The sequence below is a fragment of the Pseudomonas sp. KH_046_1 genome (assembly GCF_057839025.1).
The window spans coordinates 885,344-998,027 of the sequence record NZ_CM174481.1; the positions used below are offsets into that span (position 1 = coordinate 885,344).

Annotated in this window: 106 protein-coding genes (2 of these 106 cut by a window edge); 54 read left to right on the plus strand and 52 right to left on the minus strand. The window is 59.8% G+C overall.

Features of this window, described 5'->3' with window-relative positions; translation table 11 throughout:
* The 3 genes from pfkB to AC3IT9_RS03930 form a co-directional block, all read left to right on the plus strand.
* Window positions 1-173: the 3' end of a 1-phosphofructokinase gene (gene pfkB, locus AC3IT9_RS03920; protein ID WP_150754347.1), read on the plus strand. It extends 769 nt beyond the left edge of the window; the window shows 173 of its 942 coding nt (coding positions 770-942); the start codon falls outside the window, past its left edge; it ends in the stop codon at window positions 171-173.
* A gap of 11 nt (window positions 174-184) precedes the next feature.
* A complete protein-coding gene (locus tag AC3IT9_RS03925; RefSeq protein WP_489272111.1) occupies window positions 185-1,924 on the plus strand; it encodes a PTS fructose-like transporter subunit IIB in 1,740 nt (579 codons plus the stop codon).
* 87 nt (window positions 1,925-2,011) lie between these two features.
* The gene (locus tag AC3IT9_RS03930) at window positions 2,012-3,553 is read left to right on the plus strand and encodes an alkaline phosphatase D family protein (RefSeq protein WP_489272113.1); all 1,542 of its coding nucleotides are present in this window, start codon (window positions 2,012-2,014) and stop codon (window positions 3,551-3,553) included.
* Between the two features lie 120 nt (window positions 3,554-3,673).
* Here AC3IT9_RS03930 and AC3IT9_RS03935 read toward each other — a convergent pair whose 3' ends face one another.
* Together AC3IT9_RS03935 and AC3IT9_RS03940 are read right to left on the minus strand one after the other, a co-directional pair.
* On the minus strand, window positions 3,674-6,202 hold the full coding sequence (locus AC3IT9_RS03935) for a PepSY domain-containing protein (RefSeq protein WP_489272114.1): 2,529 nt from the start codon (window positions 6,200-6,202) through the stop codon (window positions 3,674-3,676).
* 254 nt (window positions 6,203-6,456) lie between these two features.
* Window positions 6,457-8,781 (minus strand): TonB-dependent receptor, encoded by a 2,325-nt coding sequence (locus AC3IT9_RS03940; RefSeq protein WP_489272116.1) that lies wholly within the window; start codon window positions 8,779-8,781, stop codon window positions 6,457-6,459.
* Window positions 8,782-8,988: 207 nt separating this feature from the next.
* Here AC3IT9_RS03940 and AC3IT9_RS03945 point away from each other — a divergent pair, with 207 nt between their 5' ends.
* Together AC3IT9_RS03945 and AC3IT9_RS03950 are read left to right on the plus strand one after the other, a co-directional pair.
* Entirely contained in the window at window positions 8,989-9,669 is a 681-nt protein-coding gene (locus tag AC3IT9_RS03945; RefSeq protein ID WP_150727474.1) for a Fe2+-dependent dioxygenase, read from the plus strand.
* The gene (locus tag AC3IT9_RS03950; RefSeq protein ID WP_489272118.1) at window positions 9,670-10,440 is read left to right on the plus strand and encodes a tetratricopeptide repeat protein; all 771 of its coding nucleotides are present in this window, start codon (window positions 9,670-9,672) and stop codon (window positions 10,438-10,440) included. It begins immediately after the preceding gene.
* Between the two features lie 108 nt (window positions 10,441-10,548).
* Here AC3IT9_RS03950 and AC3IT9_RS03955 read toward each other — a convergent pair whose 3' ends face one another.
* From AC3IT9_RS03955 to AC3IT9_RS03990, 8 genes are all read right to left on the minus strand, one after another.
* On the minus strand, window positions 10,549-11,562 hold the full coding sequence (locus AC3IT9_RS03955) for an alpha-xenorhabdolysin family binary toxin subunit B (RefSeq protein ID WP_489272119.1): 1,014 nt from the start codon (window positions 11,560-11,562) through the stop codon (window positions 10,549-10,551).
* A 60-nt stretch (window positions 11,563-11,622) separates the two neighbouring features.
* The gene (locus AC3IT9_RS03960) at window positions 11,623-12,804 is read right to left on the minus strand and encodes an alpha-xenorhabdolysin family binary toxin subunit A (protein ID WP_489272120.1); all 1,182 of its coding nucleotides are present in this window, start codon (window positions 12,802-12,804) and stop codon (window positions 11,623-11,625) included.
* A gap of 226 nt (window positions 12,805-13,030) precedes the next feature.
* The gene (locus AC3IT9_RS03965; protein WP_150727471.1) at window positions 13,031-14,194 is read right to left on the minus strand and encodes a type III PLP-dependent enzyme; all 1,164 of its coding nucleotides are present in this window, start codon (window positions 14,192-14,194) and stop codon (window positions 13,031-13,033) included.
* Window positions 14,195-14,941: 747 nt separating this feature from the next.
* The gene (locus AC3IT9_RS03970) at window positions 14,942-15,319 is read right to left on the minus strand and encodes a hypothetical protein (protein WP_150727470.1); all 378 of its coding nucleotides are present in this window, start codon (window positions 15,317-15,319) and stop codon (window positions 14,942-14,944) included.
* Between the two features lie 225 nt (window positions 15,320-15,544).
* A complete protein-coding gene (locus AC3IT9_RS03975) occupies window positions 15,545-16,702 on the minus strand; it encodes an osmoprotectant ABC transporter ATP-binding protein OsmV (protein ID WP_150727469.1) in 1,158 nt (385 codons plus the stop codon).
* The gene (locus AC3IT9_RS03980) at window positions 16,699-17,352 is read right to left on the minus strand and encodes an ABC transporter permease (protein WP_489272122.1); all 654 of its coding nucleotides are present in this window, start codon (window positions 17,350-17,352) and stop codon (window positions 16,699-16,701) included. The genes AC3IT9_RS03975 and AC3IT9_RS03980 overlap by 4 nt, the downstream gene beginning before the upstream one ends.
* Window positions 17,353-17,364: 12 nt before the next feature.
* A complete protein-coding gene (locus AC3IT9_RS03985; protein ID WP_150727467.1) occupies window positions 17,365-18,258 on the minus strand; it encodes a glycine betaine ABC transporter substrate-binding protein in 894 nt (297 codons plus the stop codon).
* 20 nt (window positions 18,259-18,278) lie between these two features.
* Complete coding sequence (locus AC3IT9_RS03990) at window positions 18,279-18,995, minus strand: ABC transporter permease (protein ID WP_489272123.1); 717 nt, start codon at window positions 18,993-18,995, stop codon at window positions 18,279-18,281.
* A 439-nt stretch (window positions 18,996-19,434) separates the two neighbouring features.
* Here AC3IT9_RS03990 and AC3IT9_RS03995 point away from each other — a divergent pair, with 439 nt between their 5' ends.
* Both AC3IT9_RS03995 and AC3IT9_RS04000 read left to right on the plus strand, forming a co-directional pair.
* Window positions 19,435-21,018, plus strand: a complete 1,584-nt coding sequence (locus tag AC3IT9_RS03995; RefSeq protein WP_150727464.1) for a peptide chain release factor 3 — start codon at window positions 19,435-19,437, stop codon at window positions 21,016-21,018.
* Between the two features lie 342 nt (window positions 21,019-21,360).
* Window positions 21,361-21,615, plus strand: a complete 255-nt coding sequence (locus AC3IT9_RS04000) for a hypothetical protein (RefSeq protein ID WP_150727463.1) — start codon at window positions 21,361-21,363, stop codon at window positions 21,613-21,615.
* A gap of 196 nt (window positions 21,616-21,811) precedes the next feature.
* Here the strand turns inward: AC3IT9_RS04000 and AC3IT9_RS04005 are convergent, their stop codons facing one another.
* The 9 genes from AC3IT9_RS04005 to AC3IT9_RS04045 all read right to left on the minus strand — a co-directional run bounded on the left by AC3IT9_RS04005 (window position 21,812) and on the right by AC3IT9_RS04045 (window position 33,774).
* Window positions 21,812-22,792, minus strand: a complete 981-nt coding sequence (locus tag AC3IT9_RS04005; protein ID WP_489272125.1) for a peptide ABC transporter ATP-binding protein — start codon at window positions 22,790-22,792, stop codon at window positions 21,812-21,814.
* Entirely contained in the window at window positions 22,792-23,760 is a 969-nt protein-coding gene (locus AC3IT9_RS04010; protein ID WP_057716450.1) for an ABC transporter ATP-binding protein, read from the minus strand. Before AC3IT9_RS04010 ends, AC3IT9_RS04005 begins: the two co-directional genes overlap by 1 nt.
* Before the next feature lie 10 nt (window positions 23,761-23,770).
* Window positions 23,771-24,682: an ABC transporter permease subunit gene (locus AC3IT9_RS04015; protein WP_150727462.1), complete on the minus strand. Its 912-nt coding sequence runs from the start codon at window positions 24,680-24,682 to the stop codon at window positions 23,771-23,773.
* 10 nt (window positions 24,683-24,692) lie between these two features.
* The gene (locus tag AC3IT9_RS04020) at window positions 24,693-25,703 is read right to left on the minus strand and encodes an ABC transporter permease subunit (protein ID WP_150727461.1); all 1,011 of its coding nucleotides are present in this window, start codon (window positions 25,701-25,703) and stop codon (window positions 24,693-24,695) included.
* A 72-nt stretch (window positions 25,704-25,775) separates the two neighbouring features.
* A complete protein-coding gene (locus AC3IT9_RS04025) occupies window positions 25,776-27,371 on the minus strand; it encodes an ABC transporter substrate-binding protein (protein WP_489272126.1) in 1,596 nt (531 codons plus the stop codon).
* A 78-nt stretch (window positions 27,372-27,449) separates the two neighbouring features.
* Complete coding sequence (locus tag AC3IT9_RS04030; protein ID WP_489272128.1) at window positions 27,450-28,883, minus strand: OprD family porin; 1,434 nt, start codon at window positions 28,881-28,883, stop codon at window positions 27,450-27,452.
* 174 nt (window positions 28,884-29,057) lie between these two features.
* Window positions 29,058-30,659, minus strand: coding sequence for an ABC transporter substrate-binding protein (locus AC3IT9_RS04035; protein WP_489272129.1), 1,602 nt, complete (start codon window positions 30,657-30,659; stop codon window positions 29,058-29,060).
* A 303-nt stretch (window positions 30,660-30,962) separates the two neighbouring features.
* Entirely contained in the window at window positions 30,963-32,588 is a 1,626-nt protein-coding gene (locus tag AC3IT9_RS04040) for an ABC transporter substrate-binding protein (RefSeq protein WP_150727457.1), read from the minus strand.
* A 469-nt stretch (window positions 32,589-33,057) separates the two neighbouring features.
* Complete coding sequence (locus AC3IT9_RS04045) at window positions 33,058-33,774, minus strand: SIMPL domain-containing protein (RefSeq protein ID WP_150754363.1); 717 nt, start codon at window positions 33,772-33,774, stop codon at window positions 33,058-33,060.
* A gap of 306 nt (window positions 33,775-34,080) precedes the next feature.
* Between AC3IT9_RS04045 and AC3IT9_RS04050 the strand changes: the two genes are divergently transcribed.
* The 9 genes from AC3IT9_RS04050 to AC3IT9_RS04090 all read left to right on the plus strand — a co-directional run bounded on the left by AC3IT9_RS04050 (window position 34,081) and on the right by AC3IT9_RS04090 (window position 45,706).
* Complete coding sequence (locus tag AC3IT9_RS04050) at window positions 34,081-35,343, plus strand: ATP-binding protein (RefSeq protein ID WP_150727455.1); 1,263 nt, start codon at window positions 34,081-34,083, stop codon at window positions 35,341-35,343.
* Window positions 35,336-35,896, plus strand: a complete 561-nt coding sequence (locus AC3IT9_RS04055; RefSeq protein WP_007973041.1) for a response regulator transcription factor — start codon at window positions 35,336-35,338, stop codon at window positions 35,894-35,896. Before AC3IT9_RS04050 ends, AC3IT9_RS04055 begins: the two co-directional genes overlap by 8 nt.
* A gap of 97 nt (window positions 35,897-35,993) precedes the next feature.
* Complete coding sequence (locus tag AC3IT9_RS04060) at window positions 35,994-37,721, plus strand: ABC transporter ATP-binding protein/permease (RefSeq protein ID WP_489272131.1); 1,728 nt, start codon at window positions 35,994-35,996, stop codon at window positions 37,719-37,721.
* Window positions 37,722-37,894: 173 nt separating this feature from the next.
* Window positions 37,895-38,644: a FadR/GntR family transcriptional regulator gene (locus AC3IT9_RS04065; RefSeq protein WP_191624930.1), complete on the plus strand. Its 750-nt coding sequence runs from the start codon at window positions 37,895-37,897 to the stop codon at window positions 38,642-38,644.
* Window positions 38,645-39,050: 406 nt separating this feature from the next.
* Window positions 39,051-39,962, plus strand: a complete 912-nt coding sequence (gene kdgD, locus AC3IT9_RS04070; protein ID WP_007976489.1) for a 5-dehydro-4-deoxyglucarate dehydratase — start codon at window positions 39,051-39,053, stop codon at window positions 39,960-39,962.
* A gap of 61 nt (window positions 39,963-40,023) precedes the next feature.
* Window positions 40,024-41,469 (plus strand): aldehyde dehydrogenase family protein, encoded by a 1,446-nt coding sequence (locus tag AC3IT9_RS04075; protein WP_489272132.1) that lies wholly within the window; start codon window positions 40,024-40,026, stop codon window positions 41,467-41,469.
* A 167-nt stretch (window positions 41,470-41,636) separates the two neighbouring features.
* Entirely contained in the window at window positions 41,637-43,013 is a 1,377-nt protein-coding gene (locus tag AC3IT9_RS04080) for an MFS transporter (RefSeq protein ID WP_489272133.1), read from the plus strand.
* An 11-nt stretch (window positions 43,014-43,024) separates the two neighbouring features.
* Window positions 43,025-44,578, plus strand: a complete 1,554-nt coding sequence (gene garD, locus AC3IT9_RS04085) for a galactarate dehydratase (RefSeq protein WP_489272135.1) — start codon at window positions 43,025-43,027, stop codon at window positions 44,576-44,578.
* Window positions 44,579-44,764: 186 nt separating this feature from the next.
* A complete protein-coding gene (locus AC3IT9_RS04090) occupies window positions 44,765-45,706 on the plus strand; it encodes an AEC family transporter (protein WP_413426888.1) in 942 nt (313 codons plus the stop codon).
* A gap of 156 nt (window positions 45,707-45,862) precedes the next feature.
* On the opposite strand, the gene AC3IT9_RS04095 is transcribed toward AC3IT9_RS04090, so the two are convergent.
* From AC3IT9_RS04095 to gatC, 6 genes are all read right to left on the minus strand, one after another.
* On the minus strand, window positions 45,863-46,243 hold the full coding sequence (locus tag AC3IT9_RS04095) for a carboxymuconolactone decarboxylase family protein (RefSeq protein WP_046040018.1): 381 nt from the start codon (window positions 46,241-46,243) through the stop codon (window positions 45,863-45,865).
* Window positions 46,240-47,301, minus strand: coding sequence for a calcium/sodium antiporter (locus AC3IT9_RS04100; RefSeq protein ID WP_150754371.1), 1,062 nt, complete (start codon window positions 47,299-47,301; stop codon window positions 46,240-46,242). The genes AC3IT9_RS04095 and AC3IT9_RS04100 overlap by 4 nt, the downstream gene beginning before the upstream one ends.
* Window positions 47,302-47,351: 50 nt before the next feature.
* The gene (locus AC3IT9_RS04105; RefSeq protein WP_150727446.1) at window positions 47,352-47,726 is read right to left on the minus strand and encodes a septal ring lytic transglycosylase RlpA family protein; all 375 of its coding nucleotides are present in this window, start codon (window positions 47,724-47,726) and stop codon (window positions 47,352-47,354) included.
* A gap of 148 nt (window positions 47,727-47,874) precedes the next feature.
* Window positions 47,875-49,320, minus strand: coding sequence for an Asp-tRNA(Asn)/Glu-tRNA(Gln) amidotransferase subunit GatB (gene gatB / locus AC3IT9_RS04110; RefSeq protein WP_489272137.1), 1,446 nt, complete (start codon window positions 49,318-49,320; stop codon window positions 47,875-47,877).
* 10 nt (window positions 49,321-49,330) lie between these two features.
* Entirely contained in the window at window positions 49,331-50,782 is a 1,452-nt protein-coding gene (gatA, locus tag AC3IT9_RS04115; protein ID WP_150754372.1) for an Asp-tRNA(Asn)/Glu-tRNA(Gln) amidotransferase subunit GatA, read from the minus strand.
* Between the two features lie 17 nt (window positions 50,783-50,799).
* On the minus strand, window positions 50,800-51,087 hold the full coding sequence (gene gatC / locus AC3IT9_RS04120) for an Asp-tRNA(Asn)/Glu-tRNA(Gln) amidotransferase subunit GatC (RefSeq protein WP_007901429.1): 288 nt from the start codon (window positions 51,085-51,087) through the stop codon (window positions 50,800-50,802).
* A 211-nt stretch (window positions 51,088-51,298) separates the two neighbouring features.
* On the opposite strand from gatC, the gene mreB reads away from it, so the two are divergent.
* The 8 genes from mreB to tldD all read left to right on the plus strand — a co-directional run bounded on the left by mreB (window position 51,299) and on the right by tldD (window position 62,509).
* On the plus strand, window positions 51,299-52,336 hold the full coding sequence (gene mreB / locus AC3IT9_RS04125; RefSeq protein WP_002555108.1) for a rod shape-determining protein MreB: 1,038 nt from the start codon (window positions 51,299-51,301) through the stop codon (window positions 52,334-52,336).
* A gap of 143 nt (window positions 52,337-52,479) precedes the next feature.
* The gene (gene mreC / locus AC3IT9_RS04130) at window positions 52,480-53,616 is read left to right on the plus strand and encodes a rod shape-determining protein MreC (protein WP_150727443.1); all 1,137 of its coding nucleotides are present in this window, start codon (window positions 52,480-52,482) and stop codon (window positions 53,614-53,616) included.
* A complete protein-coding gene (gene mreD / locus AC3IT9_RS04135; protein ID WP_007970244.1) occupies window positions 53,616-54,107 on the plus strand; it encodes a rod shape-determining protein MreD in 492 nt (163 codons plus the stop codon). The genes mreC and mreD overlap by 1 nt, the downstream gene beginning before the upstream one ends.
* A gap of 32 nt (window positions 54,108-54,139) precedes the next feature.
* Window positions 54,140-54,736 (plus strand): Maf family protein, encoded by a 597-nt coding sequence (locus tag AC3IT9_RS04140; RefSeq protein WP_489272138.1) that lies wholly within the window; start codon window positions 54,140-54,142, stop codon window positions 54,734-54,736.
* Window positions 54,737-54,793: 57 nt separating this feature from the next.
* Window positions 54,794-56,251 carry a ribonuclease G gene (rng, locus tag AC3IT9_RS04145; protein ID WP_007970246.1) on the plus strand — a complete coding sequence of 486 codons (1,458 nt, stop codon included), beginning with the start codon at window positions 54,794-54,796 and terminating at the stop codon, window positions 56,249-56,251.
* A 75-nt stretch (window positions 56,252-56,326) separates the two neighbouring features.
* The gene (locus tag AC3IT9_RS04150) at window positions 56,327-60,130 is read left to right on the plus strand and encodes a YhdP family protein (protein WP_489272140.1); all 3,804 of its coding nucleotides are present in this window, start codon (window positions 56,327-56,329) and stop codon (window positions 60,128-60,130) included.
* Between the two features lie 69 nt (window positions 60,131-60,199).
* Window positions 60,200-61,054 carry a carbon-nitrogen hydrolase family protein gene (locus AC3IT9_RS04155; RefSeq protein WP_150727440.1) on the plus strand — a complete coding sequence of 285 codons (855 nt, stop codon included), beginning with the start codon at window positions 60,200-60,202 and terminating at the stop codon, window positions 61,052-61,054.
* Between the two features lie 12 nt (window positions 61,055-61,066).
* Window positions 61,067-62,509, plus strand: a complete 1,443-nt coding sequence (tldD, locus tag AC3IT9_RS04160) for a metalloprotease TldD (RefSeq protein ID WP_150727439.1) — start codon at window positions 61,067-61,069, stop codon at window positions 62,507-62,509.
* A 48-nt stretch (window positions 62,510-62,557) separates the two neighbouring features.
* On the opposite strand, the gene yjgA is transcribed toward tldD, so the two are convergent.
* Entirely contained in the window at window positions 62,558-63,082 is a 525-nt protein-coding gene (yjgA, locus tag AC3IT9_RS04165) for a ribosome biogenesis factor YjgA (RefSeq protein ID WP_008046139.1), read from the minus strand.
* A 108-nt stretch (window positions 63,083-63,190) separates the two neighbouring features.
* Between yjgA and pmbA the strand changes: the two genes are divergently transcribed.
* The 6 genes from pmbA (at window position 63,191) to AC3IT9_RS04195 (ending at window position 68,459) form a co-directional block, all read left to right on the plus strand.
* The gene (gene pmbA, locus AC3IT9_RS04170) at window positions 63,191-64,537 is read left to right on the plus strand and encodes a metalloprotease PmbA (RefSeq protein ID WP_150727438.1); all 1,347 of its coding nucleotides are present in this window, start codon (window positions 63,191-63,193) and stop codon (window positions 64,535-64,537) included.
* Window positions 64,538-64,699: 162 nt separating this feature from the next.
* Complete coding sequence (locus tag AC3IT9_RS04175) at window positions 64,700-65,107, plus strand: FagA protein (protein ID WP_489272142.1); 408 nt, start codon at window positions 64,700-64,702, stop codon at window positions 65,105-65,107.
* A complete protein-coding gene (locus AC3IT9_RS04180) occupies window positions 65,088-66,464 on the plus strand; it encodes a class II fumarate hydratase (RefSeq protein WP_489272143.1) in 1,377 nt (458 codons plus the stop codon). Before AC3IT9_RS04175 ends, AC3IT9_RS04180 begins: the two co-directional genes overlap by 20 nt.
* Before the next feature lie 27 nt (window positions 66,465-66,491).
* Complete coding sequence (locus AC3IT9_RS04185) at window positions 66,492-66,920, plus strand: DUF2753 family protein (RefSeq protein ID WP_489272145.1); 429 nt, start codon at window positions 66,492-66,494, stop codon at window positions 66,918-66,920.
* A gap of 2 nt (window positions 66,921-66,922) precedes the next feature.
* Window positions 66,923-67,534, plus strand: coding sequence for a superoxide dismutase (locus AC3IT9_RS04190; RefSeq protein ID WP_489272146.1), 612 nt, complete (start codon window positions 66,923-66,925; stop codon window positions 67,532-67,534).
* Between the two features lie 31 nt (window positions 67,535-67,565).
* Entirely contained in the window at window positions 67,566-68,459 is an 894-nt protein-coding gene (locus tag AC3IT9_RS04195; protein ID WP_150758022.1) for a ZIP family metal transporter, read from the plus strand.
* 45 nt (window positions 68,460-68,504) lie between these two features.
* Here AC3IT9_RS04195 and AC3IT9_RS04200 read toward each other — a convergent pair whose 3' ends face one another.
* The 10 genes from AC3IT9_RS04200 to AC3IT9_RS04245 all read right to left on the minus strand — a co-directional run bounded on the left by AC3IT9_RS04200 (window position 68,505) and on the right by AC3IT9_RS04245 (window position 75,617).
* The gene (locus AC3IT9_RS04200) at window positions 68,505-68,777 is read right to left on the minus strand and encodes an HPr family phosphocarrier protein (protein WP_046040042.1); all 273 of its coding nucleotides are present in this window, start codon (window positions 68,775-68,777) and stop codon (window positions 68,505-68,507) included.
* A 15-nt stretch (window positions 68,778-68,792) separates the two neighbouring features.
* Window positions 68,793-69,650, minus strand: coding sequence for an RNase adapter RapZ (gene rapZ / locus AC3IT9_RS04205; protein WP_150727432.1), 858 nt, complete (start codon window positions 69,648-69,650; stop codon window positions 68,793-68,795).
* Window positions 69,651-69,652: 2 nt separating this feature from the next.
* Complete coding sequence (ptsN, locus tag AC3IT9_RS04210; RefSeq protein WP_008046148.1) at window positions 69,653-70,117, minus strand: PTS IIA-like nitrogen regulatory protein PtsN; 465 nt, start codon at window positions 70,115-70,117, stop codon at window positions 69,653-69,655.
* Window positions 70,118-70,129: 12 nt separating this feature from the next.
* Window positions 70,130-70,438, minus strand: a complete 309-nt coding sequence (hpf, locus tag AC3IT9_RS04215; RefSeq protein ID WP_007941242.1) for a ribosome hibernation-promoting factor, HPF/YfiA family — start codon at window positions 70,436-70,438, stop codon at window positions 70,130-70,132.
* Between the two features lie 74 nt (window positions 70,439-70,512).
* Window positions 70,513-72,006, minus strand: a complete 1,494-nt coding sequence (locus AC3IT9_RS04220; protein WP_150727431.1) for an RNA polymerase factor sigma-54 — start codon at window positions 72,004-72,006, stop codon at window positions 70,513-70,515.
* Window positions 72,007-72,278: 272 nt separating this feature from the next.
* The gene (gene lptB / locus AC3IT9_RS04225) at window positions 72,279-73,004 is read right to left on the minus strand and encodes an LPS export ABC transporter ATP-binding protein (protein ID WP_008054366.1); all 726 of its coding nucleotides are present in this window, start codon (window positions 73,002-73,004) and stop codon (window positions 72,279-72,281) included.
* Window positions 73,004-73,552: a lipopolysaccharide transport periplasmic protein LptA gene (lptA, locus tag AC3IT9_RS04230; protein WP_150727430.1), complete on the minus strand. Its 549-nt coding sequence runs from the start codon at window positions 73,550-73,552 to the stop codon at window positions 73,004-73,006. The genes lptB and lptA overlap by 1 nt, the downstream gene beginning before the upstream one ends.
* Complete coding sequence (lptC, locus tag AC3IT9_RS04235) at window positions 73,539-74,111, minus strand: LPS export ABC transporter periplasmic protein LptC (protein WP_150727429.1); 573 nt, start codon at window positions 74,109-74,111, stop codon at window positions 73,539-73,541. The genes lptA and lptC overlap by 14 nt, the downstream gene beginning before the upstream one ends.
* Window positions 74,112-74,118: 7 nt before the next feature.
* A complete protein-coding gene (locus AC3IT9_RS04240) occupies window positions 74,119-74,643 on the minus strand; it encodes a KdsC family phosphatase (RefSeq protein ID WP_008018712.1) in 525 nt (174 codons plus the stop codon).
* Entirely contained in the window at window positions 74,643-75,617 is a 975-nt protein-coding gene (locus tag AC3IT9_RS04245) for a KpsF/GutQ family sugar-phosphate isomerase (RefSeq protein WP_007986704.1), read from the minus strand. Before AC3IT9_RS04245 ends, AC3IT9_RS04240 begins: the two co-directional genes overlap by 1 nt.
* A 275-nt stretch (window positions 75,618-75,892) precedes the next feature.
* Between AC3IT9_RS04245 and AC3IT9_RS04250 the strand changes: the two genes are divergently transcribed.
* The 10 genes from AC3IT9_RS04250 (at window position 75,893) to hisC (ending at window position 83,845) form a co-directional block, all read left to right on the plus strand.
* Window positions 75,893-76,702, plus strand: coding sequence for an ATP-binding cassette domain-containing protein (locus AC3IT9_RS04250; protein WP_007986707.1), 810 nt, complete (start codon window positions 75,893-75,895; stop codon window positions 76,700-76,702).
* Window positions 76,702-77,499 carry a lipid asymmetry maintenance ABC transporter permease subunit MlaE gene (gene mlaE, locus AC3IT9_RS04255; protein ID WP_150727426.1) on the plus strand — a complete coding sequence of 266 codons (798 nt, stop codon included), beginning with the start codon at window positions 76,702-76,704 and terminating at the stop codon, window positions 77,497-77,499. Before AC3IT9_RS04250 ends, mlaE begins: the two co-directional genes overlap by 1 nt.
* Window positions 77,499-77,966, plus strand: coding sequence for an outer membrane lipid asymmetry maintenance protein MlaD (gene mlaD, locus AC3IT9_RS04260; RefSeq protein WP_150727425.1), 468 nt, complete (start codon window positions 77,499-77,501; stop codon window positions 77,964-77,966). Before mlaE ends, mlaD begins: the two co-directional genes overlap by 1 nt.
* 11 nt (window positions 77,967-77,977) lie before the next feature.
* Complete coding sequence (locus AC3IT9_RS04265; protein WP_150727424.1) at window positions 77,978-78,631, plus strand: MlaC/ttg2D family ABC transporter substrate-binding protein; 654 nt, start codon at window positions 77,978-77,980, stop codon at window positions 78,629-78,631.
* Window positions 78,628-78,933 (plus strand): STAS domain-containing protein, encoded by a 306-nt coding sequence (locus AC3IT9_RS04270; protein ID WP_223455587.1) that lies wholly within the window; start codon window positions 78,628-78,630, stop codon window positions 78,931-78,933. Before AC3IT9_RS04265 ends, AC3IT9_RS04270 begins: the two co-directional genes overlap by 4 nt.
* A 114-nt stretch (window positions 78,934-79,047) precedes the next feature.
* On the plus strand, window positions 79,048-79,287 hold the full coding sequence (locus AC3IT9_RS04275) for a BolA family protein (protein WP_020796650.1): 240 nt from the start codon (window positions 79,048-79,050) through the stop codon (window positions 79,285-79,287).
* A gap of 22 nt (window positions 79,288-79,309) precedes the next feature.
* The gene (gene murA, locus AC3IT9_RS04280) at window positions 79,310-80,575 is read left to right on the plus strand and encodes a UDP-N-acetylglucosamine 1-carboxyvinyltransferase (RefSeq protein ID WP_102702535.1); all 1,266 of its coding nucleotides are present in this window, start codon (window positions 79,310-79,312) and stop codon (window positions 80,573-80,575) included.
* A gap of 128 nt (window positions 80,576-80,703) precedes the next feature.
* On the plus strand, window positions 80,704-81,339 hold the full coding sequence (hisG, locus tag AC3IT9_RS04285; protein ID WP_008018703.1) for an ATP phosphoribosyltransferase: 636 nt from the start codon (window positions 80,704-80,706) through the stop codon (window positions 81,337-81,339).
* Window positions 81,340-81,464: 125 nt separating this feature from the next.
* Window positions 81,465-82,790: a histidinol dehydrogenase gene (hisD, locus tag AC3IT9_RS04290; protein ID WP_150758019.1), complete on the plus strand. Its 1,326-nt coding sequence runs from the start codon at window positions 81,465-81,467 to the stop codon at window positions 82,788-82,790.
* A 2-nt stretch (window positions 82,791-82,792) separates the two neighbouring features.
* Window positions 82,793-83,845 carry a histidinol-phosphate transaminase gene (gene hisC, locus AC3IT9_RS04295; protein WP_150758018.1) on the plus strand — a complete coding sequence of 351 codons (1,053 nt, stop codon included), beginning with the start codon at window positions 82,793-82,795 and terminating at the stop codon, window positions 83,843-83,845.
* 122 nt (window positions 83,846-83,967) lie between these two features.
* On the opposite strand, the gene algW is transcribed toward hisC, so the two are convergent.
* On the minus strand, window positions 83,968-85,128 hold the full coding sequence (gene algW, locus AC3IT9_RS04300) for a Do family serine endopeptidase AlgW (protein ID WP_150754384.1): 1,161 nt from the start codon (window positions 85,126-85,128) through the stop codon (window positions 83,968-83,970).
* A 103-nt stretch (window positions 85,129-85,231) separates the two neighbouring features.
* On the opposite strand from algW, the gene AC3IT9_RS04305 reads away from it, so the two are divergent.
* The 3 genes from AC3IT9_RS04305 (at window position 85,232) to cysN (ending at window position 89,072) form a co-directional block, all read left to right on the plus strand.
* Window positions 85,232-85,990, plus strand: a complete 759-nt coding sequence (locus AC3IT9_RS04305) for a Nif3-like dinuclear metal center hexameric protein (RefSeq protein ID WP_150727418.1) — start codon at window positions 85,232-85,234, stop codon at window positions 85,988-85,990.
* Between the two features lie 256 nt (window positions 85,991-86,246).
* Window positions 86,247-87,164, plus strand: coding sequence for a sulfate adenylyltransferase subunit CysD (gene cysD / locus AC3IT9_RS04310; RefSeq protein ID WP_008046199.1), 918 nt, complete (start codon window positions 86,247-86,249; stop codon window positions 87,162-87,164).
* A 9-nt stretch (window positions 87,165-87,173) separates the two neighbouring features.
* Window positions 87,174-89,072, plus strand: coding sequence for a sulfate adenylyltransferase subunit CysN (cysN, locus tag AC3IT9_RS04315; RefSeq protein WP_489272149.1), 1,899 nt, complete (start codon window positions 87,174-87,176; stop codon window positions 89,070-89,072).
* Window positions 89,073-89,255: 183 nt separating this feature from the next.
* Here cysN and yihG read toward each other — a convergent pair whose 3' ends face one another.
* The 3 genes from yihG to AC3IT9_RS04330 are packed head-to-tail and all read right to left on the minus strand — an operon-like array spanning window position 89,256 to window position 92,645.
* Entirely contained in the window at window positions 89,256-90,158 is a 903-nt protein-coding gene (yihG, locus tag AC3IT9_RS04320) for a 1-acylglycerol-3-phosphate O-acyltransferase, YihG family (protein WP_489272150.1), read from the minus strand.
* Entirely contained in the window at window positions 90,159-92,258 is a 2,100-nt protein-coding gene (gene pta, locus AC3IT9_RS04325; RefSeq protein ID WP_150727415.1) for a phosphate acetyltransferase, read from the minus strand.
* 60 nt (window positions 92,259-92,318) lie between these two features.
* A complete protein-coding gene (locus tag AC3IT9_RS04330) occupies window positions 92,319-92,645 on the minus strand; it encodes a DUF3565 domain-containing protein (RefSeq protein ID WP_489272152.1) in 327 nt (108 codons plus the stop codon).
* Between AC3IT9_RS04330 and AC3IT9_RS04335 the strand changes: the two genes are divergently transcribed.
* The 3 genes from AC3IT9_RS04335 to AC3IT9_RS04345 all read left to right on the plus strand — a co-directional run bounded on the left by AC3IT9_RS04335 (window position 92,614) and on the right by AC3IT9_RS04345 (window position 95,025).
* Complete coding sequence (locus tag AC3IT9_RS04335) at window positions 92,614-93,099, plus strand: FKBP-type peptidyl-prolyl cis-trans isomerase (protein WP_008150718.1); 486 nt, start codon at window positions 92,614-92,616, stop codon at window positions 93,097-93,099. The two genes, AC3IT9_RS04330 and AC3IT9_RS04335, sit on opposite strands and share 32 nt — an antisense overlap.
* Window positions 93,100-93,221: 122 nt before the next feature.
* Window positions 93,222-93,704, plus strand: coding sequence for a glutathione peroxidase (locus AC3IT9_RS04340; protein WP_103394180.1), 483 nt, complete (start codon window positions 93,222-93,224; stop codon window positions 93,702-93,704).
* 217 nt (window positions 93,705-93,921) lie between these two features.
* On the plus strand, window positions 93,922-95,025 hold the full coding sequence (locus tag AC3IT9_RS04345; protein ID WP_150727413.1) for an NADH:flavin oxidoreductase: 1,104 nt from the start codon (window positions 93,922-93,924) through the stop codon (window positions 95,023-95,025).
* Between the two features lie 119 nt (window positions 95,026-95,144).
* Here the strand turns inward: AC3IT9_RS04345 and AC3IT9_RS04350 are convergent, their stop codons facing one another.
* Window positions 95,145-96,344 (minus strand): glycosyltransferase family 4 protein, encoded by a 1,200-nt coding sequence (locus AC3IT9_RS04350; protein WP_489272154.1) that lies wholly within the window; start codon window positions 96,342-96,344, stop codon window positions 95,145-95,147.
* A gap of 36 nt (window positions 96,345-96,380) precedes the next feature.
* On the minus strand, window positions 96,381-97,133 hold the full coding sequence (gene cysZ, locus AC3IT9_RS04355; protein WP_150727411.1) for a sulfate transporter CysZ: 753 nt from the start codon (window positions 97,131-97,133) through the stop codon (window positions 96,381-96,383).
* Between the two features lie 315 nt (window positions 97,134-97,448).
* Here cysZ and trxB point away from each other — a divergent pair, with 315 nt between their 5' ends.
* Window positions 97,449-98,405, plus strand: coding sequence for a thioredoxin-disulfide reductase (trxB, locus tag AC3IT9_RS04360; RefSeq protein ID WP_150727410.1), 957 nt, complete (start codon window positions 97,449-97,451; stop codon window positions 98,403-98,405).
* 91 nt (window positions 98,406-98,496) lie between these two features.
* Here trxB and AC3IT9_RS04365 read toward each other — a convergent pair whose 3' ends face one another.
* The 7 genes from AC3IT9_RS04365 to AC3IT9_RS04395 all read right to left on the minus strand — a co-directional run bounded on the left by AC3IT9_RS04365 (window position 98,497) and on the right by AC3IT9_RS04395 (window position 103,142).
* The gene (locus AC3IT9_RS04365; protein WP_489272157.1) at window positions 98,497-99,747 is read right to left on the minus strand and encodes a 2-aminoadipate transaminase; all 1,251 of its coding nucleotides are present in this window, start codon (window positions 99,745-99,747) and stop codon (window positions 98,497-98,499) included.
* 260 nt (window positions 99,748-100,007) lie between these two features.
* Window positions 100,008-100,346 carry a HopJ type III effector protein gene (locus tag AC3IT9_RS04370; RefSeq protein ID WP_056728404.1) on the minus strand — a complete coding sequence of 113 codons (339 nt, stop codon included), beginning with the start codon at window positions 100,344-100,346 and terminating at the stop codon, window positions 100,008-100,010.
* Entirely contained in the window at window positions 100,339-100,635 is a 297-nt protein-coding gene (locus AC3IT9_RS04375) for a DUF1244 domain-containing protein (RefSeq protein WP_008000589.1), read from the minus strand. The genes AC3IT9_RS04370 and AC3IT9_RS04375 overlap by 8 nt, the downstream gene beginning before the upstream one ends.
* Before the next feature lie 98 nt (window positions 100,636-100,733).
* Window positions 100,734-101,105: a dihydroneopterin triphosphate 2'-epimerase gene (gene folX / locus AC3IT9_RS04380; protein ID WP_056728405.1), complete on the minus strand. Its 372-nt coding sequence runs from the start codon at window positions 101,103-101,105 to the stop codon at window positions 100,734-100,736.
* A 2-nt stretch (window positions 101,106-101,107) separates the two neighbouring features.
* Window positions 101,108-101,668, minus strand: coding sequence for a GTP cyclohydrolase I FolE (gene folE / locus AC3IT9_RS04385; protein WP_489272158.1), 561 nt, complete (start codon window positions 101,666-101,668; stop codon window positions 101,108-101,110).
* Between the two features lie 20 nt (window positions 101,669-101,688).
* The gene (gene folM / locus AC3IT9_RS04390; protein ID WP_489272160.1) at window positions 101,689-102,399 is read right to left on the minus strand and encodes a dihydromonapterin reductase; all 711 of its coding nucleotides are present in this window, start codon (window positions 102,397-102,399) and stop codon (window positions 101,689-101,691) included.
* Between the two features lie 173 nt (window positions 102,400-102,572).
* Window positions 102,573-103,142: an antibiotic biosynthesis monooxygenase gene (locus AC3IT9_RS04395; RefSeq protein ID WP_150727406.1), complete on the minus strand. Its 570-nt coding sequence runs from the start codon at window positions 103,140-103,142 to the stop codon at window positions 102,573-102,575.
* Between the two features lie 223 nt (window positions 103,143-103,365).
* On the opposite strand from AC3IT9_RS04395, the gene AC3IT9_RS04400 reads away from it, so the two are divergent.
* Window positions 103,366-104,325, plus strand: coding sequence for a MerR family transcriptional regulator (locus AC3IT9_RS04400; RefSeq protein WP_150754399.1), 960 nt, complete (start codon window positions 103,366-103,368; stop codon window positions 104,323-104,325).
* Between the two features lie 3 nt (window positions 104,326-104,328).
* On the opposite strand, the gene AC3IT9_RS04405 is transcribed toward AC3IT9_RS04400, so the two are convergent.
* Both AC3IT9_RS04405 and AC3IT9_RS04410 read right to left on the minus strand, forming a co-directional pair.
* Complete coding sequence (locus AC3IT9_RS04405) at window positions 104,329-104,934, minus strand: hypothetical protein (RefSeq protein ID WP_150727404.1); 606 nt, start codon at window positions 104,932-104,934, stop codon at window positions 104,329-104,331.
* Window positions 104,935-104,988: 54 nt separating this feature from the next.
* Complete coding sequence (locus AC3IT9_RS04410) at window positions 104,989-105,465, minus strand: PAS domain-containing protein (RefSeq protein ID WP_150727403.1); 477 nt, start codon at window positions 105,463-105,465, stop codon at window positions 104,989-104,991.
* 102 nt (window positions 105,466-105,567) lie between these two features.
* On the opposite strand from AC3IT9_RS04410, the gene AC3IT9_RS04415 reads away from it, so the two are divergent.
* The 4 genes from AC3IT9_RS04415 (at window position 105,568) to AC3IT9_RS04430 (ending at window position 109,006) form a co-directional block, all read left to right on the plus strand.
* The gene (locus AC3IT9_RS04415; protein ID WP_150727402.1) at window positions 105,568-106,023 is read left to right on the plus strand and encodes a flavodoxin; all 456 of its coding nucleotides are present in this window, start codon (window positions 105,568-105,570) and stop codon (window positions 106,021-106,023) included.
* Window positions 106,024-106,248: 225 nt separating this feature from the next.
* Window positions 106,249-107,031 carry a class II aldolase/adducin family protein gene (locus AC3IT9_RS04420; protein WP_489272161.1) on the plus strand — a complete coding sequence of 261 codons (783 nt, stop codon included), beginning with the start codon at window positions 106,249-106,251 and terminating at the stop codon, window positions 107,029-107,031.
* On the plus strand, window positions 107,031-107,933 hold the full coding sequence (locus AC3IT9_RS04425; RefSeq protein ID WP_489272163.1) for an alpha/beta fold hydrolase: 903 nt from the start codon (window positions 107,031-107,033) through the stop codon (window positions 107,931-107,933). The genes AC3IT9_RS04420 and AC3IT9_RS04425 overlap by 1 nt, the downstream gene beginning before the upstream one ends.
* A gap of 161 nt (window positions 107,934-108,094) precedes the next feature.
* Window positions 108,095-109,006 carry an SDR family oxidoreductase gene (locus tag AC3IT9_RS04430; RefSeq protein ID WP_489272164.1) on the plus strand — a complete coding sequence of 304 codons (912 nt, stop codon included), beginning with the start codon at window positions 108,095-108,097 and terminating at the stop codon, window positions 109,004-109,006.
* 73 nt (window positions 109,007-109,079) lie between these two features.
* On the opposite strand, the gene AC3IT9_RS04435 is transcribed toward AC3IT9_RS04430, so the two are convergent.
* Window positions 109,080-109,850, minus strand: a complete 771-nt coding sequence (locus AC3IT9_RS04435) for an N-acetylmuramoyl-L-alanine amidase (RefSeq protein WP_489272165.1) — start codon at window positions 109,848-109,850, stop codon at window positions 109,080-109,082.
* 593 nt (window positions 109,851-110,443) lie between these two features.
* On the opposite strand from AC3IT9_RS04435, the gene AC3IT9_RS04440 reads away from it, so the two are divergent.
* Together AC3IT9_RS04440 and AC3IT9_RS04445 are read left to right on the plus strand one after the other, a co-directional pair.
* Window positions 110,444-112,237, plus strand: coding sequence for a DUF1302 domain-containing protein (locus AC3IT9_RS04440; RefSeq protein WP_150727397.1), 1,794 nt, complete (start codon window positions 110,444-110,446; stop codon window positions 112,235-112,237).
* A 23-nt stretch (window positions 112,238-112,260) separates the two neighbouring features.
* On the plus strand, window positions 112,261-112,684 hold the start of the coding sequence (locus tag AC3IT9_RS04445) for a DUF1329 domain-containing protein (protein WP_489272166.1). It continues 947 nt past the right edge of the window; the window shows 424 of its 1,371 coding nt (coding positions 1-424); it begins with the start codon at window positions 112,261-112,263; its stop codon lies off the right edge, out of view.

The following is a 112,684-nucleotide window of genomic DNA, read 5'->3' on the forward strand; positions in this document are numbered from 1 at the left end:
TGGCGGGGATGCTCCACGGTTTGCTCAGTGCCGATACGCCTGAGCAGACCTTGCGCACCGCCACGGCAATTGCGGCGATGGCAGTGACCCAGATCGGATTCGGCATTGGCGATGCAGCGCAACTGGCGCAGCTCGAACAGGGTGTACGCGTGCGTCCCCTGACAGAACAATAAGAGGGTTTGTCATGAAGTTAGCCATCGTTACGGCCTGCCCGAACGGCATGGTCACCAGTGTGCTGTGTGCACGGTTGCTCGACGCCGCGGCCCAGCGCCAGGGCTGGAGCACCAGTGTCGAAGTCACCGATGTCGCGCATCCCGAAAAACAACTGTCGGCGGCCACCCTCGACGCAGCCGAGTGGGTGCTGCTGGTGACCAGCGCGCCCGTGGACATGTCGCGGTTTGTCGGCAAGCGGCTGTTCCAGAGTACCCCGGCTCAGGCCCTGCAGGACGTGGAAGCCGTGCTGCGGCGAGGAGCGCAGGAGGCACAGGTCTACGTCGCTACCGAAGCCGTCGTCGAACCTGTGGCGGCTGTCCAGAACGCGCCGCGACTGGTGGCCGTCACCGCCTGCCCGACGGGTGTAGCTCACACGTTCATGGCCGCCGAGGCCTTGCAGCAAGCGGCCACGCGCCTGGGCTATGACCTGCAGGTGGAAACCCAGGGCTCGGTCGGCGCGCGCAATCCATTGAGCGCGCAAGCCATTGCCGAGGCCGATGTGGTGCTGCTGGCGGCCGATATCGAAGTCGCCACCGAGCGTTTCGCCGGCAAGAAAATCTATCGCTGCGGCACCGGCATTGCCCTTAAGCAAGCCGAGGCGACCTTGAAAAAGGCCTTGGCCGAAGGCCAGCAGGAAAGCGCATCGAACACTGCCAAGACAACGGCCAAGCAGGAGAAGACGGGCGTCTATAAACACCTGCTGACCGGCGTGTCATTCATGTTGCCGATGGTGGTGGCCGGCGGCTTGATGATCGCCTTGTCGTTTGTGTTCGGCATCACCGCGTTCAAGGAAGAGGGCACGCTGGCGGCGGCGTTGATGCAGATCGGCGGCGACACTGCATTCAAGCTGATGGTGCCGCTGTTGGCGGGTTATATCGCCTATTCCATTGCCGACCGTCCGGGTCTCGCACCGGGGATGATCGGTGGCATGCTGGCGAGCACCCTGGGCGCCGGCTTCATCGGTGGGATCATTGCCGGCTTCCTTGCCGGTTACGCGGCCAAGGCGATCAACCGATATGCGCGATTGCCGCAAAGTCTTGAGGCGCTCAAGCCGATCCTGATCATCCCGCTGCTGGCGAGTCTGTTCACCGGTCTGGTGATGATCTACGTGGTCGGTAAGCCGGTCGCCGAGATGCTTGCCGGGCTTACGCATTTCCTCGACAGCATGGGCACCACCAACGCGATTCTGCTGGGTGTGTTGCTGGGCGGCATGATGTGCGTTGACCTCGGCGGGCCGATCAACAAGGCGGCCTATGCGTTCTCGGTGGGGTTGCTGGCGTCGCAGAGTTACGCGCCGATGGCGGCGACCATGGCGGCCGGCATGGTGCCGCCGATCGGCCTTGGCATCGCCACGTTCATTGCCCGACGCAAGTTCGCCCAGACCGAACGCGAAGCCGGTAAAGCCGCCTTGGTGCTGGGGCTGTGCTTCATCTCCGAAGGGGCGATTCCGTTTGCGGCGAAAGATCCGTTGCGGGTGATTCCGGCGAGCATCGCCGGCGGTGCGCTGACCGGTGCGCTGTCGATGTATTTCGGCTGTAAATTGATGGCGCCCCACGGTGGGTTGTTCGTGCTGGCGATCCCGAATGCGATCAACCATGCGCTGCTTTACTTGTTGGCGATTGTGGCGGGGAGCCTGTTGACGGCGGTGGTGTATGCGCTGGTGAAACGGCCGGAGACGGTGGAGTTGGCGGTAGAACCCGTCACCGCCTGACACTTGTCCCCTGTGGGGTTGACAGGATCTGTGTCATGCCAGGGTCATAGGGCCATGCTTTAGTTTTTCCTTTTCAGGGAGAACACCATGAGCGATTTCAACCTCGGGCGCCGTCGTGTCATGCAAGCGGTCGGCGCCGGGCTGTTGTTGCCGGGGCTGGCGCCGGCGGTGATCGCTTCGGTCAAGGATCGGCCGCAACTCACCGACGGCGTGCAGTCCGGCGACCTGCTGGGCGACCGGGCGATCATCTGGAGCCGCTGCGACCGCCCCGCGCGGATGGTGGTGGAGTGGGACACCCGCAGCCTGTTTCCCAACCCCCGGCGATTCGTCTCGCCCCTGGCCGATGCACGCACCGATTTCACCGCCCGGGTCGAACTCACCGGGCTGCCCGCCGACCAGGCGATTTTCTATCGCGTGCAGTTCGAGGACGCCCAGAGCGGTGTCGCCAGCGAGCCCTGGTTCGGTCACTTGCGCAGCGTGCCGCAGGCCCGCCGTGACATCCGTTTCGTCTGGAGTGGCGACACCGTCGGCCAGGGCTTCGGCATCAACCCGGACATTGGCGGCATGCGCATCTATGAAGCAATGCGCCTGCGTCTGCCGGATTTTTTTATCCACAGCGGCGACACCATTTACGCCGACGGCCCGATCCCGGCGCAGCTCACCACCGAAGGCGGCCGGGTGTGGCGCAACATCACCACTGAGGCCAAGAGCAAAGTCGCCGAGACCCTCGATGAGTATCGCGGCAACTATCGCTACAACCTGATGGACGAAAACATCCGTCGCTTCAACGCCGAGGTCCCGCAGATCTGGCAGTGGGACGACCACGAAGTGGTGAACAACTGGTCGCCGGGCAAACAGCTGGATGCGCGTTACCAGGACAAGGATATCCACAGCCTGGTGGGCCGCGCACGCCAGGCCTGGCTCGAATACGCGCCGATGCGTTTGCAGAGCGGCGATGGCGGCGGGCGGATCTATCGCAAGCTGGGCTACGGGCCGCTGCTCGATGTTTTCGTGCTGGACATGCGCAGTTATCGCGGGGCCAACGATGACAATCTGGGCGCTGAAAAACCCTTCCTCGGGCGTGAGCAACTGGACTGGCTCAAGCGTGAAATGCAGGCCTCGAAGGCGCAATGGAAAGTGATCGCCGCCGACATGCCCATTGGCCTCGGCGTGCCCGATGGTGAAGTCAGTCCCGGTGTCGCGCGCTGGGAAGCGGTGGCCAACGGTGACCCCGGCTCGGCCCAGGGGCGCGAACTGGAGATCGCCGAATTACTCGGTTTCCTGCGGGCGCAGCAGGTGCGCAATTTCCTGTTCCTGACCGCGGATGTGCATTACTGCGCGGCCCATCATTACCACCCGGATCGGGCGGCGTTCCAGGATTTCGAGCCGTTCTGGGAGTTCGTCGCCGGACCGCTGAATGCGGGTAGCTTCGGATCGAACTCGCTGGATAAAACCTTTGGTCCTGAAGTGGTGTTCGAAAAGGCGCCGTCAGCGCAGAACGTCTCGCCGTTTGCCGGGCTTCAGTTTTTTGGCGAGGTGAATATCGATGGGCAGAGCGGGGAGTTGAGCGTGGTGTTGCGGGATCTGGATGGGGTGTCTGTATTCGAGCGGAAGTTGCAGCCGGTTTGATGGACACCCGAGTCACTGTGGGAGCGAGCTTGCTCGCGATAGCGGTCTGACAGCCAACAGATTTGTTGAATGTAAAACCGTCATCGCGAGCAGGCTCGCTCCCACAGGGAACTCAGTGAATCAGTAAACGTCGCGGCGGTAGCGGCCCTGTTCGATCAGGCGCTCCACTTCGGCGGCGCCCAGCACCTCGTTGAGTACCTGATCTACGCCCGAAGCCATGCCTTGAAGGCTGCCGCAGATGTAGATCACAGCACCTTCCGCCAGCCACTTTTTGAGTTCGGCTGCCGATTCACGCAGGCGATCCTGTACGTAAATCTTTTCGGCCTGGTCGCGGGAAAACGCCAGGTCCAGGCGCGCCAGATCACCATTGATCAGCCACTCCTCCAGCTCCTTTCGACACAGGTAGTCGTGCTCGCGATGACGCTCGCCAAACAGCAGCCAGTGGCGTTGCTGACCGTCGGCAATCCGTGTCTTGAGCAGGCTGCGCAACCCGGCCAGCCCCGTGCCATTGCCCAGCAGGATCATCGGCACCGGTTGGGCCGGCAGATGGAAACCACTGTTGCGCCGCACGCGCAGGTTGATGGAAGTGCCCACAGGCGCGTGTTCGGTCAGCCAGCCGGAGCCGACGCCGAGGTTGCCGTCGGCATGCACTTCCTGACGCACGATCAATTCCAGCACGCCATCGGCCGGGATCGACGCAATGGAATACTCGCGCATGGCCAGCGGCACGAGTGCTTCTGCCAGCGCTTGGGCGTGCAGGCCGACCAGGTGGGCGCGGTTTTCCGGCAACTGGCGGCTGGCCAGGGCCTGTTCGAGGGTTTCTTCCAGACCGTTGAGTTGCACCTTGGTTTCACCGTGGATCCCCATGCCGTCGAGGAAGTGCTCGATGGCCCACGGGCAATTGCGCGGCATCACTTCCACCAGGTCGCCCGCCAGCCAGCTGCTGGTGGAAGGAGGCTTGAGGCCCAACAAGTACACCGGCGAACCACTGCTGTCCGGGTTGAGCAGTTCACGATGCAGCAGGGTCCAGTTGTCATAGCTGGGCGCTTGCCAGGTATCCACGGGGGCCTGGCCGGTCAACAGGCCCAGTTGCTGTTGCCAGTGACGCAAAGCGTAAGGGTCTCCGCTGTCGACCTCCACGGGGGCGAACAGGGTCTTTGCGCCATGTTCGCCCAGCCAGGCGTGCAGGCGTTTGGCGAATCCGCAGAAGTGTTGGTACTGCCGGTCGCCCAGTCCCAGGACCGCGTAATTCAGGCGTCCCAGGCTCGGTGCCCGGCCCAGTACCTTGCGTTCGAAACCGCGGGCGCTGTCCGGTGCTTCGCCGTCGCCGAAGGTGCTGACCACGAACAAAGCATTGTCCGATTCATGCAAGTCCTGCTCGCTGACGTCCGCCAACGGTTGCACTTTTACCGGCAAGCCTGCGGCCTGCAAATGCCCGGCGGTTTGCCACGCCAGTTGCTCGGCAAAACCACTTTGGCTGGCAAAGCCGATCAGCCACGCCGGCGCATCGCTGTCGGTTTGCACAAGGTCTTTGCGCGCATCCTTGATCTGGCGTTTTTTGCGCCGACGATCCAGGTACAGCATCCAGCCGGTGATGAAGAACAGCGGCATGGTCAGCGAGGTGATGGTCAGGAGGATGCGCCCGACGATGCCGAAGTAACTGCCGACGTGCAGCGCATAGATGCTGGTCAGCAGTTGCGCCTTGAGGCTCTTGTCGCTGTAGCGATCAACGCGCTTGACCACGCCGGTGGCCGGATCGAGGGTGATCTGGTTCAGGGCGCGGTCGTGAGGCGAATTTTTCAGCAGGAAGTACACGGTCGCTGGTTGGCCGGCCACGGGCGGCATGCGCACGTTATAGGAACTGAGTAGCGGACCGGCCGCACTGTAGATGCTGCTCCACATCGCCGCGTAATCGGCCGTCGGTGCCGGACCGCTCGGCGCAGGCCCGCGTCCGCCGCGCACGCGTTCGCTCTGTGGTGAGTCGGAGAGCAAGCGGGTCAGGCCTTTGTTGTACCACTCGTAGGACCAGGACAAACCGGTCAGTGCCGCCAGGAGGTAAAACACCAGGCACCAGGTGCCGGCCACCGAGTGCAGGTCCCAGTTGAAGCTGCGACCCTTTTTCTTCCAGTCCAGGGTCAGCCAGGCGCGCCAGCTTCTCCACTGGCGAGGCCAGCGCAGGTACAGGCCGGACAGGCAGAAGAACACCAGGATCAGCGTGCACGCGCCGGTGATCTGCCGACCCGTGTCGCCCATGGCGAGGAAGCGGTGCAATTGCAGCATCAGGCCGAAGAAGCCCTGGCCGGAGGCATCGCCGAGGAACTCGGCGGTGTACGGGTCGAAGTAGCGCATCTCGCCACGGCGTTCACCCGGTGGCGGGGTGAACCACACTTTGGCGGCGTTGCCGCTGTCGGTTTCCACCGTGAGCATCGAGACTTTTTTGCCCGACGCGGCTTCGATTCGCTCCACCAGTTCGGCGGGCGGCAGCACACCGGCGACCTGTTTTTCGACCTGTAATACAGACGGGTTGAGCGTGCTCAGGATTTCATCCTGAAACGACACCGCCGCCCCGGTGATGCCCATCAGGGCCAGGACCAGCCCGGCGCTGATGCCGAAAAACCAGTGCAACTGGAACAGGGTTTTCTTCAACACGTCGCTCGCCTTGTTCGTTCAAGTTGATTCATCACGGCGCGCATTATGCCGTGGGGTTGTCGAGAAGCATTCTTTTTTACGCACAAAAGCCCCATTCACGGTATGAACGGGGCCTGGTCTGATTTCAGCCTTCACCCTCTCCTGTGGGAGCGAGCTTGCTCGCGATGGCGGTGTGTCGGCCAACATAAATGTTGAATGTGGCGACGTCATCGCGAGCAAGCTCGCTCCCACAGGGATTGCAGTGTAAGTGGCAATCAGAAGTGGAAGTTGGTGCTCAGCAAAGCGGTACGACCAGCCGCCTGGTTGGCGAAGTGAGTCGAGAACGCCTTGTCGTAGTAGGTTTCGTCGGTCAGGTTCTGCACGTTCAGTTGCAGGTCGACGTTCTTGCTCAGCTTGTAGGCCGCCATCGCGTCGTAACGAACGTAGGAATCAACCATGGTGGTGTTGGCGGCACTGCCGAACACGTCATCGACATAGAACGCACCGCCACCGATGGTCAGCCTTGGCGTGACCTGATAGGTCGTCCACAGGCTGGCGCTGTTTTTCGGCGTGTTAGGCAGTTCGTTGCCATCGTTCGCTTTGTTTGCCGGAATGTCGCCGCCATCGACTTGCTCGCTGTCCATGTAGGCGTAGCCGGCGAAGACTTGCCATTTGTCGGTGAGCTTGCCGGTGGCCGACAGTTCGACACCTTGAACGCGGGTTTTGCCGACGTTTTCGTACGTCGTGGTGTTGGTCTGCACACGAGCGTTTTCTTTCTCGGTGCGGAAGATGTCGGCGGTCAGGGACAGACGATCGTTCAGCAGGTCCCACTTGGTGCCGATTTCGTAGTTCTTGGTGGTTTCCGGCTCCATGTCGCTGCTCAGCAGGTTGCCGCTGCGATCCGGCGTACCGCCCAGCGGGTTGCCGTCCTGGCCCTCACCGAGCGTAGAGCCCGGTGGAGTCGCGGACGTCGCGTAGGACGCATAGATGCTGCCGTTTTCGGCTGGTTTGTAGACCACGCCAAACTGACCGGTGACGAACTCGCTGACGTCATCGCCCTTGGAAGTCGTGGTGCCTGCGGCGTTGTAGGTCTTGTAGTCGGTGTCGAAATGGTCGTAACGCAGCCCCATGTTCACCAGCCACTGCTCGGACAACGTCAGGGTGTCGAACACGTAAAGTGCGTAGGTTTTACCCGTGGTGTCGGTGCCGGCGTAGTTGCGGGCAACCGAACCGTTCCATGGGTCGTTCGGGGTCGGGTTGGACAGCGAGGTGCAGTTGTAGCCGCTTGGCTCACCGATCTGCGCCGGATTGCAGGTATTGGTCACCGCAGCGGTTCTTGGCGTGGTATCGGTGTTGACGGTGTACGAAGACTTCTGGCTTTCCTCGCGGCTCAACTCGATACCGGTGGCGAAGCTGTTTTTGAACCCGGCGATGTAGACGTCACCAAACAGGTCGGTCTGGTTGGTGGTGGTCTCGGTGTTGCTCACGCGGGTGTTCGCCCGGCGCCAGACGCTGCCGTTGTTGACGTTGCCTTTACTGTCGTCCGGCTGGGTCAGGATGTAGTCCTGCATGCTGTTGCCGTGGCGCAGGGTGTTCTTGACGGTCAGCGCGTCGCTCAGGTCGTGCTCGACGGCGATGGTCGCGGTGTCGGTGCGGGTCTTGCGGAAGTCGCGATCGGTCAGGCCATAGAAGTTGCTGCTGTCGCCGCCGTCATTGGGTTTGTCCGGATTGGACTTGGTGCGACCAGCCGCGAGATTGGTCGGGATCGAGTACGGAATGCCCGAATCCGGCGTGTCGTTGCTTTCGAGGTGGTAGTAGTCGAGGTTGACGCGAGTGTCCGTACCCAGGCCGAAAGCCAGGGACGGTGCGACACCCCAGCGGTCGTAGTCGACGCTGTCACGTCCGGCGACGTTGCTCTCGTGGCTCAGCAGGTTCAGACGGCCAGCGGCGGTGTCGGTGAACTGGTAGTTGCCGTCGAAGGTGTAGCGCTGGGTCTGATCGGAGCCCCAGGTGAAACCACCGTCGAGCGAATCGCCCAGGTGCGCTTTCTTGCTGACCAGGTTGATGCTGCCGCCCGCAGCGCCACGACCGCCGATGGCGGAGTTCGGGCCTTTGCTGACTTCGATCGATTCAACGGCGAAGATTTCGCGGCTCTGGGAGCCGGTATCGCGCACGCCGTCCAGGTAGGTGTCGCCCTGGGCGTCGAAGCCGCGGATGAATGGACGGTCACCCTGGGGGTTGCCACCTTCACCAGCACCGAAGGTGATGCCTGGAACAGTACGCAATGCGTCCTGCATGTTGAGGGCACCGGTGTCTTTGAGAACCTGTTGCGGAATGACGGTTACCGAGCGCGGCGTGTCGATCAGCGGCGCGGTGTACTTGGGCGAGGAGGCTTTCTCGACGTTGTAGGTTGTCTCGTCCTGGGCTTCGCCGGTGATGGCGGTGGCACCCAGCGAAATCACTTTGTCCGGAGCTTTTTTGTCGGTTTTTTCCGCCGCGAAAACCATGTGGCCCGCAGAGCCGGCAGTAATCGCCATGCCGATGGCGGATGCGAGCAGACGTGGTGAACTGACCGGTACTTGTGGTTGTTGACGCGACATTTGAATTCCCCTCCCCAAGGATTTGAGGCCGCGGAATATAGGGTAAATAGGTATTCGTAACAATTGCGAAACATTACTATTCGCACTGAATTTACAATCTTTACAATTTAACCTTACGGTTTCTGCTGACTCATTCGTCAGATGGGTTTTACATAGGCAATAAGAATCAATACCATTGGCATCCCTTTGGTTTCAGGTGCCTTTGTCATGCTGCTGCACATTCCCGGCCTGTTTGAAAAAGACGAGGTGCAGCGCATTCGCGAGGCTCTGGAACAAGCCGATTGGGCCGATGGCAAGATCACCGCCGGCTACCAGTCGGCCAAGGCCAAGCACAATTTGCAGTTACCGGAAGGCCACCCGCTGGCCAAGGAGATCGGCGCGGCGATGCTGGAACGGCTGTGGAAAAATCCGCTGTTCATGTCAGCAGCGCTGCCCCACAAAGTCTTTCCTCCGTTGCTGAACTGTTACACCTCCGGTGGCAGTTTCGACTTCCATATCGACAATGCGGTGCGTCAGCCCAAAGGCGGCATCGAGCGGGTACGCACGGATTTGTCCGCCACGCTGTTCTTCAGCGAGCCCGAGGATTACGACGGCGGCGAGCTGGAAATCCAGGACACCTTTGGCACCCAACGGGTGAAGCTGCCCGCTGGCGACATGGTGCTGTACCCCGGCACCAGCCTGCACAAGGTCAACGCGGTGACGCGCGGAACGCGACTCGCCTCGTTTTTCTGGACGCAAAGCCTGGTGCGCGAGGACAGCCAGCGGGCGCTGCTTTTCGAGATGGATGGGGCGATTCAGCAACTGACCCGCGATGTGCCCGATCATCCATCGCTGATCCGCCTCACCGGCACGTATCACAACCTGTTGCGTCGCTGGGTCGAGGTGTAAGTGGCGGACTTTCGTTTACGCCGCGAGGAAATGCTCGACGGTGAGCGCCTGCGCGCGATGCTCGACGAAAGCCCGGCCCGCGCGGCCCAGGCCATCCTGATTGCCGCACGTGAAGGTGAGATCGAGGCCCAGGCCTTGCTCGGGCAGATTCTGCTCGACGGGCAGGGCATCGCGCAGGACCAACCGCTGGCGCTGAGCTGGTTCGGCATCGCCGCGCGCCAGGGGCACCTGATGGCGCGCAACATGCTCGGTCGTTGCCATGAACAGGGTTGGGGTTGTGTTGCCGATGCCACGATTGCGGCGCGGCATTATCGGATCGCAGCTGAAGGAGGGCTGGATTGGGCGATGTACAACTTCGCCAATCTGCTGGCCACCGGGCGCGGTGTAGCCGAGCATCAGGCGCGGGCGCTGAGCTGGTATCGGCGTGCGGCGGATCTCGGCCATGCGAAGTCGATGAACCTGCTGGGGCGCTATCTGGAGGAAGGCCGATTTTGCCAGGCCGACCCGGATGCCGCTTTCGAGTGGTATCGACGTTCTGCAGAGGGTGGGGACTTTCGTGGGCAATTCAGCTATGCGGCTGTTCTGGCGCAGGACGGGAAAGTCGAAGAGGCCTTGGTGTGGTTGCACAAGGCATTGGCGACAGGGAACCTGAACTTCCTGCGCGTCAGCGGCGAGGCACTGTTACAGGCTCCTCACCCTGATCTGCGGGCATTGGCACCGCGCTTTCAACAGCGCGCCGTGCAATTGCAATATCGGGCGCAGGTCGCCTAGTTACTGAGGCTCAAGGAACTGTAGCGTGTTCAAGGCGAGCGAAATGGCGTTGTGCGCGCTTTCGCTCGCTCTGATCAGGGTGCTATATCCAAGCGGAGCGAGCGTGGATTAGCTTCGCCATTCCTGGCGCAGGTTGTTCATATGCTTGATGAAGATATTCGACTGTTCGATGAACTGTTTAACGACCGAACTGAAATCGTCGCCAGCATCATGTTTAGTAATCTCCAGAAATTTAAAAACGGCATCGACGAGGGTGCTTATCTCATTCGTATAAGCCTCTCTCGGGGTTTGCACGGACTGGAATTCCACTAACTGTTTTTTTTGGTCTTGCAGGATTTTTGTATCCTGGTTGATGCGGGTCAGGTTTCGGCTACGGTCATCCAGTCGCCCCTGGATCTGGCGCCTGGCTTCAATCAGGTTGTCATATTGAATTTTGTCGCTGATTAAATTGAGGATCTTGCCTGCGGCGGCAATACCCGCCTTGACGAGTTCAACTTGAGGGGCGGACAGGTTAAGTCCGGCAAGTTTTTCGGCCGTTAGAAAGAATTCCTTGATGAGCGAGAACGTGTCCATCGCCTCAATGAGTTTGATGGCTTTGTTAAGCTCTGATTCGTCTGTTACTAGCTGTTCAATGTCGTTTTCTGCTTTAGTGATATGCGGGCTGATGTTGCTGATGTCAGTCTCTAGATCTTTGATTCGATATTGGTTGTCGCTGAGGGTCACTGCTTTCAAATTCGACAGATTGTTGTTCAGTATTGTAGCAAAATCCAATACTTCGGAGGTGCCGCTTTCAATCGATGAGTTGATCTCTTGGTAATAACTGTCTATAGCTTCATTTTTCTCGGGGGTGGAGGGTTCGAGTTTCAGATTTTCAATGATGGTATGAAGGCGTTGAACTTCGCTAATGGGTAGTGCGCTGGGGAGCAGAGTCAGGGTGTTAAGTGCTTGGTTGTCGATGGAGTTTATTTCACTTCGCAATGATGTTAGTTGCTCTCCAAGTACCGGTAAATAGACGGTGCTCAATGCGCCGATCTTATAGTCGAGCTCCTCCCTGGTTTGCTTAATTTTCTTGATGTCGGGAGTGGGGTATTGGAATGGCGAGCCGAGAGTGTGTAGGGTCATGATTGTCCTGCCTTTAAAAAAGTAGATTTCGGGTATGGCATTGGCGTGCAAGCCTGGATGTCAGGATTCGCTCGTGGCATTGTTGAAGGCAGTCAATAAATCGCCCGCCTGCCTTTTTATCGCTAACCAGTTTTCCATCATCGTGGTTAGCCTGGTGACAAAAGACTTCAGGTACATGGCATTGGTAACGCCATTGAGTCTTTTGCTGGAGGAGTCGACATACTTCTGTATCATCAGCCAGAGACTATCGAGGCTCGATGAACTGCCAGCCGCTTCTGCAACCCTGACTTTCAGGTCATAAAGGCTGGTATCGAATGCCCGCAACGACGCAAGGACCACGCTGATGGTTGCAATCTTTGCTTCGATTTCACGTCGTTTTGCTATCAGCAGATCCAGTTCATTTCGAGCTTGCTGGGCCTTTTTTCCATAAATGGTGGTCGTGACGATAAAGCCAACTGCGCCACCCAATAGCCCCCACCATTTGCTCTGGGAGTACTGCTCGATTTCCGCGTACTTTTCGTCAGTTCGCTGGTTGATGATGTCGAGTTCATTGTTGAGATTATTTATGTTTACGTCGAAGTTGTGGCTTTTGCAAAGGGCTATTTTCAACTCCAGCGCGGGCTTCAGCGAATCGTTAATTTCATTCTTGAATTTGGCTATTTCAGCTTTCGTGGTTTGCGTACTTTGGCTGTGCTCGGCAATGACTGTTTTGAGATCGTCAACCAACTCCAGTAGGGCCGGGATTTTTTGTTTCTCATCTTCGGTTAATTGTATCTCTGGCAAGTTGTCAATTTCCTCAGGGGTCAGGCCGCTGATTTTACCAGTGCTACTGATGTAGCCGGGCAGCTCTCTGAGGTGGTTGATGATGGAGTTGCAGCTAGACGTAAAATTGTCTGCAAATACGTGGAGGTCCGAACCAACAGCTCTCATACTGGACTCCAGCGGTGACCAACTGCTCGCGTGGTTCTTCATGTTTTGATACAGGATTTGCATATCCGCTGAATAAAGTCCGGAAATATTCAGCTGGTCGTATTTATATAGTTGTTCTATTTCGTTGATATCGGTCGGTAATGCCAGTCCCGAATTGACATATCGTTTGATTTTTTTAATGTCGTCGTTTGTGACCAAAAGTCCAGGTCCACGTTCGACACCACTGAGAGTTCCGGAAGCGGCTGCCATGAAATTGGCTGTGAGTGAGTTGAACTCTTCATCGGTTATGATTTCTTCTTGGATAGCTAACATGAAAATTCCTTTTATGTATTAGCGTTATTTTTGGTGTGGTTCTGTAGCCTTTGAAAAGTAATGGTGTTTGTTCTTAAAGTTAAGCGGGGAAGGTTTTCATTATGTGTAGGGCGGGAATCACGGCAGCGCTGTATTTTTTGAATGATGCCAATCCATAGGGCGAAGGCATAAATAAAAAAAAAGGCCTGTGATTACTCACAGGCCTTTTTTGTACAGCGGGTGGGAATTAAACGTAAAACGACTTCAGCGGCGGGAAACCATTGAACTCAACAGCGCTGTAACTGGTGGTGTACGCACCGGTCGACAGCCAGTACAGGCGATCACCAATGGCCAGGTTCAGCGGCAGGCCGTACTTGTAGTTTTCGTACATGATGTCGGCGCTGTCGCAGGTAGGACCGGCGATGACCACTTCTTCCATCTCGCCTTTCTTCTCGGTCCAGATCGGGAACTTGATGGCTTCGTCCATGGTTTCAATCAGGCCGGAGAACTTGCCCACATCCGTGTACACCCAACGCTCTACCGCGGTACGGGATTTACGTGCGACCAGCACCACTTCGCTGACCAGGATGCCGGCGTTGGCGATCAGCGAACGGCCCGGCTCGAGGATGATTTCTGGCAGGTCATCACCGAAGTCTTCCTTCAGGAAGCGGATGATTTCTTCGGCGTAGGTTTCCAGGCTGTTGGTACGGGTGATGTAGTTGGCCGGGAAGCCGCCGCCCATGTTGATCAGCTTCAGGTGGATGCCGTCTTCTTCCTTCAGGCGTTCGAAGATCACTTTGACCTTGGCGATCGCCGCGTCCCAGACGCTGATGTCGCGCTGCTGCGAGCCGACGTGGAACGAGATGCCGTAAGGCACCAGGCCCAGGTCGCGAGCGAGGATCAACAGGTCCATGGCCATGTCGGTCTGGCAGCCGAATTTGCGCGACAGTGGCCAGTCGGCGGTGGTCGAGCCTTCGGTCAGGATACGTACGTAGACTTTCGAACCCGGTGCGGCCTTGGCGATGTTGCGCAGGTCGGCTTCGGAGTCGGTGGCAAACAGACGCACGCCCTTCTCGTAGAAGTAGCGGATGTCCTTGGACTTCTTGATGGTGTTGCCGTAGCTGATCTGGTCGGCGCTGACGCCGCGATCGAGCACTTTGTCCAGCTCGTAGATCGAGGCGATGTCGAAGCTCGAGCCTTTCTCTTTGAGCAGGTCGATGATCTCGACAGCCGGGTTGGCCTTGACCGCGTAGTAGACCTTGGCGAATTCGAAACCGGCGCGCAGGTCGTCATAGGCCTGGCTGATCATCGCGGTATCGATCACCACGAACGGGGTTTCCTGCTTGTCGGCGAACGCCTTCATTTTCTGAAAGGTTTCGCGCGCGAAATAGTCTTCGACCTGGATCGACATACCTGGGAGCTCCTAATGGCAAACGAGTAAAAACAATGGGTGCAAATGAACGTCCTCCGTATCCCCACTTTGGTTCGCCTACTTCCCAAGGCATGTCGCCGAAAGCAAAAAGGCCATGGGAGCGCTGCGCCCTTGGCCTTGCTGTCTCGTCGTCAGTACTTGAGCCGGATGGATCGTTTCCAGCATGGACGTTCGGCGCGAACTTTAGGGCGTGAGGGGCTTGAGATCAACAAAAAATGTCGCGTTTTTGCACTCTTCTGACGCGCGTTACGAGCATCACTCTTTGTAACCGACTCAGATGACAGTCGGATGTTCCCGAAGAATTTTGAAGTGTTAAACATACCTGCACGTTCGACGCTTTTGTGCACAAACTCCCTGATAACTACGATGGCGTCAATATCGGCGACGTTGGCTGCTAGAAGGTAAGCTGAGAGGGGATTTGGCTATTTCACAAGGTATTTATGGATGGCTTTTGCAGGCGGTGCTGTTGATATTTTTTTCCGGCCTGCGAATCACTAAAAAATCGCATAGAACTGTGGGAGCGAGCTTGCTCGCGATAGCGTAATGTCAGTCAACGACGTTGTTGGCTGTGAAAATGCCATCGCGAGCAAGCTTGCTCCCACAGGTTTTGCATTTTTACCGAGCCATATGAGCTGTCAGGCGACTACGGCTGCTGCGCTCCCGAACAGGAGCAAGGTCGATCAGGGCGATACTGTTCGACCGACGAAATACGGGAACGGTCGCCGATCAATAGACGTTAAGCCTAAGGCTTACGCTCTTGCGAATGGCTGGGTACTGCTGCGTGGTAACGGTAAATTGAATAATGGTGTTTTGTTGCACATTGTTTAACGTGAATGTCCCGTTCATGTTTCCAGGACCTCGATTGATAGTGGCGCCAGCTGTAGTTGTCGTCCACACGGAGGTAACTCCTGTAATTTCCCTGCCGTCCTTATCGACTAGTTTTGCCGCGATCACCAATTTAAAGTTTCCCCCTTTTTTGACAAGTTGCGGGTCTGCCAGGCCTCCTATGATGATTTGTGTGGGTGGACCAGCCATGACCTTTGGCTCCACGGAGTTGGCCTCTGGTGTCGGTGTGGCAGGTGATGTCGAATCGTTGGTTTTCATGGGTGACCTCTATAACCTGGTAAGTTTATTTTTGAGAGCGTGTCGCTGTGCTCCCGATTGAGTAGAACTTTTTCCAGGCAATAGCGGACCTATCACTTTTGACAGTCTTTAATATTCGTTTGTTAACGATTGCGAATTTACATAGCACCAGCACTTGGCCCTGTCTCCGTTTTTCCTCTTGAGGTGGTGATGGGCCAAGCGAAATGGACTATGGAAGATAATCTATCAAGTGAGTGCTACTTCAGCCGGTGAAACAATACTGGTCTTGGCGCCGCGGGAGCGACCTGAGCTCAGGTAAGCCGCAATCGACTCCTGAGTGACCTCGCCAAGGAACACCCGCTCGGCATCCATCACCGGCAGCCACGCACGATTGAACTCGTACATGCGCGACAGCAGGATGCGCAAATGCTCGTCGTACGCGGCCGTGGCATTGAACTCGCGTTGGTACTGCGCGCAGGTGCCGGTCTGACGGTGCAGGTCACGACGGCGTACATAACCCAGGGCTTTATTCTCGGCACAAGTGACCACCAAATAGCGTCGGTCATGCTCGTCCATCAACTCCAGCGCTTCGGCCACCGGGGTTTGCGGGCTGACGGAGGGCGCGTTGTCCGCCGCGTCTTCGGCCTTCACCAGCAACAGGCGTTTGAGCGTGCTGTCCTGGCCGACGAAGTTGCTGACAAATTCGTCCGCCGGATGCGCGAGTAGCGTGTCCGGGTGATCGATCTGCAACAGTTTGCCGGCGCGGAAGATCGCAATCTTGTCACCGAGCTTGATGGCTTCGTCGATGTCATGGCTGACCATGATCACGGTCTTGTTCAGCGCCCGCTGCATCTCGAAGAATTCGTTCTGGATCATCTCGCGGTTGATCGGGTCGACCGCGCCGAACGGTTCGTCCATTAATAGCAGTGGTGCATCCGCCGCCAGTGCGCGAATCACGCCGATCCGCTGTTGTTGGCCACCGGACAACTCCCGCGGATAGCGATGCAGGTATTGCTTGGGTTCGAGCTTGATCATGCTCATCAACTCGCGGGCGCGGTCGTGGCATTTCTGTTTGTCCCAGCCGAGCAGTTTCGGCACCACCACAATGTTCTCCTCGATGGTCATGTTCGGGAACAAACCAATCTGCTGGATCACATAGCCGATGTTGCGGCGCAGCGTCACTTCGTCGAGGCCTGTGGTGTCTTCGCCATTGATCAGGATCTTGCCCGAGGTCGGTTTGATCAGGCGGTTGATCATTTTCAGCGTGGTGCTTTTGCCGCAACCCGATGGCCCGAGGAACACGCAGATTTCGCCTTCATTGACGGTCAGGCTTACCGAGTCCACGGCTTTCACATCTTTGCCGTTGCTTTGGAAGGTCTTGCTGAGGTTTTGAAGTTCGATCATTTCAGGAGTCCTTTTGGAGTCAGCGAACGTTGCAGCCATTGCAGAAGCAGGTCGGCGAAGATGGCCAGCACACTGACCAGCACAGCGCCGACTATCAGCATCGACATGTCGCTGCGGCTGATGGAAGCGAGGATGAGTACGCCCAGACCACCGGCGCCGATGGTGGCGGCGATGGTCATGACGCCGATGTTCATCACCACGGCGGTGCGCACACCGGCGAGGATCACCGGCACGGCGATGGGCAGTTCGACCATGCGCAGGCGCTGGCCGAAGGTCATGCCGATGCCGCGCGCGGCTTCGCGAATGCCCGGTTCGACGCTGGTCAGGGCCAGGTAGGTGTTACGCATGATCGGTAGCAGCGAGTACAGGAATACGGCGGTGATCGCCGGCATAGGGCCGAGGCCCTGACCGAACTTTGAATAGAACGGCAGCAGCAGGCCGAACAGGGCAATCGACGGCACGGTCAGCAGCACCGTGGCGCTGGCTTGCAAAGGCCCGGCGAGGCTGGGGAAGCGTGTCATCAGGATGCCCAGCGGCACGCCAACCAGAATCGCCAGGGTCACCGCGATGCCAACCAGCGTGATGTGCTGCCAGGTCAAATGAAGCACTTGTGCCCAGTCGAGATGGGAAAAGGCGTTGAGGAAATCCATAACGTCTGCTCCTCAGTTCAACGGATGCTGACGCAGAAAATCTGCGGCAACGGATGACGGGCTTTGGTGATCGACATCGACCCGCGCGTTGAGCTGGCGCATGGTTTCGTCGTCGAACAGGTCGGCCAGTGGCTTGAGCTGTGCGGCCAATTGCGGATGCGCGTCGAGGTAGGCCTGACGCACCACCGGCGCGGCGGTGTAGTCGGGGAAGTAGTGCTTGTCGTCTTCCAGCAACTTGAGCTTGAACGCGCTCAAGCGTCCGTCAGTGGTGTAGACCAGGCCCGCAAATACCTGGCCGTTGCGCAGGGCGGTGTAGACGAGGCCGGCGTCCATCTGCCGGATGTTTTTACGGGTCAGGTCCATGTCGTAGAGCTTGACCATGCCGGCCAGACCGTCGGAGCGGTTGGCAAACTCGGTGTCCAGCGCCACCAGCGGATTGTCCTTGGCTTCGGCGCGCAACGTGCGATTGAGGTCACTGATGGTGTTGACCTGCGGGTACTCGGCAGCGATGTTCGCCGGCAGCGCCAGCGCGTAGGTGTTGCTGAACTTCGACGGCGAGAGCCAGGTCAGGCCTTTCTTCGCGTCCAGCTCGGTGACCCGCGCCAATGACTGCTGGCTATCGAGTTTTTCCGTAACGTGGTTATAGGAAACCAGCGATACGCCGGTGTACTCCCAGACCATGTCCAGTTGCCCGCTTTCCTGGGCACTGCGGGCCAGGTTGCTGCCCAAACCGCCGGTGACCTGGGCGTCGTAGCCTTTGGTTCGCAGGTATTGGGCGGTGATCTCCGCCAGCAGGGTTTGTTCGGTAAACACCCGGGCGCCAATGCGGATCAAGGGTTTGTCAGCGGCTTGGGCAAATCCTGCGAACAGCAGGACGCAGCCTAGTAAAAAGCTTGATGTTTTCATGACGATTCCTTTGCCGGGGCTTAAGACGGGCGCAAGCCGCGTTCGAGCCAGAGGCGGCTGGCGAGTGTCACCAGGCCGTCGAGCAACAAGGCCAGCAGGGCGGTGCAGGCAGCGCCGAGCAGCAATTGCGGCTGATTGTTCAGGGCAATGCCGGGGAAGATCAGGCTGCCGAGACTGTTGGCACCGATCAGGAACGCCAACGGCGCCGTCCCGACATTGATCGCCAATGCCACGCGCACACCACCGATGATGATCGGCACCGCGCTGGGCAATTCGACTTTCCACAGCACCTGACGCGGGGTCATGCCGATGCCGACGGCGGCTTCCTTGAGCGAACCCTGAACGTTTTTCAGGCCTTCGTAGGTGTTGCGCACGATGGGCAGCAAGGAGGCGAGGAACAGGGCGAAGATGGCCGGGCCGCTGCCGATGCCTAGGATACCGAGGGCGATTGCCAGGACGGCCAGGGGCGGAACGGTGTTGCCGATGTTGAAGAACTGCATGAAGCGTTCGGCGCGGCCGACCATGGACGGGCGGCTGAGGAGGATGCCGGCGGGGATGCCCACGACAAGGGCGGCCAGCATGGAAGCGAGGACGAGAACCAGATGAGCTTGCAGGTAAAACAACAAATCGTCGCGGTAGTGTTCGATCGTGTTGATGCCGATCCATTGGATCAGCAGGGCCAGAAGGGCGATTACCAGCGCGCCTCCTATCAGCCCTTTGCCATAGTGGATAGCCACAGGCGGACTCCTTTTTTCAGTCGGCGAACACATTTTCGTGTGGCAAGGCCATTCCTGGCAGCCGAAAAAATGATCGCGATAAGCAGCTCAAGCCGAGCGCGTTCCACTGTAGGAGCGAGCTTGCTCGCGAAGAATGTCCAGACAACGCGTACATTCAGGTACCCAGCGTTATCGTTGACGTCCATCGCGAGCGAGCTCGCTCCTACAGAGGGTAGGCGCACGGCTATCGAGCCATGAGCACAGCCTCGTCAGGCCGATTTGCAGGTGTTTCAGGCCCCCGACGAGTGGTCGTAACGGGGGAGTGGACGTCTCCGTGCTTTAAAAGGTTCCCATCTGCGGCAGCATTTGGCCACCCCTAATGTGCTCAACGGTTCGGTTCTTGGATCAACTTGGGCTATAATCTGCGCCCTTTTTTGAATCACCTGCCAGGCGATTTCCCATGACCAAACAGGCCGCCGAAGTCGCGAAACGCCGCACTTTCGCCATTATTTCCCACCCCGATGCCGGTAAGACCACCATCACCGAGAAGCTTTTGCTGATGGGCAAGGCGATTGCGGTAGCCGGTACGGTGAAATCTCGTAAATCCGATCGCCATGCCACCTCCGACTGGATGGAAATGGAAAAGCAGCGTGGTATCTCCATTACCACGTCGGTCATGCAGTTCCCGTATCGCGAACACATGATCAACCTGCTCGACACCCCGGGCCACGAAGACTTCTCCGAAGATACCTACCGCACCCTGACCGCGGTGGACTCGGCCTTGATGGTTCTCGACGGCGGTAAAGGTGTAGAGCCACGGACCATCGCCCTGATGGACGTCTGCCGTCTGCGTGACACGCCGATCGTCAGCTTCATCAACAAACTCGACCGTGACATTCGCGACCCGATCGAACTGCTCGACGAAATCGAAGCCGTCCTCAAGATCAAGGCGGCGCCGATCACCTGGCCGATTGGTTGCTACCGTGACTTCAAGGGTGTGTATCACCTCGCCGATGACTACATCATCGTGTACACCGCCGGTCACGGCCACGAGCGCACCGAAACCAAGATCATCGAGAAGCTCGACTCCGATGAAGCCCGCGCCCACCTGGGTGACGAGTACGAGCGTTTCATCGAGCAGCTGGAACTGGTGCAGGGCGCCTGCCACGAGTTCAACCAGCAGGAGTTCCTCGACGGTCAACTGACCCCGGTGTTCTTCGGTACGGCACTGGGCAACTTCGGTGTCGACCACGTCCTCGACGCCGTTGTGGACTGGGCACCACGCCCACTGGCACGCGTGGCCAACGAGCGTACCGTGGAACCGGTGGAAGATAAGTTCTCGGGCTTCATCTTCAAGATCCAGGCGAACATGGACCCGAAACACCGCGACCGTATCGCCTTCATGCGTATCTGCTCCGGCAAGTACGAAAAAGGCATGAAGATGCGCCACGTGCGCACTGGCAAGGACGTGCGGATCGGCGACGCGCTGACCTTCTTCTCCTCCGAGCGTGAACAACTGGAAGAAGCGTTTGCCGGCGACATCATCGGCCTGCACAACCACGGCACCATCCAGATCGGCGACACCTTCAGCGAAGGCGAAGTCCTGGGTTTCACCGGCATCCCGCACTTCGCCCCGGAACTGTTCCGCCGCGTGCGCCTGAAGGATCCGCTGAAATCCAAGCAACTGCGCCAGGGCCTGCAACAGCTGGCCGAAGAAGGCGCGACCCAGGTGTTCTTCCCGGAGCGCAGCAACGACATCATTCTCGGCGCCGTCGGTGTGCTGCAGTTCGATGTGGTCGCCAGCCGCTTGAAAGAGGAATACAAGGTCGAGTGCTCCTACGAGCCGATCACCGTTTATTCCGCGCGCTGGATCGAATGCAGCGACAAGAAGAAGCTTGAGGAATTCTCCAACAAGGCTGTGGAAAACCTGGCACTGGACGGCGGTGGTCACCTGACCTACCTCGCGCCTACGCGGGTCAACCTGGCCCTGATGGAAGAGCGCTGGCCGGACGTGAAATTCCGTGCGACCCGTGAGCATCACTAAGCGCTGAATTGCTTTACCAAAAAACCCGTTGCGCGAGCTGCGGGTTTTTTTTGTTGTCCACATTTCCATGATTAACGATGGATCCCTGTGGGAGCGAGCTTGCTCGCGATAGCGATCTGTCAGTCGACATTAATGATGACTGCAGGTCCGTCATCGCGAGCAAGCTCGCTCCCACAGGATTCTTGGTGTTAGTGGAATTATGAATAACCCCTATTCCAAACCAATCTCTCAACCCTCTGCATTTTCCCTCGCTCGATAGCGTCCAATCTGGAGAACCCGGCTGATCGGAACTAGATTTGACTCAGCGCCAGACAGGCACTCAACGAAAGGAAGGAATCGGCTATGAACAGGTTGTTTCGCGTTTTACTGCTGTTGAAGGTAATGGTGATGCTCTCGCTTGGAACTTCGATGGCGTGGGCCGAGTGTATCGATCATGGGGAGCAGGCTTCGAGCGGGCAGGCGGGTTACGCGGGGCTGATGATCGCCAAGTCCGAATCGGAACCGGGGGATCAGGGGCAGGGTGGTGCGGACAACGACGATGACTCGACCACCGACGAGCCGGACTCCGATGAGGAAGAGGGCGACAGCCAGACGTAGTCGCTCTATTGCAGGCAAAAGAAAACCCCTTCTACCTGAGTGATGCGCAATCGAGGCGGAAGGGGTCGGGTTAACGCTTGACTACTTGAGCTACTCAATCCCTGTGGGAGCGGGCTTGCTCACGAAAGCGATCTGTCAGTCGACTTTGATACTGACTGGAATGACGCCTTCGCGAGCAAGCCCGCTCCCACATTTTTTATGCCGCGCCGTCGAGGAATTGCTCGGCGTAGTGGCAAGCCACCTGGCGGCCGGCGAGCAGGCGCAGGGCCGGCTCTTCAGTGCTGCATCGCTCGGTGGCGTACGGGCAGCGCTTGTGGAAGGCGCAGCCGGACGGCGGGTTCAGCGGGTTGGGCAGTTCGCCGACGATCTTGATTTTCGGCTTGTTCGGATCCGGGTGGATGGCCGGCGTCGCCGACAGCAGCGCCTGGGTGTAGGGGTGCAGAGGGCGGGAGTAAATGTCCTCTTTCGTGCCCATTTCCACCGGACGACCGAGGTACATCACCATCACGTGGTCGGCAACGTGACGTACCACCGCCAGGTTGTGGGAGATGAACACATAGGCGGTGTTGAACTCTTGCTGCAAATCCATGAACAGGTTGAGCACCTGCGCCTGAATCGACACGTCCAGCGCCGAGGTCGGTTCGTCCGCCACCAGCACTTTCGGTTGCAGCATCATCGCCCGCGCCAGGGCAATCCGTTGGCGTTGACCGCCGGAGAACATGTGCGGATAACGCTGGTAGTGCTCGGGACGCAAGCCCACCTGCTTCATCATCGCCTGGACTTTTTCGCGGCGTTCGGAAGCGCTGAGGTTGGTGTTGATCAGCAACGGCTCGGCCAACTGATCACCGACTTTCTGCCGTGGGTTCAACGAGGCGTACGGGCTCTGGAACACCATCTGCACGTCTTTGCGCAGTTGCTTGCGCTGGGCCTTGTCGGCGCCGGCAACTTCCTGCCCGGCGATTTTCAAGGAGCCGGAGGACGGCTCTTCGATCAGGGTCAGGGCACGGGCCAGGGTGGATTTGCCGCAACCCGACTCGCCGACGACAGCGAGGGTCTTGCCGGCTTCCAGTTCGAACGACACACCGTTGAGGGCGCGCACGGTGGCGTGACCCTTGAACAGGCCTCGGGACACCTCGTAGTGACGGGTCAAGTCGCGGGCGGTAAGAACGACGGCCATTACGCCACCTCCTGGTTCAGCGGGTAGAAGCAGCGAGCGAGGCTGTTGCTTTTCTGGTCAAGGGCCGGACGTTGTTGACGGCAGTTGTCTTTCACGTACGGGCAGCGCGGCGACAGCAGGCAACCCTGCGGACGGTCGTAGCGACCGGGAACGATGCCCGGCAGTGTCGACAGGCGCGAGGCACCCAGGCTGTGTTCCGGAATCGCCTTGAGCAGCGCTTCGCTGTAGGGGTGTGCCGGGATGTCGAACAGTTGCGGCACCTGACCGACTTCGACCGCCTGGCCTGCGTACATCACGCACACGCGCTGGGCGGTTTCGGCCACGACGGCGAGGTCGTGGGTGATCAGCACCAGGCCCATGTTCTGCTCTTTCTGCAACGCCAGCAGCAGGTCCATGATCTGCGCCTGGATGGTGACGTCCAGTGCGGTGGTCGGTTCGTCAGCGATCAGCAGTTTCGGTTCGCCGGCAATCGCCATGGCAATCGCGACACGCTGGCTCATACCGCCGGACAGTTGATGCGGGTAGGCGTCCATACGGCTGGCGGCACCCGGGATTTCAACTTTTTCCAGCAGTTCGATGGCGCGCTTGCGGGCCGCCTTGCCGGACATTTTCAGGTGCAGGCGCAGCACTTCTTCGATCTGGAAGCCGACGGTGTAGCTCGGGTTCAGCGCGGTCATCGGATCCTGGAAGACCATGGACAGGTCTTTACCGACGATCTGCCGACGTTGGCGATTGTTGAGCTTGAGCATGTTCTTGCCATCGAAATTCAGGGCGTCAGCGGTGACGATCCCCGGATGCTCGATCAGGCCCATCAGCGCCATCATGGTCACGGACTTGCCGGAACCGGATTCGCCAACGATGGCCAGCACTTCGCCCTTGTCCACTTGCAGGTCGAGGCCATCGACCACTGGCGTGGCGTTCTTGTCGCCGAAGCGGACGTTGAGATTCTTGATTTCTAGCAGTGACATGGGAATCTCCTCAGGCGGCGTTCTTGAGTTTCGGGTCCAGCGCGTCGCGCAGGCCGTCACCCATCAAGTTGATTGCCAGCACGCTGAGCAAAATGGTCAAACCAGGCAGGCTCACCACCCACCAGGCGCGTTCGATGTAGTCGCGAGCCGAAGCCAGCATGGTGCCCCACTCAGGGGTTGGCGGTTGTACGCCAAGGCCGAGGAAGCCCAGTGCGGCGGCATCGAGGATTGCCGAGGAGAAGCTCAGGGTGGCCTGAACGATCAGCGGCGCCATGCAGTTAGGCAGCACGGTGACGAACATCAGGCGCGGCAGGCCGGCACCGGCCAGGCGTGCGGCGGTCACGTAGTCGCGGTTCAGCTCGCCCATCACCGCGGCGCGGGTCAGACGAACGTAGGACGGCAGGGACACCACGGCGATGGCGATCACGGTGTTGATCAGGCCAGGGCCGAGGATGGCGACGATCGCCACGGCCAGCAGCAGGGACGGCAAGGCCAGCATGATGTCCATCAGGCGCATGATGGTCGGGCCGAGCACGCGCGGGAAGAACCCGGCGAGCAGGCCCAGCAGGATGCCCGGAATCAGCGACATCACCACCGACGACAAACCGATCATCAGCGACAGGCGCGAACCATTGATCAGGCGCGACAGCAGGTCGCGGCCCAGTTCGTCGGTGCCGAGCAGGAATTGCAGTTGCCCACCTTCCAGCCAGGCCGGCGGGGTCAGCAGGAAATCGCGGTACTGCTCGCTCGGGTCATGGGGGGCAACCCACGGGGCGAATATGGCGCAGAAAATCACCAGCAGCATGAACATCAAGCCGGCGACGGCACCTTTGTTCTTGGAGAACGCTTGCCAGAATTCTTTGTACGGTGACGGGTACAGCAGGCTTTGATCGACTGCTACCGATGGAATTGGAGTGGTCATGTTCATGATCTCAGCGCTGATGACGGATGCGTGGGTTGGCAAAGCCGTAGAGGATGTCCACTACGAAGTTGACCACAATCACCAGGCAGGCGATTAACAGGATGCCGTTTTGCACGACGGGGTAATCCCGGGCGCCAATGGCTTCGATCAGCCATTTGCCGATGCCCGGCCACGAGAAGATGGTTTCGGTGAGGACCGCACCGGCCAGAAGGGTGCCGACTTGCAGGCCGACCACGGTCAGTACCGGAATCAGCGCGTTACGCAGACCGTGCACGAACACCACGCGCGACGGCGACAGACCCTTGGCCTTGGCGGTGCGAATGTAGTCTTCACGCAGCACTTCGAGCATCGAGGAGCGGGTCATCCGCGCGATCACCGCCAGCGGGATGGTGCCCAGCACGATGGCCGGCAGGATCAGGTGATGCAGGGCATCCAGGAACGCGCCGACGTCATCGGCCAGCAGTGTATCGATCAGCATGAAGCCGGTGCGTGGCTCGATGTCGTACAGCAGGTCGATCCGCCCGGAAACCGGGGTCCAGCCAAGGCTCACCGAGAAAAACATGATCAGGATCAGGCCCCACCAGAAGATCGGCATCGAGTATCCCGCCAGGGAGACGCCCATCACCCCGTGGTCGAACAGGGACCCTCGCTTGAGTGCCGCGATCACCCCGGCCAGAAGGCCCAGGATGCCGGCGAATAACAGGGCGGCCATGGACAGTTCCAGGGTCGCGGGGAACAGGGAGGTGAACTCGCTCCACACGCTTTCACGGGTACGCAGGGATTCCCCGAGATCGCCGTGGGCCAGCTTGCCGATGTAATCCAGGTACTGGGCATACAGGGGTTTATTCAGACCTAGGCGTTCCATTGCCTGAGCGTGCATTTCGGGATCGACCCTACGTTCTCCCATCATGACTTCTACGGGGTCGCCCGGGATCATGCGAATCAACGCGAAAGTCAGCAAGGTGATACCGAAGAACGTGGGGATCAGTAACCCCAGTCGGCGGGCAATAAAACTAAACATCGTGTGTTGTACCTCATCAGCCGGTTAGGCGTGCCCGGCATGCCTGGGTCAGGCATGCCGGGAGTTTTCTTATTACTTCACCTGGGTGGTGGCGAAGTTATTCGTGGTAAGGGGGCTAATGTGATAGCCCTCTACGTTGTTGCGCATTGCGGTAAACATCCGAGTATGCGCCAAGCTGATCCACGGCTGGTCCTGGTTAAAAATAACCTGGGCCTGCTCATACAGGGCTGCACGCTCGGCCGGATCGGTTTTTTCCCGGGCCTGATCGATCAGGGCCTGGAACTTGTCATTGCACCAGCGTGCGTAGTTTTCGCCGTTCTTGGCCGCCTCACAACTGAGCATAGGCGTCAGGAAGTTATCCGGGTCGCCGTTGTCGCCCGCCCATCCGGCGGAAACCATGTCGTGCTCGCCGTTTTTCGCGCGCTTGAGCATTTCGCCCCATTCCATCACGCGGATGTCGATCTTGATCCCGACCTTGGCCAGGTCGGCCTGCATCATTTGCGCACCGAGCATCGGGTTCGGGTTGGTTGCACCGCCTCCGTTGCGGGTGAACAGGGTGAAGGTGGTGCCTTCCGGTACGCCGGCTTCCTTGAGCAGGGCACGGGCCTTCTCCAGGTCACGGGCCGGGTTCTTCAGTGTGTGGTTGTAGCCCAACAGGGTGTCCGGGAACGGGTTGACGGCGGCTGTTGCATTGCCCTTGCCGAACAGCGCGTTGACAGCCGCTTCCTTGTCGAAGGCGATGTCGATGGCTTTACGCACCCGTACATCGCTCAGGTACTTGTGCGTGGTGTTGATGGCGATGTACGCGACGGTCATCGCATTCAGCTCATCGACTTTCAGCTTGTCGTCTTTCTTGATGCTCGGAATGTCATCCGGTTTTGGATACAGCGCGACCTGGCACTCGTTGGCCTTGAGCTTCTGCAGGCGCACGTTGTTGTCGGTGGCGATGGCCAGGATCAGCGCATCAGCCGGAGGCTTGCCTCGGAAGTAGTCCGGGTTGGCCTTGAAGCGAACCTGGGCGTCCTTGTTGTAGCGCTGGAATACGAACGGGCCGGTGCCGACTGGCTTGTTGTTCAGGTCGCCGGTCTTGTTGGCCTTGAGCAACTGGTCGGCGTACTCGGCGGAGTAGATCGAGGAGAAAGCCATGGCAATGTCGGCCAGGAACGGCGCTTCGCGACGGGTCAGGGTGAACTTGACCGTGTTGTCGTCGACTTTCTCGACGCTCTTGAGCAGTTCCTTGAAGCCCATGCTTTCAAAGTACGGGAAGCCCACGCTCGACAGTTTGTGCCACGGATGATTCGGATCCAGCTGACGCTGGAAACTCCAGACCACGTCGTCGGCATTCATGTCACGGGTCGGCTTGAAGTAGTCGGTGGTGTGGAACTTGACACCTTTACGCAGATGGAACGTGTAGCTCAGGCCGTCTTCGCTGATGTCCCAGGAGTCGGCCAGTGCCGGAATCACGTCGGTGGTACCGGGCTTGAAGTCTGCCAGGCGATTGAAGATGGTTTCGGCCACGGCATCGGCGGTGACTGCAGTCGTGTACTGGACCATGTCGAAGCCTTCGGGGCTGGCTTCCGTGCAAACCACCAGGGGTTTGGCCGAAACGCCGACAGCGACACTGAGCAACGCGGCCGCGATGGCCGCACGTAGGGGAAGCATTTTCATCAAGAACCCTCTGCAATCAGTTAAAGGACAAAAGCCGAACGGTCGACTCGTCATTGAATCAGCCGTTCGGCACGTGCATTACAGGATGTTGAACGGAACCGTGGTCACGAGACGGAACTCGTTGATGCTGCCGTCAGCCTGGTTTTCGCTGGCACGGTGAGCGGTGTAGGTGCCGCGGATCGTGGTGGCCTTGAGCGGGCCGCTCTGCACGGCGTAGGTCGCGCCGATGCCGTATTCATAGTGGTGTTCGCCATCCTGGGACTGGATACCGTCGTAACCCTTGCCTGCCACGCCGCCGTTGCCGGTGTAGTGAGTACCGTCGATACCCCAGCCGCGAGCCTGGTAGATGTTGAACTTCAGGCCTGGCACGCCGTATTCGGCCATGTTCAGACCGTAGGCAACCTGGAACGATTTTTCGTTCGGGCCGTTGAAGTCCGACAGCAGGGAGTTGGCCAGGTAGATACCGTTGGTTTCGTGCAGGTAGTCGAAGTACTCGTTACCGTTCACTTCCTGGTACGAGAAGGTCAGGGTGTGGGCCTGGTGGGTCAGGCCGAACGACAGCGAGTAGGTGTCGTTGTCGATATCGCCGATCAGGGCTTTACCGGTTTCCTTGGTTTTGTAGTAGTTCAAGCCGGTGGTCAGGCTCAGTACCTGGCTGTCGCCCAGTACGTGAGAGGCGCCGAAGTAGTACTGGTTCCAGATGTCTTCAGCCTGGGTCGCCCAGAGGCTGGTGGTCAGGCTGGCAAATGGGGTGTAGGTGATACCGCCGGTGTGAACGTGGTCGGTTTCGACGATGCCGTTGGCGTATTCGGTGCGGAATTTGCGCTGGCTTTCTTCGGTACGCGGCGAGTTGCGGTCGAAAGTGGCCAGGTCGAAGGCCAGGTTGTTCAGCTCTTCGCTGTGGAGGGCCACGCCCTGGAAGCTCGAAGGCAGTGCACGGTTACCGATCACGTCGACCATCGGGCTGCTGAAGTTCATGCGGCCGGCGGTCAGGGTGCTGTTGGAGACACGGGCCTTGACGTTGGCCAGGCCCAGTTTGCTCCACTGGCCTTGAGCGTCGCCGCCTTCCTTGGTCAGGGTACGGTTGTTGCCCGCGCCTGGACGAGTGCCCGGTGCGCCACCGTTGTTGGATGCCAGGTCTTTGCGGTCCCGGTCCAGGGCAACGGCGTTGTAGGCGGCGATTTCAGTGCTGAAACCGACAGTGCCTTCGGTGAAGCCCGAGTTGTACTTGAGGATGGTGCCCTGGACCCAGTTGATCCGGCGATCGGTCGGGGTCGAAACGCCGTCCTTCTTGTAGGCGAACTTGGCGCCGCGTTGCAGTTGCTCGTTGGCGTACCAGTTACGTGTGGTGCCGGTGATCGACTGGCCTTCGACAAAGCCGGTGGCTTCGCTTTGGGCGCTTTTCTCGTTCACGGTAACCGGGGTGAAAGCCTGGCTTTGGGTTTCTGCGTAAGCCGTGGCGGTTACGCTGCTTATGGCCAAGGCCAATAATGCGGTGCTGCTCAGTTTCATGGGTAAAGCTCCTTACTTTCTTTTTTTATGCCGGTCTTTTTTTTGTGATCCGGCTATTGGTTTAGAACTCATTAACGGCATCGCAAACGTTTGCTGTAAGCCAAATTGGCAAAAGACGGCAAAGCGTCTGCGCGAGGGCGGAAAATCCGCCCCCCGGCATTTCTGGCTAATCGGTTATTTTTCTATGCTGACACCCGAGAAAACGTTGCGACCGAACGGGCTCACCTTGAACCCTTCGATTTTGGCGCTCAGCGGCTGGTTGACCGTTGAGTGGGCGACTGGCGTGATCGGCACTTGCTGCTTGAGGTACTGCTGCGCCTGTTTGTAGAGCAGAGTGCGCTGGTCGCGGTCGGTGACGACCTTGGCCTGCTTGATCAGCTTGTCGTAAGCCGGATCACACCACATCGAGTAGTTGTTACCGCCAATGGCGTCGCAGCTGTAGAGCGTGCCCAGCCAGTTGTCCGGGTCCCCGTTGTCACCGGTCCAGCCGATCAGGCTGATGTCGTGCTCGCCATTCTTGGTGCGCTTGATGTACTCGCCCCACTCATAGCTGACGATCTTGACCTTGAGGCCGATCTTCGCCCAGTCAGCCTGGAGCATCTCGGCCATCAACTTGGCGTTGGGGTTGTACGGACGCTGGACCGGCATGGCCCAGAGGGTGATTTCGGTGCCTTCCTTGACGCCGGCAGCCTTGAGCAATTCCCTGGCTTTTTCCGGGTTGTAGGCGGCGTCCTTGATCGTGTCGTCGTAGGACCATTGGGTCGGCGGCATGGCATTGACCGCCAGTTGCCCCGCACCCTGGTAGACGGCATTGAGAATGCCTTGCTTGTTCACCGCCATGTCCAGCGCCTGGCGCACTTCGAGTTGGTCGAAGGGTTTGTGGCGCACGTTGTAGGCGATGTAGCCGAGGTTGAAACCAGGCTTCTCAATCAGTTGCAGGGCCGGGTCGTTCTTCAGCGCGGTCACATCGGCAGGGCGCGGGTGCAAGGTGATCTGGCACTCGCCGGCCTTGAGTTTCTGCACGCGTACCGAGGCGTCGGTGTTGATGGCGAAAATCAGGTTGTCGAGCTTGACCCGGCTCGGGTCCCAGTAATGCTGGTTGCCGGTGTAACGGATGTTCGAGTCTTTCTGGTAGCTCTTGAACACGAACGGCCCGGTGCCGATCGGCTTCTGGTTGATGTCGCTCGGCTTGCCCTCGGCCAGCAGCTGGTCGGCGTATTCGGCCGAAAGGATGGCGGCGAAGCTCATGGCGATGTTCTGGATGAACGCGGCGTCCACGCTGTTGAGCGTAAAGACCACGGTCAGCGGCCCGGTCTTTTCGACCTTGGCGATATTCTTGTTCAGGCTCATGCCGTTGAAGTACGGAAACTCTGTCGGATAAGCCTTACGGAAAGGTTGCTGCGGATCGAGCATGCGATTGAACGTGAACAGCACGTCATCGGCGTTGAAATCGCGGGTCGGCGTGAAGTACTTGGTGGTATGAAACTTCACCCCTTCGCGCAGGTGAAAGGTGTATTTGAGGCCGTCTTCGGAAATATCCCAGCTCGTGGCCAAGCCCGGTACGACGTTGGTCGCGCCTTTTTCAAACTCGGCCAACCGGTTGTACAGCGGCTCGGCGGCGTCGTTGTCGGTCGCAGTGGTGTACTGCGCCGTGTCGAAACCGGCGGGGCTGCCTTCGGAGCAGAACACCAGGCTGTTGTTGGCGGCCTGGCTGATGGAAGTGGCGGCCAACAGGCCGGTGCCCAGCAATGCGGATAAAACCAGGGTATGGCGCATAACGCTTCCTTTTCTCTCAAAGTGTTGTCAATGAGCCGCCGTCCCGTGCGCGGACGTAGAGGCATCACTGATTTCAAGCCATGCACACAGCAGTAACCGATGACCCACGCATGCACTGGTCGGATCCCGACGGTATGAGCCACGGGTCCGGCAGTAAATGCGTAGAGTCCTAAAGACTCGTAGGAAATGGCGACGCGTCCTCCCCCGATGCTGTAGTCAGCTGCGGATTTGGATGTAGGCGAATTCCTGCTTTCTCGGTAGATAAAGCAACGGCGACGTCAGAAACGTCGCCGTTGCAAAACCTTATTTGCTGACGCTGACGCCGTAGAAGGAGTTCAAGCCAAATGGGCTGATCTTGAAGTCCTGCACGTTGGCGCGCATGGGTTGGAACACCGTCGAGTGAGCGATAGGTGTCATAGGCACAGCATCTTTGAGGACGTGTTGCGCTTGTTTGTAGAGCTCGGTGCGCTTGCTTTGGTCTGAAGTGCGCTTGGCTTGCTTGACGATGTCGTCAAACTTCTTGTCGCACCATTTGGAGAAGTTGTTGCCTTCCAGCGAGTCGCAGCCGAACAGCACGTTCAGCCAGTTGTCCGGATCACCATTGTCACCGCTCCAGCCAATCAGCATCGCCTGGTTCTCGCCACCTTTGGAGCGCTTGATGTACTCGCCCCACTCGTAGCTCTGGATCTTGACCTTGAGGCCGATCTTGGACCAGTCGGACTGCAGCATTTCTGCCATCAGTTTAGCGTTCGGGTTGTATGGACGCTGTACCGGCATCGCCCACAGAACGATCTCGGTGCCATCTTTGACGCCGGCTTCCTTGAGCAGCTCCTTGGCTTTCTCAGGGTTGTACGGCGCATCCTTGATGGTGGTGTCGTAGGACCACTGGGTCGGCGGCATGGCGTTGACGGCCAGTTGGCCGGCGCCCTGGTACACGGAGTCGATGATCTGTTGCTTGTTGACCGCCATGTCCATTGCCTGACGCACCTTCAGGTCAGCCAGCGGGTTCGCATCGGTTTGACCCTTGACCTTGGGCATCACGTTGTAGGCGATGTAGCCCAGGTTGAAACCAGCCTGGTCAGGCAGTTTCAGGTCCTTGTCTTCCTTGAGCGCCTTCAGGTCAGCCGGACGAGGGAACAGGGTGACCTGACACTCGTTCTTCTTCAGCTTCTGGATACGTACCGACGGGTCGGTGGTGATGGCGAAGATCAGGTTGTCGATCTTCACGTCGTCAGGCTTCCAGTAGTCCTTGTTCCCGGTGTAGCGGATGTTGGAGTCTTTCTGGTAGCTCTTGAACACGAACGGGCCGGTGCCGATCGGCTTCTGGTTGATGTCGGCAGTCTTGCCTTCCTTGAGCAGCTGCGCAGCGTACTCAGCGGACTGGATCGAGGCGAAACTCATGGCCATGTTCTGGATGAACGCGGCATCAACGTCTTTGAGGGTGAACTTGACCGTGTGGTCGTCGACTTTATCGATCTTGGTGATGTTGGTATCCATCCCCATGTCGGTGAAGTACGGGAATTCGGTCGGGTACGCTTTGCGGAACGGGTCATCCTTGTTAATCATGCGATTAAAGGTGAACAGCACGTCGTCGGCGTTGAACTCACGAGTTGGCTTGAAATACGGCGTGGTATGGAACTTGACGCCTTCACGCAGGTGGAAGGTGTAAGTCAGGCCGTCATCGGAAACGTCCCACTTGGTCGCCAGCCCAGGAACCACGGCGGTGCCGCCGCGTTCGAACTGGGTGAGGCGGTTGAACATGGTTTCTGCAGAGGCGTCGAAGTCGGTTCCGGTGGTGTATTGACCTGGATCGAAACCGGCCGGGCTCCCTTCGGAGCAGAACACCAGGTTAGTCGCTGCTTGGGCGAACGGTGCGCTGGCTAACAAGCTTGCGCCAACTAAGAACGGAATGACCGCGTGTTTAAGCATGGTGGCCTCATGATTTGTTGTCATTTTTGGAATTAGAGGACGACCTCGTGAGTCGTGCCTGCGGATACTTATGCAGGGGCCATACCCAATGCAAGATCCAGAGTGGCTACAAGCCTTAAACGGTGGCACGAACGTACCTTAATGTCGCATTTGTGTAATTCCTGACGCATTTGACCGTTTGCGCGGTGTTTTTACGGTGCAATTGGCGCACTTTGGTGGTGCGCCAGGAAGCTTGGTTGCTCCCGGGTGGGGCGAGGTGTTACTTATTCATACCCCGTTTTGTGGGGTGGGTATGGCGTGAATAAGAGTGGTTATTGTTGCGCCGATAGTGCCAATCGAACTCAGTTGCACCCGGTGCAACTGCCGGCTTTTCCCGGTGGACTCTCCAGTTATAGCTCATGCCTGAAAACTGCCCAAAAAAAAGGCGATCATCTGAGTGATCGCCGTTTTTTGTTCAGGGGCTATCGATTCAAGGCATCAGCACTTCAATCGAACCATCCGCGGTCATGCTGACCTGGCTGGTGCCTGCCTCGACATCCGGTGTCACCGGTGCGCTGTCCATGGCGGCGGCTTTCATCATCATCGGCGCGCGCAGGTAAGGCTGTGGATAACCGTTGCTGTTGAGGTTCAGGTTGACGATTTTGTAGCTCTTGCCGCCCAGAGCATCAGTCGCAAGCTGGGCGCGGGCCTTGAAGGCGGTCACGGCGTCCTTGAGCAAGGCGTCTTCGCTGGCCTTGCGGGTCGGGGTGGCGATGGCGAAGTCCATGCCGCCCATTTTCAGGTCGGTGAGCAGTTCGCCGGTCAGCTTCGACAGCGCGGCGAAGTCCGAGCTTTCCAGGCGCAATTCGGCGCGCTCGCGCCAGCCGGTGATTTTCTGGCCCTTGGTGTCGTAGATCGGGTAGCTGTTGCGGCTGCCCTGGCGCAGGGTGATGTCCTTGACTTGCTTGGCCTTGGCCAGCGCCTTGTTCATGGTGGTGCTGACGTCGGCGGCGAGTTTGGCCGGGTCGCTGTTCTGTTCTTCGGTGTAGAGGGTCACGATCATCAGGTCGCGGGCCACTTCCTGACTGACTTCGGCGCGCAGGGAAATCTGGTTGTAATGAAGCTCGTCGGCGGCCAGGGCTGGGAGGCTGGCGACGGTGCCAACGCCCAGGGCGAGGAGTGCGGCGCTGCGGCGGAATGTGTGCATGAAGGCTCCTTGAAAGGTGCGCAGGGGTATGGTCCGGGCCTGCGTGAAACCATCAGACTCTAGCTTTTATGCTCCGGTTCGCACAGTTACAACTTCTATACAGATCGCCACAGCTTCTTGTAGGAGCGAGCTTGCTCGCGAGAAACCCGAATGCGCGACGGGGTGTCAGGATACCTGCGTCATCGTTGGCGACCATCGCGAGCAAGCTCGCTCCTACGTGTGGCCGTTTGCCGCACTTTTGCCTGTCAGCCCCCGCGCTTGGTTATACTCCCTGCGATCCGCCTGGAGCGCTCATCAGGAGAGCTCATGCTCGCCCCCGTTCAAATCACTTCCGCCACTCGCCAGAACCTCTGGCGGCTGACGTTCATCCGCACGTTGGTGCTGGCCGCCCAGGCCGGTTCCGTTGGCCTGGCCTACTGGCTCGAATTGCTGCCACTGCCCTGGTTTCAACTGGCGGCAACGCTCGCATGTTCAATGCTGCTGTGCGTGTTCACGGCGATTCGCCTGCGCACCTCGTGGCCGGTGACCGAGCTCGAATACGCCGTGCAGCTGGCCTGTGACCTGTTTATCCACAGTGCCTTGCTGTATTTCTCCGGCGGTTCGACCAACCCCTTCGTCTCTTATTACCTGGTGCCGCTGACCATTGCCGCCGTGACGTTGCCATGGCGTTATTCGGTGATCCTGTCGGGTATCGCGCTGACGATGTACACGCTGTTGCTGGCGCAGTTCTACCCGCTGCAAACCTTCCCGATCGCTCGTGAAAACCTGCAGGTGTACGGGATGTGGTTGAGCTTCGCCCTTGCCGCCGCAGTGATCACCTTCTTCGCCGCGCGCATGGCCGAAGAGCTGCGTCGCCAGGAAGAGTTGCGCGCCATTCGTCGCGAAGAAGGCCTGCGCGATGAGCAACTGCTGGCCGTCGCCACCCAGGCCGCCGGTGCGGCCCATGAGCTGGGCACGCCGCTGGCAACCATGAGTGTGCTACTCAAGGAAATGCGTCAGGACCACCATGATCCGATGTTGCAGGACGACCTGAGCGTGCTGCAGGATCAGGTCAAGCTGTGCAAGCAAACCTTGCAGCAACTGGTGCGCGCCGCCGAGGCCAATCGTCGGTTGGCGGTGGAGATGCAGGACGTCACCGATTGGCTCGATGAAGCCCTCAATCGCTGGCACCTGATGCGCCCGGAAGCCAGTTATCGCTTCCAGCGCCTCGGCCAGGGCCCGGTCCCCCGCATGGCGCCGCCGCCGGATCTGACCCAGGCTTTGCTGAACCTGTTGAACAACGCTGCCGATGCCTGCCCCGAAGGGCTGCAAGTGACACTGGACTGGGATTGGGAAAACCTCACCATCAGCATTCGTGACCATGGCGCCGGTGTGCCGCTGGCCATCGCCGAGCAAATCGGCAAGCCGTTTTTTACCACCAAGGGCAAAGGCTTCGGCCTGGGCCTGTTTTTGAGCAAGGCCAGCGTGACACGCGCCGGCGGCTCAGTGAAACTCTACAGTCATGAGGAAGGTGGCACGCTCACCGAGCTGCGCCTGCCCCGTGTCGCCCGAGGAGACGAACATGAGTGAAGAGATCCAAGTCGAAGGCGAAGAACTGCCGCATTTGTTGCTGGTCGATGACGACGCCACATTCACCCGCGTCATGGCTCGTGCCATGGCTCGCCGCGGTTTTCGCGTCAGCACTGCCGGTTCCGCCGAGGAAGGCCTGGAGCTGGCCAAGGCCGATCTGCCGGATTACGCCGCCCTGGACCTGAAGATGGACGGCGATTCCGGCCTGGTGCTGCTGCCCAAGTTGCTGGAAATGGACCCGGAAATGCGCGTGGTGATCCTCACCGGTTACTCGAGCATTGCCACCGCCGTCGAGGCGATCAAGCGCGGTGCCTGCAATTACCTGTGCAAACCGGCGGACGCCGACGACGTGCTGGCGGCGCTGCTGTCCGAACACGCCGACCTCGACAGCCTGGTGCCGGAAAACCCGATGTCCGTGGACCGCCTGCAGTGGGAGCACATCCAGCGCGTGCTGACCGAGCACGAAGGCAACATCTCCGCCACGGCCCGTGCCCTGGGCATGCACCGCCGCACCCTGCAGCGCAAACTGCAGAAGCGTCCCGTTCGCCGCTGAACCTGCGCCGAACGAATGCAGGCCGTATCTCGCGATAAACCGAACCGATCATCTATGATCGGTTCGTGTGTGTTCTTTTCTCTATCGAGCCTTATCCATGAATCAGAACGCTGAGTATTCCGCGGTCAACGACGCCGTGCGCGGGCAGTTTTTTCGCAAAGTGTGGGCGATGATCACGCCTTACTGGCGTAGTGAAGAGAAGGTCAAGGCCTGGACACTGTTGATCGCGGTGATTGCGCTGTCGCTGATCAGCGTGGGGATCTCGGTGTGGTTCAACACCTGGTACAAGGACTTCTACAACGCCCTGCAAAAGAAGGATGAAGCCGCATTCTGGCAGTTGATCCTGTACTTCTGCGCGATTGCGGCGGTGGCGATCATCGGCGCGGTGTACCGGCTGTACCTGACGCAGATGCTGACGATCCGCTGGCGAGCATGGCTCACCGAAAAGCATTTCACCCGCTGGCTGGGTGACAAAAACTACTACCAGCTGGAGCAGGGCGGTTACACCGATAACCCTGACCAGCGGATTTCCGAAGACCTCAACAGCTTCACCTCCAACACCCTTGAGCTGGGTATCGGGCTGCTGCGCAATATCGTCAGCCTGGTGTCGTTCTCGATCATTCTGTGGGGGGTGTCGGGCAGCATTGAAGTATTCGGCATCACCATTCCCGGCTACATGTTCTGGTGCGTACTGGTTTACGCAGTGGTCGGCAGTTGGTTGACGCATTTGATCGGTCGTCGCCTGATCGGCCTGAACAACCAGCAACAACGCTTCGAAGCCGACCTGCGTTTCTCCATGGTGCGAATTCGCGAGAATGCCGAAAGCATCGCGTTGTACAACGGCGAGCCGAACGAAAATCGTCGGTTGAGCAGCCGCTTCGGGATGGTCTGGCATAACTTCTGGGACATCATGAAAGTGTCCAAGCGCCTGACGTTCTTCACCGCCGGTTACAGTCAGGCCGCCATCATCTTCCCCTTCATGGTTGCCGCGCCGCGTTACCTTTCCGGCAAGATCGAACTGGGCGAACTGATGCAAATCAGCTCGGCATTCGGCAATGTGCAGGAAAGCTTCAGCTGGTTTATCAGTGCGTACCAGAGCCTCGCTTCCTGGCGCGCCACCTGCGATCGTCTGCTGAGTTTCCATCAGGCCATGCGTGACAACGAAGAGCGTGCGCCGGCCATCGACGTACAGAATTCGGGCTCGATGCTGAAGGTGCACAACCTCGGCCTCGACCTGGCTGAAGGTCGTCACCTGCTGACCAACGCCGACATGACCGTGAAGGAGGGCGAGCGTGTGATGCTCAGCGGTCGTTCCGGCAGCGGCAAGTCGACCCTGCTGCGGGCGATGGGACATCTGTGGCCGACCGGCCACGGCAGTATTCGCCTGCCATCGGCGCGCTACCTGTTCCTGCCGCAAAAACCGTATTTGCCGATTGGCACCCTGCGTGATGTCCTGAGTTATCCACAGCCCGGCGATACCTATGCGAACGAGCGCTACGCGCAGGTGCTGGAAACCTGCCGCTTGCCGCACCTGATTGCCCGTCTCGACGAAGCCAACCACTGGCAGCGCATGTTGTCGCCGGGTGAGCAGCAGCGCCTGGCCTTTGCCCGTGCGCTGCTTTATGCACCGCAATGGCTGTACATGGACGAAGCGACTTCGGCGATGGATGAAGAGGACGAGGCGTCGCTGTACCAGGCGCTGATCGATGAGTTGCCGGGGCTGAGCATCGTCAGCGTCGGCCATCGCAGCAGCCTGAAGCGCTTCCATCCGCGGCACATTCGTATCGAGAATGGTCATTTGGTGGACCAGGCCGTGACCGCCTGAAGACCTTGGATCCCTGTGGGAGCGAGCCTGCTCGCGATGCGGAGTGTCAGACATTTAAATATTGAATGTCGTACCGCTATCGCGAGCAGGCTCGCTCCTACAAGGTGATCGTACAACTGCGTTGCGCTATGATGCGCTTTCAGCCGCCGAATTTTTCGAGACAGATGTTCACCATGGAAAACCCGAACGACGCACCACGCCTCCCACGCAAGCGCCGCAGCCTCGCTCAGGAACTGGTGACGGTGCTGTCCGAGCAGATCCGCGACGGTCATCTCAAGCGTGGCGACAAATTGCCCACCGAGTCGGCCATCATGGATGCCCATGGCGTCAGCCGCACGGTGGTGCGCGAGGCGATTTCCCGTTTGCAGGCGGCAGGGCAAGTGGAAACCCGCCACGGTATCGGTACCTTCGTGCTCGACACGCCGAGCCCGAGCGGTTTCCGTATCGACCCGGCGACCGTGGTGACCTTGCGAGATGTGCTGGCGATCCTGGAATTGCGCATCAGCCTGGAAGTGGAGTCTGCCGGGCTGGCGGCGCAACGTCGCAGTCCGGAACAGCTGGCCAACATGCGCGCTGCCCTCGATGCGTTGAATGAAAGCGCTGCTCACGCCAGCGATGCCGTGGCTTCGGACTTCGCCTTCCACCTCGAAATCGCGCTGTCCACCGGCAACCGCTATTTCACCGACATCATGACCCACCTGGGCACCAGCATCATTCCACGCACACGGCTGAACTCCGCGCGCCTGGCTCATGACGACCAGCAGCACTACATGAGTCGCCTGGGCCGTGAGCATGAGGAAATCTACGACGCCATTGCCCGTCAGGATTCCGATGCGGCGCGGGCCGCCATGCGTTTGCACCTGACCAACAGCCGTGAACGGTTGCGTCATGCCCATGAAGAGGCTGAGGCGCAGCGGGGGTAAGTAATCTGTCCGTGTCATTCATCGTCTGAACTACCGCTATCGCGAGCAGGCTCGCTCCCACAGTGTCTTGTGTCGATCACAAAATTGAGATCATGCACCAGCCCCCTGTGGGAGCGAGCCTGCTCGCGATAGGGCCATAAGCCATAAAACAAAACCCGTATTTATCCCAAATCTTCCGACAACGTATCTCTCAAGCAACCGTTTATCACGGCGCTCGCAACTCTCCTCCCTCTGCTGAACCCCTCTAAAACTTTGGTCTTAGCCTTTTTTGTCGAACAATTTTCCTCTGCAGCGATGAAATGCAGTTGACGGTTGTATTTTAAGTTGTACGATGACCTACAACTTCAGCGCTGGCTGAATGGTTTTCTCACATACACACAACCTCGCAATCCAGGGTGTTCGAATAATGAATCCACAAGAACTGAAGTCCATCCTCTCTTCCGGTCTACTGTCTTTCCCGGTCACCGATTTCAATGCGCAGGGCGACTTCAACCGCGCTGGCTATATCAAGCGTCTGGAATGGCTGGCCCCATACGGCGCCTCGGCGCTGTTCGCCGCGGGCGGCACCGGTGAGTTCTTCTCTCTGGCGGCCAGCGAATATTCGGAAATCATCAAGACTGCGGTCGACACCTGCGCCACCAGCGTGCCAATCCTGGCCGGTGTGGGCGGTTCGACCCGCCAGGCCATCGAATACGCTCAGGAAGCCGAGCGTCTGGGCGCCAAGGGCCTGTTGCTGCTGCCGCACTACCTGACCGAAGCCAGCCAGGACGGCGTTGCCGCCCACGTTGAGGCTGTGTGCAAATCGGTCAACATCGGCGTGGTGGTCTACAACCGTAACGTCTGCCGCCTGACCGCGCCGCTGCTGGAACGTCTGGCCGAGCGCTGCCCGAACCTGATCGGCTACAAGGATGGCCTGGGTGATATCGAGTTGATGGTGTCGATCCGTCGCCGCCTCGGTGATCGCTTCAGCTACCTGGGTGGCTTGCCGACCGCTGAAGTCTACGCCGCGGCCTACAAGGCGCTGGGCGTACCGGTCTACTCCTCGGCGGTGTTCAACTTCATTCCGAAAACCGCGATGGACTTCTACCACGCGATCGCTCGTGAAGATCACGCCACCGTCGGCAAGATCATCGACGACTTCTTCCTGCCGTACCTGGACATCCGTAACCGCAAGGCCGGTTACGCCGTGAGCATCGTCAAGGCCGGGGCGAAAATTGCCGGCTATGACGCAGGCCCGGTGCGTGCACCGCTGACCGACCTGACCGGCGAAGAGTACGAAATGCTCGCCGCGCTGATCGACAAGCAGGGCGCGCAGTAATACATCCGATTAAGTAAGGCCGCTGAGCAATCAGCGGCCTTTTGCGTGAGGAGATCTTCAAGTGGCTGATTCAAAGCGTTTCGATAACTACATCAACGGTGAATGGGTTGCCGGTGGCGACTATTCGACCAACATCAACCCGTCCGAACTGACCGATGCCATCGGCGACTACGCCAAGGCTGATCTGGCTCAGGTCCACGCCGCCATCGACGCCGCCCGCGCTGCGTTCCCGGCCTGGTCCACTTCCGGCATTCAGGCGCGTCACGATTCCCTGGACAAAGTCGGTACTGAAATCCTCGCCCGTCGCGAAGAACTCGGCACCCTGCTGGCCCGGGAAGAGGGCAAGACCCTGCCTGAAGCCATCGGCGAAGTGACCCGCGCCGGCAATATCTTCAAATTCTTCGCCGGTGAATGCCTGCGCCTGTCCGGCGACTACCTGCCGTCGGTGCGTCCGGGCGTCAACGTTGAAGTCACTCGCGAAGCCCTGGGCGTGGTCGGTCTGATCACCCCGTGGAACTTCCCGATCGCCATTCCTGCGTGGAAAATCGCCCCGGCCCTGGCCTACGGCAACTGCGTCGTGCTGAAACCCGCGGACCTGGTTCCGGGTTGCGCCTGGGCCTTGGCCGAAATCATCTCCCGCGCAGGCTTCCCGGCCGGTGTGTTCAACCTGGTGATGGGCAGCGGTCGTGTGGTGGGCGATGCACTGGTCCACAGCCCGAAAGTCGACGGCATCAGCTTCACCGGTTCCGTGGGCGTGGGTCGTCAGATCGCCGTCAGCTGTGTTTCGCGCCAGGCCAAGGTCCAGCTGGAAATGGGCGGCAAGAACCCGCAGATCATTCTCGACGACGCCGACCTCAAGCAAGCAGTCGAGTTGTCGGTACAGAGCGCGTTCTACTCCACTGGCCAGCGTTGCACCGCTTCCAGCCGCTTTATCGTCACCGCTGGCATCCACGACCGGTTCGTCGAAGCCATGGCCGAGCGCATGAAGTCGATCAAGGTCGGTCACGCGCTGAAAGCCGGCACCGACATTGGTCCGGTGGTTTCCCAGGCCCAGCTTGAACAGGACATGAAGTACATCGACATCGGCCAGTCCGAAGGTGCGCGTCTGGTCAGCGGCGGTGGTCTGGTGACGTGCGACACCGAGGGCTACTTCCTCGCGCCAACCCTGTTTGCCGACAGCGAAGCTTCGATGCGCATCAGCCAGGAAGAGATCTTCGGCCCGGTGGCCAACATCGTCCGCGTCGCCGATTACGAAGCCGCGCTGGCCATGGCCAACGACACCGAGTTCGGGCTGTCGGCGGGCATCGCTACCACGTCCTTGAAGTACGCCAACCACTTCAAGCGCCACTCCCAGGCCGGGATGGTGATGGTCAACCTGCCGACCGCCGGTGTGGATTACCACGTTCCGTTCGGTGGGCGTAAAGGTTCATCCTATGGATCACGTGAGCAAGGTCGCTATGCGCAAGAGTTCTACACGGTCGTGAAGACCTCTTACATCGGTTCGTAACGCAACATCCCTGTAGGAGCGAGCCTTGCTCGCGATGGTCTTGAGGTCGCGGCGGTAAACCTGATGCCCCGCGTCATCGTTGACCACCATCGCGAGCAGGCTCGCTCCTACAGAGAGCAACTACAGATTCACCCGCGCATAAAAATAATTTGTGGGAGTACATCTACATGCAATCGACCCAGAAGCCGACTCACGTCCGCTATTTGATCCTGCTCATGCTTTTCCTCGTGACCACGATCAATTACGCCGACCGGGCTACCATCGCAATCGCCGGCTCCAGCCTGCAGAAAGACCTCGGCATCGACGCCGTTACCCTCGGCTACATCTTCTCCGCATTCGGTTGGGCCTACGTGGCCGGGCAAATCCCCGGTGGCTGGCTGCTGGACCGTTTCGGTTCGAAAAAAATCTACGCACTGAGCATCTTCACCTGGTCGCTGTTCACCGTGCTGCAGGGTTATGTCGGCGAGTTCGGCATGTCCACCGCCGTGGTCGCGCTGTTCATGCTGCGCTTTTTGGTGGGCCTGGCTGAGGCGCCATCCTTCCCGGGTAACGCACGTATCGTGGCGGCCTGGTTCCCGACCGCTGAACGCGGCACTGCCTCGGCGATCTTCAACTCGGCGCAATACTTTGCCACCGTGTTGTTCGCACCGCTGATGGGCTGGATCGTCTATAGCTTCGGCTGGCAGCACGTGTTCATCGTCATGGGCGTGATCGGCATCATCTTCTCCGGGATCTGGCTGAAAGTGATCTACAGCCCGCGCCAGCACCCGATGATCAACGAGGCCGAGTTCAAGCACATCGCCGACAACGGCGGCATGGTCGACATGGACCAGGACAAGGGCAAAGGCAAAGGCAAAAAGACCGACGGTCCGAAATGGGACTACATCCGCCAGTTGCTGACCAATCGCATGATGCTCGGCGTGTATCTGGGCCAGTACTGCATCAACGGCATCACCTACTTCTTCCTGACCTGGTTCCCGGTGTACCTGGTGCAGGAACGCGGCATGACCATCCTCAAGGCCGGTTTCATCGCGTCCTTGCCGGCGATCTGCGGCTTCATCGGTGGTGTGCTCGGCGGGGTGATTTCCGATTATCTGCTGCGCAAAGGCCATTCCCTGACCTTCGCCCGCAAGGCGCCGATCATCGCTGGGCTGCTGGTTTCCAGCAGCATCGTGGCGTGCAACTACGTCGACGTAGAATGGATGGTCGTCGGCTTCATGGCCCTGGCGTTCTTCGGCAAAGGTGTAGGCGCATTGGGCTGGGCGGTGGTGTCCGACACCTCGCCGAAGCAGATCGCCGGTCTGAGCGGTGGCCTGTTCAACACCTTCGGTAACATTGCGTCGATCACCACCCCGATCGTGATCGGCTACATCATCAGCTCCACCGGGTCGTTCAAATGGGCGCTGGTGTTCGTCGGTTGCAACGCTTTGGTCGCGGTGTTCAGCTATCTGGTGATCGTGGGCCCGATCAAGCGCGTGGTGCTCAAAGAGCCACCAGCGAACGGTTCTGAAGCCCCTGGCAAATTGTCTCAAGCGCATTCCTGAGGAGCGGCGTCATGCAGTTGATTGAACATGCCGACTCGCCGCGCTACATCCGCCTTCACGAGCGGGACAACGTGGTGATCGTGGTTAATGATCAGGGTGTACCGGCCGGCACCGAGTTTTCGGACGGCCTGGTCACCGTGGACTTCGTGCCACAGAGCCACAAGGTCACCCTGGAAGATATTCCAGAGGGTGGCCAGGTGATTCGTTACGGCCAGGTCATTGGCTATGCCTTGCAGCCGATTCCCCGCGGCAGTTGGGTCAAGGAAGATCAACTGCGCATGCCGACCGCGCCACCGCTGGACAGCCTGCCGCTGTCCACCGACGTGCCGGCCGCGCAAGCACCGCTGGAAGGTTTCACCTTCGAGGGTTATCGCAATGTCGACGGCACCGTTGGCACGCGCAACATTCTTGGCATCACCACCACCGTGCAATGCGTGACCGGGGTGCTGGATCATGCGGTCAAGCGCATCAAGGACGAGTTGTTGCCCAAGTACCCGCACGTCGATGACGTGGTGGCGCTGACCCACAGCTACGGCTGTGGCGTGGCCATCACTGCGACTGACGCGTACATCCCGATCCGCACCGTGCGCAACCTGGCACGCAACCCGAACCTGGGTGGCGAAGCCTTGGTGATCAGCCTGGGCTGCGAGAAATTGCAGGCCGGGCAGGTGATGCACGACAACGACAGCTCGGTGGATCTCAGCGAGCCTTGGCTGTACCGCTTGCAGGACTCCAGCCACGGCTTCAGCGAGATGATCGAGCAGATCATGGAACTGGCCGAGACGCGCTTGAAGAAGCTCGATCAACGCCGCCGGGAAACCGTGCCGGCGTCCGAGCTGATCCTGGGCATGCAATGCGGCGGCAGTGATGCGTTCTCCGGCATCACCGCCAACCCGGCGCTCGGTTATGCCTCGGACCTGCTGCTGCGGGCCGGTGCGACGGTGATGTTTTCCGAAGTGACTGAAGTGCGCGATGCCATTTATCTGCTGACCTCCCGTGCGGAAAACCAGGACGTCGCCCGGGAACTGGTGCGGGAAATGGACTGGTACGACCGCTACCTGGCCAAGGGCGAGGCGGATCGTAGTGCCAACACCACGCCGGGCAACAAGAAGGGCGGGTTGTCGAACATTGTCGAGAAATCCCTGGGATCGATCGTCAAGTCCGGCAGCAGCGCGATCAATGGCGTGCTTGGCCCTGGCGAGCGTTTCAAGCGCAAGGGCCTGATCTTCTGCGCGACCCCGGCCAGCGACTTTGTCTGCGGGACCTTGCAGTTGGCGGCGGGGATGAATCTGCATGTGTTCACCACCGGTCGCGGCACGCCTTACGGGTTGGCCATGGCGCCGGTGGTGAAGGTCTCGACCCGGACCGAACTGGCGCAACGCTGGCCGGACCTGATCGACATCGATGCCGGGCGCATTGCCACCGGCCGTGCATCGATCGAGGAGCTGGGCTGGGAGTTGTTCCACTACTACCTGGACGTGGCCAGCGGCAAGAAACAGACCTGGGCCGAGCAGCACAAGCTGCACAACGACATCACCCTGTTCAATCCGGCGCCGATTACTTAAGACCGCGTTATCGTTCATCGCGAGCAGGCTCGCTCCTACAGTGGATCTTTTTCGTACACGGATTTTGTGTTCGACACTGGACAAATGTGGGAGCGAGCCTGCTCGCGATAGCGATCCAGCAGGCGCCGAAGTGTCCAGTGGCTTATCATTAGCCACCTAACGACGCCCACCAAGGTTACCCCCGGCATGCTGGCAATTTTCCTCGAAACCCTGAACATCACCGCGCCGGTGTTTGCCATGCTGTTTCTGGGGGTGTTGCTCAAGCGCATCGACTGGATCAACGACAACTTTATCCACACCGCGTCGGCCCTGGTGTTCAACGTCACCATGCCGGCGTTGCTGTTTCTGGGCATCCTGCATGCCGACCTGCACGCGGCGTTGCAGCCGGCGCTGCTGATCTACTTCTCCCTCGCGACCCTGGTATGTTTTGCCATCGCCTGGGGCTGGGCGATCTGGAAGTGCCCGCGGGAAGATCGGGGGATCTACACCCAGGGTGCCTTTCGCGGTAACAACGGGGTCATCGGCCTGGCGCTGGCGGCAAGCATGTACGGCGACTACGGGATTTCCCTCGGGGCGATCCTGGCGGCGCTGGTGATCCTGTTCTACAACACCCTCTCGACCATCGTGCTGGCGGTGTACAGCCCGGTGATCAAGTCCGATCCGTGGAGCATCTGCAAAAGCGTGTTCAGCAATCCGCTGATCATCAGCGTGATCGCGGCTGCACCCTTCGCCTATTTCAAGATCGGCTTGCCGGGCTGGCTGGAAACCTCCGGCCAGTACCTGGCGCAAACCACCTTGCCGCTGGCGCTGATCTGCATCGGTGGCACGCTGTCGCTGGCCGCACTGCGCAAAAGCGGCAACATGGCGCTGAGTTCAAGCCTGGTGAAGATGATCGGCTTGCCGGTACTGGCGACGCTGGGGGCGTGGTTGTGGGGTTTTCGCGGTGCAGAGTTGGGGATTCTGTTTCTGTACTTCGGTAGCCCGACCGCCGCTGCCAGTTTCGTCATGGCCCGGGCGGCGGACGGCAATCACGAGCTGGCGGCGGCGATTATCGTGATTACCACGCTGATGGCGGCGGTCACCACCAATGTCGGAATCTTCTTTTTGCAGTGGGGTGGGTGGATCTGACTGGCAGTTTTGCTGTGTTCTTTCGGGCCTCTTCGCGGGCAAGCCCGCTCCCACAGGTTTCTTTGTTGTTAATCAAATTCTATTCACACCGAAGACCCCTGTGGGAGCTAGCTTGCTCGCGATGGCGGTAGTGCTGTCACCACAACGTTCGGGTAATCACTCTGGCTTCTGGTAACTGTCGATCACTTCCTGCGCCGCCCGAAACGCATCGATCGCTGCCGGCACACCGGCATACACCGCGCAATGCAGCAACGCCTCGCGAATCTCATCCACAGTACAGCCGTTGTTCAGCGCACCGCGTACATGACCTTTCAATTCCTGCGGGCACTTGAGGGCCGTCAGGGCGGCGAGGGTGATCAGGCTGCGGGTCTTCAGTGGCAGGCCTTCGCGATTCCACACACCGCCCCAGGCGTGTTCGTTGACGAAATCCTGCAGCGGCTGGGTGAATTCGGTGGCATTGCCCAGTGCGCGGTCGACGAAGGCGTCGCCCATCACTTGGCGGCGGACTTCAACGCCGGGTTTTTTATTCTCGGTCATGGGACTTCCTTTTTATGGTGTTGGCGACGCCAGGCGCGTAGTGACGTGAACAGCAAAAACGCCACCAGCGCCGGCAGGACGAAAAACAGCATCAAGTGTTCCAGCTTGCCGGCCAGTGGCATGCCGGTGGTGAACGACACCACGTGCAGCCCATACGCCAGGTACAAACCCAGAAACAGCAGGCCTTCGGCGCGGGTCACCCGGTAGCCGGTGTAGAACAGCGGCAGGCACAGCACCGCGACGCCGAGCATCACCGGCAGGTCGAAATCCAGGGCATTGGGCGATACCGACAGCGGCGACGGCGCCACCAGCGCGGTAAAACCGAGCACACCCAGGAGGTTGAACAGGTTGCTGCCAATCACGTTGCCCACGGCAATGTCTCGCTCGCCGCGTATAGCAGCGATCAACGAAGTGGCGAGCTCCGGCAGTGAGGTGCTGACGGCGACGATGGTCAGGCCGATGATCCGTTCCGACAATCCAAGATCGGTGGCGACCGCAACGGCTGCCCCCAGCAGCAAGTGCCCGGCGTACACCAGCATCGCCAGCCCGGCGACGATCATCAGCAGGCTGCTCAGCCATGGCGCCTCGCCGTGGTGGTCATGGCTCGATACCGGCCGACCCGAATGCCGTGACTGGCGCAGCAACAAGCCGAGGTAAATTGCCAGAGCCGCAAGCAACATCACGCCGTCGGCACGGGTCAGTTCTTCATTCCAGGCGAGTACGAACACCAGCAGGCTGGCGCCGATCATCAACGGAATATCCAGGCGCACCAATTGCCGGGAAACCCGCAAAGGAATGATCAGCGCGGACAACCCGAGGGTAACGAGGATGTTGAAAATGCTGCTGCCGATCACACTGCCGACGGCAATGTCGGCATTGTGCGCCAGGGTCGCTTGCAGGCTGACCGCCATCTGCGGTGCGCTGCTGCCGAGGGCGACGATGGTCAGGCCGATGATCAGCGGTCGTACGTGCAATCGCGCGGCGATGCGTACGGCGGCGCGTACCATCAATTCGGCGCCGACAATCAGCAGGAACAATCCGCTGAGCAATTCGATCACGCTGATCAGGGGTAAATCGGCTAGTCCGAAAATGGTCGGGGCTCCATCGGTCAGTCGTCGAGGGCTTGCACGCGAACCCGCGCGGTGCCGCTGCGCAGCATGCCCAGGCGCTCGGCGGCTTCCTTTGACAGGTCGATCAGGCGGCCACGGGTGTGCGGCCCGCGATCATTGATGCGTACCACGCAGGATTTGTCGTTATTCAGATTGGTGACCTTCACCCGTGTACCGAAGGGTAGCTGGCGATGGGCGGCGGTCATGGAATTCATGTTGAAACGCTCGCCGTTGGCGGTGCGTTTGCCTTGGTGTTTGGCGCCGTAGTACGAAGCCACGCCGGTTTTGTCGTAGCCATGCGGATCGACGGTGTCGGTGCTGGCGCAACCGGCCAGGAGCGAGAGGAGGGCACAGGCGCTGAATAGACGTTTCATTCAAGGTTTTCCCGAAACAATTGTGGGAGCGAGCCTGCTCGCGATAGCGTTCTGACAGTCAACTCATCGTTGAGTGCCGGACCGCTATCGCGAGCAGGCTCGCTCCCACAGGGAATGGAGCCAGATTTTAGAGCTGGCTCCATCCTCATCAGCCTTCGAGCTTGCTTTTGAGCAGTTCGTTGACCTGTTGCGGGTTGGCCTTGCCTTTGGAGGCTTTCATGGCCTGGCCGACGAAGAAACCGAACATCTTGCCGCGCTTGGCTTCGTCTGCCGCGCGGTATTGTTCGACCTGCTCGGCGTTGGCCGCGAGCATTTCGTCCAGTACCGCCGAGATGGCGCCGGTGTCGGTCACTTGCTTGAGGCCGCGCTTGTCGATGATTTCGTCCGCGCTGCCTTCGCCGTTGGCCATCGCTTCAAACACCACCTTGGCGATCTTGCCGGAGATGGTGTTGTCCTTGATGCGCAGCAGCATGCCGCCCAGAAGCTCGGCGGAAACCGGCGACTCGTCGATGTCCAGGCCTTGCTTGTTGAGCAGGCTGCCCAACTCGACCATCACCCAGTTCGCCGCCAGTTTGGCGTCGCCGCCGATGCTCGCGACTTTCTCGAAGTAATCGGCTTGCTCGCGGCTGGTGGCCAGCACGCTGGCGTCATAGACCGACAGACCGAACTGCTCCTGGAAGCGCTCGCGCTTCTGCGGTGGCAATTCCGGCAGGGTGACGCGTACTTCGTCGAGGAACGAGTTCTCGATGACCACCGGCAGCAGGTCCGGATCGGGGAAGTAACGGTAGTCGTTGGCTTCCTCTTTGCTGCGCATTGGACGAGTTTCGTCCTTGTTCGGATCGTACAGGCGGGTCTGCTGGATCACTTTTCCGCCGTCTTCGATCAATTCGATCTGACGCTGGATTTCGCTGTTGATCGCCTTCTCGATGAAACGGAATGAGTTGACGTTCTTGATTTCGCAGCGGGTGCCGAATTCGACCTGGCCTTTCGGGCGGATCGATACGTTGCAGTCGCAACGCAGCGAGCCTTCGGCCATGTTGCCGTCGCAAATCCCTAAGTAACGCACCAGCGCGTGGATCGCCTTGACGTAGGCCACGGCTTCCTTGGCGCTGCGCATGTCCGGCTCTGAAACGATTTCCAGCAGCGGCGTGCCGGCACGGTTCAGGTCGATGCCGCTGGCGCCGCTGAATTCTTCGTGCAGGCTCTTGCCGGCGTCTTCTTCCAGGTGCGCGCGGGTGATGCCGACACGTTTGACCGTGCCGTCTTCCAGGGCCATATCCAGGTGGCCCTTGCCGACGATCGGCAGCTCCATCTGGCTGATCTGGTAGCCCTTGGGCAGGTCCGGGTAGAAGTAGTTTTTACGCGCGAACACGTTGTGCTGACCGATCTCGGCGTCAATCGCCAGACCGAACATCACCGCCATGCGCACCGCTTCCTGGTTCAGCACCGGCAGCACGCCGGGCATGCCCAGGTCTACCAGGCTTGCCTGGGTGTTCGGCTCGGAACCGAACGTGGTGGAACTACCGGAAAAGATTTTCGACCGGGTGGTGAGCTGGGTGTGAATCTCCAGCCCGATCACGACTTCCCATTGCATGTGTGTCTCCTCAGAAGCCGGTTGGGGTGCGGGTGTGCCAGTCAGTGTTGAGCTGATACTGGTGGGCAACGTTCAACAGGCGACCTTCCTGGAAATACGGAGCGAGCAGCTGCACGCCGACTGGCAGGCCGTCGACAAAACCGGCCGGCATCGACAAGCCCGGCAGACCCGCGAGGTTGGCGGTGATGGTGTAGACGTCTTCCAGGTACGCAGCGACCGGGTCGCTGTTCTTGGCGCCAAGCTTCCAGGCCGGGTTCGGTGTGGTTGGGCCGAGGATGATGTCGACCTCATTGAAGGCTGCCATGAAGTCGTTCTTGATCAAGCGACGGATCTTCTGCGCCTTGAGGTAATAGGCATCGTAGTAACCGGCGGACAGCGCGTAGGCACCGACCATGATCCGGCGCTGTACTTCCGGGCCGAAACCTTCGCCACGGGAACGTTTGTACAGGTCTTCCAGGTTTTTCGGGTCTTCGCAGCGATAGCCGAAACGCACGCCGTCGAAACGCGACAGGTTGGAAGAGGCTTCCGCCGGGGCGATCACGTAGTACGCAGGGATCGCATGCTGCATGTTCGGCAGGCTGATTTCCTTGACCACGGCGCCGAGCTTTTTCAGCTCTTCAACGCTGGCCATAATCAGGTCGGCGATGCGCGGGTCGAGACCAGCACTGAAATACTCTTTAGGTACGCCGATGCGCAGGCCCTGCAGCGAACCGTTGAGGCTGGCGCTGTAATCAGGCACGGGCTCATCGATGCTGGTGGAGTCCTGCGGGTCGAAACCGGCCATGCCTTGCAACAAAATCGCGCAGTCTTCGGCAGTGCGCGCCAATGGGCCGCCCTGATCGAGGCTGGACGCATAGGCGATCATGCCCCAGCGCGAAACACGACCGTAGGTCGGTTTAAGGCCGGTGAGGTTGGTCAGGGCCGCGGGCTGACGAATGGAACCGCCAGTGTCGGTACCGGTGGCTGCCGGCAACAGACGAGCGGCAACCGCCGCCGCGGAGCCGCCGGACGAACCGCCCGGAACGTGTTCCAGGTTCCACGGGTTTTTCACCGCGCCGTAGTAGCTCGACTCGTTGGCCGAACCCATGGCGAATTCGTCCATGTTGGTCTTGCCCAGGGTCACGGCCCCGGCAGCGGCCAGCTTGGCGACGACGGTGGCGTCGTACGGTGCCTTGAAGTTGTCGAGCATCTTCGAGCCGCAGCTGGTGCGAATGCCCTGGGTGCAGAACAGGTCTTTGTGGGCGATCGGCGCGCCGAGCAGGGCGCCGCTCTCACCATTGGCCCTGCGGGCGTCAGCGGCTTTCGCCTGCGTGAGCGCCAGGTCCTCGGTGAGGCTGATGAAGCTGTTGAGCTGCGGATCGAGCTGGGCGATACGCGCCAGCAGGACCTTGGTCAGCTCTTCGGAGGAAAACTTTTTATCGGCGAGTCCGCGAGCGATCTCGGCCAGAGTCAATTGATGCATTGCAGGCTCTTTCCCTATTAGTCGATGACTTTCGGAACCAGGTACAGGCCGTTTTCGACCGCTGGTGCGATGGACTGGTAGGCCTCGCGGTGATTGGTCTCGGTCACGACGTCTGCGCGCAGGCGCTGGCTGGCTTCCAGTGGGTGGGCCAGCGGTTCGATACCGTCGGTATTGACCGCTTGCATTTCGTCGACCAGCCCGAGAATGCTGTTGAGGGCCGAAGTGATGTGTGGAAGATCGGCATCATTGAGGCCTAGGCAGGCCAGATGAGCGATTTTTTCCACGTCGGAGCGTTCAAGCGCCATTGGGATTCTCCAGTGGAAAACAAAACGGACGGCGTCCGTGTGTTAGATTGTCGGAACACTACCGCACTTCTACGGTCATAAGGCCGCGATTGTGGGGCTTGGTGCACAGAAAAGCGGCCAATTTAACATATTGGCGCCTTGCCCAAAATCCCTGTCGTTGTTAGAGTTTGCCGCACTTTTTTACCCACGCGTTGCCTAGGGTCCTTTCCCCATGTTCAAGAAACTGCGTGGCATGTTTTCCAGCGATCTTTCCATTGACCTGGGCACTGCCAACACCCTTATTTACGTGCGCGAGCGCGGTATCGTCCTGAATGAGCCCTCCGTTGTGGCCATTCGGACACACGGTAACCAGAAAAGTGTCGTTGCTGTCGGCACCGAGGCCAAGCGCATGCTCGGCCGTACGCCGGGTAACATTGCTGCCATTCGTCCGATGAAGGACGGCGTGATCGCCGACTTCAGCGTGTGCGAAAAAATGCTGCAGTACTTTATCAACAAAGTTCACGAAAACAGCTTCCTGCAGCCTAGCCCTCGCGTGTTGATCTGCGTTCCATGCAAATCCACCCAGGTTGAGCGTCGTGCCATCCGTGAATCGGCCCTTGGCGCCGGTGCCCGTGAAGTGTTCCTGATCGAGGAGCCGATGGCCGCTGCGATCGGTGCCGGCCTGCCGGTTGAAGAAGCTCGCGGTTCGATGGTCGTGGATATCGGTGGCGGTACCACTGAAATTGCGCTGATCTCCCTGAACGGTGTGGTTTACGCCGAATCCGTGCGCGTTGGCGGCGACCGCTTCGACGAAGCGATCATCACTTACGTGCGTCGCAACTACGGCAGCCTGATCGGTGAGTCCACCGCCGAGCGCATCAAACAGGAAATCGGCACTGCCTACCCGGGCGGCGAAGTTCGCGAAGTCGACGTTCGCGGTCGCAACCTGGCCGAAGGCGTTCCACGGGCATTCACTCTGAACTCCAACGAAGTGCTGGAAGCTCTGCAAGAGTCCCTGGCGACCATCGTTCAGGCCGTGAAAAGCGCCCTGGAGCAATCGCCGCCGGAACTGGCGTCCGACATCGCCGAGCGCGGCCTGGTATTGACCGGTGGTGGCGCCTTGCTGCGCGACCTGGACAAATTGCTGGCCCAGGAAACCGGTCTGCCGGTGATCGTTGCCGAAGACCCGCTGACCTGCGTTGCTCGCGGCGGTGGCCGTGCATTGGAAATGATGGATAAACACACCATGGACCTGCTTTCCAGCGAATAAGTCGCCGGATTGCCTCTATGCTGTTGAGCGCGCAGGCGGCACTTTGCAGTGCTGCCTGTTCGCGTTTATCTTCTGTCAGTCTGCATCCAGGCCGGATTGCTGCCGTATGAATAAACAGAACATTTGCCTGGGAGGAGCGGCTTATTAAACCGCTTTTCACCAAGGGCCCTTCACTGGGCGTGCGCCTGTTGGTGCTGGTCGTGCTATCGGTCGCGCTGATGGTGGTCGATGCCCGTTTCAGTCTGCTCAAGCCTGCACGCAGCCAGATGTCGCTGGTGCTGATGGACGCCTACTGGATCACCGACCTGCCCGGACGACTGTGGGAAGGCGTTGCCAGTCAGTTTGGCAGCCGGACCGAACTCGTCGCCGAAAACGAAAAACTCAAGACCGAGAACCTGCTGTTGCAGGGGCGCATGCAGAAGCTTGCCGCCCTGACCGAGCAGAACGTTCGGCTGCGCGAATTGCTCAACTCTTCGGCACTGGTCAACGAGAAGGTCGAAGTGGCCGAGTTGATCGGTATGGACCCCAACCCTTTCACCCATCGCATCATCATCAATAAAGGTGAGCGCGACGGCGTGGTCCTCGGTCAGCCGGTACTCGATGCCCGTGGCCTGATGGGCCAGGTGGTCGAGTTGATGCCCTACACCTCCCGCGTCTTGCTGCTGACCGATACCACCCACAGCATTCCGGTGCAGGTGAACCGTAACGGTTTGCGGGCGATCGCCAGTGGCACCGGCAACCCGGAGCGTCTCGAGTTGCGGCATGTGGCCGATACCGCCGATATCAAGGAAGGCGACCTGCTGGTCAGCTCCGGTCTCGGTCAGCGTTTCCCGGCCGGTTACCCGGTGGCGACGGTCAAGGAAGTGATTCACGATTCCGGCCAGCCGTTTGCCATTGTCCGCGCCATTCCGACCGCCGCCTTGAACCGTAGCCGTTACCTGCTGCTGGTGTTCAGCGACAACCGGACTGCCGAAGAGCGCGCCAACGACGCCGCACAGGCCCAGGAAAGCCTGGATGCACAGGGCGGTGGGCCGATCATTCCGGCGACGGTTCCGAAACTGGTCAGCCCCGCGGTCCCCGCTGTACCGGCCGCCGCACCGGCGACTTCTGCCACGGTGGCACCTGCGGCCACCGCACCTGCCAAGCCAACCACCACGCCAGCCAAGCCTGCGGCCTCGCATCCTGCGGCGGCTAAGCCGCCGGTGGCGCAACCCGCTGCCGCGAAGCCTGCCGCCAAACCGCCAGTGTCCGCGCCGGCCACTCCAGTGGGGAGAGAATAATGGGCGGTGTAAAAGCATCCCGAAACGGCTGGATAGTCTGGCTGACGTTCGCCGTCGGTCTGCTGTTGAGCGTTTCGCCTCTGCCGCAATTCATGGAAATCCTGCGCCCGTTGTGGCTGGCCTTGTTGCTGGCATTCTGGGCGTTGAACCTGCCGCAGACCGTCGGGATGGTGACGGCGTTTTGCCTGGGGCTGGCTGAAGACGTGCTCTACGGTACCTTGCTGGGGCAGAACGCCTTGATCCTGACGCTCATCACCTATCTGGTGCTGGCGCTGCAGCAACGCCTGCGGATGTTCCCGATGTGGCAGCAGAGCCTGGTGATCCTGGTGATCTTCGGCCTCGCCCAGCTTGTACAACTGTGGCTCAGCGCATTGACCGGCAATCGTCAGCCGACGCTGGCGCTGGTGCTGCCGGCACTGGTCAGTGCGCTGCTCTGGCCCTGGATCAGTTTCGGTTTGCGCGGACTGCGTCGACGCTACAAAATCAATTAATTCGCTCAGGCATTGGACAGGGAGAGGTCTTGATGAAACGGTTGTACCTCGCCTCTGGTTCGCCGCGTCGACGTGAACTGCTCACGCAGATCGGCGTTCCGTTCTGCGCCGTCAGTGCGGACATCGATGAAACTCCTTTAGCTCAAGAATCCCCGTTGGCCTATGTCGAGCGTCTGGCGCGCGGCAAGGCCGAGGTCGGACGCGGCAGCGTCGTGTCTGACGAACCGTTCTGCATACTCGGCGCCGATACCGCCGTGGTGCTCGATGGAAAAATTCTCGGCAAACCGGTTGATCAAGCGGATGCGTGCGCCATGCTGATGATGTTGTCAGGGTGTGAGCATGAGGTCCTGACCGCGATTGCCGTGCTCGATGGCGAACGTTGCGAATCCCGGGTTGTCACCAGTCGCGTGCGTTTTCGGGATATCAGTCGTGAAGAAGCCGTGGCCTACTGGGCCAGCGGCGAACCACGGGACAAGGCGGGCGGTTATGGCATTCAAGGACTGGGTGCGGTGTTTGTCGCCGGGCTCGATGGAAGTTATTCAGCGGTGGTCGGACTGCCGCTTTGCGAAACCGCGGAACTGCTCGGCCATTTCGGCATACCCTGTTGGCAACCCCGGAACGCGCTTTAAGCGTCTTCCTGAACAGATGCGGCCATTATCGTGAACATGTCTGAACGAGACCCTGCCATGAGTGAAGAGATCCTGATCAACATCACGCCGATGGAGTCGCGCGTGGCGGTGGTCGAAAACGGTGTCCTGCAAGAGGTCCATGTCGAGCGTACGCAAAAGCGCGGGATCGTCGGCAACATCTATAAAGGCAAAGTCGTGCGGGTATTGCCGGGAATGCAGGCGGCATTCGTCGATATCGGCCTGGACCGTGCCGCGTTCATTCATGCATCGGAAATTTCCCTGCGCGAAGGCCCGGCGGTCGAGAGCATCAGTGCGCTGGTGCACGAAGGCCAGAGCCTGGTGGTGCAAGTGACCAAGGACCCGATCGGTTCGAAGGGCGCACGCCTGACCACCCAGCTGTCGATCCCTTCGCGTTACCTGGTGTACATGCCGCGCACCGCTCACGTCGGCATTTCCCTGAAGATCGAGGACGAAGCCGAGCGCGAACGCCTCAAGCAAGTGGTCACCGATTGCGTGGCCAAGGAAGGGATCAAGGAAGCCGGCGGTTTCATCCTGCGCACGGCAGCCGAAGGTGCTGGCGCCGATGAAATCCTCATGGACATCCGCTACCTGCGAAGGCTCTGGGATCAGATCAGCGCCCAGATCAAAACCATCAGCGCGCCCAGTGTGATCTACGAAGACCTCGGTTTGGCGCTGCGCACCCTGCGTGACCTGGTAAGCCCGAAAATCGAGAAAATCCGCATCGACTCCCGGGAAACCTTCCAGAAGACCACGCAATTCGTCGCCGAATTGATGCCCGAGATTGCCGACCGCCTGGAGCATTACCCGGGCGAGCGACCGATTTTCGACCTGTATGGCGTCGAGGACGAAATCCAGAAGGCTCTCGAGCGCAAGGTTCCGCTCAAGTCTGGCGGTTATCTGGTGGTCGACCCGGCGGAAGCCATGAGCACCATCGACGTCAACACCGGGGCGTTCGTCGGCCATCGCAATCTCGAAGAAACCATCTTCAAGACCAACCTCGAAGCCGCGACGGCCATCGCCCGCCAATTGCGCCTGCGCAACCTTGGCGGAATCATCATCATCGACTTCATCGACATGGAAGATGAAGAACACCAGCGCCAGGTGTTGCGCACGCTCGAAAAGCAACTGGAGCGCGATCACGCCAAGACCAACATCATCGGTATCACCGAGTTGGGCCTGGTGCAGATGACCCGCAAGCGCACCCGCGAAAGCCTTGAACAAGTGTTGTGCGAGCCATGCAACGCCTGTCAGGGGCGCGGCAAGCTCAAGACCCCGGAAACCGTTTGCTACGAAATCTTCCGCGAAATCCTGCGTGAGGCTCGCGCCTATCAGGCGGAAGGCTATCGTGTATTGGCGAACCAGAAAGTTGTCGACCGTCTGCTGGACGAAGAGTCGGGCAACGTTGCCGAACTGGAAGGGTTTATCGGGCGCACCATCCGGTTCCAGGTAGAAACCATGTATTCCCAGGAACAATACGACGTGGTGTTGCTCTGAGTCGCTGCGTTTTAACTTTTCCTGAACGGCTGGCCTCAGCTTTTTGCAAAACTTTTGCCATGGGGGCCACCTGACATGGACCGTCTTACACGCATTTTGGCCGCACTGACCCGCTGGGGTCTGGGCCTGTGCGCGTTGGTTTTGGTGTTGATGGCGCTCTACGTCAGCCTGGGCCGGGAGCTGACGCCGTTAGTCGCCGAGTACCGTGCCGACATCGAAACCAAAGCCAGCGATGCCTTGGGCATGCCGTTGCAGATCGGCGAGCTGGAAGGCAACTGGAGTGGTTTCGCGCCGATATTGATGGCCCGCGATGTGACCGTCGGCGAGGGTGCCAACGCCTTGCATCTGGATCAGGTGCGTGCGGTGCCGGACCTTTGGGGCAGTCTTCTGGCGCGACAGGTACGCATCGCTCATCTGGAACTCAGCGGCCTGAAGATCAACCTCAAGCAAGGTGAGGACGGTCAGTGGGCGCTGGAAGGTTTGCCGGTGCGCCAGGACCAGCCCACCGATCCGGAGCAACTGCTCAATCAGATGCAGATGCTTCAGCAACTGTCGGTGCTCGACAGCCAAGTGACCTTGCAGCCGTTTGGCGAGTCGCCGCTGACCCTGACTTATGTCGGCCTTAATCTGAAAACCGGAGTGTCGCGGCAGCGGCTCGACGCACGACTGACCCTGCCTGACGGGCAGCCGGTAGCCATGAGTCTGCGCACCCGCATTCGTGCCAGCCAATGGCAGGACGGTGAAGCCGAGGTCTATCTGAGCCTGCCGCAAAGCGACTGGTCGAAATGGTTACCTGAACGTCTGACCCAACAGTGGAATTTTTCCGAGATCAAGGCCGGTGGCGAGCTGTGGGTGACCTGGGGCAAAGGCACCTTGCAAAGTGCTGCGGTGCGCTTGAACGCGCCACAACTCAAGGGTGCCTACGCCGAGCGCAAGCCGATCCAGATCAATAACCTGGCGCTCAATGGATACTTCCAGCGCAATGCCGAAGGCGCGTCAGTGACTCTCGATTCCCTGGCGATGAACCTCGGCGAGACCCGCTGGGAAACGCATTTGCAGCTCAAGCAAAGCGCGGCCACCGACAAGACCGAAGAACTGTGGCATCTGCAAGCCGACCGCGTCGACCTGACCCCGCTCACGCCGCTGCTCAATGCCCTTGCGCCGTTGCCAGAAGGTTTTGCCACGGTCGTCGAGCGGCTCAAAGTCACGGGTGGCCTGCGTAACGTGCTGGTCGACTTCCGCCCGAATGCCACCGACGACAGCAAGTTCGGCTTTGCCGCCAACCTCGACCAGGTAGGCTTCGATGCCTATCACGGTGCGCCGGCGGCGCGAAACGTCAGCGGCAGTATCAGTGGTGACCTGGGGCACGGCGAACTGCGCATGGACAGCAAGGATTTCATGCTGCACCTGGACCCGATTTTCGCCAAGCCATGGCAGTACATTCAGGCCAATGCACGGCTGACCTGGAAGCTCGATAAAGAAAGTTTCACCCTGATCGCGCCGTACCTGAAAGTGCTGGGCGAGGAAGGCAAGATCGCCGGCGACTTCCTGATTCGCCTGCATTTCGATCCCACCCAGGAAGACTACATGGACCTGCGGGTCGGCCTGGTGGACGGTGACGGTCGCTACACCGCCAAGTACTTGCCGACGGTCCTCAGCCCGGCGCTGGATGAATGGCTGCGCACGGCGATTCTCAAGGGCGCGGTGGACCAAGGGTTCTTCCAGTATCAAGGGTCGCTCAGTCACGGTGCCGCGGATGTGGATCGCAGCATCAGCCTGTACTTCAAGGTTCACGATGCCGAACTGGCCTTCCAGCCGGGCTGGCCCCACGTCAGCAAGGTCAGCGGTGATGTGTTTGTCGAAGACAGTGGTGTGCGGATTCTGGCCAGCAAGGGCCAGTTGCTCGACACGCAAGTCAGCGATATCTACGTCAACATTCCCCATGTACCGGCGGGGCAAAACGTTCATTTGTTCCTTGATGGCGGATTTGCCGGCGGTTTGGGCGATGGCCTGAAAATCCTCCAGGAAGCGCCGATAGGCACCGGGGCAACCTTTGCCGGCTGGGAAGGCGAGGGAGACCTGCAAGGCAAGCTGAAGTTGGATATTCCGTTGGCAAAAGGCGAGGAGCCGAAGATTCTCGTCGACTTCAAGACGGCCAAGGCACGCTTGAAACTGGCCGAACCTGTACTGGAACTGACCCAGCTCAAAGGTGATTTCCGTTTCGACAGCGCCAAAGGCCTGAGCGGGCACAACATCAGCGCACGGGCGTTCGACAAGCCGGTCACCGCACAGATTTTTGCCGATGGCCGCCCGGGCAAACTCAATACCCGGGTGACTGCGTCGGGCCAGGTCGAGGTCAAGAAACTGACCGACTGGCTGAAGGTGACCCAGCCTCTGCCGGTGAGCGGTGTGATTCCGTATCAACTGCAACTGACCCTGGACGGCGCAGACAGCCAATTGATGGTCAATTCCAACCTCAAGGGCGCGGCCGTCGATTTGCCTGCACCGTTCGGCATGACCGCCGATGCAGGGCGCGACACGACGTTCCGCATGACCTTGCAGGGCGACGAGCGGCGCTATTGGGCCAACTACGGGGACCTGGCGAGTTTCACGTTTGTGGCCCCGGCCAGCAATTTCGCCGACGGTCGCGGAGACTTGTTCCTCGGTGGCGGCGAGGCTGTGTTGCCTGGCACCAAAGGCCTGCGGATAAGGGGCGTGCTGTCGGAGCTGGACGTTGGCCCGTGGAAGGATCTGGTGGATAAATACGCCGGGCAAGACCCCGGCGGCAGCGCCAGGCAATTGCTCAGCGGCGCGGATTTCAAGGTGGGCAAGCTCAGTGGTATCGGTACCACGCTCGATCAGGCGTCGATCCAGTTGGCGCGCAAGCCTTCCGCCTGGGCGCTGCAGCTCGACAGCCAGCAGATCAAGGGCAGTGCCAGCCTTCCCGATTCGAAGGCCACGCCAATCACGGTCAATCTGCAAGCCGTGCGCCTGCCTGCACCGGACCCGACCGTGCTGGCCGATGAAAACTCGCCGGATCCACTGGCGTCGGTGGACCCGACGAAAATCCCCGCGATGGACATCATCATCAATCAGCTATTCCAGGGCCAGGATCTCGTGGGGGGCTGGTCGCTGAAGATTCGTCCTACGCCCAAGGGCATCGTGTTCAACTCCCTGGACCTGGGCCTCAAGGGCATGCTGTTGGTGGGCAGCGGAGGTTGGGAAGGCGTGCCGGGTGCCAGCAACAGCTGGTACAAGGGCCGTATCAGCGGCAAGAACCTCGCCGATGTGCTCAAGGGCTGGGGGTTTGCGCCGAGCGTCACCAGCCAGGACTTTCATATGGATGTCGATGGCCGCTGGCCCGGCTCGCCAGCCTGGGTGGCGACCAAACGCTTCTCCGGCTCGCTCGATGCAACGCTCAATCAGGGCCAGTTCGTCGAGGTCGAAGGCAGTGCCCAGGCGTTGCGGGTATTTGGTTTGCTCAACTTCAACTCCATCGGCCGGCGCTTGCGCCTGGACTTCTCCGACCTGTTCGGCAAAGGCCTGAGTTATGACCGGGTCAAGGGGCTGCTGGTTGGGACCAATGGGGTGTATGTCACCCGTGAGCCGATCCGGTTGACCGGCCCGTCGAGCACCATCGAACTCGACGGCACCCTGAACATGGTGGCCGATCAGATCGATGCGAAACTGCTGGTGACCTTGCCGGTAACCAATAACTTGCCGATCGCCGCACTGATCGTCGGTGCACCCGCGGTCGGCGGGGCGCTATTCCTGATCGATAAGCTGATCGGTGACCGCGTTTCCCGTTTCGCCAGTGTGAAGTACAGCGTCCAGGGGTCGTGGAAAGAACCGAAAATCACCTTCGACAAGGCTTTTTGAGATCCTTTTGAAAAGGCACTCGGCAAGCCTATGGAGTAGCATGGCCGCATACGATTCCAGGAGTGCGCCATGTCTGTAGCGGTGATTCAAATGGTCAGCCAGAGCGATGTGCTGGCCAATCTGGCCCAGGCCCGTCGCCTGCTCGAACAGGCGGCCACCGGCGGCGCGAAGCTCGCGGTATTGCCGGAAAACTTCGCCGCCATGGGCCGGCGCGACATTGCCGACATCGGGCGCGCCGAAGCACTGGGCGAAGGCCCGATCCTGCCCTGGTTGAAACAGACCGCACGCGACCTCAAGTTATGGATTGTGGCTGGCACATTGCCGTTGCCGCCGGTGGATCAGCCGACGGCCAAAGTGCATGCCTGTTCGTTGCTGGTCGATGACCAGGGCGAAACGGTGGCGCGCTACGACAAGCTGCACTTGTTCGATGTGGACGTGGCGGACAATCGTGGCCGTTATCGTGAATCCGATGACTATGCTTATGGCAGCGGGGTGGTCGTGGCAGACACGCCCGTCGGCCGGGTTGGCCTGACGGTCTGCTATGACCTGCGCTTTCCCGAGCTGTACAGCGAACTGCGCGCGGCCGGCGCGGAACTGATTACCGCCCCCTCGGCCTTCACGGCGGTGACCGGCGCGGCGCATTGGGATGTGCTGATTCGTGCGCGAGCCATAGAGACGCAATGTTACGTGCTCGCGGCTGCCCAGGGCGGGACGCATCCGGGGCCGCGGGAAACCTTTGGACATGCCGCCATCGTCGACCCGTGGGGGCGTGTGCTGGCGCAACAGGATCAAGGCGAGGCCGTGCTGCTGGCCGAACGCGACAGCAGCGAACAGGCGTCCATCCGGGCGCGGATGCCGGTGTCCAGTCACCGGCGCTTTTTCTCGCAGGGCGCCCAGCGACCTGCATCAGAACGACGAATTTAAGGCGTAAAGCATATGAGCGAGTTGTTGTCCTCAGTCAGTGAACACCTCCTGGCGCCCGGTGGCGTCACGATCGAGAGCCTGCAAGGTGTGCTCGGCGATCTGGCCGGGCCGGGCATCGATGCGGCCGACCTGTATTTCCAGGGGCAGATCTCCGAGTCCTGGGCGCTGGAAGACGGCATCGTCAAAGAAGGCAGCTTCAACCTTGACCAAGGTGTGGGCGTGCGCGCGCAATCGGGCGAAAAAACCGGTTTTGCCTACAGCAATGCCATCACCCTGGAAGCCCTGGGCGCGGCGGCGCGGGCCGCCCGTTCGATTTCCCGGGCCGGGCAGCACGGCACCGTACAGGCATTCACCAGCCAGGATGTCGCGCAGTTGTATGCGCCGGACAATCCCCTGGAAGTGCTGACCCGTGCCGAGAAAGTCGATTTGCTCAAGCGAATCGATGCCGCGACCCGCGCCCTCGACCCTCGCATCCAGCAAGTCACCGTGAGCATGGCCGGTGTCTGGGAGCGGATTCTGGTGGCATCCACCGATGGTGGTCTGGCGGCAGACGTGCGACCGCTGGTGCGTTTCAACGTCAGTGTGATCGTCGAGCAGAACGGTCGCCGCGAGCGCGGCGGTCATGGCGGTGGCGGTCGGACCGATTACCGCTATTTCCTCGCCGAAGACCGCGCCATGGGCTATGCCCGTGAAGCGTTGCGCCAGGCGCTGGTCAACCTTGAAGCCATTCCGGCACCGGCCGGTACCTTGCCGGTGGTGCTCGGTTCCGGTTGGTCGGGCGTGCTGCTGCACGAAGCCGTCGGTCATGGTCTGGAAGGCGACTTCAACCGCAAGGGCAGTTCGGCCTACAGCGGGCGCATGGGTGAGATGGTTGCGTCGAAGCTTTGCACTATTGTCGATGACGGCACCCTGGCTGGTCGCCGTGGCTCGTTGAGCGTCGACGACGAAGGCACGCCGACCGAGTGCACCACGCTGATCGAAAACGGCGTACTCAAGGGCTACATGCAGGACAAGCTCAACGCGCGCCTGATGGGCGTAGCGCGCACCGGTAACGGTCGTCGCGAATCCTACGCGCACCTGCCGATGCCGCGCATGACCAACACCTACATGCTTGCCGGCGAAAGCGACCCGGCGGAAATCATCGCCTCGGTGAAGCGCGGCATCTACTGCGCCAACCTGGGTGGCGGTCAGGTGGACATCACCAGCGGCAAGTTCGTGTTCTCCACCAGTGAGGCGTACCTGATCGAGGACGGCAAGATCACCGCTCCGGTCAAGGGCGCGACCCTGATCGGCAACGGGCCGGAAGCCATGAGCAAGGTGTCGATGGTTGGTAATGATCTGTCGCTGGACAGCGGCGTGGGCACATGTGGCAAGGATGGGCAGTCGGTGCCGGTGGGTGTCGGCCAGCCAACGCTGAAGATTGATGCGATCACCGTGGGTGGCACGGGTTCGTAAGAAGTGAGGCTGCGGGTGAGCTGCGAGGCAGCTCACCCGATTCGAGAATTAACGCAGACCGCGTTGAGTCTCGTCCAGCTCACGGATGTACTTGAAGATTTTACGGCTGGAAGCAGGAGGCTTGTTTTGCGCAAGCTCATGCTGGGCCTGACGGATCAGGGAGCGCAATTGCTGGCGGTCCGCGTCCGGGTAGTCGACGACGAATTTTTCCAGAACGGCATCGTCGCCGGCGATCAGACGATCGCGCCAGCGCTCCAGGTTATGGAAGCGTTCGTTGTATTGGCGAGTGGAGGCATCGAGTTGATCGAGCAGAACCAGAATGGCGGCAGTGTCCTGATCGCGCATCAGTTTGCCGATGAATTGAAGGTGCCGTTTACGCGCGATATTCGCGGTGTGCTTGGGCGCATCGGCCAGAGCCCGACGCATTCCGTCGGTCAAGGGCAGTTTTGCCAGCAAGTCAGGCTTGAGTGTTGTAAGGCGCTCGCCAAGGTCAACCAGAGCATGCAGCTCGCGTTTAACCTGGGATTTGCTTTTTTCTCCCGTATCGAGGGAGTCGTCGTAAGAATCAACCATGGTGGCCGTCCGCAAAGAAACGCCGCCATGATAACCAGTCGGGGGCCGCTTGTCCGGCCCGGTCGCTCGATGACCGTTACCGAAAGCAGAATTTGAGTGGAGAACAGCATGAGTGCAGTTGAAAGCGTCGGCCCACAAGCGTTGCCGGCACTGCAGGAACAAGTCGAGCAGATCATCGCTGAAGCCAAACGCCAGGGCGCCAGTGCCTGTGAAGTGGCGGTGTCACTGGAGCAGGGCTTGTCGACCACGGTGCGCCAGCGTGAAGTCGAAACCGTTGAATTCAACCGTGATCAGGGTTTCGGCATCACCTTGTACGTCGGCCAGCGCAAAGGCTCCGCCAGCACCTCGGCTAGCGGTCCGGAAGCTATCCGCGAGACAGTTGCCGCAGCACTGGCCATCGCCAAGCACACCTCTGAAGATGAAGCCTCGGGCCTGGCGGATGCCGCGCTGATGGCGCGGGATATTCAGGATTTCGACCTGTTCCACCAATGGGACATCACTCCGGAACAAGCCATCGAACAGGCCCTGGCCTGCGAAGCCGCGGCGTTTGCCGCCGACAGCCGGATCAAGAACGCCGACGGCACCACCCTCAGCACCCATCAGGGCTGCCGCGTTTATGGCAACAGCCACGGGTTTATCGGCGGTTACGCGTCGACTCGCCACAGCCTGAGCTGCGTGATGATCGCCGAGGCCGATGGCCAGATGCAGCGCGATTACTGGTACGACGTGAACCGCCAGGGCAATCTGCTGGCCGACCCGGTCAGCATCGGCCAGCGCGCTGCGCAACGGGCGGCGAGTCGTCTGGGCGCGCGTCCGGTGCCGACTTGCGAGGTGCCGGTGCTGTTTTCCGCCGAGTTGGCTGGAGGACTGTTCGGCAGTTTCCTGTCGGCGATTTCCGGCGGCAGCCTGTATCGCAAGTCGTCGTTCCTTGAAGGTACTCTCGGTCAGAAGCTGTTTCCGGAGTGGCTGACCATCGACGAGCGTCCGCATCTGATGCGGGCATTGGGCAGCGCAGCGTTCGATGGTGATGGTTTGGCAACCTATGCCAAACCGTTCGTCGAAAAAGGTGAGTTGGTGTCGTACATCCTCGGCACCTACTCCGGTCGCAAGCTCGGCATGCCGAGCACCGCCAATGCCGGGGGCGTGCACAACCTGTTCGTCACCCATGGCGATGAAGACCAGGCCGCCTTGCTGCGCCGCATGGGCCGCGGATTGCTGGTGACCGAGTTGATGGGCCAAGGCCTGAACATGGTGACCGGTGATTATTCCCGGGGCGCGGCGGGTTACTGGGTCGAGAACGGCGAAATCCAGTTCGCGGTGCAGGAAGTGACCATTGCCGGCAACATGCGTGACATGTTCAAGCAGATCGTTGCCGTGGGTAACGATCTTGAGTTGCGCAGCAACATTCGCACCGGTTCGGTGCTGATCGAGCGGATGACGGTGGCGGGTAGCTAAAGCCCGGCAGCAATACAAAAAGGCGCGCCACCCATTGGGTGGCGCGCCTTTTTTATTGGCTACAACACAGATCCCCTGTGGGAGGTAACTTGCCCTTACAGCCTTGTTTTGTTTCTCATTATCACTTAATAATAAATCTCATTACCGAGCGAGCCCCGGATCATGAGTTCTGCCTTGCACGAGCAGCCGTACCTCGAAAGCTGGCGCTGGATGAGTCGCCAGATCCGTTGCGCGATGAACCCCGACGAGCCTCGCCTGATCGACCACTACCTGGCCGAAGGCCGGTATCTGGCGTGTTGCACGGCCACCTCACCCTGGACCGTCGCCGAAACCTCCTTCCGTTTGTTGCTCGATACCGCCGCCGATGTCGCGCTGCCGTGGCACTGGCGCACCTACTGTCTCGACCAGGCCTGGCGCCCGCTGCGCGACCTCGAACGCCTTTCGTTGTGCAAATGCCGCCTCAAGCGCTGGCAGAGCTACACCTGGCAACTCGCGACCTGTGAGTTGCAGCCCTCGATTCCCCTCATAGAACTGGTGCAAGGATTTACAGATGACCAAGACACGTATTGAGCGCGACAGCATGGGCGAGCTTCAGGTCCCGGTGGACGCCCTCTACGGCGCACAGACTCAGCGTGCGGTGGATAACTTCCCGATCAGCGGCAAACCGATGCCGGTTCAGTTCATTCGCGCGCTGATCCTCGCCAAGGCAGCGGCCGCCCGCGCCAACGTCGAACTCAGGCAGATCAGCGAAGCCCAGGGCAAAGCCATCGTCGACGCGGCCCAAGGGCTGCTCGAAGGCGATTTCATGCAGCATTTTCCGGTGGATATCTTCCAGACCGGTTCCGGTACCAGCTCCAACATGAACGCCAATGAAGTGATCGCCACGCTGGCCAGTCGCTTGCTCGGCGAGGCGGTGAACCCCAACGATCACGTCAACTGCGGGCAAAGCAGCAACGACATCATCCCGACCACGATTCACGTCAGTGCCGCGCTGGCGTTGCATGAGCAGTTGCTGCCGGCGCTGACGCATCTGGTACAGGTCATCGAGCACAAGGCCGGGCAAGTTCATCACCACGTCAAGACCGGGCGCACGCACCTGATGGACGCCATGCCAGTGCGCATGAGCCAGGTGCTCAATGGTTGGGCGCAGCAGCTCAAGGCCAACATCGGCCATCTGCGAGACTTGCAGCCAAGCCTGCAATCCCTGGCCCAGGGCGGAACGGCGGTGGGTACGGGTGTCAATGCGCACCCCGAGTTCGCGGCACGTTTCAGCCAGCAGCTAAGCAAATTGACTCGGGTTGAATTCCAGCCAGGCAAGGATCTGTTCGCGCTGATCGGCTCTCAGGACACTGCCGTTGCAGTCTCCGGACAGCTAAAGGCCACCGCCGTGTCGCTGATGAAAATCGCCAATGACCTGCGCTGGATGAACTCCGGCCCGCTGGCCGGCCTTGGCGAGATCGAACTCGAAGCCTTGCAACCGGGCTCCTCGATCATGCCGGGCAAGGTCAATCCGGTGATTCCGGAGGCCACCGCGATGGTCGCGGCTCAGGTGATCGGCAACGACAGCGTGATCACCATCGCCGGTCAATCGGGCAACTTTGAATTGAACGTGATGCTGCCGATCATCGCCCAGAACCTGCTGAGCAGCATTGAGTTGCTGGCCAACTCCAGCCGCCTGCTGGCGGACAAGGCCATCGCCAGCTTCAAGGTCAACGAAGGCCGGATCAAGGAAGCGCTGTCACGCAACCCGATTCTGGTCACCGCGCTCAACCCGATCATCGGTTACCAGAAAGCAGCCGAGATTGCCAAGAAGGCTTATCAGCAAGGCCGGCCGGTGATTGACGTTGCGCTGGAATACACCGAGCTGTCGCGCAGCCAGCTGGAAGAATTGCTCAACCCGGAAAAACTCACCGCGGGCGGCGTGTAAGCCCCGTTACCGCTTTGGAGGCGCACCATGGAGCACTGGAAACGCACGATCGAAAGAGCCAATCGTTTTTTCATGCTGGGTGAACTGGTCGATGCCCGCGAGGCGTACCTGCAGGCATTGGCCCTGGCCCAGGTGCTGTTCGAGCGCTGGGCGGATGCCGACGAAGCGGTGGCGGCCTGCGTGATTTCCCATCACAACCTGGCGGACCTGCACTTGCGTCTGAACCAGCCGGAGGAGAGCGCCGAATACTTGTGTGCCATCCACCAACGGCTGCTGCAGACCGTGCAGGACCCGCGGCTACCACAAGCATTGCGTGAAGCGGCGTTGCGCCAGAGCAGCAAGAGCTACGTTGAGCTGCTGAATTTCATCAGTGAGCACGGCGAGTATCCGCGTACCCATCGGCTGCTGCGCATCGATGTCGCTTCGCCTGCGCCTCATCATCATGGAGTCCATTGAACATGGCTTTTACCTTGCCTGCCTTGCCATACGCCTACGACGCCCTGGAACCGCACATCGATGCGCAGACCATGGAGATTCACTACACCCGGCATCACCAGACTTACATCAACAACCTCAACACGGCCGTCGAGGGCACCGAGTATGCCGATTGGTCCGTGGAGAAGCTGGTGTCTGCCGTTCAGCAGTTGCCGGAAAAACTTCGCGCAGCGGTGATCAATCAGGGCGGCGGCCACGCCAACCATTCGCTGTTCTGGGAAGTCATGACGCCCGGCGGTGGTGGCGAGCCCGAAGGTGCGCTGGCCAAGGCCATCGATGAACAACTGGGCGGCCTCGACAGCTTCAAGGAAGCCTTTACCAAGGCTGCATTGACCCGCTTCGGCAGTGGCTGGGCCTGGCTGAGCGTAACTCCGCAAAAGACCCTGGTGGTGAAAAGCAGCGGCAACCAGGACAGCCCATTGATGAACGGCAATACGCCGATTCTGGGCCTCGACGTCTGGGAACACGCCTATTACCTGCGTTATCAGAACCGTCGTCCGGAATACATCAGCGCGTTCTACAACGTGATCAATTGGCCGCAAGTCGCTGCGCGCTATCAGACCGCACTGGTTTAAGTCTTTTATAAAAACAATCCAAGGCAGGGCTATGGGCACTGAAACACTGGCGATCGGAAGTGGACGGATGTTTCGTTACGCGTTTGGATCGCTGTTACTGCTGGCGGGTATGAGCCTATTGGTTGCCCATGGGCTGGCATGGCTCGACCTTGAGCCGAAGTTGCTACGTGCACTGCAGGGCGGTGCGATCTGCGCCTTGGGTACCGCGCTGGGCGCGGTGCCGGTGTTGGTGATTCGGCGGATGCCACAGATGCTCAGCGACACTTTGCTTGGGTTTGGCGCTGGCGTGATGCTCGCGGCGACGGCATTTTCGCTGATCGTTCCGGGCATCTCTGCCGCCGAAGGGCTTGGCCTGTCACCCTGGGCGTCCAGTGGGCTGATCAGCTTCGGCATTATGCTCGGCGCATTCGGGTTGTTCCTGGTGGATCGGAAGGTCTCCGGGGCCAGTCCGGACATGCTGGTCGGCACGCTGGAGCGACCGGTCATTCCTCCGCGGATCTGGTTGTTTGTGTTTGCGATCATCGCCCACAACATCCCGGAAGGCATGGCTGTGGGTGTTTCGGCCGGTGGTGGAATGCCTGACGCCGACAGTCTCGCCATGGGCATTGCCTTGCAAGATGTGCCGGAAGGGTTGGTCATCGCTTTGGTACTGGCCGGGGCAGGGATGTCCAGGATCAAGGCGTTCCTGATCGGTGCCGCATCTGGGTTGGTCGAACCTGTGTTCGCACTGCTATGCGCGTGGCTGGTGAGCCTGGCCGAACTGCTGCTGCCTTTGGGATTGGCACTGGCGGCGGGGGCGATGTTGCTGGTGGTGACCCATGAAATCATTCCCGAGTCGCGCCGCAATGGTCATGACAAGCTTGCCAGCCTCGGGCTGCTGATGGGGTTCTGTTTGATGATGGTGATGGATACAGCGCTGGCTTGATTTGTGGCAAAGCTCCCTCGCCACAAAAGCTCACCTGTCGGAGTGTTATTCGCCTTCGTCGAAGAAGTTGTTGATCAACGCCACCAGCGCGTTCAGCGCTTCCTGTTCCTGCTCGCCTTCGGTGCTCAAGTGAATCGTGGTGCCTTTGCCGGCGGCCAGCATCATCATCGCCATGATGCTTTTGCCATCGACCATGGACTCTGGTGTACGACCGGCCCGGATCTGGCACGGGAACTGACCCGCCACCCCAACGAATTTTGCAGAAGCGCGAGCATGCAGGCCCAGCTTGTTGATGATTTCGATTTCCAGAGCAGGCATCGCGGTGTGAATCCTTTAGCTGAGGTCGCGGTGGCGAACCTGGACGTTCTTCAGTGATTTTTGCAGCGCCTGCCCCAGACGCTCGGTCAGGTAGACGGAACGGTGATGTCCGCCAGTGCAGCCAATGGCAATGGTGACATAGGCGCGGTTGCTGGCGGCAAAACGCGGCAGCCACTTTAGCAGGTATGTGGAAATGTCCTGAAACATCTCTTCGACATCCGGTTGTGCCGCCAGATAGTCGGCAACCGGTTGATCGAGCCCGGACTGTTCGCGCAATTCCGGTTTCCAGTAAGGGTTGGGCAGGCAGCGCACATCGAACACCAGGTCGGCGTCCACCGGCATGCCACGCTTGAACCCGAAGGACTCCACCAGGAACGCAGTGCCCGGCTCTGGCTGATTCAGCAGGCGCAGTTTGATGGCGTCGCGCAGCTGGTACAGGTTCAGGCTGGTGGTGTTGATCTTGAGATCGGCGAGGTCGGCAATCGGCCCGAGCAGGTCGCTCTCGACGCTGATGGCTTCGGCCAGCGAGCGGTTGGCATTGGTCAGGGGGTGACGTCGGCGGGTTTCCGAGAAGCGCTTGAGCAGGGTTTCTTCGTCGGCGTCCAGGTACAGCACATCGCACTGGATGTGGCGGGCACGGACTTCCTCGAGCAGGTCGGGGAAGCGTGACAGGTGGCTGGGCAGGTTGCGCGCGTCAATGGAAACGGCGACCAGCGGCTGTAACAGCTCGGTATGAACCAAGGCGCGTTCGGCCAACTCCGGCAGCAGGCCGGCAGGCAGGTTGTCGATGCAGTAGTAGCCGTTGTCCTCAAGAACGTTGAGGGCGGTACTTTTACCTGAGCCGGAACGGCCACTGACGATGATCAAGCGCATGATTACTGACCGTTTTGCTCGTCCAGGACAACCTGATACAGGGCTTCGTTGCTTGCAGCACTACGCAGCTTTTCGCGAACTTCCTTGCGGTCGAGCATGCTGGCGATCTGTCGCAGCAGCTCAAGGTGCGCATCGGTGGCGGCTTCCGGGACCAGCAGCACGAACAGCAGGTCAACCGGCGCACCATCGATGGCGTCGAAATCGATAGGGGCGTCCAGGTGCATCAATGCACTGATGGGCGAAACACAGCCCTTGAGACGGCAATGTGGAATAGCGATTCCATTGCCAAACCCGGTGGAGCCGAGTTTTTCACGGGCAATCAGTGCCTCGAAGACATCTTGCATCTCCAGGGCCGGCACTTCGCGGGCGATCAGATTGGCAATTTGTTCGAGGGCTTTCTTTTTACTGCCTCCCGGCACGTTCACCAGGGAACGGCCGGGGGTCAGGATACTTTCAAGTCGGATCATGGGTAGGGAGTGTTAACGACCGGTTGCGCCCTGGAGGAGGCTCTGGGTCTTTTCCTTATGTTTTTTGAGTTGTTTATCCAGCTTGTCGGTGAGTGCGTCGATCGCGGCGTACATATCGGTATGTTCCGCGTTTGCGACCACTTCATTCCCGGGAATATGCAGCGTGGCTTCGATTTTCTGCTTCAGTTTTTCGACGGTCATCGTGACCTGCACATTAGTGATCTTGTCGAAATGTCGCTCCAATCGTTCGAGTTTTTCGCCGATGTAGGTGCGAAGAGGTTCGGTCACTTCCAGTTGGTGTCCACTGATGTTGACTTGCATACAGCTTCTCCTTCGTTGCCAGTGCATAAAGCGGTAGATCAGATGATCTACCACTGGAACGCTGTGGCGTGGCTCTACATCAACCGCTTGCGTTCGCTCGAAGGCGCGATCCCGAGGGATTCGCGGTACTTGGCGACGGTGCGGCGAGCCACCTGAATGCCTTGTGCCTCCAGTAAACCAGCGATCTTGCTGTCACTCAACGGCTTTTTCTGATTTTCCGCGGCAACCAGTTTTTTGATGATCGCCCGGATCGCCGTGGACGAGCATTCGCCGCCTTCGGAGGTGCTTACGTGACTGGAGAAAAAGTACTTCAGTTCATAAATGCCCCGGGGGGTGTGCATGAACTTCTGGGTGGTCACCCGTGAAATCGTCGATTCATGCATGCCGACCGCTTCGGCGATGTCATGCAGGACCAGCGGCTTCATGGCTTCGTCGCCGTACTCCAGAAAGCCGCGTTGATGCTCGACGATCTGGGTGGCAACCTTCATCAGGGTTTCATTGCGGCTTTGCAGGCTCTTGATGAACCAGCGGGCCTCCTGCAACTGATTGCGCATGAAGGTGTTGTCGGCGCTGGTGTCGGCGCGGCGCACGAAACCGGCGTACTGGGCGTTGACCCGCAGACGTGGCACCGACTCCTGATTCAGCTCCACCAGCCAGCGCTCGTTGTCCTTGCGCACGATAACGTCAGGAACGACGTACTCGGCTTCGGTGGACTCGATCTGCGAGCCCGGGCGCGGGTTGAGGCTCTGGACCAGTTCGATGACCTGGCGCAGTTCATCTTCCTTGAGCTTCATGCGGCGCATCAACTGGCTGTAGTCGCGGCTGCCAAGCAGGTCGATGTAATCGGTGACCAGGCGCTTGGCCTCGGCCAGCCAAGGTGTCTTGGCTGGCAATTGACGCAATTGCAGCAACAGGCATTCACCCAGGTTGCGGGCGCCGATGCCGGCGGGCTCGAACTGCTGAATGCGGTGCAGGACGGCTTCGATTTCGTCCAGTTCGATGTCCAGTTCCGGGTCGAAGGCTTCGAGGATTTCCTCGAGGGTTTCGTCCAGGTAGCCCTGATTGTTGATGCAGTCGATCAGGGTCACGGCGATCAGGCGATCGGTGTCGGACATCGGGGCCAGGTTCAGCTGCCACAGCAAGTGGCTCTGCAGGCTTTCGCCGGCCGAGGTGCGGGTGGTGAAGTCCCACTCGTCGTCGTCACTGCTGGGCAGGCTGCTGGCGCTGGTCTGGTAAACGTCCTCCCACGCGGTGTCGACGGGGAGTTCGTTGGGGATGCGCTCGTTCCAGTCACCTTCATCGAGGTTATCAACCGTCGGGGCGCTTTCCTGGTAGGAGGGCTCCTGGATGTCAGTGTTGGGCTTTTGTTCGGCGTTGTCGGCCAAGGGGTCGGAATTGTCGAAGTCGTCGCCTTCTTCCTGGCGTTCGAGCATCGGATTGGACTCCAGGGCCTCCTGGATTTCCTGTTGCAGGTCCAGGGTCGACAATTGGAGCAGGCGGATGGCCTGTTGCAGCTGCGGTGTCATCGTCAGCTGCTGGCCCATTCTCAAGACTAGCGATGGTTTCATGGCAGGGGCTTAACACCTTATTCGCCGGCGCACATGCGCCATCCACTACAGGGCGCCGGGGCGCCAAACATAAGCAAATTATATGCCTGAAACTGAATGGTTTGCCTAGAGCGCTGTAACAATAAAAGCTGCAAAGTTTTGTTGACAGGTTGCTCCGGCTGGCTCCTGAACATCTTTGAAGCGTCGGGTTTGCCTGGAGCGCTGTAACAATAAAAAAGAGTTGATTTTTTATCGAGACAAGCGCCCGTCGACTGCTCTGGCACCTCGGTGTCTTACAGGCGGAATTCGTGGCCCAGGTACACTTCCTTCACCAGGTCGTTGGCCAGGATGGTTTCAGCGTCGCCTTCAGCGATCAGTTGACCGTCATTGACGATATAGGCGGTTTCACAGATATCCAGGGTTTCACGAACGTTGTGGTCCGTGATCAGCACGCCAATGCCTTTGGCCTTGAGGTGGTGAATGATCTGCTTGATGTCACCGACCGAAATCGGGTCCACGCCGGCGAAGGGTTCGTCGAGGAGGATGAATTTCGGGTTGGTGGCCAGGGCGCGGGCGATTTCAACGCGGCGGCGCTCACCACCGGACAGGCTCATGCCGAGGTTGTCGCGGATGTGGCTGATGTGAAATTCCTGCAACAGGCTTTCCAGCTCTTTGCGACGACCGGCCTTGTCGAGCTCCTTGCGGGTCTCGAGGATGGCCATGATGTTGTCGGCCACCGACAGTTTGCGGAAGATCGATGCTTCCTGCGGCAAGTAGCCGATACCGGCCTTCGCGCGGCCATGCATCGGCTGGTGGCTGACGTCCAGGTCATCGATCAGGACGCGGCCCTGGTCGGCCTGTACCAGGCCGACAATCATGTAGAAGCAGGTGGTCTTGCCGGCGCCGTTCGGGCCAAGCAGGCCGACAATCTGACCGCTGTCGATGGACAGGCTGACGTCGCGCACGACCTGGCGGCTCTTGTAGCTCTTGGCCAGATGCTGAGCTTTCAGAGTTGCCATTACTGAGCCTTTTTCTCGTCGGTTTTCTTCTTCGGCTGGATCACCATGTCAATACGCGGGCGCGCCTCGGTGACCTTGCTGCCTGTGGCGCGACCGGCGCTGGCGAGCTTCTTGTCCGTGTCGTAGACAATTTTCTCGCCTTGGGTGACGTTGTTGTCCTTGTCGACAACTTTGGCCTTGTCGATCAGTACGACGCGATTTTGCGCGGCGTGATACTGGATCGTCACGCCCCAGCCCTGAACAGGCTTGGTATCGCCAGCTGTTTGCAATTGCTCGAAGTACGCCAGGTTGCCCACCGAGGTCACTACGTCGATGTCGCCAGCCGGGGTGCGGGTAATGGTAACGGTGTTGCCTGTCACCTTCATCGAGCCTTGGGTGATGATCACGTCACCCTTATAGGTAGCAATACCTTGCTTGTCGTCCAGTTGGGCATCGTCGGCCTGAATGCGGATAGGCTGCTGTTGATCTTCCGGCAGAGCCCAGGCGCTCACGCTTCCCAGTGCTGCGCCCAGACTGAGCAAAATCGGGAGGGTTTTAACGAGCCTCATACTGTCCTCTTACGTTCGATAGCAGGTGTATCCTGCTTTCTTTCAAATACGCCTTCATTCCCTTGCCAGTCGATACACCGCCAGCGCCGTCGATTCTAACGTCTTGCTCGGTCTGCGCATATTGCTGCTGCGGGAACACGGTCATGCGGGTGCTGGTGATCAGGGTTTTACGGTTTTTCTCGTCAAAGCGCGTGATACGCACGTCATCGATCAGTTCGACCTGTGTGCCATCAGGGTTGACCTCGCCGCGCAGGCTCTGGACGTGCCACGGGAATTCAGTGCCGCGGAACACATTCAGGTCGGGGTTGGTCAGCAATGTCACCTCGGTCGCTTTCAGGTGCTCGACCTTGTCGGACACCAGATCATATTGCAGCTTGCCGTCCGGCAGGTACTGCACGCTGTGGGCGTTGATGGCGTAATAGTCGATCGCGCTTTCATCGACCGGCGTTACCGGCTTGTCGAGGAAGCGTTCCGGGCTGATGTTCCAGTAGCCAACCGCGGCGAATATCGCCGCGATGCAACTGAACATCAGGGTGTTGCGAAACTTTTTGCTCAGCATAGTGGGCTCACAGGTACGCCGCATTGGCCGCATCGAGGCGGTCCTGGGCGCGCAGGATCAATTCGCAGAATTCGCGAGCGGCACCTTCGCCGCCACGGGCGAGGGTGATGCCGTGAGCGTGTTCACGCACGAAGCTGGCGGCATTGGCCACCGCCATGCCCAGGCCGACGCGGCGAATCACCGGCAGGTCCGGCAGGTCATCGCCGAGGTAGGCCACCTGTTCATAGCTCAGGTTGAGTTGGGCCAGTAGCTCATCGAGTACCACCAGTTTGTCTTCGCGCCCCTGATACAGATGCGGGATGCCGAGGTTTTTGGCCCGTCGCTCGACCACCGGGGTCTTGCGGCCACTGATGATGGCCGTCTGCACGCCAGCGGCCATCAGCATCTTGATACCCTGGCCGTCGAGTGTGTTGAAGGTCTTGAATTCGCTGCCGTCTTCGAGGAAGTACAGGCGCCCGTCGGTCAGCACGCCATCGACATCGAACACTGCCAGTTTGATCTGTTTGCCGCGTTGCAACAGGTCCGCACTCATTACATTACTCCTGCACGCAGCAAGTCGTGCATGTTCAAGGCGCCGACCGGGCGGTCTTCTCGGTCGACCACGACCAGCGCGTTGATTTTATGATCTTCCATGATTTTCAGCGCTTCGGCGGCGAGCATCTCGGCGCGGGCAGTCTTGCCATGTGCAGTCATGACCTGGTCGATTGTAGCGCTATGGATGTCGATGCTACGGTCCAGCGTGCGGCGCAAGTCACCGTCGGTAAAGATCCCGGCCAGCTTTCCATCGGCTTCCAGGATCACGGTCATGCCCAGGCCTTTGCGGGTCATTTCCATTAGCGCGTCCTTGAGCAGGGTGCCGCGCTGGACCTGCGGCAGTTCCTGGCCTGCGTGCATGACATTTTCCACTTTCAGCAGCAGGCGTCGGCCCAGGGCGCCGCCGGGATGGGAAAAGGCGAAGTCTTCGGCGGTAAAGCCACGGGCTTCCAGCAGCGCGACGGCCAGGGCGTCGCCCATGACCAGGGCGGCGGTGGTCGACGAGGTGGGTGCCAGGTTCAAGGGGCAGGCTTCGTGTTCGACGTGAACATTCAGGTTGACCTCGGCGGCCTTGGCCAGCGCGGAGTCAGGATTGCCGGTCACACTGATCAATTGAATGCCCAGGCGTTTGATCAGTGGCAGCAGGGTCACGATTTCATTGGTGGAGCCGGAGTTCGAGAGCGCCAGAATGATGTCGTCACGGGTAATCATGCCCATGTCACCGTGGCTGGCTTCAGCCGGGTGCACAAAAAATGCCGTGGTGCCGGTGCTGGCCAGGGTCGCGGCAATCTTGTTGCCGATGTGCCCCGACTTGCCCATGCCGACCACGACCACGCGGCCTTTGCTGGCCAGAATCATCTCGCAAGCGCGTACGAAATCTGCGTCGATATGGGGTAGCAGGCCTTGCACGGCTTCTACCTCGAGGCGGATGGTGCGTTGTGCTGATTGAATCAGGTCGCTGGATTGGCTCATGTCAGAAATCGTATAGCCTGATGAAAAGGCGGCGATTATAGCGGTTATGATCGAATCCCTCACGCTAGTTCGTCGCGCATTGTCATCCTTGTTGCCGGAAACCTTCTAAACAGGGCTTTCAACCTGTCATACAGTTGAACATGTCCTGGCTTTGGCCTTGGGGGCGCAGCCTTTGCAGTGATATAGTTCGCCGCCAGTTCGGCCTGCCCGGGAGGTATGTGCTTTCGTGAGAAAGTCAGGCGTCCGAGTGAGAGGCTGCATCGCAAGGAGTTTAGATGAGTGCCGATAACGCCTACGCGGTCGAGCTGAAGGGACTGTCCTTCAAGCGCGGTGCGCGCAGCATTTTCAATAATGTCGATATCCGTATCCCACGCGGCAAGGTCACCGGCATCATGGGGCCTTCCGGGTGTGGCAAGACCACGCTCTTGCGTCTGATGGGCGCCCAGTTGCGGCCCACCAAGGGCGAAGTCTGGGTCAACGGTCAGAACCTGCCAAAACTGTCGCGCAGCGATCTGTTCGATGCGCGCAAGCATATGGGCGTACTGTTTCAGAGCGGTGCACTGTTTACCGACCTCGATGTCTTCGAGAACGTCGCTTTTCCGCTGCGGGTTCACACGCAACTGCCGGACGAAATGATCCGCGACATCGTCCTGCTCAAGCTGCAGGCCGTGGGCTTGCGGGGTGCCATCGAACTGATGCCTGACGAGCTTTCCGGTGGCATGAAGCGCCGTGTCGCGCTGGCCCGGGCGATTGCGCTCGATCCACAGATCCTCATGTACGACGAGCCCTTTGTCGGCCAGGACCCCATCGCAATGGGCGTTCTGGTGCGCCTGATTCGATTGCTCAACGATGCGCTGGGCATCACCAGCATCGTGGTATCCCACGACCTGGCCGAGACCGCGAGCATTGCCGATTATATTTATGTGGTGGGCGATGGTCAGGTATTGGGGCAGGGCACGCCGGACGAGTTGATGAACTCGGATGAGCCGCGCATTCGTCAGTTCATGACTGGTGAACCCGACGGCCCGGTTCCGTACCACTTTCCAGCGACGGATTACCGCGCAGATCTTCTGGGGAAGCGCTGATGCGCAGAATTTCATTGGTAGAACGCGTTCGCCGCTTCGGCCAGGCCGGCATCGATGTGTTGGCGGTGTTCGGGCGTTCGAGCCTGTTCCTGTTCCATTCCTTGCTTGGCCGGGGCGGAATCGGTGGCGGTTTCGGGCTGCTGGTCAAGCAGTTGCATTCGGTGGGCGTGATGTCCCTGGTGATCATCGTGGTCTCCGGGGTATTCATCGGCATGGTGCTGGCGCTGCAAGGCTTCAACATTCTTTCCAGCTATGGTTCAGAACAGGCCGTCGGGCAGATGGTGGCGCTGACGCTGCTGCGTGAACTGGGGCCGGTGGTGACCGCCTTGCTGTTCGCCGGGCGCGCAGGTTCGGCGTTGACCGCCGAAATCGGCAACATGAAGTCCACCGAGCAGTTGTCCAGCCTGGAAATGATCGGGGTCGACCCGCTCAAGTACATCATCGCGCCACGCTTGTGGGCCGGTTTCATTTCCCTGCCGGTGCTGGCGATGATTTTCAGCGTGGTGGGTATCTGGGGCGGCTCGTGGGTGGCGGTCGACTGGCTGGGGGTCTATGAAGGCTCCTACTGGTCGAACATGCAGAACAGCGTGACCTTCGCGGACGATGTGCTCAACGGGATCATCAAAAGCATCGTCTTTGCCTTTGTCGTGACCTGGATCGCCGTATTCCAAGGCTATGACTGCGAACCCACTTCCGAGGGGATCAGTCGTGCCACTACCAAGACCGTTGTGTATGCCTCGTTGGCAGTGCTCGGCCTGGACTTTATTCTGACCGCCTTGATGTTTGGAGATTTCTGATGCAAAACCGCACCCTGGAAATCGGTGTCGGCCTTTTCTTGCTGGCTGGCATCCTGGCTTTGCTCTTGTTGGCGTTGCGGGTCAGTGGCCTGTCCCCGACTCCGAGCACCGACACGTATAAACTTTACGCCTACTTCGACAATATCGCCGGTTTGACGGTCAGAGCAAAGGTGACCATGGCCGGTGTGACCATCGGCAAGGTCACGGCCATCGATCTGGATCGCGACAGTTTCACCGGTCGGGTGACCATGCAGCTGGAAAAACGCATCGATAATCTGCCTGCGGACTCTACTGCATCTATTCTGACCGCTGGCCTGTTGGGCGAGAAGTACATCGGTCTCAGCGTGGGCGGGGAAGACACCCTGCTCAAGGATGGTGGAACCATCCATGACACGCAGTCATCGTTGGTGCTCGAAGACCTGATCGGTAAATTCCTGCTCAATACCGTTAGCAAAGAAGCTAAATGAGGAACTGTTAAATGATCTCTACCTTGCGACGTGGCCTTTTGGTACTGCTCGCGGCGCTGCCGCTGGTAGCCAACGCCGTGGCGGCGCCTTCGGCGCACGATCTGGTACAGGACACCACTAATCGGATGCTGGCCGATCTGGCGGCCAATAAAGAAAAGTACAAGCAGGATCCGCAAGACTTTTATGCGGCGCTGAACACCATCGTCGGGCCGGTTGTGGATGCCGAGGGTATTTCCAAGAGCATCATGACGGTCAAATACTCGAAGAAAGCTACGCCTGCGCAGATGAAGACCTTCGAAGAAAACTTCAAGAAGGGTCTGTTCCAGTTCTATGGCAATGCCTTGCTGGAGTACAACAACCAGGGCATCACCGTTGATCCGGCCAAAGACGAATCGGGCGACCGTACCAGTGTCGGCATGACCGTCAAGGGCAGCAGCGGCGCGATCTATCCAGTGTCCTACACGCTGGAAAAGATCAACGGCGAGTGGAAACTGCGTAACGTCATCATCAACGGCATCAACATCGGCAAGCTGTTCCGCGATCAGTTCGCCGATGCGATGCAGCGCAATGGCAACGACCTGGACAAGACCATCAATGGTTGGGCCGGAGAAGTCGCCAAGGCCAAGGAAGCCACCGACAAGAAACCAGAGCAGTCAGCCCAATGAGTGAGTCGGCAGTCCAGATGGACGAAGCGGGCGAGCTGCGACTCAGTGGCGTGCTGGATTACCGCACCGGCCCTGGCCTGCGCGAGCAGGGCAAGGCGCTGATCAAGGCCAGCAAGGCTGCGGCGCTGGTGGTCGATTGCTCGGCGGTGACCAAGTCCAGCAGTGTTGGTTTGTCGTTGTTGCTGTGCTTTATCCGCGATGCGCAGGCGGCCGGCAAGGCCCTGAGCATCCGTGGGATGCCGGATGATATGCGTGAAATCGCTCAGGTCAGCGAGATGACCGAGCTGTTGGCGCACCCCTGACACGCATCTATAAAGAAGCCCCCCGTCCGAGTCCTGCTTGGCGGGGTTCGCAGGCGCGGGGCTTTTTTGTATGATGTCCGACCCGCGCGCACAGGGCGCCGATTGAGGTTGAGCATGCAGGCCAACGAAGTTAAGAGCTTTCTTGAAGGAAAGCTGCCCGGAACGAAAGTAGAAGTCGAGGGCGAAGGCTGCAATTTCCAGCTGAACGTGATTAGCGATGAACTGGCGGCGTTGAGCCCGGTGAAGCGTCAGCAGCAGGTCTATGCCCATTTGAACCCGTGGATCACCGATGGCAGCATCCATGCGGTCACTATGAAATTTTTCAGCAGCGCGGCCTGGGCCGAGCGCACCTGAGCCCAAGGGCGTCGAGATTCTTATGGATAAATTGATTATTACTGGCGGTGCTCGTCTTGATGGCGAAATCCGCATCTCCGGGGCAAAGAACTCTGCCCTGCCGATCCTGGCTGCCACCTTGCTGTGCGATGGCCCGGTGACCGTGGCCAACCTGCCGCACCTGCACGACATCACCACCATGATCGAGCTGTTCGGGCGCATGGGCATTGAGCCGGTGATCGACGAGAAACTCGCCGTCGAAATCGACCCGCGCACCATCAAGACCCTGGTCGCACCGTACGAACTGGTTAAAACCATGCGTGCGTCGATTCTGGTACTGGGTCCGATGGTTGCCCGTTTCGGTGAAGCCGAAGTCGCCTTGCCTGGCGGTTGCGCCATCGGTTCGCGTCCGGTTGACCTGCACATCCGTGGCCTGGAAGCCATGGGCGCAGTCATCGACGTCGAAGGCGGCTACATCAAGGCCAAGGCGCCTGAAGGCGGCCTGCGCGGTGCGCACTTCTTCTTCGACACCGTCAGTGTGACCGGTACCGAAAACATCATGATGGCCGCAGCGCTGGCCAAAGGCCGCAGCGTCCTGGCTAACGCCGCGCGCGAGCCTGAAGTGGTCGACCTGGCGAACTTCCTGAACGCCATGGGTGCCAAGGTTTCCGGCGCCGGTACCGACACCATCACCATCGATGGCGTCGAGCGTCTGCACACCACCACTTACAAAGTGATGCCAGACCGTATCGAAACCGGTACCTACCTGGTTGCCGCTGCCGTGACCGGCGGCCGCGTGAAGGTCAAGGACACCGATCCGACCATCCTCGAAGCCGTTCTGGAAAAGCTCCGTGAGTCCGGTGCCGAAATTACCTGCGGCGAAGACTGGATCGAGCTGAACATGCACGGTAAGCGTCCGAAAGCCGTCAACGTGCGGACCGCTCCGTACCCGGCGTTCCCGACTGACATGCAGGCGCAGTTCATCTCCCTCAACGCCATTGCCGAAGGCACCGGTGCTGTGATCGAGACGATCTTCGAAAACCGCTTCATGCACGTCTACGAGCTGCACCGCATGGGCGCCAAGATCCAGGTCGAAGGCAATACCGCCATCGTTACCGGCACCGAAAAACTCAAGGGCGCGCCAGTGATGGCGACCGACCTGCGTGCTTCGGCCAGCCTGGTGATCTCGGCGCTGATCGCCGAGGGCGACACCCTGATCGACCGCATCTACCACATAGACCGTGGCTACGAGTGCATCGAAGAAAAACTGCAGATGCTGGGCGCCAAGATCCGCCGCGTTCCGGGCTAGTTGTTACAGATGGGGCACAGGGACGTGCCCATTGGTTTTGTTTCAAGTCGAGCCGGTTTCCGGCTCGATGTGTGTCCGGCGCCATTTGCGACCGGGCATGAGTACCTTGATAAGGACTGACGTTTCCCATGTTGACCATCGCACTGTCCAAGGGCCGCATCCTTGACGACACCCTGCCGCTTCTGGCTGAAGCGGGCATCGTGCCGACCGAGAATCCGGACAAGAGCCGCAAGCTGATCATTCCCACGACCCAGGAAGATGTACGCCTGCTGATCGTGCGTGCCACCGATGTGCCGACCTATGTCGAACATGGTGCCGCCGACCTCGGTGTTGCCGGTAAAGATGTGCTGATGGAATATGGCGGCCAGGGCCTGTACGAGCCACTGGACCTGCAAATTGCCCAGTGCAAGTTGATGACTGCCGGCAAGGTTGGCGCGGTCGAGCCCAAGGGCCGCCTGCGCATCGCCACCAAGTTCGTCAACGTTGCCAAGCGTTACTACGCTGAGCAGGGTCGTCAGGTCGACATCATCAAGCTGTACGGCTCGATGGAGCTGGCACCGCTGATCGGCCTTGCCGACAAGATCATCGACGTGGTCGACACCGGTAACACGCTGCGGGCCAACGGCCTGGAGCCACAGGATTTCATTGCTGCCATCAGCTCCCGGCTGATCGTCAACAAAGCATCGATGAAGATGCAGCACGCCCGTATCCAGGCGTTGATCGACACCCTGCGCAAGGCAGTGGAGTCTCGACACCGCGGCTGATTCACCTGCGCGACGTTAAGTCGCGCCCGTCTATCCGCCTCATAGCCAGAATTCTCAGGTGCCCAAGCGGATGGAGTGCTAGCTTCGGGTGCCTGAGTTTTTGCCATTCCTATGAGGCTCTCGCTATGACCGCACCGACTGCAATTCGCCGACTCAACGCTGCTGACCCGGATTTCGCGCATCATCTGGATCATCTGCTGAGCTGGGAAAGTGTGTCTGACGACTCGGTCAATCAGCGGGTGCTGGACATCATCAAGGCCGTGCGTGAGCGTGGCGACGCGGCACTGGTGGACTTTACCCGGCAGTTCGACGGCCTGGACGTGAAGTCCATGGCCGACCTGATCCTGCCGCGCGAGCGTCTGGAGCTGGCGCTCACCCGCATCTCCGTGCCTCAGCGCGAAGCCCTGGAAGTCGCCGCCGCCCGTGTGCGCAGCTACCACGAAAAACAGAAGCAGGACTCCTGGAGCTACACCGAGGCCGACGGCACCGTGCTGGGCCAGAAAGTCACGCCGCTGGACCGCGCCGGCCTGTACGTACCGGGCGGCAAGGCGTCGTACCCGTCGTCGGTGTTGATGAACGCGATTCCGGCCAAGGTCGCCGGCGTCACCGAAGTGGTCATGGTGGTGCCGACCCCGCGCGGTGAAATCAACGAACTGGTGCTGGCTGCTGCCTGCATCGCCGGCGTCGACCGTGTGTTCACCATCGGTGGCGCTCAAGCCGTTGCTGCATTGGCTTACGGCACCGAAAGCGTGCCGAAGGTCGATAAAGTGGTCGGCCCGGGCAACATCTATGTCGCCACCGCCAAGCGCCACGTGTTTGGCCAGGTCGGTATCGACATGATCGCCGGGCCCTCCGAGATCCTCGTGGTGTGCGACGGCCAGACCGATCCGGACTGGATCGCCATGGACCTGTTCTCCCAGGCCGAGCACGACGAAGACGCCCAGGCGATTCTGGTCAGCCCCGACGCCGAGTTCCTCGACAAGGTCGCCGCCAGCATCGCCAAGCTGATGCCGACCATGGAGCGCGCCGCGATCATCGAGACCTCGATCAATGGTCGTGGTGCACTGATCAAGGTGCGTGACATGGAGCAAGCCATCGAAGTGGCCAACCGCATCGCGCCGGAGCACCTCGAATTGTCCGTTGCCGATCCACAAGCCTGGCTGCCGCAAATCCGCCACGCCGGCGCGATCTTCATGGGGCGTCACACCTCCGAAGCCCTGGGTGACTATTGCGCAGGCCCCAACCACGTGTTGCCGACTTCCGGCACCGCCCGGTTCTCCTCGCCACTGGGTGTGTACGACTTCCAGAAACGCTCGTCGATCATTTTCTGTTCCGAGCAGGGTGCTTCCGAGTTGGGCAAAACCGCTTCCGTGCTGGCCCGTGGCGAGTCGCTGACCGCCCATGCCCGCAGCGCCGAATACCGCATCGTTGACGACAAGCAGGTGAAATGAACATGAGTAAATTCTGGAGCCCGTTCGTCAAGGATCTGGTGCCTTACGTGCCGGGCGAACAACCCAAGCTGACCAAACTGGTCAAGCTAAACACCAACGAAAACCCGTACGGCCCATCGCCAAAAGCCCTCGCGGCGATGCAAACCGAACTCAATGACAATCTGCGTCTGTACCCGGACCCGAACAGCGACCTGCTCAAGCAAGCCGTTGCCAGGTACTACGGCGTGCAAGGCAATCAGGTGTTCCTCGGCAACGGTTCCGATGAAGTGCTGGCGCACATCTTCCACGGTTTGCTGCAGCACGATCAGCCGCTGCTGTTCCCGGACATCAGCTACAGCTTCTACCCGGTCTACTGCGGGTTGTACGGCATCAAGTTCGACGCGGTGCCGCTGGACGAGCAGTTCCAGATCAACCCGGCGGACTACGCCAAACCGAACGGCGGGATCATCTTTCCTAACCCGAATGCGCCGACCGGTTGCCTGTTGGCGCTGGAAGCGGTGGAGCAGATTCTCAAGGCCAGCCCGGATTCGGTGGTGGTGGTCGACGAGGCCTACATCGATTTCGGCGGCGAGACGGCAATCTCCCTGGTCGATCGTTATCCAAACCTGCTGGTGACCCAGACCCTGTCCAAGTCCCGTTCCCTGGCCGGTCTGCGGGTAGGCCTGGCGGTCGGCCATCCCGACCTGATCGAGGCGCTGGAGCGGATCAAGAACAGCTTCAACTCCTATCCGCTGGATCGCATGGCGAATGTCGGCGCTGCCGCCGCGTTCGACGATCGCGAGTATTTCGACAAGACCTGCCGGTTGGTGATCGAGAATCGCGAGAAGGTCGTTGCACAGCTAGAGGAGAAGGGTTTTGAAGTGCTGCCATCGGCGGCGAACTTCATTTTCGCCCGTCACCCCCGGCACGATGCGGCGGGGCTTGCGGCGAAGCTGCGCGAGCAAGGCGTGATCGTTCGGCACTTCAAGCAGGAGCGGATTGCCCAGTTCCTGCGGATCTCCATCGGCACGCCAGAGCAGAACCAGGCGCTGATCGACGGCCTCGGCGACCTCTAAACCACCCTCAAAACCTGTGGGAGCGAGCCTGCTCGCGATAAGGCCATAACACTCAACATCTTTGTTGACTGTTAAATCGCCATCGCGAGCAGGCTCGCTCCCACATTGGTTTTGGCTACAGCTTACTTTTCTTCTGTGTCCTTGACCGGAGCCGGCGGCGGACGCAGGCCGACTTCTGCCGTCAGCTTGAGCTCCTTGCCGTTGCGCATCACCTGGATCGCGACCTTGTCGGTCGGCTTGATCCGCGCCACCTGATTCATCGAGCGACGGCCATCACCGGCCGGTTCGCCATCGATGGCAAGAATCACATCACCCAGTTGCAGGCCGGCCTTCTGTGCCGGACCATCGCGGAAAATCCCCGCCACGACAATGCCAGGGCGCCCGGACAAGCCGAACGACTCGGCCAGCTCCTGGGTCAGCGGCTGCACTTCGATACCCAGCCAGCCACGAATCACCTGGCCGTGCTCGATGATCGACTTCATCACTTCCATCGCCAGCTTCACCGGGATCGCGAAACCAATGCCCTGGGAGCCCCCGGACTTGGAAAAGATCGCCGTGTTGATGCCGGTCAGGTTGCCGATGGCATCCACCAGCGCACCGCCTGAGTTGCCCGGGTTGATCGCCGCATCGGTCTGGATGAAGTCTTCATAGTTGTTCAGGCCCAGTTGATTGCGCCCGGTGGCGCTGATGATGCCCATGGTCACGGTCTGGCCGACGCCGAACGGGTTGCCGATGGCCAGCGCGACGTCGCCGATGCGGATGTTGTCGGAACGGCCCACGGTGATCGACGGAAGGTTCTTCAGGTCGATTTTCAGAACCGCGAGGTCAGTCTCCGGGTCGCTGCCGATCACCCGCGCCAGGGTCTCCCGGCCGTCCTTGAGCGCCACCACGATCTGGTCGGCGCCGCTGGTCACGTGGTTGTTGGTCAGGATGTAGCCTTCCGGGCTCATGATCACGCCGGAACCGAGGCTCGACTCCATGCGTTTCTGCTTGGGCGAGTTATCGCCGAAGAAGCGACGGAACTGCGGATCTTCGAACAACGGATGATTGGGTTTGTTGATGACTTTGGTGGTGTACAGGTTCACCACCGACGGCGCCGCGGTGGATACCGCTTCGGCATAAGACACCGGGCCCTGCTGCATGCTGGTGGTTTGCGGCGCTTGTTGCAGATTCACGTCGAGGCTCGGGAGCCCGACCCACTGCGGGTAACGCTGGATTATCAAAAGAGCGACAAGCACGCCGGCCAACAGCGGCCAGCCGGAAAAACGCAGCGCCTTGAGCATTAAGCAGTTCCTGAGAGAGTTGCAGGCGGTATGAGACCGCTCATAATGACGCGCATTATACGAGGCCGCACGCGCCTCTGAACGGGATATTTAGGAGTCTTTCATGGCCGTCGCCCTGAGCACCCTGGTCGAAGAAGCCGACCGTTACCTCAACAGCGCCAAAATCGCCGATTACTGCCCCAACGGCTTGCAAGTCGAAGGCCGTCCGCAAGTGATGCGCATTGTCAGTGGTGTCACCGCCAGCCAGGCCTTGCTCGATGCGGCCGTGGAGGCCAGTGCCGACCTGGTGCTGGTGCATCATGGCTACTTCTGGAAAGGCGAGAATCCGTGTATCACCGGCATGAAACAGCGCCGCTTGAAGACCCTGCTCAAGCACGATATCAGCCTGTTGTCCTATCACCTGCCGCTGGACCTGCACCCGGACGTCGGCAATAACGTGCAGCTCGCGCGGCAACTCGATATCACCGTCGAAGGTCCGCTGGACCCGGACAATCTGAAGATCGTCGGCCTGGTCGGCTCGCTGAATGAGCCGATGATGCCCCGGGATTTCGCCCGCCGCGTCCAGGAAGTGATGGGGCGTGAGCCGCTGTTGATCGAAGGCAGCGCCATGGTCCGCCGTATCGGCTGGTGCACCGGTGGTGGCCAGGGTTACATCGATCAGGCCATTCTGGCCGGCGTCGATCTGTACCTCAGCGGCGAGGCTTCCGAGCAAACCTTCCACAGCGCCCGGGAAAACGACATCAGCTTCATTGCCGCCGGTCACCATGCGACCGAGCGCTACGGCGTTCAGGCGCTGGGGGATTATCTGGCGCGGCGCTTTGCGCTGGAACACATCTTCATCGATTGTCCGAATCCGATCTGAAACGCCATCCCTGTAGGAGCGAGCCTGCTCGCGATGAACCCGAGAACACCGCGGGGTGTCAGGCTCCCAGCGTTATCGTTGACGACCATCGCGAGCAGGCTCGCTCCTACAGGGGGTGCGTTTGGCCCAAACGCGGGGGCATATTCATATGCTCTTTCGATCTAGTTGGCGTCCTGATTAGAAGAGGTCGCTGTGCTAGGATCCCCGCTCGAACACGGCCCGCTGGCCGTTCATAAGAAAGTTTTCGTGAGTAGCCATGGTCGACAAACTGACGCATCTGAAACAGCTGGAGGCGGAAAGCATCCACATCATCCGCGAGGTGGCCGCCGAGTTCGATAACCCGGTGATGCTGTACTCCATCGGTAAAGATTCCGCCGTGATGCTGCATCTGGCACGCAAGGCGTTCTTCCCGGGCAAGCTGCCGTTTCCGGTGATGCACGTCGACACTCGCTGGAAATTCAAGGAGATGTACAGCTTCCGCGACAAGATGGTCGCTGAGCTGGGCCTCGACCTGATCACCCACGTCAACCCGGACGGCGTGGCGCAGGACATCAACCCGTTCACCCACGGCAGCGCCAAGCACACCGACATCATGAAGACCGAGGGCCTGAAGCAGGCACTCGACAAGTATGGTTTCGACGCAGCATTCGGCGGCGCCCGTCGTGATGAAGAGAAATCCCGCGCTAAAGAGCGTGTGTACTCGTTCCGCGACAGCAAGCACCGCTGGGATCCGAAAAACCAGCGCCCCGAGCTGTGGAACGTCTATAACGGCAAGGTCAACAAGGGCGAGTCGATTCGCGTCTTCCCACTGTCGAACTGGACCGAGCTGGACATCTGGCAGTACATCTACCTTGAAGGCATCCCGATCGTTCCGCTGTACTTCGCCGCCGAGCGTGAAGTCATCGAGAAGAACGGCACGCTGATCATGATCGACGACGAGCGCATCCTCGAGCACCTGAGCGATGAAGACAAAGCGCGCATCGTCAAAAAGAAAGTGCGTTTCCGTACCCTTGGTTGCTACCCGTTGACGGGCGCGGTGGAGTCCGAGGCCGAAAGCCTCACGGACATCATTCAGGAAATGCTCCTGACGCGAACTTCCGAGCGCCAGGGCCGTGTCATCGACCACGATGGCGCAGGCTCCATGGAAGACAAAAAACGTCAGGGTTATTTCTAAGGGGTTGTCATGTCGCACGTATCTGATTTGATCAGCGAGGACATCCTCGCCTACCTGGGCCAGCACGAACGTAAAGAGCTGCTGCGCTTTCTGACCTGCGGTAACGTCGACGACGGCAAGAGCACCCTGATCGGGCGCCTGCTGCACGACTCCAAGATGATCTACGAAGATCACCTGGAAGCCATTACCCGCGACTCGAAAAAAGTCGGCACCACCGGTGAAGACATCGACCTGGCGCTGCTGGTCGACGGCCTGCAGGCCGAGCGTGAGCAAGGCATCACCATCGATGTCGCGTACCGCTATTTCTCCACCGCCAAGCGCAAATTCATCATCGCCGACACCCCGGGCCATGAGCAGTACACCCGCAACATGGCCACCGGTGCCTCCACCTGTGACCTGGCGATCATCCTGGTCGACGCCCGTTACGGCGTGCAGACCCAGACCCGTCGCCACAGCTTCATCGCCTCGCTGCTGGGCATCAAGCACATCGTCGTGGCCATCAACAAGATGGACCTCAAGGACTTCGACCAGGGCGTGTTCGAGTCGATCAAGGCCGATTACCTGCAGTTCGCCGAAGGCTTGAAGATGAAGCCCACCACGATGCACTTCGTGCCGATGTCGGCTTTGAAGGGCGACAACGTGGTGAACAAGTCCGAGCGTTCGCCGTGGTACACCGGCCAGTCGCTGATGGAAATCCTCGAGACCGTGGAAGTGGCGGGCGATCGCAACTTCACCGACCTGCGTTTCCCGGTGCAGTACGTCAACCGTCCGAACCTGAACTTCCGTGGCTTCGCCGGTACGCTGGCCAGCGGCATCGTCAAGAAAGGCGACGAAGTCGTGGTGCTGCCGTCGGGCAAGAGCAGCCGCGTGAAATCCATCGTCACCTTCGAAGGTGAACTGGAGCACGCCGGTCCTGGTCAGGCGGTGACGCTTACCATGGAAGACGAAATCGATATCTCCCGTGGTGACCTGTTGGTTCACGCCGACAACGTGCCGCCGGTGACCGACAGCTTCGAAGCCATGCTGGTGTGGATGGCTGAAGAGCCGATGCTGCCGGGCAAGAAATACGACATCAAACGCGCCACCAGTTACGTGCCGGGCTCCATCGCCAGCATCGTCAACAAGGTCGACGTCAACACCCTGGAAGAAGGTCCGGCCAGCGCGTTGCAACTGAACGAAATCGGCAAGGTCAAGATCGCGCTCGATGCGCCGATTGCCCTCGACGGTTACGACAGCAACCGCACCACCGGCGCGTTCATCATCATCGACCGCCTGACTAACGGCACCGTTGGCGCGGGCATGATCGTCGCCCAGCCTGTGGCTCACGGCAGCTCCACGCACCACGGCAAACTGGCACACGTAGCCACCGAAGAACGCGCACAGCGCTTCGGCCAGCAACCGGCCACAGTGTTGTTCAGCGGCTTGTCGGGCGCGGGAAAAAGTACGCTGGCCTACGCGGTTGAGCGCAAGTTGTTCGACCTGGGCCGTGCAGTGTTCGTACTCGATGGCCAGAACCTGCGTCACGACCTGAACAAAGGTCTGCCACAGGATCGCGCCGGGCGTACCGAGAACTGGCGTCGTGCCGCGCACGTTGCGCGTCAGTTCAACGAAGCCGGTCTGCTGACTCTCGCTGCGTTCGTTGCCCCGAGTGCCGAAGGGCGTGAACAGGCCCGGGAACTGATTGGCAAGGAGCGTCTGCTGACGGTCTACGTCCAGGCTTCGCCGACAGTCTGCGCCGAGCGTGATCCACAAGGCCTCTACGCGGCGGCAGGGGATAACATCCCGGGCGACTCCTTCCCATACGACGTGCCGCTGGATGCCGACCTGGTGATCGACACCCAGTCCGTGTCGCTGGAAGAAGGCGTGAAGCAAGTGCTGGGTCTGCTGCGTGAGCGTGGGGCGATCTAAGCCTTAGCCGGAAATGAAAAACCCGCCGATGAGTGATCATCGGCGGGTTTTTTTGTGCCCTTGAGATTGTCATCGCGGGCAAGCCCGCTCCCACAGGTTTTTCGGCTGTACACAACAATAGTGTTCACTGAAGGTCACTGTGGGAGCGGGCTTGCCCGCGATGAGGGCATTACAGACACCTGATTACTTCGCTGGATACTCGCGATGCATCTGTTCCAGCAACGCATCCTTGTCCTGCCACAACTGGTTGATCCAGCCCTGAAACTGCAGGCGGTATTCGCCATCCTGGTCATAGTTCTTGCCAATGAATTGCGGCGGAATCTTCAGCTCTTCGAAGTGCACCACCACGTCCGCCACATTCCCGCACAGCAAATCCCAGAAGCCCGGACGCCCGGCGGGGTAGTGGATGGTCACGTTGACCAGGGATTCAAGCTGCTCGCCCATCGCATCCAGCACAAAGGCAATGCCGCCTGCCTTGGCCTTGAGCAGGTACTTGAAGGATGACTGCTGTTGCTTGTGCTTGCCCTCGGTGAAGCGCGTGCCTTCGACGAAGTTGAAAATACCCACCGGGTTGTCGCGAAATTTCGCACAGGTCTTGCGGGTGGTTTCCAGGTCCTTGCCTTTCTTCTCCGGGTGCTTCTCCAGATAGGCCTTGGAGTAGCGCTTCATGAACGGAAAGCCCAGCGCCCACCAGGCCAGACCGATCACCGGGACCCAGATCAGCTCCTGCTTGAGAAAGAACTTCAGCGGCTGAATGCGCCGGTTGAGCACGTATTGCAGCACCAGGATGTCGACCCAGCTTTGGTGGTTGCTGGTGATCAGGTACGAGTGCTGATAGTCGAGGCCTTGCAGGCCGCTGATGCGCCAGCGCGTGCGGCGTACCAGGTTCATCCAGCCTTTGTTGATGCTGATCCAGGCTTCGTGGGTATGGCTCATCAGCCAGCCCGCGAGGCGCTGGGTGAGGGCGAACGGCAATACCTTGACGAGCGCCACGCAGAACAGGAACGAGCAGAGCAAAATCGTGTTCAGCGTCAACAGCAGCGAGGCGATCACGCCTCGCAGCGGAGCAGGTAGGAAGTCCAGCATTTACACATCCATAGGTCGGTTGGCAGCTTGAATCGCGGTCAACGCGATGGTGTAGACGATGTCATCGACCTGCGCGCCGCGCGGCAAATCGTTCACCGGTTTGCGCAGCCCTTGCAGCATCGGCCCGAGGCTGACGCAGTCGGCGCTGCGCTGTACGGCTTTGTGCGTGGTATTGCCGGTGTTGAGGTCGGGGAACACGTACACCGTGGCACGACCGGCCACCTGACTGTTCGGCGCCAGTTGCCGGGCCACGCTTTCGTTGGCGGCGGCGTCGTACTGCAAGGGGCCGTCGATCAGCAGTGAGTGCTGTTGTTCGTGCGCGAGCAACGTCGCCTCGCGGACCTTCTCGACCTCTTCGCCGCTGTCCGACTCGCCGCTGGAGTAGCTGATCATCGCCACCCGTGGCGTGATGCCGAATGCGGCGGCCGAATCAGCGCTTTGCAGGGCGATCTCGGCCAGTTCGCTGGCGCTTGGGTGCGGGTTCATCACGCAGTCGCCGTAGACCAGTACCTCTTCCGGGAACAGCATGAAGAACACCGACGACACCAGGGTGCAGCCCGGCGCCGTTTTAATCAGCTGCAGGGCCGGGCGGATGGTGTTGGCGGTGGTGTTGATCACGCCCGACACGAGGCCGTCGACTTCATCCAGGGCCAGCATCATGGTGCCGATCACCACGGTGTCTTCCAGTTGTTGCTCGGCCATCGGCGCGTTGAGGCTTTTGCTTTTGCGCAGCGCGACCATTGGCTCGACGTAGCGCTCACGGATCAAGTCCGGGTCGATGATTTCCAGGCCTGGCGGCAGCTCGATGCCTTGGGCGCGGGCGACGGCTTGCACGTCCTCGGGCTTGGCCAGCAACACACAGCGCGCGATGCCACGGGCCTGGCAGATCGCGGCGGCCTGCACGGTCAGCGGCTCGCTGCCTTCGGGCAGCACGATGCGCTTGTTGGCCGCCTGGGCGCGCTGGATCAATTGATAGCGGAAAACCGCTGGCGACAGGCGCATCTCCCGTGGCGTACCGCAGCGCTGGTGCAGCCAGTTGGCATCGAGATGGCCGGCGATGAAATCGGTGATGATTTCGGCGCGCTCGCGGTCGTCGATGGGGATTTCCTTGTTCAGGCCATTGAGCAGGTTGGCGGTGTCATAGGAGCCGGTACTCACCGACAGCACCGGCAACCCGGCCTGCAGGGCGCCGCGGCACAGGTCCATGATGCGTGGGTCGGGCAGGGTGTCGCTGGTCAGCAGCAGGCCGGCCAGCGGCACGCCGTTCAAGGCCGCGAGGCTGACGGCGAGGATGATGTCGTCGCGATCGCCGGGGGTCACCACCAGCACGCCGGGCTTGAGCAACTCCACGGTGTTGCGCATGGTGCGGGCGCAAATGATGATCTTGGTCATGCGCCGGGTTTCGTAATCACCGGCGTTGAGCACTTGCGCGCCCATCAGGTCGGCGACGTCGCGGGTGCGCGGGGCGTTCAGTTCCGGCTGGAACGGAATGCAGCCGAGCAAGCGGAAATCACCACTGCGCAGCAACGGCGAATGTTCCTTCAGGCGCGTGGCGAAGGCCTCCATGCTTTCTTCGGTCTTGACCTTGTTGAGGATCACACCGAGGACTTTCGGGTCTTTCGGGCCGCCGAACAATTGCGCCTGCAACTCGACGCGACCGGAGAGCTCGGTCAGCACTTCGTTTTCCGGTGCCGAGACCAGGATCACTTCGGCGTCGAGGCTCTTGGCCAGGTGCAGGTTGACCCGCGCGGCATAACTGGCGCTGCGGGTCGGCACCATGCCTTCGACGATCAGCACGTCCTTGCCGATGGCCGCCTGCTGATAAAGGGCGATGATTTCTTCGAGCAATTCATCGAGCTGACCGTCGCCGAGCATGCGCTCGACATGGGCCAGGCCCAGGGGCTGGGGCGGTTTCAAACCGTGGGTACGCGCCACCAGTTCGGTGGAACGTTCCGGGCCGGTGTCGCCCGGATGCGGCTGGGCAATCGGCTTGAAAAAACCGACCTTGAGCCCGGCCCGCTCAAGGGTACGCACCAGCCCGAGGCTGATGGAGGTCAGACCCACACCAAAATCGGTGGGCGCGATAAAAAAAGTTTGCATGCGGATTCTCTGAAGGTGCATGGCAATGGTGAAAGCCTATAACTGGCGATCTACCGAAATTCAGTCGCCAAGGTTATCGCTAACCGAGCCCTGTGCGCACCAACCGCAGGCAAAGGGTTGGCCTATTTTTTCCTGGCGCTGCGCAGGGTCCATGACCCAGGCACGTGATTGCCATGGCGGTTGGTGCCGCAGGTGTTGGGTGTGGCCGCAGGAAAGCTCGGCCACCCAGTGTCCGTCCTCGTCCTGGTGGAAGCCTGTGATCGTCGAATCCCGTTTGTCCGGGTTGTGTTCGCTTTCGGTCGATTGCTTCGCTAAACTTGGCCTTTCAATCTTCTTATGCAAAAGGTCTCGCCCCATGCTGATCGCCGCCAATAAGGCTGTCTCCATCGACTATACCCTGACCAACGACGCTGGTGAGGTCATCGACAGCTCCGCCGGCGGCGCGCCGCTGGTCTACCTGCAAGGCGCAGGCAATATCATCCCGGGCCTGGAAAAGGCTCTGGAAGGCAAGACTGTCGGCGACGAGCTGACCGTAGCCGTTGAGCCGGAAGACGCTTACGGCGAATACGCTGCCGAACTGGTCAGCACCCTGAGCCGCAGCATGTTCGAAGGCGTCGATGAGCTGGAAGTGGGCATGCAGTTCCACGCTTCCGCTCCGGACGGCCAGATGCAGATCGTGACCATCCGTGATCTGGACGGCGACGACGTCACCGTTGACGGCAACCACCCGTTGGCCGGTCAGCGCCTGAATTTCCAGGTCAAGATCATCGACATCCGTGACGCCAGCCAGGAAGAAATCGCTCATGGTCACGTCCATGGCGAAGGTGGCCATCACCACTGATTTCTGCGCTAAGCTCAGATAACTGGAGAGGCGCCCTGTGGGCGCCTTTTTAGTCTGCGGCTGTCCCTGACGACACCGCCAAGTGGCTGTTTCGAGAAGAACACGGGAATCTGGAGTACGCCATGAGTGCTTTTCACGACCTTAAATTGACAGCCCTGGATGGACAGGAGCTACCTCTGGCGCCTTTCAAGGGCCAAGTCGTACTGGTGGTCAACGTCGCCTCCAAATGCGGCCTGACCCCGCAGTACGCGGCGCTGGAAAACCTCTATCAGCAATACAAGGGCAAAGGCTTCAGCGTGCTGGGCTTGCCGTGCAACCAGTTTGCCGGGCAGGAACCGGGGACCGAACAAGAGATCAAGGATTTCTGCAGCCTCAACTATGGCGTGACCTTTCCGTTGTCCAGCAAGTTGGAAGTCAACGGGCATGAACGTCATCAGTTGTACCGCTTGCTGGCGGGCGAGGGTGCGGAATTTCCCGGCGACATCACCTGGAACTTCGAGAAGTTCCTGCTGGGCAAGGACGGCCGTGTACTGGCTCGGTTCTCGCCACGTACGGCACCGGATGATCCGACCATCGTTCACGCGATTGAAAAAGCGCTGAGCTGATATCTCACCCTGTAGGAGCGAGCCTGCTCGCGATGGTCGCCAACGATAACGCTGTAAGCCTGATACGGCGCGGCATTCTCTGGCCCATCGCGAGCAAGCTCGCTCCTACAGTATTTCGTACCTTTTAGTTCTTAATCACCAAAATCAATAATGCTGTTCAATGCGGTGGACTCTCCATATTATCGCCGTCATAAAATTACTTCCCGTGGAGCGTCCCATGCCCGTCAAAGCCCTGTTCAAACCGTTCCACCTCGGCACCCTCGAACTGCCGACCCGCGTCGTCATGGCGCCGATGACCCGCTCCTTTTCCCCGGGCGGTGTGCCTAATTCCAAAGTGATCGAATACTACCGTCGTCGCGCCGCTGCGGGCGTCGGCCTGATCATCACCGAAGGCACCACAGTCGGTCACAAGGCGTCCAACGGCTATCCGAACGTTCCGCATTTCTACGGTGAAGCGGCCCTGGCCGGCTGGAAGAAAGTCGTCGACGCCGTTCACGCCGAAGGCGGCAAGATCGTTCCGCAGTTGTGGCATGTGGGCAGCGTGCGCCGTATTGGCACCGAGCCGGACGCCAGCGTGCCGGGTTATGGCCCGTCGGAAAAAGTGAAGGAAGGTCAGGTCGTGGTGCATGGCATGACCAAACAAGACATCCAGGACGTCATCGCCGCGTTCGCCCAGGCCGCCAAGGATGCCCAGAGCATCGGCATGGACGGCGTGGAAATCCACGGTGCCCACGGTTATCTGGTGGACCAGTTCTTCTGGGAAGGCAGCAACCAGCGTACCGACGAATACGGCGGCAGCCTGGCCAACCGTTCACGCTTCGCCATTGAATTGATTCAGGCCGTGCGAGCCGCGGTCGGTGAAGGTTTCCCGATCATTTTCCGTTTCTCCCAGTGGAAGCAACAGGACTACACCGCGCGTCTGGTGCAAACCCCGGAAGCCTTGGGCGAGTTCCTCAAGCCGTTGGCCGACGCGGGCGTGGATATTTTCCACTGCTCGACCCGCCGCTTCTGGGAGCCGGAGTTCGACGGTTCCGAGCTGAACCTGGCCGGCTGGACCCGCCAACTCACCGGCAAACCGACCATCACCGTGGGCAGCGTCGGCCTGGACGGCGAGTTCCTGCAATTCATGGTCAACACCGACAAGGTCGCGCAACCGGCCAGCCTGGAAAAACTGCTGGAGCGCCTGAACAACGATGAGTTCGACCTGGTGGCGGTCGGCCGTGCCTTGCTGGTGGACCCGGACTGGGCGCAGAAAGTGCGCGACGGTCGTGAGGAAGACATTCTGCCGTTCAGCCGTGAGGCGTTGATGACGCTGGTTTAAGCGGCGACCGGGTAGACCTCATCGCGAGCAAGCTCGCTCCCACAGGGGATTTGTGTACGACACAGAACCAATGTGGGAGCGGGCTTGCCCGCGAAGACTGACTCAAGAACACTGCAAAATCAGGGAGCAATCGGTGCATTCGGCACCACCATCTCCCCGGCACACGCCCCGCGCAACTGCCCTTCGAACTGCTCGATAATCGCCGCCCAACCCTGGCGACTGGCGTGCTGGCGCGCATTGAGCCTCACATTGCGCAAGGCTTCCCTTTCCTCCAGCAGCCATGCTGCTGCATCACAGAACGCTTCTTCATCCCCCGGCATCGCCAGTACGCCGTTGTAGCCATGACGAATATGCTGGGCGGCTGCCGCCTGGTCGTAGGCGACCACGCCGAGCCCCGAAGCGAGTGCTTCAAGCACCACATTGCCGAAGGTTTCAGTCAGGCTCGGAAACAGAAACACGTCGCCCGAGGCATAGTGACACGCCAGGGCTTCACCCCGTTGGGTGCCGCAGAAAATCGCCTCGGGCATATCGTTTTCCAGTTCCTGGCGCTGCGGGCCATCGCCGACCACGATCAGTTTCAGCGTGCGCTGGGGATAACTCGCCTTGAGGGTATTGAAGGTGCGCTTGAGCAGGCCGAGATTCTTTTCCGGAGCCAGGCGGCCGACATGAATGACGGCGATGTCTGCCTCGGCCAGTCCCCAGTGCTCGCGCAGGGCATTCAAGCGTTTGGCCGGGTGAAACAATTCGCTGTCGACCCCACGGGACAGCAACGCCAGTCGCTCGAACTGACGTCGCTCCAGTTCCAGGCGCTGGCTGACGCTGGGCACCAGGGTCATGGTCGAGCGATTGTGGAACCAGCGCAGGTAGTGAGTCAGCAGGCGCGTGAGCAAACCAACCCCGTACTGGTTGGAGTACTGCTGGAAATTGGTGTGGAAACCGCTGACCACGGAAATCCCCAGTCGCCGTGCCGCACGCAACGCAGAGAGACCCAGCGGTCCTTCGGTGGCGATGTAGAGCACATCCGGGCGGTGACGCGTCCAGCGCCGCAGCAGTTTGTGCATCGACGACTGACCCCATTGCAGGCCGGGATAGCCCGGTAGTGGCCAGCCGCGGCACAGCAGCAATTCATCGTCGCTGCCCAGCTGCTGGTCGCAGCCCTGACGCGGCCGCACCAATTCCACTTGATGCCCGCGCGCGCGCAAACCGTCGCACAAGCGACCAAGGGTATTGGCCACGCCGTTGATTTCCGGTGGGAAGGTTTCGGTGATCAGGGTGATATGCAGGGCTGTCGTCATGACCCCAGTGTCGGCTGGGGCCATGTCGTCAGTGTGACGTCAGGATGATGGATTTGTGACTTAGCGCTGGGTCACCAGGTTTTCCGCGCCGCGCTCACGCACCCAGAACAGCGTCGCGCCGGCCACGGCCGCCGGCATCATCAGGATGTTGACCACCGGAATCAGCAGCACCAGATACACGCTGCCGCCGAAGCTCATGCTCTGCCAGCGCTTCTGGCGCAGCCAGGCGAGCATCTCGTTCCAGCCGAGCTTGTGGTTGTCCGCGGGGTAGTCGATGTACTGGATCGCCATCATCCACACCCCAAACAGCAGCCACAGCGGTGCGGCGATGATGTTCACCACCGGGATGAACGAGAGGATGAACAGCCCGATGGCCCGGGGCAGAAAGTAGCCGAGCTTGCGCATCTCCCGGGCCAGGGTGCGCGGGATCATGGCAATCAGCTCGCCCCAGCTGAAGGCCGGGAAGTCATCGGTGCCGCGCACCACCACTTCGACTTTCTCCGCGAGGAAGCCGTTGAACGGCGCGGCAATGACGTTGGCGAGCATGGTGAAGCTGAAGAACACCATCAATACCACCAGCACCACGAACAGCGGCCAGAGGATGTAGTTGAGAAAACTCAGCCAGTCGGGCAGGGACGGCATCAGGGTGTCGACCCACAGGCTGAATTGATGGCCGGCCAGGTAGATCAATCCGACGAACAGCACCAGGTTGATTGCCAGCGGCAACAGCACAAATAAACGCAGGCTGGGGCTCAGCACCAGCTTGAGGCCTTCGCGCAGGTATTGCGGGCCGGACAGAACAGGGGCGGGCATAAGAGGCTCCAAGCAGAGGGAAAACGCGCCGACCTTACCGGCTTTGCTTCACAGGCGAAAGCGCGGTGGCGGTATCGACATTCACTGTAACAAAGACGTCGATATCGTCGGCCAGATGGCATAGAGACCACCTATGAGCTGGATTGTTAAACCGTATTTCCTTAATCTTCGCCCCCTCGATACGCTGCACCCAATCTTTTTACAGGACGGTCGGGTTCAAGCCTTCCCCAAGTGCTTTCAACCGTTCTTTTTTATTCCAGCCGGCAATCCGGCGTTCCGCGCCAGGTATTCCGGGCCGGTCAACAGGAGCAGGTCATGTCTGAAGTCCGTCATTCGCGAGTGATTATTCTCGGTTCCGGCCCTGCCGGTTACAGCGCTGCGGTCTATGCCGCCCGTGCCAACCTCAAGCCACTGCTGATCACCGGCATGCAGGCCGGCGGTCAACTGACCACCACCACCGAAGTCGACAACTGGCCGGGTGACGTCCACGGCCTGACCGGCCCGGCGCTGATGGAGCGGATGCGCGAGCACGCCGAGCGCTTTGAAACCGAGATCGTGTTCGATCACATCAATGCCGTCGACTTCGCTGCCAAGCCGTACACCCTGACCGGCGACAGCGCGACTTACACCTGCGATGCCCTGATCATCGCCACCGGCGCCAGCGCTCGTTACCTGGGCCTGCCGTCCGAAGAAACGTTCATGGGAAAAGGCGTTTCGGCCTGCGCGACCTGCGACGGTTTCTTCTATCGCAACAAGCCTGTGGCTGTGGTCGGCGGCGGCAACACCGCTGTTGAAGAAGCCCTGTACCTGGCCAACATCGCCAGCAAGGTGACCCTGATCCACCGTCGCGAAACCTTCCGCGCCGAGAAGATCCTGATCGACAAGCTGAACGCCCGTGTTGCCGAAGGCAAGATCGAGCTGAAACTGAACGCGACCCTGGACGAAGTGCTGGGCGACAACATGGGCGTGACCGGTGCCCGCCTGAAGAACAACGACGGCAGCTTCGACGAAGTGAAAGTCGACGGCGTGTTCATCGCCATCGGCCACACCCCGAACACCTCGCTGTTCGAAGGCCAACTGACCCTGAAAGACGGCTACCTGGTTGTGCAGGGCGGCCGTGAAGGCAACGCCACTGCCACCAACCTCGAAGGTATCTTCGCCGCCGGTGACGTGGCTGACCACGTGTACCGTCAGGCCATCACCTCCGCTGGCGCCGGTTGCATGGCGGCACTGGATGCCGAGCGTTACCTCGACGATCTGCAGAACGCTTGATTCTGCTTTCGTCGAAATGAAAAACCGGCTTCGGCCGGTTTTTTTTTGCCCACGATTTACAACCCGATCACATTCCCACAGGGATTTTTGTTCAGGTCAATTTCTTCAGGCAGGCTTCAAGGATATCCAGTCCTTCTTCCAGAACTGTCGCCTCGATGGTCAACGGCGCCAGCAAGCGAATGATGTGCCGCGATTTGCCACTGGGCATCAACAGCAGACCCGCATCCCGCGCCAGGGCCAGCAGTTGGGTCAATTGTGCCGGTGCGGGCGAGCCATCGGCGTTGATCAACTCTATGCCACGCATGGCGCCGACGCCGGTCAGGCGTCCCAGGTACGGCGTCAGGTTGTTCGCACGCCAGGTTGCATGGCGGCCGACAATCGCTTCTTCCTGCTGTGTGCCCCAGGCATGCAGGTTGGCATCGGTCATTTCGTCGAGGGTTGCCAGTGCCGCTGCGCAAGCGATGGGATTGCCGGAGTAAGTGCCACCGAGTCCGCCCTTGGGCAAATTGTCGAGCAGCGGCTTGCGCCCGACCACCGCACCCAGCGGCACGCCGCCGGCGATGCTTTTGCCGAGCAGGATCAGGTCCGGCTCGATGCCCAGCCGCGAGAATGCGAAGCGCTGGCCGGTACGGCCGAAACCGGACTGGATTTCATCGGCGATCAGCACAATGCCTTTCTCGTCGCAGAAGCGGCGCAGCGTCTGGGCGAACTCCACGTCCATGGCCAGGAAACCGGCTTCACCCTGCACCGGCTCGACGATAAAACAGGCGACGTCTTCGACATCAATCTCGACGCTGAACAGGCGCTCCATGGCTTTGCGGGCTTCGGCGCAGGTGACGCCGTTGTCCTGGCTGGGGAAGGGCAGGTGAAACACCGGCCCCGGCAGCACGCCGACTTTCTGCTTGTAGGGAGCGACTTTGCCGTTGAGGTTGAGGGTGGCCAGTGTGCGGCCGTGGAAAGCGCCGTCGAAGGCAATCACAGCGCTACGGCCGGTGGCGCCACGGACGATCTTCAGCGCGTTTTCCGCCGCTTCCGCGCCGCTGTTGGTGAACATGCCGCTGACCGGGTAGCCCACCGGCATGAACGCACTGAGGCGATCCATCAGTTCGAGGTAAGGCCCATGAGGTGCAGCGTTGAACGCGTAGTGGGTCAGCCGGGTGGCTTGTTCGCGAATGGCCTCGACGATGCGCGGATGGCAATGGCCGAGGTTCAGCACGCCGATACCACCGACAAAGTCGATGTAGCGTTTGCCATCGGTGTCCCAGACCTCGGCGTTTTTGCCGTGGCTGAGCGTGACAGGGTGAACGATGTTGATCGACTGGCTGATGGTTTCGCTGCGCATGAATGACCGGCTCGGAAGAAGGAGGACTTCTTTTTATCTAAGCCGTGAGCGGTGGTAGGGGGCAAACGAAATAAAGTTGCCGGGTCAATCTTAAAAGTCAGGATGTGTTTCTGATCAGTTCCGCGTCGTGAACGCAGAACCTGTAGGAGCAGCCGGTCGACGCACGACTGCTCGCGATGGTGGTGAACGATTATGCGTAAACCTTAGGCCCAGTGGTGCTCTTGGGTTTTTCGCGAGCAGGCTCGCTCCTACAATTTAAATCAGCGGCGGGTCAGCGGCTGCTGAGCGAATTTCACACCGGCCAGGCCATGGGCAATCAACGCGCGGATATTGCCGTGATCGCTGCCTTCCGGTGTGGCAACAACCGAACGGTAATGCTCGCCGAAAGCCAGCAGGGCTTCTTCATCGCTCAAGCCTTCGAGCAGCGCCAGACCCAGGGTCTTGCACGAACCTTCGTTCTGCCCGGCCGCGTTTTCCACGCCACCGTTGTTGAAGGCCTGAGGCTGGTAGTCGTAACCGGCGGCGATGAAGGCCAGGGTGTCGGCGAAGGCGTGTTCGCCGGTCTTGAGGCTGGCGCGCAGGGTGTTCAAATCACTCATTGGGTTTTCCTTTGGCGAACGCCGCTTGCTGGTCGGCGCTGGCTTCTTGCTGATATTGGGCTTTCCATTCGGCGTACGGCATGCCGTAAACCACTTCGCGGGCTTCGTCGAGGCTGACCTCGATCTGGCGCTCGTCGGCCGCGGCCTTGTACCACTTGGACAGGCAATTGCGGCAAAAGCCCGAGAGGTTCATCAGGTCGATGTTCTGCACATCCTTGCGGCTGTCCAGATGGGCCACCAGCCGGCGAAAGGCGGCGGCTTCGAGTTCCAGGCGTTGTTGATCGGTCATGGCGGTCTCTGCGAGTCAGCTTCAAGCGGCAAGCCTCAAGCTGCAAGATGGATGTTCGGTGACCTGTAGCTTACCGCTTGAAGCTTGCGGCTTGAAGCTCAGCGGCTTGCCGCGAGTGTTATCGACACCGACTCGGCGAATCGCAGCGCGTGGGGCTTGTCGACCTCGACCTCGGCGTACAGCACCGATGCGTTGGCCATCACCAGGTCGAGAATTTCCTGGGTCAGGCGTTCGAGCAGCGCAAAGCGGTTACCTTCCACATGGGCGATGATCGCCTTGGTAATGGTCCGGTAGTTCAACGCGTGATCGATGTCGTTGTCCCTTACCGCTTCCTGGGCTGCGTACAGAATGGTGAGGTTGATCAGCACATCCTGCTTGTTGAGGATTTCATCCTCATTGATGCCGATGAAGGTACGCAGGCCCAGGTCTTTGACCCGGATGCGTGCCATGCCTGGCTGAAGTTGTGGCATTGCTACTTGCTCCGTCCAATCAATTGCAGGAACTCCTGGCGGGTGTTGCTCGACTCGCGGAAGGCGCCGAGCATCACCGAGGTGTTCATGGTCGAATTCTGTTTCTCGACGCCGCGCATCATCATGCACATGTGCTGTGCCTCGATGACCACCGCGACGCCTGCCGCGCCGGTCACTTGCTGCACCGCCTCGGCGATTTGCCGGGTGAGGTTTTCCTGGATCTGCAGGCGTCGGGCGAACATGTCCACCAGCCGCGCGATCTTCGACAGGCCCAGCACCTTGCCGGTTGGAATATAAGCCACATGCGCCTTGCCGATGAAGGGCAGGATGTGGTGTTCGCAAAGCGAGTACAGCTCGATGTTGTCGACGATGACCATTTCATCGTTGTCGGAGGCGAACAGCGCGCCATTGACGATCTCTTCGACACTTTGCTCGTAACCATGGCAAAGGTACTGCATGGCTTTGGCCGCGCGCGTCGGCGTATCGAGCAAACCCTCGCGGTCGGGGTTTTCACCGAGACCGATAAGGATCTCTCGATAATTCTGGGGCAGGGATAACGTCATGGAAAATCCTCGCGGGACACTTATTTGATGTGCCTTCCGCCGTTGACGGTCAGGGTGGTGCCGGTGACATAAGGGTTGTCGAGCAGATAGCGCAGGCTCTGGTAGATCACTTCGCAGCCGGGTTCGATGCCCAGCGCGGACTTGGCCAGCACCTTGGCGCGGTAGGCCGCGTCGTCTTCAGGGTTGAACAGTAGCAGGGCCGGGGCGATTCCGTTGACCTTGATGGCCGGCGCGTACCTGGCGGCGAAGGACAGGGTCAGGCTGTCGAGCCCGGCTTTGCTGGCGCAATAGCCGATGTGTTTGCTGCTGCCCTTGCGGGTCACGTCATCGCCGATGTGCACGATGTCGGCGGGGCTTGAGCGTTGCAGCAGGTCGGCGCAATGCAGGTTGATCAGATAGGGCGCCAGCATGTGCACGCTGAACATGCGGGTGAATGCTGCCGCATCGGTGTCCGGCGTTTCGGCCAGCCATTCGGAGGCGTTGTGGACAATTGCCCGCAAGCAGTCGGTGTGGGTTTTCAGCTCGCTGATGAACGCGAGGATCCCGGTCTCGCTGGCGAAGTCCGCGAACACCGCGATGGCCCCCAGATCGCGCAGGGCCTGTACGCCGGGACGCTCGCTGCGGTAGCTGAAAATCACCCGATGGCCATCCTCCAGCAATCGCCGGGCGCAGTGCAGGCCGACACGCTGGCCGGCGCCGGTAATGAGAATAGGGGCTGCGGAAGAAGTCATGAACGGCTCGCATCGCGGTGAGAGCAAAACTATACCAGCGACGGGAGCGCTATACCTATTGTGCAAAAACGGGCCTGTGTGGGAGCGGGCTTGCTCGCGAAAGCGTGGTGTCAGACAGTACAAATATTGACTGATACATGGCCTTCGCGAGCAAGCCCGCTCCTACAGGGGGATCAGCGATTTTGGACGGTGGGTTCTGCGGGCAGCGGTCGCGTTGGCGCACTGATAAGCCAATTGGCCAGCAAACGGGTCGACAACGGAATGAACAAGTAAACCATCAGCGGCGTCAGGCACAGTGTGCTGATGAATACCCGCGGCAGCAGGCTCATGTCACTCATCAGCGGACCCAGCACAAAGTTGAACAGCAGTGAGACCGGAAAGAACGCCAGCCAGATCGCCACAGCCTGTTTCCAGCGCGGCGGGCGTTGACCGACGGCACCGAACCAACCCTCGATGCCGCTGACCCGATGTTCGGTCGGGTGGGCGAACAGGTCGCTGCCGCGTGCCAGCCAGGCAGTGCGCGAGGCCGAATGCTCCCAGGCGTGCAGGGTCTGCTCATCGGCGAAGCGGAAAATGATCTGGAATTCGTCGTCCTCGGGCGGCGGAGCGAGCACACCGGAACCGAGATAACCGGGAAAGTCGGTGGCCAGTTGTTCGCCTTCGCGCAGCCAGGCGATCAGGTCCTGATAACGTCCATTGGCAACGCGGCGCGCAACCATCAGCGTGACGGGTGGGGTAGACATTGTGTATCTCCGTAAGGCATTTGCGTCGCTCCGGATAGGAACTTCGCCAGGCACAGCGCCGGGGTGGTGGGCTGCGACTCGAAACAAGCAAGGATTATTCCTGATTCCGGCCGTGACGTCTGTGACGTTTATCCGCTCATTCGCGGCATCGATTTTTTACGGAAACTTTACGGGGCAGGGGCGTTAGAATAACGCTCGGACGATACAGGGATGTTTCAACAGGATGCCCATACTTACAGACGTCGCTTCAGGCTCCACGCAGGCCGTCGCTCTCGAACAGGAAGAACTCTTCCCCATTCGCGAGGTGGCGCGACTGACAGGTGTCAACCCGGTCACGCTTCGAGCCTGGGAACGACGATACGGCCTGATTGTTCCAACACGCACCGATAGCGGGCATCGCCTGTATTCGATGTCCGATATTGAGCGTGTCCGCAGCATCCTCGGCTGGATCGAGCGCGGTGTTGCGGTCAGCAGGATCGGCAAGATCCTGGCCAGGACCGAGCCGCTCCAGGCGCTGTCCCACATCATCCCCAGCAACCTCGTGGAAGCCGATTACGCGCAATGGCAGCAACAGGTTCTTGCTGCGGTCAGTAGTTTTGACGACATTCGGCTGGAGCAGGTCTACGGGCAAATCTTTTCCAGTTACTCCCTGCCGGTGGTGTTCCAGGACATTCTGATCCCTGTCTGGAAGCAGTTGTTGCAACGCCAGGTCCAGTTCGGTGGAACCAGCGAGTGGCTGTTCCTGGATGGTTTTCTGCGTTCCCGGGTGGTGCAGCGTCTGTTGTTGCTGCGCGACAAACAGCCGCGTCGTGTAGTCATCAGTGCCCTGGTTGGCCAGTGCCGGGAGCTGGAGCTGCTGGTCGCCGCCCTGTTCCTGAGTTCCGGGCCAGTGGCCGTTCGCGTGCTGAACATGGGCCAGCCGTTCGAGGAACTGGCGCTGACGTGTGAAAGGATCAAGCCGTTGGCGTTGGTACTGTTTTCCAATCATGCGCCGACTGCCGAGTTGCCACGGCGCTTGAATCGCCTGGCCATGAGTCTGGAGTGTCGATTGTTGTTGGCCGGCGATGCTTGCGACCTGGCACAGGAAAGCCTGGCCGGGTCATCGATCGGTTGCCTGGGCAATGCAGGGGAGGTCATGAGCCAGCGTCTGAAGCAGTTCCTGGCGGGTAATCTGGATACTTGAAGTTCAGAGATGCAGCGCTGGATGAGTCAAACGATGCTGTTGCAGGATGAACTGGCGCAGACGCTCGGTTTCATCCGTATCGTTCTGGCTCAGCTGATAGGCAAAGAAACCCTGTTCGTTTTCTTTCTCGAAAGTGCCACGCAAGGCAATCCGCTCATAGCCTGACGGGCTGAACCACAAGGCGAAATGCTTCGGTGGCTTGGTCTTGTTGCGAACCTCCAGCAGAACCCCTTTGCACGACACTTCGTGTACCCACAGGGTGCCGGGTTGACCCTTGGCGTTTTCCAGCGCTACCGGTTCGTCCAGTACCAGGCGCCAAGGCCGGGCCATCGGCCCGTCTTCATAGATGCTCGGCACACCGAGGCGCAAATGCAGCGCATGAAACTCGTCTTCCACCAGGTGCAAGGGGAAGGTCATTTGCTGGTTTTCGAAACTGGCTTGAATGGTGACCTGCTCATGGGCCGCCAGACGGGTGAGCAGGTCACGGATTTGCGACCCACCGTTGACGAGCAGACTCGACGTCGCGTCCCGCACATTGAGTTGCGGGTTGTGTTGCATGGCCTGGATGAAATCCAGTTCATCCTGGGTCAGGAGCGCGTCGCGTTGCATGGCCAGCTCGAAAGATAGGGTTACAAAGTCATTGGTGATTGTAGTTACTGACCATTAATTCTGAATTTTGTTTTTGCCGTTCGTCGCCTTGAACGCGGCAAGTTCGGCCTGGAGTTCAGCCAACTGTCCTTCCAACTGGGCCACGCGCTGTTGCGCCTTGACCTGCACGGTGACGTCTTTCTGCACGCCGACAAAATAGGTTTGCCCGTCCGCTGGATTTTTCACCGTGGAAAGGGACAGTTCGTTCCAGAACGGTGTGCCGTCCTTGCGGTAGTTGCGCAGTATTTCCCGGCAGCATCCTTCACCGTTCAAGGCGTCGCGAATCAGCGGCAGGGCTTCCTGGTCGCGATCCCCCGACTGCAGGAAGCGGCAATCCTGATAGAGGATTTCTTCGCTGGAGTACCCCGTCAGGCGTTCGAACGCGGGGTTGACGTAAATGAGGATTTTGTCCTGATCGCCTTCCTTTTCGGCAATCACGATACCGTCGTTGGAGGCGTTGATTACCATTTGCAGCAGCTGTGCATTAATCATCGGAGTATCCTTTCCTGATTGATTTTCGATTGCATTCTAAAAGAACAATCACGACCGTGCTGTTAATATCCGGGTCTTTTACTCGGATTCAGGATCAGATTGATGAAAGTCGCCATCATTTCCGGCTCGGTGTACGGCACGGCCGAAGAAGTTGCCCGCCACGCCGCCAGCCTGTTGAAAGCCGCCGGTTTCGAAACCTGGCACAACCCGCGTGCGACCCTCGCCGATGTCCAGGCGTTTGGCCCAGAAGCCTTTCTGGCGGTGACGTCGACCACCGGCATGGGTGAGCTGCCGGACAACCTGCAACCGCTGTATTCGAGCATTCGTGAGCAATTGCCAGCGGCTTGGCGCGGTTTGCCAGGTGCGGTGATCGGATTGGGTGATGCGAGTTATGGCGATACTTTTTGTGGCGGCGGCGAGCAGATGCGCGAATTGTTCGGTGAACTGGGCATTCGCGAAGTACTGCCGATGCTGCGCCTGGATGCCAGCGAAACCGTGACCCCCGAGACGGACGCCGAGCCTTGGCTGGCCGACCTGATCAGCGCATTGCGCGCCTGATTGTTACTCCGGCATCCATTCCAGTCAGGGGGCTGACAGTGCGGTAAAAACTGCCTGTCAGACCCTTGCTGACGCCGGTCATTCGACATGGATCCAGGGCAACAGGACGACTGACTCGCAGGGCCACCAAGCTGGCTGCGAATGCAACTACACGAACCTCAAGGGCTGACTAGACTCGGTAATCATTGGAAACACTCCATCATAAAAACACCGAGGCTCCTTGCCGTGACTGTCGCTCCCGTCCAATCGCCACACAGTGTCAAAGACCAGGTCAGTGCTGCCGAGTGGCAGACCCGCGTCGACCTGGCGGCCTGTTATCGCCTGGTCGCCCAATATGGCTGGGATGACCTGATCTTCACCCATATCTCCGCCAAGGTGCCCGGCACCGAAGATTTCCTGATCAACCCGTTCGGGTTGATGTTTCACGAAATGACCGCGTCGAGCCTGGTCAAGGTGGATCAGGCCGGCAACAAGCTGATGGACAGTCCTTACGAGATCAATCCGGCGGGTTACACCATCCACAGCGCCGTGCATGAAGTCCGTCACGATGTCGTCTGCGTGCTCCACACCCACACGGCTTCGGGGGTTGCGGTGTCGGCACAGAAGCAGGGCGTTCTGCCGATCAGCCAACAGTCGTTGTTCGTGCTTTCCAGCCTGGCCTATCACACCTATGAAGGCGTGGCGCTCAACCATGAAGAGAAAGTGCGGCTGCAGGCCGACCTCGGCGAAAACAATTTCCTGATGTTGCATAACCACGGTCTGCTGACCTGCGGCAGCAGCATCGCCGATACGTTCCTGATGATGTTCACCTTTCAGCGTGCCTGCGACATTCAGGTCATGGCGCAAAACGGTGCCGCTGAACTGATCGCTATCGAACCGCAGATTCTGGCCGGTGCCAAAGCCATGATCGCGGGTGTCACCCGAAGTGCTCAAGGAATGGGCGGAGCGCTGGCGTGGCCGGCGCTGCTGCGCAAACTCGATAAACTGGACCCGAGTTATAAACTCTAATGGCACTCGCCGAGATCCCACTGTGTGTCTGGCGCAAGCGCAGCCAGACGTTCATTTTTCGTGACCAGAGCATCCGTTACTGGACAGCAGGGCAGGGTGAGCCACTGCTGCTCATTCACGGCTTTCCGTCCGCCAGTTGGGACTGGCATTACCTGTGGCAGCCATTGGCCCAGCGTTTTCGCGTGATCGCTTGCGACATGCTGGGCTTTGGCGATTCGGCCAAACCGGCGAATCACGAATACAGCCTGCTGGAGCAAGCGGATCTGCAACAGGCACTGCTTGAACACCTTAATGTGGAGCAGCCAGTGCACCTGCTCGCCCACGATTACGGCGACAGCGTGGCTCAGGAACTGCTGGCCCGGCATTACGAGTCGCGGGTGGAGCTGGCCAGTTGCGTGTTTCTCAACGGCGGGTTGTTTCCGGAAACCCACCACCCGCTACTGATGCAAAAACTCTTGCTCAGCCCGTTGGGCTGGATGATTGGCCGCGCCTTCAGCCGTGATGGCCTGGTGAGAAGCTTTCGGCGGATTTTCGGTCCGCAAACCCGTCCCAGTGAAAGCCAGATGGATGATTTCTGGAGCCTGGTCGAAAGCCATCACGGGCCACGGATCATGCACAAATTGATCACCTACATCCCGGAGCGACGCGTCTGGCGCAACCGCTGGGTGAGCGCGATGCAACGCGGTGAAGTGCCGCTGCGAGTGATCGATGGCGGGGTCGATCCGGTCTCCGGCGTGCACATGGTCGAGCGTTACCGGGAGCTGATCCCGGAGGCGGACACGGTGGTGTTGCCCGACATTGGCCACTACCCGCAGATCGAGGCGCCCTGCGAGGTGCTCAAGCACTACCTGGCGTTTCGCGATCAACTGTTGTTGCCGCCGCGCAAGCTGGCGTGTTCCTGAGTAAGCAAGCGATCCCTCGCCACAGGGTTTCGTGTCCATTTTCTCTATCAATCATCCCCCAGCCTTATCGCCCACCATTCAGCCTCCCCCGTGTTCATTGTGACCCGCTGCGCCGTGCCTGAAACTCGGACTCACTGTCCCTTGGCCTGCTGGAGTCCCCCATGAATGAGTCTGTGCGCTTCGAAGATAAAGTCGTGATCATCACCGGAGCTGGTGGCGGCCTGGGACGGGCGCATGCACTGCTGTTCGCCAAACAGGGCGCCAGGGTGCTGGTCAACGATCTTGGCGGCTCGACTCAGGGCGAAGGCGCCAACGCCTCGGCCGCCGACCGCGTGGTGGCGGACATTCGCGAGGCTGGTGGCATCGCCGAGGCCAACCACGACTCGGTCACTGACGGTGACAAACTGGTCCAGCACGCCCTGGACGTCTTCGGTCGCGTCGATGTGGTGGTCAATAATGCCGGGATCCTGCGCGACAAGACCTTTCACAAAATGGATGACGCCGACTGGGACCTGGTTTACCGCGTCCACGTCGAAGGTGCCTACAAAGTCACCCGCGCCGCCTGGCCACACATGCGCGAGCAAAACTACGGCCGGGTGATTTTCACCGCGTCGACCTCGGGCATCTATGGCAACTTCGGCCAGTCCAACTACGGCATGGCCAAGCTCGGTCTCTATGGCCTGACCCGCACCCTGGCCATCGAAGGCCGCAAGAACAACATCCTGGTCAACGCCATCGCCCCCACTGGCGGCACGCGCATGACCGAAGGCCTGATCCCGCCGCAAGTCTTCGAACAGCTCAAGCCCGAACTGGTCAGCCCGCTGGTGGTGTACCTGGCCAGCGAGAGCTGCGAGGAAACCTCCGGTCTGTTCGAAGTCGGCGGCGGCTGGATGGGCAAGGTCCGCTGGGAGCGCAGCCTCGGTGCCGGGTTCGATCCACGGACAGGTTTCTCCCCGGAAGACGTGGCAGCTCATTGGCAGCAGATCTGTGATTTCGAAGGCGCGGCGCATCCGAAAGACAACATCGAAGCGCTGAAGGAAATGATGGGGAATTTACATAAATATACGCTCTGATAGCGCCGGCAAGGTCGCATTGACTGACCCTGCCGGTTGTTGCATTTGTCGGCTGGAAGCCGTTTGTCAATGATCAGCGGGGAAAGTATTTGACTACCAGCGCCTTCAGATTGGCGGCGGTTTGTGCGTCCATTTTTCCATCGAAGTTATCCGGGCGAAAATGCATCTGGAATGCCCGCACCAACTGTTGAAAACCGCCTTCCGTGGACGCGCCCGAAACATCGTATCCATAGGTTTTGAACAGCCCCAGTAATTCGCATCGGGCTGGAATGCCCGAAGTGTTGTATTGGCGCAGATACTCGTCCCGAGTGGTTTCATCGAACCAGGCGCCGACGCCTTTCAAGTACAGCGCCTGCCAGGGAAACATTGGCCCCGGGTCACTTTTGCGGCCGATCGAAATATCGGAGTGGCCCAAAACCTGCGTCGGTGTGATGTCCGGGTAGCGCTTGAGGATGTTCAGCGCCAGTTGTTCAATCACAGTAATCTGCTCGGGGTGATACGGCGGGAAGGTGAATTCACCTTTGTTGTCAGTCGCCAGATTGACGACTTCAATGCCGATGGACGTGTCATTCAGACTGCTGCGGTTACCCCACTGACTGACGCCCGCGTGCCACGCGCGATGGGTTTCATCCACCAGGTTGAAAACTTCCTGCACGGTATAACCGGCACTCAGGTAACTGGGGTCAGTAATATCCGGAATCAGATAGTGCGCGCTGACATTCGGGCCGGTCAGAGCACTGACAGAGCTTGAAAAGTTAGCGGCCGTGTAGTGAAGAACCAAAAAGCGTACTCGGCTGTTGAAGCTTCTGGTTGAACGATAATGGCTGTAGTTGATGGGTTTCATAGTTGCACTCGCAATAGGTAAGTTTGAAGTCGGACGACGATAGAAGTCGTTCGCCGGCTTGCTGTTCAACTTAATGGCTTGAGTGCTATTGGTGTTTACTTATGCCTGTAGTCCATTTCTGTAAGAAATGTAGGCATGCGAAGTTTTGCCTGGATGGTCAGGGTTACCGACTGGCAGCAGTGATTCATCAAAAACCATCGCCCATAAAAAAGGCCGCTGCAAACGCAGCGGCCAAGGTAAGACGTTGGATCAGGAGCTACAAATCAACGTCAGTGAACACGGGGCGATGAACCGATTCCTCAATTCATCTGAAATCTTTCAGTCACGGTGCAGACCGGTACATCGTGCCTTGCGGTGGTTTGCTGTGACAGCGAGGCAAGAATAAGCCCTTGCTGTCGTAGGAAAAATACCAATTACGGACATGCACTGTTGCAGCCCCGGCAACAGTCAGTATTCGGGTGCTCGTCGTCTGGTTGATGACCCTGTGCCAGTCATCCTTAAGAGGTACACCACGAATACCTACTTGGTGCGCTTATCGACCCCGATGCCCGGCAGTAGGGTGAGGCCTTCTGTCACTCACCGGGGGAAGACGCATGACAAAAACAACAATGCGCGCCATCTTCACACCGCAGGCACTGGCGGCTGCGGTCGCCTTGGGTTGCTGTGCCCAGGCACAGGCCATTTCGTTCAACATCGGGGAAATCGAGGGGACGTTCGACTCCTCGCTGTCGGTCGGCGCGAGCTGGGGCATGCGTGATGCGGATGACGCCCTGGTGGGCACCGTCAATGGCGGTTCCGGCCAGTCTTCGACCGGTGACGACGGGCGACTGAACTTCAAGAAGGGCGAAACCTTCTCGAAGATCTTCAAGGGGATTCATGACCTCGAACTGAAGTACGGCGACACCGGTGTGTTCGTGCGTGGCAAGTATTGGTACGACTTTGAACTGAAGGATGAAAGCCGCCCGTTCAAGGACATCAGCGATCACAATCGCAAAGAAGGCGCCAAGTCTTCAGGCGGGCAAATTCTCGACGCCTTCGTTTATCACAACTATTCCCTCGCCGATTTGCCGGGCACTTTGCGCGCCGGCAAGCAGGTGGTCAGTTGGGGCGAGAGCACCTTCATCGGCAACTCGATCAACAGCATTAATCCGGTCGACGTGTCCGCGTTCCGTCGTCCTGGCGCCGAGATCAAGGAGGGGCTGATCCCGGTCAACATGCTGTTCGCCTCCCAGGGCCTGACGGAGAAGTTGACCGTGGAAGGCTTCTATCAACTGGAGTGGGACCAGACGGTCGTCGATAACTGCGGCACTTTCTTTGGTGTCGATGTGGTGGCGGACGGTTGCAACAAGGGCTACACCGTCGCCAACCCGGCCATTGCACCCTTGCAGCCGATTGCGGCTGCCTTTGGCCAGGGCTTCGAGGTCAGCAAGGAGGGGGTGATCGTTCCCCGTGGCGGTGACCGCGATGCCCGGGACTCCGGGCAGTGGGGTACGGCGTTGCGCTGGTTGGGGGACGACACCGAGTACGGCCTGTACTTCATGAACTATCACAGCCGTTCACCGAATGTCGGGACCACCACCGCCGGCCTCAGTACGCTGGCGAGCATTCCGGGGATCGTTGCCACCGCCAACCGTATCGCGCCCGGCAGCGGTTCGGGCCTGGCCCAAAGTGTGATGCTCGGTCGCGGCCAGTATTACCTCGAATACCCGGAGGACATCCGCCTCTACGGCGCGAGCTTCTCCACCACCTTATCCACCGGCACCGCGTGGAGCGGGGAAATCAGCTACCGCCCCAACCTCCCGGTGCAGGTCAACACCAATGACCTGACCCTGGCCATGCTCAATCCGATTGCGGGCGGTGCGGCATCGCCCATTGCCACTTCACCCGGAGCTGACAACAAAGGTTATCGCCGCAAGGAAGTGACGCAGATCCAGAGCACCCTGACGCACTTCATCGATCAGGTCGCAGGTGCGGATCGCCTGACCCTGGTGGGCGAGGCGGCGGTGGTTCGGGTCGGTGGCCTGGAATCGCGGACCAAACTGCGCTACGGCCGCGACTCGGTGTATGGCCAGTATGGTTTCGGCGGTGATACCGGCGGCTTCGTGACCTCGACTTCATGGGGTTATCGCGGCCGGGCCATCCTCGACTACAACAACCTCATCGCCGGGATCAACGTCAGGCCCAACCTTTCGTGGTCCCACGACGTCGCAGGCTTCGGCCCCAATGGTCTGTTCAACGAAGGCGCCAAGGCCGTCAGCCTCGGTGTCGATGCGGACTATCGCAACACCTATACCGCGAGCCTCAGTTACACCGACTTTTTCGGCGGGGACTACAACGTCCTCACCGACCGTGACTTCGTGGCGTTGAGCTTTGGTGTGAACTTCTGATCTGGCTGAAAAGGATGAATTCAATGCGCAAGATGATTCTGCAATTGGGCACCGTTCTGGCCCTGAGTCTGCTGGCCGCCAACGTGATGGCCGCGGTGTCGCCGGAAGAAGCCAACAAGCTCGGCACCAGCCTGACCCCACTCGGTGCCGAGAAGGCCGGTAATGCCGATGGCTCGATTCCGGCCTGGACCGGCGGCATCCCGAAAAACGCTGGCGCCGTGGACAGCAAAGGTTTCCTGGCCGACCCCTTCGCCAGCGAAAAGCCCTTGTTCGTGATCACCGCAGCGACCGTCGACAAGTACAAGGACAAACTCTCCGATGGCCAGATCGCGATGTTCAAACGCTATCCCGAGACTTACAAGATTCCGGTCTATCCGAGCCACCGCACCGTGGCATTACCGGCAGAAATCTATGAGTCGGCCAAACGCAGCGCACTGAACGTAACAC

What these genes read in the sequence shown, in the direction of transcription:
- cysD (WP_008046199.1), top strand. Translation starts at nt 86,247, where the DNA reads ATGGTCGACAAACTGACGCATCTGAAACAGCTGGAGGCGGAAAGCATC.
- AC3IT9_RS04185 (WP_489272145.1), top strand. Translation starts at nt 66,492, where the DNA reads ATGGAGCACTGGAAACGCACGATCGAAAGAGCCAATCGTTTTTTCATG.
- AC3IT9_RS04265 (WP_150727424.1), top strand. Translation starts at nt 77,978, where the DNA reads ATGATCTCTACCTTGCGACGTGGCCTTTTGGTACTGCTCGCGGCGCTG.
- AC3IT9_RS03980 (WP_489272122.1), bottom strand. Translation starts at nt 17,352, where the DNA reads ATGGATTTCCTCAACGCCTTTTCCCATCTCGACTGGGCACAAGTGCTT.
- AC3IT9_RS04200 (WP_046040042.1), bottom strand. Translation starts at nt 68,777, where the DNA reads ATGCCTGCTCTGGAAATCGAAATCATCAACAAGCTGGGCCTGCATGCT.
- AC3IT9_RS04010 (WP_057716450.1), bottom strand. Translation starts at nt 23,760, where the DNA reads ATGTCACTGCTAGAAATCAAGAATCTCAACGTCCGCTTCGGCGACAAG.
- algW (WP_150754384.1), bottom strand. Translation starts at nt 85,128, where the DNA reads ATGCTCAAGGCGCTGCGTTTTTCCGGCTGGCCGCTGTTGGCCGGCGTG.
- AC3IT9_RS04340 (WP_103394180.1), top strand. Translation starts at nt 93,222, where the DNA reads ATGAGTGCTTTTCACGACCTTAAATTGACAGCCCTGGATGGACAGGAG.
- AC3IT9_RS04430 (WP_489272164.1), top strand. Translation starts at nt 108,095, where the DNA reads ATGAATGAGTCTGTGCGCTTCGAAGATAAAGTCGTGATCATCACCGGA.
- AC3IT9_RS04055 (WP_007973041.1), top strand. Translation starts at nt 35,336, where the DNA reads ATGAGTGAAGAGATCCAAGTCGAAGGCGAAGAACTGCCGCATTTGTTG.
- gatB (WP_489272137.1), bottom strand. Translation starts at nt 49,320, where the DNA reads ATGCAATGGGAAGTCGTGATCGGGCTGGAGATTCACACCCAGCTCACC.
- AC3IT9_RS04410 (WP_150727403.1), bottom strand. Translation starts at nt 105,465, where the DNA reads ATGATTAATGCACAGCTGCTGCAAATGGTAATCAACGCCTCCAACGAC.
- pta (WP_150727415.1), bottom strand. Translation starts at nt 92,258, where the DNA reads ATGCAAACTTTTTTTATCGCGCCCACCGATTTTGGTGTGGGTCTGACC.
- tldD (WP_150727439.1), top strand. Translation starts at nt 61,067, where the DNA reads ATGAGCGAGTTGTTGTCCTCAGTCAGTGAACACCTCCTGGCGCCCGGT.
- AC3IT9_RS04030 (WP_489272128.1), bottom strand. Translation starts at nt 28,883, where the DNA reads ATGAAACTGAGCAGCACCGCATTATTGGCCTTGGCCATAAGCAGCGTA.
- AC3IT9_RS04335 (WP_008150718.1), top strand. Translation starts at nt 92,614, where the DNA reads ATGCTGATCGCCGCCAATAAGGCTGTCTCCATCGACTATACCCTGACC.
- AC3IT9_RS04375 (WP_008000589.1), bottom strand. Translation starts at nt 100,635, where the DNA reads ATGACCGATCAACAACGCCTGGAACTCGAAGCCGCCGCCTTTCGCCGG.
- AC3IT9_RS04040 (WP_150727457.1), bottom strand. Translation starts at nt 32,588, where the DNA reads ATGCTTAAACACGCGGTCATTCCGTTCTTAGTTGGCGCAAGCTTGTTA.
- AC3IT9_RS04140 (WP_489272138.1), top strand. Translation starts at nt 54,140, where the DNA reads ATGAAACGGTTGTACCTCGCCTCTGGTTCGCCGCGTCGACGTGAACTG.
- AC3IT9_RS04015 (WP_150727462.1), bottom strand. Translation starts at nt 24,682, where the DNA reads ATGACCACTCCAATTCCATCGGTAGCAGTCGATCAAAGCCTGCTGTAC.
- AC3IT9_RS04105 (WP_150727446.1), bottom strand. Translation starts at nt 47,726, where the DNA reads ATGAAACGTCTATTCAGCGCCTGTGCCCTCCTCTCGCTCCTGGCCGGT.
- AC3IT9_RS04045 (WP_150754363.1), bottom strand. Translation starts at nt 33,774, where the DNA reads ATGCACACATTCCGCCGCAGCGCCGCACTCCTCGCCCTGGGCGTTGGC.
- AC3IT9_RS04150 (WP_489272140.1), top strand. Translation starts at nt 56,327, where the DNA reads ATGGACCGTCTTACACGCATTTTGGCCGCACTGACCCGCTGGGGTCTG.
- AC3IT9_RS03945 (WP_150727474.1), top strand. Translation starts at nt 8,989, where the DNA reads ATGCTGCTGCACATTCCCGGCCTGTTTGAAAAAGACGAGGTGCAGCGC.
- AC3IT9_RS04155 (WP_150727440.1), top strand. Translation starts at nt 60,200, where the DNA reads ATGTCTGTAGCGGTGATTCAAATGGTCAGCCAGAGCGATGTGCTGGCC.
- AC3IT9_RS04250 (WP_007986707.1), top strand. Translation starts at nt 75,893, where the DNA reads ATGAGTGCCGATAACGCCTACGCGGTCGAGCTGAAGGGACTGTCCTTC.
- garD (WP_489272135.1), top strand. Translation starts at nt 43,025, where the DNA reads ATGCAGTTGATTGAACATGCCGACTCGCCGCGCTACATCCGCCTTCAC.
- AC3IT9_RS04000 (WP_150727463.1), top strand. Translation starts at nt 21,361, where the DNA reads ATGAACAGGTTGTTTCGCGTTTTACTGCTGTTGAAGGTAATGGTGATG.
- cysZ (WP_150727411.1), bottom strand. Translation starts at nt 97,133, where the DNA reads ATGCCCGCCCCTGTTCTGTCCGGCCCGCAATACCTGCGCGAAGGCCTC.
- AC3IT9_RS03970 (WP_150727470.1), bottom strand. Translation starts at nt 15,319, where the DNA reads ATGAAAACCAACGATTCGACATCACCTGCCACACCGACACCAGAGGCC.
- lptA (WP_150727430.1), bottom strand. Translation starts at nt 73,552, where the DNA reads ATGAGGCTCGTTAAAACCCTCCCGATTTTGCTCAGTCTGGGCGCAGCA.
- AC3IT9_RS04440 (WP_150727397.1), top strand. Translation starts at nt 110,444, where the DNA reads ATGACAAAAACAACAATGCGCGCCATCTTCACACCGCAGGCACTGGCG.
- mreD (WP_007970244.1), top strand. Translation starts at nt 53,616, where the DNA reads ATGGGCGGTGTAAAAGCATCCCGAAACGGCTGGATAGTCTGGCTGACG.
- AC3IT9_RS04330 (WP_489272152.1), bottom strand. Translation starts at nt 92,645, where the DNA reads ATGGAGACAGCCTTATTGGCGGCGATCAGCATGGGGCGAGACCTTTTG.
- AC3IT9_RS04415 (WP_150727402.1), top strand. Translation starts at nt 105,568, where the DNA reads ATGAAAGTCGCCATCATTTCCGGCTCGGTGTACGGCACGGCCGAAGAA.
- AC3IT9_RS03995 (WP_150727464.1), top strand. Translation starts at nt 19,435, where the DNA reads ATGACCAAACAGGCCGCCGAAGTCGCGAAACGCCGCACTTTCGCCATT.
- lptC (WP_150727429.1), bottom strand. Translation starts at nt 74,111, where the DNA reads ATGCTGAGCAAAAAGTTTCGCAACACCCTGATGTTCAGTTGCATCGCG.
- hisG (WP_008018703.1), top strand. Translation starts at nt 80,704, where the DNA reads ATGTTGACCATCGCACTGTCCAAGGGCCGCATCCTTGACGACACCCTG.
- AC3IT9_RS04240 (WP_008018712.1), bottom strand. Translation starts at nt 74,643, where the DNA reads ATGAGTGCGGACCTGTTGCAACGCGGCAAACAGATCAAACTGGCAGTG.
- AC3IT9_RS04035 (WP_489272129.1), bottom strand. Translation starts at nt 30,659, where the DNA reads ATGCGCCATACCCTGGTTTTATCCGCATTGCTGGGCACCGGCCTGTTG.
- mlaE (WP_150727426.1), top strand. Translation starts at nt 76,702, where the DNA reads ATGCGCAGAATTTCATTGGTAGAACGCGTTCGCCGCTTCGGCCAGGCC.
- yihG (WP_489272150.1), bottom strand. Translation starts at nt 90,158, where the DNA reads ATGCTGGACTTCCTACCTGCTCCGCTGCGAGGCGTGATCGCCTCGCTG.
- AC3IT9_RS04405 (WP_150727404.1), bottom strand. Translation starts at nt 104,934, where the DNA reads ATGCAACGCGACGCGCTCCTGACCCAGGATGAACTGGATTTCATCCAG.
- AC3IT9_RS03955 (WP_489272119.1), bottom strand. Translation starts at nt 11,562, where the DNA reads ATGACCCTACACACTCTCGGCTCGCCATTCCAATACCCCACTCCCGAC.
- AC3IT9_RS04020 (WP_150727461.1), bottom strand. Translation starts at nt 25,703, where the DNA reads ATGTTTAGTTTTATTGCCCGCCGACTGGGGTTACTGATCCCCACGTTC.
- AC3IT9_RS04090 (WP_413426888.1), top strand. Translation starts at nt 44,765, where the DNA reads ATGCTGGCAATTTTCCTCGAAACCCTGAACATCACCGCGCCGGTGTTT.
- AC3IT9_RS04345 (WP_150727413.1), top strand. Translation starts at nt 93,922, where the DNA reads ATGCCCGTCAAAGCCCTGTTCAAACCGTTCCACCTCGGCACCCTCGAA.
- AC3IT9_RS03940 (WP_489272116.1), bottom strand. Translation starts at nt 8,781, where the DNA reads ATGTCGCGTCAACAACCACAAGTACCGGTCAGTTCACCACGTCTGCTC.
- AC3IT9_RS04395 (WP_150727406.1), bottom strand. Translation starts at nt 103,142, where the DNA reads ATGTCTACCCCACCCGTCACGCTGATGGTTGCGCGCCGCGTTGCCAAT.
- ptsN (WP_008046148.1), bottom strand. Translation starts at nt 70,117, where the DNA reads ATGATCCGACTTGAAAGTATCCTGACCCCCGGCCGTTCCCTGGTGAAC.
- AC3IT9_RS04425 (WP_489272163.1), top strand. Translation starts at nt 107,031, where the DNA reads ATGGCACTCGCCGAGATCCCACTGTGTGTCTGGCGCAAGCGCAGCCAG.
- cysN (WP_489272149.1), top strand. Translation starts at nt 87,174, where the DNA reads ATGTCGCACGTATCTGATTTGATCAGCGAGGACATCCTCGCCTACCTG.
- AC3IT9_RS04220 (WP_150727431.1), bottom strand. Translation starts at nt 72,006, where the DNA reads ATGAAACCATCGCTAGTCTTGAGAATGGGCCAGCAGCTGACGATGACA.
- gatC (WP_007901429.1), bottom strand. Translation starts at nt 51,087, where the DNA reads ATGGCGCTTGAACGCTCCGACGTGGAAAAAATCGCTCATCTGGCCTGC.
- AC3IT9_RS04195 (WP_150758022.1), top strand. Translation starts at nt 67,566, where the DNA reads ATGGGCACTGAAACACTGGCGATCGGAAGTGGACGGATGTTTCGTTAC.
- AC3IT9_RS04400 (WP_150754399.1), top strand. Translation starts at nt 103,366, where the DNA reads ATGCCCATACTTACAGACGTCGCTTCAGGCTCCACGCAGGCCGTCGCT.
- AC3IT9_RS03965 (WP_150727471.1), bottom strand. Translation starts at nt 14,194, where the DNA reads ATGTCGATCCAGGTCGAAGACTATTTCGCGCGCGAAACCTTTCAGAAA.
- lptB (WP_008054366.1), bottom strand. Translation starts at nt 73,004, where the DNA reads ATGGCAACTCTGAAAGCTCAGCATCTGGCCAAGAGCTACAAGAGCCGC.
- AC3IT9_RS04245 (WP_007986704.1), bottom strand. Translation starts at nt 75,617, where the DNA reads ATGAGCCAATCCAGCGACCTGATTCAATCAGCACAACGCACCATCCGC.
- AC3IT9_RS04050 (WP_150727455.1), top strand. Translation starts at nt 34,081, where the DNA reads ATGCTCGCCCCCGTTCAAATCACTTCCGCCACTCGCCAGAACCTCTGG.
- folM (WP_489272160.1), bottom strand. Translation starts at nt 102,399, where the DNA reads ATGACTTCTTCCGCAGCCCCTATTCTCATTACCGGCGCCGGCCAGCGT.
- AC3IT9_RS04370 (WP_056728404.1), bottom strand. Translation starts at nt 100,346, where the DNA reads ATGAGTGATTTGAACACCCTGCGCGCCAGCCTCAAGACCGGCGAACAC.
- AC3IT9_RS04365 (WP_489272157.1), bottom strand. Translation starts at nt 99,747, where the DNA reads ATGCGCAGCGAAACCATCAGCCAGTCGATCAACATCGTTCACCCTGTC.
- AC3IT9_RS03985 (WP_150727467.1), bottom strand. Translation starts at nt 18,258, where the DNA reads ATGAAAACATCAAGCTTTTTACTAGGCTGCGTCCTGCTGTTCGCAGGA.
- hpf (WP_007941242.1), bottom strand. Translation starts at nt 70,438, where the DNA reads ATGCAAGTCAACATCAGTGGACACCAACTGGAAGTGACCGAACCTCTT.
- AC3IT9_RS04190 (WP_489272146.1), top strand. Translation starts at nt 66,923, where the DNA reads ATGGCTTTTACCTTGCCTGCCTTGCCATACGCCTACGACGCCCTGGAA.
- AC3IT9_RS04095 (WP_046040018.1), bottom strand. Translation starts at nt 46,243, where the DNA reads ATGACCGAGAATAAAAAACCCGGCGTTGAAGTCCGCCGCCAAGTGATG.
- AC3IT9_RS04065 (WP_191624930.1), top strand. Translation starts at nt 37,895, where the DNA reads ATGGAAAACCCGAACGACGCACCACGCCTCCCACGCAAGCGCCGCAGC.
- rapZ (WP_150727432.1), bottom strand. Translation starts at nt 69,650, where the DNA reads ATGCGCTTGATCATCGTCAGTGGCCGTTCCGGCTCAGGTAAAAGTACC.
- AC3IT9_RS04180 (WP_489272143.1), top strand. Translation starts at nt 65,088, where the DNA reads ATGACCAAGACACGTATTGAGCGCGACAGCATGGGCGAGCTTCAGGTC.
- AC3IT9_RS04080 (WP_489272133.1), top strand. Translation starts at nt 41,637, where the DNA reads ATGCAATCGACCCAGAAGCCGACTCACGTCCGCTATTTGATCCTGCTC.
- hisD (WP_150758019.1), top strand. Translation starts at nt 81,465, where the DNA reads ATGACCGCACCGACTGCAATTCGCCGACTCAACGCTGCTGACCCGGAT.
- AC3IT9_RS03925 (WP_489272111.1), top strand. Translation starts at nt 185, where the DNA reads ATGAAGTTAGCCATCGTTACGGCCTGCCCGAACGGCATGGTCACCAGT.
- gatA (WP_150754372.1), bottom strand. Translation starts at nt 50,782, where the DNA reads ATGCATCAATTGACTCTGGCCGAGATCGCTCGCGGACTCGCCGATAAA.
- AC3IT9_RS04435 (WP_489272165.1), bottom strand. Translation starts at nt 109,850, where the DNA reads ATGAAACCCATCAACTACAGCCATTATCGTTCAACCAGAAGCTTCAAC.
- AC3IT9_RS04270 (WP_223455587.1), top strand. Translation starts at nt 78,628, where the DNA reads ATGAGTGAGTCGGCAGTCCAGATGGACGAAGCGGGCGAGCTGCGACTC.
- AC3IT9_RS04005 (WP_489272125.1), bottom strand. Translation starts at nt 22,792, where the DNA reads ATGGCCGTCGTTCTTACCGCCCGCGACTTGACCCGTCACTACGAGGTG.
- AC3IT9_RS03960 (WP_489272120.1), bottom strand. Translation starts at nt 12,804, where the DNA reads ATGTTAGCTATCCAAGAAGAAATCATAACCGATGAAGAGTTCAACTCA.
- murA (WP_102702535.1), top strand. Translation starts at nt 79,310, where the DNA reads ATGGATAAATTGATTATTACTGGCGGTGCTCGTCTTGATGGCGAAATC.
- folX (WP_056728405.1), bottom strand. Translation starts at nt 101,105, where the DNA reads ATGCCACAACTTCAGCCAGGCATGGCACGCATCCGGGTCAAAGACCTG.
- AC3IT9_RS04175 (WP_489272142.1), top strand. Translation starts at nt 64,700, where the DNA reads ATGAGTTCTGCCTTGCACGAGCAGCCGTACCTCGAAAGCTGGCGCTGG.
- hisC (WP_150758018.1), top strand. Translation starts at nt 82,793, where the DNA reads ATGAGTAAATTCTGGAGCCCGTTCGTCAAGGATCTGGTGCCTTACGTG.
- AC3IT9_RS04025 (WP_489272126.1), bottom strand. Translation starts at nt 27,371, where the DNA reads ATGAAAATGCTTCCCCTACGTGCGGCCATCGCGGCCGCGTTGCTCAGT.
- AC3IT9_RS04060 (WP_489272131.1), top strand. Translation starts at nt 35,994, where the DNA reads ATGAATCAGAACGCTGAGTATTCCGCGGTCAACGACGCCGTGCGCGGG.
- folE (WP_489272158.1), bottom strand. Translation starts at nt 101,668, where the DNA reads ATGACGTTATCCCTGCCCCAGAATTATCGAGAGATCCTTATCGGTCTC.
- kdgD (WP_007976489.1), top strand. Translation starts at nt 39,051, where the DNA reads ATGAATCCACAAGAACTGAAGTCCATCCTCTCTTCCGGTCTACTGTCT.
- yjgA (WP_008046139.1), bottom strand. Translation starts at nt 63,082, where the DNA reads ATGGTTGATTCTTACGACGACTCCCTCGATACGGGAGAAAAAAGCAAA.
- mreB (WP_002555108.1), top strand. Translation starts at nt 51,299, where the DNA reads ATGTTCAAGAAACTGCGTGGCATGTTTTCCAGCGATCTTTCCATTGAC.
- AC3IT9_RS03930 (WP_489272113.1), top strand. Translation starts at nt 2,012, where the DNA reads ATGAGCGATTTCAACCTCGGGCGCCGTCGTGTCATGCAAGCGGTCGGC.
- rng (WP_007970246.1), top strand. Translation starts at nt 54,794, where the DNA reads ATGAGTGAAGAGATCCTGATCAACATCACGCCGATGGAGTCGCGCGTG.
- mlaD (WP_150727425.1), top strand. Translation starts at nt 77,499, where the DNA reads ATGCAAAACCGCACCCTGGAAATCGGTGTCGGCCTTTTCTTGCTGGCT.
- AC3IT9_RS03975 (WP_150727469.1), bottom strand. Translation starts at nt 16,702, where the DNA reads ATGATCGAACTTCAAAACCTCAGCAAGACCTTCCAAAGCAACGGCAAA.
- AC3IT9_RS04350 (WP_489272154.1), bottom strand. Translation starts at nt 96,344, where the DNA reads ATGGCCCCAGCCGACACTGGGGTCATGACGACAGCCCTGCATATCACC.
- trxB (WP_150727410.1), top strand. Translation starts at nt 97,449, where the DNA reads ATGTCTGAAGTCCGTCATTCGCGAGTGATTATTCTCGGTTCCGGCCCT.
- AC3IT9_RS04305 (WP_150727418.1), top strand. Translation starts at nt 85,232, where the DNA reads ATGGCCGTCGCCCTGAGCACCCTGGTCGAAGAAGCCGACCGTTACCTC.
- pmbA (WP_150727438.1), top strand. Translation starts at nt 63,191, where the DNA reads ATGAGTGCAGTTGAAAGCGTCGGCCCACAAGCGTTGCCGGCACTGCAG.
- AC3IT9_RS04275 (WP_020796650.1), top strand. Translation starts at nt 79,048, where the DNA reads ATGCAGGCCAACGAAGTTAAGAGCTTTCTTGAAGGAAAGCTGCCCGGA.